Source organism: Variovorax sp. Varisp46 (assembly GCF_059491885.1).
In genome coordinates, this window is the sequence record NZ_CP168515.1 from 284804 (window position 1) to 398650 (window position 113847).

Sequence of the window (113847 nt, forward strand, 5' to 3'; positions counted from 1 at the left end):
TGGCCCTGTACGGCTCCATCGGCCGCGGCTTCGAGACGCCGACACTGAACGAACTTTCCTATCGGGCAAATGGCGCGAGCGGGCTCAACTTCGCGCTGCGGCCTGCGGTGAACGACAGCATCGAACTCGGCGCCAAGGCGCGGCTTGCCGGTGGCCTGCTGACGGCAGCGCTGTTCCAGACCCGCACGCGCGACGAGATCGTGACGGACACCAACGTCGGCGGCCGTGCCACCTTCCAGAACGCGGGGCGCACGAAGCGCAACGGCTTTGAGCTGGGCTGGCAGCATGAGACCGCGAACCACTGGCGCACGCAACTGGCCTACACGTGGCTGGACGCGACCTACCGCGACGCCTTCTGCTCGCCGTCACCGTGCGCGGCGGCCAATACCGTCGCCGCGGGCAACCGCATTCCCGGCATCGCGCGGCAGTCGCTGTTCGCATCGCTGGGCTGGGTGCCGCCCGACGGCTGGCGCGCCGGCGTCGAGATGCGCGCGCTGGGGCGCATCCAGGCCAACGATGCCAACACCGCGAGCGCGCCGGGCTATGCCGTCGCGGCGGTGTATGCGGGCTACCTGAAGAAATGGGAGCGCTGGGAGTTCAATGCCTTCGCGCGTGTCGACAACCTGTTCGACCGGCGCTACGTGGGCTCGGTCATCGTCAACGAGGGCAATGCGCGCTATTACGAGCCCGCACCGGGCCGCAACTGGACGGTGGGCCTGAGCGGCGCGTACCGCTTCTGACGACCCACCGCCGGTTCTTGTCGCTTACTTGAGGCCGGCTGCCGCGCGCAGTGCGGCGGCCTGCGTCGTCGCTTCCCAGGTGAACTCGGGCTCCTCGCGGCCGAAGTGGCCGTAGGCGGCGGTCTTCTGGTAGATCGGGCGCAGCAGGTCGAGCATCTGGATGATGCCCTTCGGACGCAGGTCGAAGAACTCGCGCACGAGTTCGGCGATCTTCTCGTCAGGAATCACGCCGGTGCCTTCGGTGTAGACCGTGATGTTCATCGGCTGCGCCACGCCGATGGCGTACGCCACCTGGATCTGGCACTGGCGCGCCAGGCCGGCGGCCACGATGTTCTTGGCCACGTAGCGCGCGGCATAGGCGGCCGAGCGGTCGACCTTCGACGGGTCCTTGCCCGAGAACGCGCCGCCGCCGTGCGGGCAGGCACCGCCGTAGGTGTCGACGATGATCTTGCGGCCCGTGAGGCCGCAGTCGCCCTGCGGGCCGCCGATGACGAAGCGGCCGGTCGGATTGATCAGGTAGCGCGTGTCCTTGAGCCATTCCTTCGGCAGCACGGGCTTGATGATCTCCTCGATGATGGCTTCGTTGAACGAGGCCTTCATCTTGGTCGGCGTCTCGCTCTGGTCTGGGCTGTGCTGCGTGGAGAGCACCACGGTGTCGATGCTGTGCGGCTTGCCGTCGACGTAGCGCATCGTGACCTGGCTCTTGGCGTCGGGGCGCAGGAAGGGCAGGCGGCCGTCCTTGCGCAGCTGTGCCTGGCGCTCGACGAGGCGGTGCGCGTAGTAGATGGGCGCGGGCATCAGCTCGGGCGTCTCGTCGCAGGCGTAGCCGAACATCAGGCCCTGGTCGCCGGCGCCGGTGTTCAGGTGGTCGTCGCTCGCGTGGTCCACGCCCTGGGCGATGTCGTTGGACTGCTTGTCGTAGCAGACCATCACCGCGCAGCCCTTGTAGTCGATGCCGTACTCGGTGTTGTCGTAGCCGATGCGCTTGATGGTGTCGCGCGCGACCTGGATGTAGTCGACGTGCGCGTTGGTCGTGATCTCGCCGGCGAGCACCACGAGGCCGGTGTTGGTCAGCGTCTCGGCGGCCACGCGGCTGCGCGGGTCCTGCTCGAAGATCGCGTCCAGGATCGCGTCGGAGATCTGGTCGGCAACCTTGTCGGGGTGGCCTTCGGAAACCGATTCGGAAGTGAAGAGGAAGTCGTTCGCCATTTTGTTCAAAGCTCCTTGAAGTGATTTGGCGCGTTGCCAACTCTGCGGAGCCCTGGCGAACGCTTTAGCAGATGTCGATGAATCGACGGGCACAATCGCTTTCGCGCTTGTGTTTGTCGCCCTGCAAGTTGTTCCGTAACTCGGCGACAATTTGGATTCTATTCGAGCCGCGCATACCATGCGCGCGCGTCCGTTTTTTGACCCTCCCGCTTTCAATGATCACCCTGTTTCGCCTGCTCGCCCGCGTGCCGATGCCGTTGATGCATCGGCTCGGTGCCATGCTGGGCTGGCTGGTCTGGTGGAGCGCGCCGGACTACCGCCGCCGCTTCAAGGCCAATGCCGAGAGCGCGGGCTTCGCGCCCGACCAATACCGTCCCGCCATCGCCGCCGCCGGCAAGATGGCTTCCGAACTGCCCTGGCTCTGGCTGCGCCCGCACGGCGAGACCGTGCTGCATCGCGTGGTGCGCTGGGAGGGCGTGGAGGCCTTCGAGGCCGCCATGCAGGCGAAGAAAGGCGTGATCCTGGTGGCACCGCACCTCGGCAGCTGGGAGATGTGCGGCCAGGCGATCGGCGAGCGCTTCCTGTCGGCCTACGGGCCGATCACCGCGCTGTTCCGGCCGGCGCGCAAGAAGTGGATGGCCGACCTGATCGCCGCCGGCTCGCGCGACCGGCCCGGCCTGCAGACGCTGCCCACCAACAACAGCGGCGTGCGCGGCCTGATCCGCACGCTGCGCAGCGGCGGCTACACCGGCATCCTGCCCGACCAGGTGCCGCCGATGGGGCAGGGCGTCTGGGCGCCGTTCCTGGGCCGGCCCGCCTACACCATGACCCTGCTTCCCCGCCTTGCGCAACAGACCGGCGCGGCCTGCTTCCTGAGCGTCTGCGAGCGGCTGCCGAACGGCGCCGGCTACGTGGTCCGCTTCGAGCCCATCGTCGGCACGGCGCTGACCGACCCGTCAGCCTCCATCGAGGACGCGGCTGCGGCCATGAACGACGCCATCGGCCGGTTGATCCACAGCCTGCCGGGCCAGTACGTGTGGGACTACGCCCGCTACAAGGAGCCGCGCGCCGAGCGCGTGGCCGCAGCCGCCAGGGAGGCCGCATGAGCCTCGGTTCCCGGCTCGGCATCGGCTTCATGCGCGTGATCGCGCCGCTGCCGCTGCCGCTCGTGCGCGGCTTCGGCGCGTTCCTCGGCCGCATCCTCCACACCGTCGCCGTGCCGCGGCGGCGCGTGGTCGACACCAACCTGGCGGTCTGCTTCCCCGGCAAGTCGGAGGCCGAGCGCCGCGCCATCGCGCGCCAGACCTTCGTCTATGTGGCGCAGTCCTGGCTGGACCGCAGCTGGCTCTGGCATGCGCCCGAGAAGGTCGTGGCGAGCCGGCTCAAGGTGGTTGGGGCGGCGGCGGAGATCCGCGAGATCGCCGACGGCGATGCGCCGATGATCCTGTTCGCGCCGCACTTCTACGGCTTGGACGCCGCGGCCACAGCGCTGACCATGCACACGGCGCGCCCCTCGGCCACCATCTACACGACCCAGCGCGATCCGATGGTCGACGCCTGGATCCGCGAGGGCCGCACCCGCTTCGGCGACGTGGCGGCGCTCAACCGGGTGGACGGCATCAAGCCCGTGCTGCAGGGCCTGCGCAAGGGCGGCCTGCTGTACCTGCTGCCCGACATGGACTTCGGCCGCGACCAGACCATTTTCGTGCCGTTCTATGGCGTGCAGGCGGCCACCGTGCCCTCGCTGTCGCGCTTTGCACGGCTGGGCAAGGCCAAGGTGGTGCCGGTGGTGTCGAAGCTGACGCCCGGCGGCTACGAGATCGAGGTGCTGCCGCAGTGGCAGAACTTCCCGACCGACGATGTGGAGGCCGATACCGCGCTCATGAACACGCGGCTGCAGGGCTACATCGACACGATGCCCTCGCAGTACTACTGGGTGCATCGCCGTTTCAAGACCCGCCCCGAGGGCGAACCGCCGATCTATTGAAGGAAGGGCTCCCGGCTTTTCACTTCGCTTCGCTGCGTGCAGCTCCATCTCCCGAGGAGGAGGCGGGGCTCGCCTTGGGGCGGCCCGGCGGCGGCATCAGTTCCGCTGCAAGAATCCCTCGATCTCGCGGGCAACCAGTTGCGGCTGCTCATGCACGATCCAATGGGTCGCGTCCGGCACTTTCTTGACCTCGAGCTTAGGCACGTACTCGTCGAGCCCTTCGAGCAGGCCGGGCAACAGTGCCGCGTCGTCGAGTGCCCAGAACACGAAGGTCGGCACTTCCACCGTGAGCCGTTCGCGCGGCAGCACCGGGATGCCGTCGATGGTGTGGCCGGGCAGCGGCGGCTTCATCGGCGTCACGCGGTAGAGGTTGCAGGCGCCGGTGAGGCCTGCGCCCCAGACTTGGCGGTACTTCTGCTTCACTTCCTCGGTGAGCCAGCCGAAGCCGTCCGGGCCGGCCTTCATCAGCGTGAAGAAGGGCCACATGCGCTTGAAGTCGTCGGCGGCGAGCAGCGCCTCGGCGTCGGGGCGCGCGAGGAAGTTCATGTAGGCGCTGGCTTGCTGCTGCGCCGGGTTGTTGCGCAGTTCGCGCGTGAAGGTGCCCGGGTGCGGCGAATTGATGATGACCAGCTTGCGGATCTGCTGCGGGAACGCGTTGGCATAGCCCCAGGCAAAGGCGCCGCCCCAATCGTGGGCCACCAGCGCGGCCATGGTGCCGTCGGTGCTCTCGGTCGCCACGAGCTGCTGGATGTCCTGGATCAGCAGGTGAGCCTTGTAGGCCGCCACGTCGGTCGGCGCGCTCGACTTCTCGAAGCCGCGCAGGTTGGGTGCCACACAGCGGTAGCCGCCGTGGGCCGGGTCCGAGAAGTACGCCAGCAGTTCGTCCCAGATGAACGCGGCTTCGGGGAAGCCGTGGAGGAACACCATCAGCGGCCGGCCCGGCTGGCCGGCAGCGCGGCAACTCAGGGTGGTGCCATTGGGCAGGCTGCGTTGGAAGGTCTCGATCATGCTTCTTGTCTCCTTGGGTTGACTGTCGCTATTCTTTTGATAGTGAACTACGCACGCTGGACGGCCGATGCAGCCTGTTCTGGGGTTCAGTCAGGTCTCTGCTGGCGGCTCCGGTGGTTCGGCGGGGGCTGCTGCAGTCTCTTCCGGGTGCACCCAGCGCCACAGCAGCTCGGCCGCTTCACCGACGCCCTGCTTTTTCAGCGCCGAGAACAGTTTCACCTCGCCGCCGCCGGCGTTCAGTCGCGTAATCGACAGCACCTTGGCGGCTTCGCTGCGCGTGAGCTTGTCGGACTTGGTCAGCAGCACGAGGAACTTGAGGCCCTGCTGCACGCGCGGGCGGATCACGTCGAGCAGGATCTCGTCGAGTTCGGTCAGGCCGTGGCGCGGGTCGCACATGAGCACCACGCCGCGCAGGCTCTCGCGCGTCATCAGGTAGTTGCCCATCACGCGCTGCCAGCGCAGCTTGGCCTCCTTGGGCACGGCCGCGTAGCCGTAGCCGGGCAGGTCGGCCAGCACCGCATCGTCGACCTTCTGCTTGCCGATGCCGAACAGGTTGATGTGCTGCGTGCGGCCCGGCGTCTTGGAGGCGAAGGCCAGCCGCGTCTGCTGCGTGAGGGTGTTGATGGCAGTCGATTTGCCCGCATTGGAGCGGCCGACGAAGGCGATCTCGGGCAGGTCGACGGGGGGCAGGTGCTCAAGCTGGGGGGCGCTGGTCAGGAAGTGGGCGGTGTGCAACCAGCCCAGTGCCACGCGTTCGCGTTCGGCGACCTGGGGGGCCGCGGCGGGAGCCGCGCGGGGAGGGTAGGCAGCGGGCTTGGCGCGCGGGGAGGGCATCTACGGACTTTCGAAACAAGGCCCACATTGTAGAATCGTGAGGTTTTGCGCCATAAATTCGAAGCCCCCGATATGAAGTTGTTTGCCAATATTCTGCTTGCAGCCCTCGTGGGCATCGCATCCAGCGCGAGTTTTGCAGCCGATGAACACGCGGCTGCTCCGAGTGCGGCGGCCCCGGCGCCTGCCAAACCCGACCCCGCCAAGGGGGACACGGTATTCAACGCAACGCCGGCCAACAGCCAGAGCTGTGCTTCGTGCCACAACGCGGACGGCAACTCCGCCATTGCGGCCAACCCGAAGCTGGCGCAGCAACATCCCGAATACATCCTCAAGCAGCTGCAGGACTTCAAGTCCGGCAAGCGCAAGAGCGCGATCATGAAGCCGCTGGCTTCGGCTCTGTCCGAAGAGGACATGCGCAACATCGCCTGGTTCGTCGGCTCGAAGAAGGTCAAGCCGGGCTTCTCGAAGGACAAGGACACGATTGCCCTGGGCGAGAAGATCTACCGCGGCGGCATCGGCGAGCGCCAGGTCCCGGCCTGCGCCGGCTGCCACAGCCCGAACGGCGCCGGCATCCCCGCCCAGTACCCGCGCCTGGGCGGCCAGAACGCCGATTACACCGTGGCCCAGCTCACGGCCTTCCGCGACAACGTGCGCTTGAACAGCGTTCCCATGACCGGCGTCGCCGCCAAGCTCAACGACAGGGAAATCAAGGCCGTCGCCGACTACATTGCCGGTTTGCGTTGATGATGGCGCTCCCTGGAGCGTGAACCAGCCGCCGAAAACAACCCCAAACAAAAGGCGGGCCGATCCAGCAGGATGGCCCGCCTTTTTGCTTTTTTCCTCTCTTTCCTTACTGTCGTCCGATGTCCGTCTCCACCCATGGCCTTCGCGTTCATCGCGGCCCGCAGATGCTTCGCGCTGCGGTGGAGCTGTTTTCGTCGATGCGCTTCGCGATCGCGCTGCTCACCATCATCTGCATCGCGTCGATCATCGGCACCGTGCTCAAGCAGCATGAGCCGATCAACAACTACATCAACCAGTTCGGGCCGTTCTGGGCCGAACTGTTCCGCGCGGCCAGGCTCGACTCGATCTACAGCGCCTGGTGGTTCCTGCTGATCCTGCTGTTCCTCGTGATCAGCACCACGCTGTGCATTGCGCGCAACACGCCGCGCATCATGGTCGACCTCAAGACCTTCAAGGAAGACATCCGCGCGCAGAGCCTCAAGGCCTTCGGCCAGCGCGCCGAGAACCGGCTCGGCGAAACGCCCGAAGCGGCGGCCAACCGCATCGGCCAGTTGCTGGTGAGCGGTGGCTGGAAGGTCAAGCTGCAACGGCGCGACGCCACCAGCGGCAGCCGGCCGACTGCCGCCGGCTGGATGGTCGCCGCGCGCGCCGGCGGTGCCCACAAGCTGGGCTACATCGCGGCGCACAGCGCCATCGTGCTGGTGTGCATCGGCGGCCTGCTCGACGGCGACCTGGTGGTGCGCGCGCAGACCTGGTTCAACGGCAAGAGCGTGTTCACCGGCGGCGGCATGATCGCCGACGTGGCGCCGGAGCACCGCCTGTCGGCCGCCAACCCGACCTTCCGCGGCAACATCCTCGTGCCCGAAGGCGGGCAGGGCAGCGTGGCCATCCTGAACCAGTCTGACGGCGTGCTGCTGCAGGAGCTGCCGTTCTCCATCGAGTTGAAGAAGTTCATCGTCGACTACTACTCGACCGGCATGCCCAAGCTGTTCGCGAGCGAGGTGGTGCTGCACGACCGCGAGACCGGCGCGCAGGTGCCGGCGCGCATCGAGGTCAACCATCCGGCCAGCTACAAGGGCGTGGAGATCTACCAGTCGAGCTTCGACGACGGCGGCTCCAGGGTGAAGCTCAAGGCGGTACCGATGGCGGCCGCGGCCAAGCCCTTCGAGGTGGAGGGCATCATCGGCGGCCCGAGCACCGAGATCACCAACGGCCGCGACAAGCTCACGCTCGAGTTCGCCGCGCTGCGCGTGATCAACGTCGAGAACTTTGCCGATGGCGGCGCCATGGGCAGCGGTGCCGACGTGCGCAAGGTCGACCTGCGCCACGACATCGAGTCGCGCCTGGGCGCCGCCAACAAGACCAACAAGCCGAAGGTGCTGCGCAACATCGGCCCGAGCATCGGCTACAAGCTGCGCGACGCCGCCGGCCAGGCGCGCGAGTACCAGAACTACATGGTGCCGGTCGACACCGGCGACGGCCAGCCGGTGTTCCTGCTGGGGATGCGCGAGAAGCCCGAGGATCCGTTCCGCTACTTGCGCGTGCCCGCCGACGAACAGGGCTCGATGGACGGCTTTGTGCGCATGCGCGCCGCGCTCGGCGATGCCGACACCCGCGCCCGTGCCATTGAGCGCTACATCGCGAAGGCCACCGACCCCAAGCGCCCGGAGATGGCCGAGCAACTGCGCGTATCGGCCACGCGCGCGCTGGCGCTGTTCGCGGGCACCGAGCGCGCCAAGGCCGACGCCACCACGGCGGGGGGCTGGCAGGCGATTGCCGAGTTCATGGAGGTCAACGTGCCCGAGGCCGAGCGCGAGCGCGCCGGCGGCGTGCTGGTGCGCATCCTCAACGACGTGCTGTTCGAGGTGCTCAACCTGGGCCGCGAAGGCGCCGGCCTTGCCGCGCTGCCGAACGACCAGAAATCGCAGGCCTACCTGACGCAGGCGGTGCTGGCCATCAGCGACGCACATTTCTACCCGGCCCCGGTCGCGATGATGATGACCGACTTCACCCAGGTGCAGGCCAGCGTGTTCCAGGTGGCGCGTGCCCCTGGCAAGAACGTCGTCTATCTGGGCTGCCTGTTGCTGATCGTCGGGATTTTTGCCATGCTGTATGTGCGCGAGCGCCGCCTCTGGGTGTGGCTGACGCCCGACGGCACGGCTGCCGAAGGCCAGACATCCGGGACAGCGGCCACGATGGCGTTCTCGGTCAATCGCAAGACCATCGACAGCGACCGCGAATTCGAGCACCTCAAGCACAAGCTGCTCGCCCTGAGCAAGACAGAAGCACAGACACGATGAACACCACGACCCTCACGCTCAATGAAAGCTGGCTTTCGCGCCGCAACCCGTTCGACTGGGTGTTCGCGGCGCTGGTCCTGGCCGGTGGGCTGTTTGCGTTCACGCGGTACGCGGGGTCGATGGACTACTACGAGAAGCCGATCCTGGCCGCTGCCGTGATCGCGATGATCGCCATCGGCTGGTTCTGGCGGCCGCTGCGGGTGCTGGCCATCGTCGTGGCTGCGGCGTCGCTGCTGGCCATCAGTTCGTACCAGGGCGAGCTGGCGCGCGCCGACACGGTGTTCTGGCTCAAGTATTTCCTGTCGAGCCAGTCGGCCATCCTCTGGATGAGCGTGCTGTTCTTCATGAGCACGCTGTTCTACTGGCTCGGCTTTTTCGGCGGCAAGCAGTCGGACACCTTCGACATGATCGGCTCGCGGCTGGCCTGGGCGGCCATGACGATGGCGCTGATCGGCACCATGGTGCGCTGGTACGAAAGCCACCAGCTCGGCCCGGACATCGGCCACATCCCGGTCAGCAACCTGTACGAAGTGTTCGTGCTGTTCTGCTGGCTCACGGCCGCGTTCTATCTCTACTTCGAAGAGCGCTACAAGACGCGCGCGCTCGGCGCCTTCGTGATGCTGGTGGTCAGCGCGGCGGTCGGCTTCCTGCTCTGGTACACGATCGTGCGCGAGGCGCACGAAATCCAGCCGCTGGTGCCAGCCCTGCAGAGCTGGTGGATGAAGCTGCACGTGCCCGCCAACTTCATCGGCTATGGCACCTTCTCGCTCGCGGCCATGGTGGCCTTCGCCTACCTCATCAAGGAGCAGGCCGACGAAAAGCGCTGGTACAAGCTCACGCCGATCTGGCTGCTGGGCGTGGCGCTGTGCTTCGTGCCGGTGGCGTTCCGCCAGCGCGTGCAGGAAGCCGGCGGCAGCTACTGGGTGGTCTATGCGGGCATTTCCGCGCTGATCGCGGCCGGCATCCTCCTGGGACGCAAGCGCATCGCGGCGCGGCTGCCGGCCAACGAGGTGCTCGACGACGTCATGTACAAGTCGATCACCGTCGGCTTCGCCTTCTTCACCATCGCCACCGTGCTCGGTGCCCTGTGGGCCGCCGACGCCTGGGGCGGCTACTGGAGCTGGGACCCGAAGGAAACCTGGGCGCTGATCGTCTGGCTCAACTACGCGGCCTGGCTGCACATGCGGCTGGTAAAGGGCCTGCGCGGCACCGTGGCGGCGTGGTGGGCGCTGGGTGGATTGGCGGTCACCACCTTCGCCTTCCTCGGCGTGAACATGTTCCTGAGCGGGCTGCACAGCTACGGCACCCTGTAGGCACGGGCCTGCGGTCTTTCGCGAAGAATTGAAACCGCGCGCCGCTGCGGCGCGTAACCAAATCGGGACTGCTCACGAACTACCCTGAGCACAACGATTCACGCGAAAGGCCTGCCATGTCGTTCCAATCCCGACCGATCCGTCGCAGCAACAGCGACAACGGCTTCATCCACCCGCTGTCGAGCGAGATCACGCCGCGTGCCGCCTACGAAGGCCGGCGCGACCTGCTCAAGCTCATGGCGGGCGGCGCGGCGGGTGCGGCGCTGGCCGGCTTCGCCTCGCGCGAAGCCTGGGCCCAGGCCGAGCGGCCCAACAAGCTCGCGCCGCTGCCTGGTGGCAAGTCGGCCGTGCCGGGGGCCATGTCGATGGACAAGCTCACAGACTACAAGGACGTCTCGAGCTACAACAACTTCTACGAGTTCGGCACCGACAAGGCCGACCCGGCCAAGAACGCCGGCACGCTGAAGACGCGGCCGTGGACCGTGGAGGTCGACGGCCTGGTCAAGAAGCCGGGCAAGTTCGGCATCGAAGACCTGCTCAAGCTCAGCGCGCAGGAAGAGCGCATCTACCGCCTGCGCTGTGTCGAAGGCTGGTCGATGGTCATCCCGTGGGTCGGTTATTCGCTGGCCGAACTGATCAAGAAGGTCGAGCCGCAAGGCAACGCCAAATACGTCGAGTTCGTGACGCTGGCCGACCCGAAGACCATGCCTTTTGTCGGCTCGCGCGTGCTCGACTGGCCCTACACCGAAGGCCTGCGCATGGACGAGGCGATGCACCCGCTCACGCTGCTGGCCTTCGGCATGTACGGCGAGGTGTTGCCCAACCAGAACGGCGCGCCGGTACGGCTCGTGGTGCCGTGGAAGTACGGCTTCAAGTCGGCCAAGTCGATCGTCAAGATCCGCTTCGTCGAGAAGGAGCCGAGCACCGCGTGGAACAAGGCGGCGGCCAACGAGTACGGCTTCTACTCGAACGTGAACCCGAACGTCGACCATCCGCGCTGGAGCCAGGCGACCGAGCGCCGCATCGGCGACGGCGGCGGCTTGTTCGCCAAGCGGCGCAAGACCGAAATGTTCAACGGCTACGAAGCCCAGGTCGGCCAGCTGTATGCGGGCATGGACCTGAAGAAGAACTACTGAGCGCGCCCCGGCAACCGGCGCCCGACCATGAACAAGCTGCTCATGCATCCGGCGACCAAGCCGGTCATCTTCCTGCTGTGCCTGCTGCCGTTCGCGCGGCTGGCCTACGGCGCCTTCACGGACGGGCTCGGTGCCAACCCGGCCGAGTTCCTGATCCGCGCCACCGGCGACTGGACGCTGCGCTTCATCTGCATCGTGCTGGCGGTGACGCCGCTGCGCGTGATGACCAAGTGGAATGCACTCGCACGCCTGCGCCGCATGCTGGGCCTGTTCGCGTACTTCTACGTGGTGCTGCACCTGCTGTGCTACAGCTGGTTCGACATGGGATTCGAGTGGGGCGACATCGCCAAGGACATCGCGAAGCGGCCGTTCATTTTGGTGGGCTTCTCTGCCTTCGTGCTGCTGACGCCGCTGGCGGCCACCTCTTTCAACCGCGCCATCAAGGCAATGGGCGCGAAGCGCTGGCAGATGCTGCACAAGCTGGTCTACGTGATCTCGGGGCTCGGGCTGCTGCACTTCTTCTGGATGCGCGCGGGCAAGAACAACTTCGCGGAAGTGTTCGTCTATGCCGCGATCATTGCCGCGCTGCTCGCGTGGCGGGTGTGGAATTTCGCGAGCAAGCGCAAGGCGAAGCCTCCCGCGGTGGCGGTGCGCGGCAGCGAGAAGCCGCTGCGCACCGGCTGAGCACCGGCAAATCAGCCGTCGATCTCGGCGCGCAGCTGGTCTTCCATCGTCTCGCGGCGGCGGATCAGCTTGGCGGTGGCGCCGCTCACCAGCACTTCGGCGGCACGGCCGCGCGTGTTGTAGTTGCTGGACATGCTCATGCAGTACGCGCCGGCCGACAGTACGGCCAACAGGTCGCCGGCGACCACGTTGAGCGCGCGGTCGCGGCCGATCCAGTCCCCGCTCTCGCAAACCGGGCCGACCACGTCGTAGGTCGGTGCATCGCCGGCGCGGCTGCGCAGCGGCACGATGCGCTGGAAGGCCTGGTACATCGCGGGGCGCGGCAGGTCGTTCATGGCCGCGTCGACGATGCAGAAGTTCTTGTCTTCACCGGGCTTGGTGTAGAGCACCTCGGTCACGCAGACGCCGGCATTGCCGACCAGCGAGCGGCCGGGTTCGATCACCAGCTTGCGCTGGCCGAAGTTGCGTGCGTCGAGCTTGGCGAGCAGCTGCTGCCAGAGCGCATCGGCCTTGGGCGGCACTTCGCCGTTGTAGTCGATGCCCAGGCCGCCGCCGAAGTCCAGGTGATGGATCGGCACGCCGGCTGCCTCGATCGCCTCGACCAGGTCCAGCACGCGATCGCAGGCGTCCAGGTAGGGCGAGGCTTCGGTGATCTGCGAGCCGATGTGGCAGTCGATGCCCACCACCTCCAGGCCCGGCAGCTGCGCGGCGTGCCGGTACGCCTCGACCGCGCGGTCGTGCGCGATGCCGAACTTGTTGCCCTTGAGGCCGGTGGAGATATAGGGGTGCGTCTTGGGATCGACGTTCGGATTGATGCGGATGCTGATGGGCGCGCGCTTGCCCTCGGCCAGCGCCACCTCGTTGAGCACGTCGAGCTCGGCTTCGCTCTCGACGTTGAAGCAGGCGATGCCGGCGGCAAGGGCCTCGCGCATTTCCGCGCGGGTCTTGCCGACGCCCGAGAAGATGATCTTCTTCGGATCGGCGCCCACGGCCAGCACGCGTGCCAGCTCGCCGCCCGAGACGATGTCGAAGCCGCAGCCGGCCTGCGCGAACACGCGCAGCACGCCGAGAGACGAGTTGGCCTTCATCGCATAGCAGATGAGGGCGTCGCGGCCCTCGAAGCCGCGCTGGTAGGCCGCGAGGGCATCCAGCATCCATTGCTTCGAGTAGACGAAAAGAGGGGTGCCGTGCTCGCGCGCCAGCGCTTCAAGTGCGACGCCTTCGACGTGCAGCGCGCCGTCGCGTTGCGCAACGTGCGGCTGGCCGGGCAGGGCGATGGAGTTGATGCCGGCACTCATTTGCGCGGTTCCGTGTTGTTGCTGGCCGGTGCGCTGGCGGCAGCGGCCGGTGCGGGCGCCGCCTCGCTGGAGCTGGACGAAGAGGACCGCAGGCTCTCGGGCGTCATGAGCTGCGGCAGCGTGGCTCGCCCGGCGGCGGCAGGATCGGTCGGCAGGTACAGCGCACCGCGCTGTCCGCAGGCAACCAGGGCGGTGGTGCCTGCAACGAGGCAGACCATGAGCGCAGCGCGGGCGCGGGTGCTCACTAGAATTTGGCGAACGTTCAACATAGCGAAATTGTAATGACCGACACCGAGTACATGGACCGCGCCGAAGCCGCGCTCGCCGCCATTGAGCAGGGATGCGACCGCATCAACGATGCGACCGACGCCGACATCGACAACCAGAGGGTGGGCGGGATGATCACGATTTCATTCCGCAACGGCAGCCAGTTGATCGTGAACCTGCAGAAGCCCCTGCAGGAAATCTGGCTTGCCGCGCGTTCCGGCGGCTACCACTACCGCCACGACGGCCAGGCCTGGGTCGATACCAAGACCGGAGAAGAATTCTTCGGCAACCTGTCGCGTGAAGCGACCCTGCAGGCAGGCCAGCCGCTGACGTTCGCGGCCGCCTGACTCTTCTTCGTCGTCAGTTGCGGAACAGGTCGAGGATGCGGTTGCGCTCCTCGGGCGGGGCCGGCGGGCTCACCGGGGCGCCGGTCAGGGCTTCCACCGGCGCCGCAGTCGCGGATTCCACGCCCAGGCTTGCCACGCCGCGTCCCGGCGCGTAGTCGTCGTAGTACCACTCGCCGCCCACGTTCACGATGCCGGAAGGCGGTGCGGTGGCGATGTCGGTCACGGGGATGCCCTTGATGGCGGTCTCCATGTAGGCGATCCAGATCGGCAGGCTCAGGCCACCGCCGGTTTCGCGGTCGCCCAGGTTGCGCGGCGTGTCGTAGCCGATCCACGAAATGGCCGTCATGGTGGGCTGGAAGCCCGCGAACCACGCGTCGAGCGAGTCGTTGGTGGTGCCGGTCTTGCCGTACAGGTCGGGGCGCTTGAGCGTCGCCTGTGCCTTGGCGGCGGTGCCGGCACGGGCCACCGACTGCAGCAGCGTGTCCATGATGAAGGCATTGCGCTGGGGAATCGCGCGGTTCGCCTCGTTGAGCACCGAGGGTTGCTTGTCGACCAGCACCTTGTCCTTGTGGTCGGTGATGCGGGTCACGAGGTACGGATTGACACGGTAGCCGCCGTTGGCGAACACCGAGTAGCCCACCGCCATCTGCATCGGCGTGACCGAGCCGGCGCCCAGGGCCATCGGCAGGTAGGCCGGGTGCTTTTCCTTGTCGAAGCCGAAGTTGGTGATCCACTCCTGCGCGTAGCGCGTGCCGATGGACTGCAGGATGCGGATCGACACGAGGTTCTTCGACTTCATCAGCGCGGTGCGCATCGACATCGGGCCGTCGTAGCCGCCGCCGTAGTTCTTGGGCTCCCACGGCTGGCCGCCGGTGGTGCCGGCGTCGAAGAAGAGCGGGCCGTCGTTGATGACCGTGGCGGGGGTGAAGCCCTTCTCGAGCGCCGCCGAATAGATGAACGGCTTGAAGCTCGAACCCGGCTGGCGCCAGGCCTGCGTGACGTGGTTGAACTTGTTCTTGCCGAAATCGAAGCCGCCGACCAGTGCCTTGATGGCGCCGTCGCGCGGGTCCATGGCCACGAACGCGCCTTCCACTTCGGGCAACTGCGTGATCTCCCAGGTGTTCTTGGGCGTCTTCACCACGCGGATGACTGCGCCGCGGCGGATCTTGATGTTGGGCGGGGCCTTGTCGGAGAGGCCGGACTGCGCGGGCTTGAGGCCCTCGCCGGTGATCTGCACGGGGTCGCCGTTGCCGCGCACGGCATCGATCTGCTTGGGCGTGGCCTTGAGGACGACCGCGGCCATCACGTCGCCGTTGTCGGGGTGGTCGTTGAGTGCATCGTCCACGGCCTCGTCGAGGTCCTTGACGTCGTTGGGCAGGTCAACGAACTTCTCGGGGCCGCGATAGATCTGGCGACGCTCGTAGTCCATGATGCCCTTGCGCAGCGCCTTGTAGGCGGCCGCCTGGTCGGCTGCCACCAGCGATGTGTAGACCTTGAGGCCGCGCGTATAGGTGCTGTCGCCGTACTGCGCGTACATCAGCTGGCGCACCGTTTCGGCCACGTATTCGGCATGCAGGCGGTTCGGATCGGCGGCGTCGCGCAGGTGGAGTTCTTCCTTCTTGGCTTCGGCAGCCTGCTCGGCGGTGATGAAGCCGGCTTCCTGCATGCGGTCGATCACGTAGAACTGGCGGCCGCGCGCGCGTTGCGGGTTGTTGACCGGGTTGTTCGCGCCCGGCGCCTTCGGCAGTCCGGCCAGCATGGCAGCCTGGGCGATCGAGAGATCCTGCAGCGGCTTGCCGAAATACGCTTCGGAAGCGGCGGCAAAGCCGTAGGCGCGGTTGCCGAGGTAGATCTGGTTCAGGTAGATCTCGAAGATCTGGTCCTTGGTGAGCAGGTGCTCCAGCTTGAAGGTCAGCAGCACCTCATAGATCTTGCGGGTGAGCGTCTTCTCGGAGCTCAGGTAGACATTGCGCGCCACCTGCATCGTGATGGTCGATGCGCCCTGGCTCTTCACGCGGTTCATGTTCGCCAGGCCCGCGCGCACCATGCCCTTGTAGTCGACCCCGCCGTGGTCGTAAAAGCGCGAGTCTTCGGCCGCGAGCACGGCGTCTTTCACGACCTTCGGAATGGCCGAGATCGGGGTGAGGTTGCGGCGCTCCTCGCCGAACTCGCCGATCAGGGTGCCTTCGGCCGAGAAAACCCGCAGCGGCAGCTTGGGCCGGTAGTCGGAGAGCTCACTGATGTCGGGCAGGTTCGGGTATGCGACCGCCAGGGCCACCGCCACCACGCACAGCACCGCGAGCACGCCGGCTGCGGCAATGCCGAACCCCCAGAAGAAAAAGCGCAACAGCCATTTCAGCCAGGTCGGGCGCTGGGACTTGGGGGAGGGGGTCTTGGCTGGCCCTTTGGGGCTTGAGGTTTCTTGCATGGAGGGCCGGAGAGTCACCCGACATTATAAAAAGCCGCTCTCTTTGCACGATCCGATCTTTTGTTGCTGCTGCATCGCTCTAATTCAAAAGTTACAAAATGCAGATTTGACGTCAGGTTTTGACAACGCTTGAGGGTTTTGCCCCCCGCGGTTGCTTGGTTGCTGCCACGCCTGCTGCTAGCATGCAACCGAACGCATTTTTTTCTATTGGTTACAAATACAGGGGGAGAGGGACCTAACTTGGCTGCTCTTGGATCATTGTTTCGTCGTCAGAACGCTCCCCTGCTGGGGCTGGATGTCAGTTCGTCCAGCGTCAAGCTGGTCGAGCTCGGCCGTGAGGCCAGCGGCAAGCTGGTTCTGGAACGCTGCGCCATCGAACCCCTGGAACGTGGCTGGATCACCGACGGCAACGTCGAGAAGTTCGACGAAGTGGCGGAAGCCGTCCGGCGCGTCGTCCGCAAGAGCGGCACGCGCACCCGCAACGTGGCGCTCGCGCTGCCGCCCTCGGCCGTGATCACGAAGAAGATCATTCTTCCGGGCGGCATGAGCGAGCAGGAACTCGAGATCCAGGTCGAGTCCGAAGCCAACCAGTACATCCCGTTCTCGCTGGACGAAGTCAGCCTCGACTTCTGCGTCACGGGGCCGAGCACCACGTCCGCAGGCGACGTGGAAGTGCTGATCGCCGCGTCCCGCAAGGAAAAGGTGCAGGACCGCGAAGGCCTGGCGGAAGCCGCCGGCCTGAAGGCGATGATCCTCGACGTCGAGTCTTATGCCTCGCGCCTGGCGACCGCCCGCCTGATCGAACAGCTGCCCGGCAAGGGCGTGGACTCGATCGTGGCGCTTTTCGAAGTGGGCGCCTTCACCACCAGCATGCAGGTGCTGCGCAACCAGGAAGTGCTGTACGACCGCGATCAGGCGTTCGGCGGTGCCCAGCTGACGCAGCTGATCGTGCGCCAGTACGGTTTTTCCGCCGAGGAAGCCGAAGCCAAGAAGCGCAGCGGAGACCTCCCCGACGACTACGGCTCCGGCGTGCTCAAGCCCTTCGTGGAGGGCATCGCGCAGGAAATCGCGCGTGCGCTTCAGTTCTTCTTCACGAGCACGCCGCACAACCGCGTCGACTACGTGCTGCTGGCTGGCGGCTCGGCGTCGCTGCCGGGCCTGACCAACGCAGTCACGCGGCAGACCTCGTTTGCCTGCTCTCTGCTGAACCCCTTCGACGGCATGGACTTCAGTTCGAACATCCGTGAAAAGAAGGTCCGTCGCGAAGCGCCGTCCTACCTGACCTCTTGCGGGTTGGCCATGCGGAGGTTCCTGCAGTGATCCTCATCAATCTGCTTCCGCACCGCGAAGCTGCACGCAAGCGGCGGCGCGAGGCCTTCTTTGGCACCTTGGGTGCTGCAGCGGTGCTCGGCCTGCTGATCGCCGGCCTGGGCTACCTCTGGTTCGAGGCCCAGATCTCGGCGCAGCAATCGAAGAACGGCTTTCTCCAGGCCGAGATCAAGAAGCTCGAAGTCGAGATCAAGGAGATCTCGACGCTGCAGGAAGAAATCGCAGCGCTGCGCGCGCGCCAGCAGGCCGTCGAGGACCTGCAGGGCGACCGCAACCTGCCCGTGCACCTGCTCAACGAACTGGTTCGGCAGCTGCCCGACGGCGTCTACCTGACCAGCATGAAGCAGGACAACCAGACGGTCACGCTGCAGGGCATGGCGCAGTCGAACGAACGGGTTTCGGAACTGCTGCGCAACCTGGGCAACAACAGTCCCTGGCTGGTCAAGCCGGAGCTGGTCGAGATCACGTCGGCGAACGTGAACCTGACCCCGCGCGACCAGCGCCGCGTTGCGAACTTCACGATGCGCATTGGCCTGAAACGCCCCACCGATGCTCAAAAGGCCGCTGCCGACAAGGCCGTGGCTGCGGCGGCGCAATCCAAGGGGTAACGGAACATGGCAAGCAATCGCCCCTCCCAGAAAATAGATGTCGGCGCTGCATTGCAGCGTTTCGGCGAGCAGTTCCGCGGGCTCAACCCGAACGATCCGTCGATGTGGCCAGCGGTGCCGCGGTACGCGCTTTGCCTGGCGGTCACCGCCCTGGTGCTGGTCGCCCTGTGGTTCGTCTGGCTGACCAACTCGAACGACGAGCTCGAGAGCGAGCGTTCCAAGGAAGTCGCGCTGAAGGCCGACTACCAGAAGAAGGTGGCCCAGGCGGCCAACCTCGAACTGCTGAAGAAGCAGCGTGAACAGGTGCAGCAGTACGTGACCCTGCTCGAGAAGCAGCTGCCCAGCAAGGCCGAAATGGACGCCCTGCTGTCGGACATCAACCAGGCAGGCCTCGGTCGCAGCCTTCAGTTCGAGCTGTTCCGTCCGGGGCAGGTGTCGGTCAAGGACTATTACGCCGAGCTTCCGATCGCCGTTCGCGTGACCGGGCGGTACCACGACATGGGCGCCTTTGCCGCCGACGTCGCGGGCCTCTCGCGCATCGTGACGCTGAACAACATCACCGTCACCCCGCAGAAGGACAAGGACGTGCTGACGATGGACGCCACCGCGCGCACCTTCCGCTACCTCGACGAAGACGAGCGGGCTGCGCAGAAGCGCGCCGCCGCACCGAAGGCGAAGAAATGAAGATCGCCGCCAAAGTACTGTGGCTGACACTGGCCGCGCTGGGCTTGAGTGCCTGCGACTCCGGGCAGGACGACCTGCAACGCTGGATGGCCGAGCAGCGCGCTCAGGTGAAGCCCTCGGTGCCGCCCATTTCAGAGCCCAAGAAGTTCACGCCGCAGACCTACACCGAGGCCTCGTCGTTCGAGCCCTTCAACATCCTGAAGCTGACGCAGGCGCTGCGCCGCGAATCGAACCAGCCGAGCACTTCGGAGCTGATAGCGCCCGAACTGGCACGCCGCAAGGAGGCGCTCGAAGCCTTCCCGCTCGACTCGATGGCAATGGTCGGCAGCATGAACCGCAACGGCCAGCCAGTGGCGCTGGTCCGTGTCGACAAGCTGCTCTACAAGGTTCGCGTCGGCGAATACCTGGGACTCAACTACGGGCGCATCACCCGTATCAACGAAACCGAAGTCGCCTTGCGTGAGATCGTGCAAGACGCCGCCGGTGAATGGATCGAACGCGTCGCGACGCTGCAGCTGCAAGAGAGTGCGAAATGAACCAAAAGAAATCAACGATGGCACAGTGGCTGCGCGCTGCCGGCCTGGGTCTGCTGGCCTTCGGTGCATTGGCCGTGGCCCATGCGCAAAACGCCATCCAGGCCGTGACCAGCTCGACCCAGTCGGGCGCGGAAGTGATCCGGATCGATCTGGCGCAACCGCTCACGGCGGTGCCTGCCGGGTTCGCCGTCCAGACGCCGGCCCGCATTGCGCTCGATTTTCCGGGCGTCACGAATGCCATCGGCCGTTCCGCGATCGAAGTGAACCAGGGCAACCTGCGTTCGGTGAACGTCGTCCAGGCCGGTGAACGCAGCCGCGTGGTGCTGAACCTGAAGCAGGCCACCGCGTACAAGGCCGAGATCCAGGGCAATTCGCTGCTGGTCATTCTCGAGCCGGTGGCCGGCTCGGCGCTCGTCGCGTCTGCCGGCACGACCTTCGCGGAAAACCGCAACCGGGACATGCTGCCGCTGCGGGACGTCGATTTCCGCCTTGGCGCCGACAGCACCGGCCGGGTCATCGTCGATCTTCCAAACAACCAGGTCGGCGTCGACGTCAAGCAGCAAGGCAAGAACCTCGTCGTGGAGTTCACCAAGTCGACGCTGCCCGAGGGCCTGCGCCGCCGCCTCGACGTGGCCGACTTCGGAACGCCGGTCCAGCTGATCACTTCGCAGCAGTCGGGCGACCGCGTGCGCATGACGATCGAGGCCAAGGGCGACTGGGAGCACAGTGCCTACCAGAGCGAGAACCAGTTTGTTGTCGAGGTCCGCGCCCGCAAGGTCGATCCGACCAAGCTGACGCAAGGCGTGGGCTACAACGGCGAAAAGCTGTCGCTCAACTTCCAGAACATCGAAATCCGTTCGCTGCTGCAGGTGATTGCCGACTTCACGAACTTCAACATCGTGACCTCGGATTCGGTGAATGGCGCGCTGACGCTGCGGCTGAAGGACGTGCCCTGGGATCAGGCCCTCGACATCATCATGCAGGCGAAGAACCTGGGCATGCGCAAGAACGGCAGCGTGCTGTGGATTGCGCCCAAGGATGAAATCAACGCCAAGGAAAAGCTCGAATTCGAGGCCAAGGCCGCGATCGAGAACCTGGAGCCGCTGCGCACCCAGTCGTTCCAGCTCAACTACACCAAGGCGATCGCGATTGCGCAGGGGCTGACCGGCACGGGTGCCTCGTCTGGCGGTGGCGGCGGTGGCGGCGGCGGTACGACGACTCGCATCCTGAGCCCTCGCGGCAGCGTCATCGCCGAGTCGCGCACCAACCAGCTCTTCGTGTCGGACGTTCCGTCGCGCCTGGCCCAGATCACCGATCTGATCCAAAAGCTGGACATCCCGGTTCGCCAGGTGTTGATCGAGGCCCGCATCGTCGAAGCGTCCGATACCTTCGGCAAGTCGCTCGGCGTGCGGCTGGGCGGCGGCATCGCTGGCGAGCGCTTCGCATCGTCCGCCGGCAACCGCGCATTCGCCAACCTCGGCGCGATGCCCGTCGTCACGGCGGGCACCAATGGCGGAGCCAGCACGGCCACCTCCACGTTCACCAACTCCAACTTCATCAACCTCCCGGCGGGCGATGCGGGCGGCACGGGCAACGCGGCAGGCACCTTCGCGATCTCGCTGTTCAACTCGAGCTTCTCGCGCATGCTGAACCTCGAAATCTCGGCGCTCGAAGCCGACGGCAAGGGCAAGCTGGTGTCCAGCCCCCGCGTCATCACGGCCGACCAGACCAAGGCGCTGATCGAGCAGGGCGAGGAAATTCCGTACCAGCAGGCCACGTCCAGCGGCGCCACCTCGATCTCGTTCCGCAAGGCGGTGCTGAAGCTGGAAGTCACGCCGCAGATCACGCCGGAAGGCAACATCATCCTGACGCTGGACGTGAGCAAGGACGCCCGGGGCGTGAACACGTCGGCGGGTCCGGCCATCAATACCAAGCACGTGCAGACCGAAGTGCTGGTCGAGAACGGCGGCACGGTCGTCATCGGTGGTATCTTCGAGCTCACCGAAACCAATGACGAATCGCGCGTGCCGGTGCTGGGTGAAGTGCCCTACCTGGGGGCACTGTTCCGCAAGCGCGAACGCGTTGCCAACAAGACCGAAATGCTCGTCTTTATCACTCCGAAGATGATTACCGACCGCAACGCCGCGCGCTGACGCGCGGGCGTAGCAGCCACCGCGTGGCGGTCGCACTCGTCGGCTTGCCCGGCGCCGGAAAATCCGCAGTGGGCCGGCGCCTGGGGATGCGGCTGGATCTCCCCTTCATCGATACCGATCACGTGATCGAGCAGCGCATCGGCTGCTCGATCCGCGATTACTTCGAGCGCGAAGGCGAGGTGGCTTTCCGGGATCTCGAGCAAACCGTCATTGCCGAGCTGGCGGCCAATGCCCACGGCGTGCTGGCCACCGGCGGCGGTGCGGTGCTGCGGGAGGCCAACCGCAACCAGCTGCGCGATCACTTCCACGTGATCTACCTGCGCTCCTCCCCCGAAGACCTGTTCCGGCGCCTGCGCCACGACGTCAAGCGCCCCCTGCTGCAGGTGGCTGACCCGTTGGGACGGCTGCGGGAACTGCACGATGCGCGCGACCCGTTCTACCGGGAAACCGCTCACGACGTGGTCGATACCGGCCGTCCCACGATCGCGATGCTGGTGAACATCATCGTGATGCAGCTCGAGCTGGCGGGCATCGTCGAGCCGGGCGCCCATCCGGAAGAGCCCACTGCCTGAACCTGCGCTGGCTGCAGCGCCTAAACTCGCTGCCCATGTCCCTGCCCGTACTTTCCGCCCCGACCGAACGCGTCGACATCCAGCTCGGCGACCGCAGCTACCCGATCCTGATCGGTGCCGGCCTGCTGGACGATCCCCTTAGCTTCGCCGCCACGCCCGCCGCCGCCACGGCCCTGATCGTCAGCAACACCACAGTGGCGCCGCTCTATGCCAAGGCGCTGCAGGGTGCCCTGGCGGGCCGTTTCCGCACGGTCCACCTGCTGGAGCTGCCCGACGGCGAGGTGCACAAGAACCTGCAGACGCTGAACCTGATCTTCGATGACCTGCTGGGTCACGGCAGCGACCGCAAGACCGTGTTGTTCGCCCTGGGCGGCGGCGTGGTGGGCGACATGACGGGCTTTGCCGCCGCCAGCTACATGCGCGGCGTGCCTTTCGTGCAGGTGCCAACCACGCTGCTGGCGCAGGTCGATTCCTCGGTCGGCGGCAAGACGGCCATCAACCACCCGCTCGGCAAGAACATGATTGGCGCGTTCTACCAGCCGCAACTGGTGGTCTGCGACCTGGCCACGCTGCAGACCCTGCCGCCGCGCGAACTCAGTGCCGGACTGGCCGAAGTCATCAAGTACGGCCCGATCCACGACATGGCGTTCTTCGACTGGATCGAAGCCAACATCGACGCCCTCGTCGCGCGGGAGCCGGCCGCGCTGGCCTATGCCGTCAAGCGCAGTTGCGAAATCAAGGCGCTGGTGGTCGGGCAGGACGAGCGCGAAACCGGCCTGCGCGCGATCCTCAATTTCGGCCACACCTTCGGCCACGCGATCGAGTCGGGCCTCGGCTATGGCGAATGGCTGCACGGCGAGGCCGTGGGCTGCGGCATGGTCATGGCGGCACGGCTGTCGCAGCGGCTCGGCGGCGTCGATGCCGCCTTCGTCGAACGGCTCACACGCCTGATCGAGCGGGCTGGCCTGCCGATCGTGGGTCCTGCGCTGGGCGCGGACCGCTACCTGGAACTGATGCGCGTCGACAAGAAATCGGAGGCCGGCGAGATCCGCTTTGTGGTGATCGACCGGCCCGGCTCCGCCCTGGTCCGCAGCGCACCCGACGCGCTCGTGCGCGAAGTGCTTGCGCAGAGCTGCGCGGCGCAATGAGCCTCGCGGCCTATGCCTGCCTGCCCGCGCGGTCGCGCGGCCGCCGGCATGCCGAGCCGCCCGCGCCCACGCGCGACGCTTTCCAGCGCGACCGCGACCGCATCGTGCATTCCACGGCCTTTCGCCGGCTGGTCTACAAGACGCAGGTGTTCCTGAACCACGAGGGCGACCTGTTCCGCACCCGGCTCACGCACTCGCTGGAAGTCGCCCAGCTCGGCCGTTCGATCGCACGGGCCCTGCGCATCAACGAAGACCTGGTCGAGGCGATCGCCCTGGCGCACGACCTGGGCCACACGCCCTTCGGCCATGCGGGCCAGGACGCGCTCAACGAGTGCATGGCTGCGCACGGCGGCTTCGAGCACAACCTTCAGAGCCTGCGCGTGGTCGATGCGTTGGAGCATCGATATCCGCAGTACGACGGACTGAATCTCAGCTTCGAGACCCGCGAAGGCATCCTCAAGCACTGCTCGCGCGCGAACGCCGAACGCCTGGAGGCGGCCGAACCGCACGGCGTGGCCCGGCGTTTCCTCGACCGCACCCAGCCGGGGCTGGAGGCGCAGCTGTGCAACCTTGCCGACGCCATTGCCTACAACGCCCACGACATCGACGACGGCGTGCGCTCGGGGCTCATCGGCGTCGAGCAGTTGTCCGAAGTCGAGCTGTTCGAGCGCTACCGCCGCGAGGCGCTCGCCGAGCATCCGCAGCTGCAGGGCCGCCGCGTGCTCTACGAGACCATCCGGCGCATGCTGAGCGCGCAGGTCTACGACGTGATCGATGCGACCCGCGCGGCGCTCGAGGCCCTCGCACCGGCCGACGCCGACGCGGTGCGCAAGGCTCCGCCTGTCGTCGCATTCAGCGCCGCCATGCAGGCCCAGTCGGAAGACCTCAAGCGCTTTCTTTTCCGCAACCTCTACCGGCATCCCCAGGTCGCCCAGACCACCGACCAGGCGCGCGACGTGGTGCAGGAGCTGTTCGAGGCCTATCTCGAGCGCAGTGCCGAGATGCCTGCTTCCTATGCCGAGCGCCACGACAGGCACCGTGCCGTGGCCGACTACATCGCCGGCATGACCGATCGTTTCGCCATGCGCGAACACGAGCGGCTCACGGGGCGCCGGGGCATCGCGTGAGTCCATCCGCAGCCCGGCCGCGCGTTCCCGCCGCCGCCCTGGCCGTCCTGCTGGGCGGCGTCAGCGCGGCGTTGCACCTGGGCAAGCTGCCGCCCGCCGTGCCGGCGCTGCAGGCATCGCTCGGCATTGGCCTGGTCGAGGCGGGATTCCTGCTGTCGCTGGTGCAGGTCGCGAGCATGACGCTGGGGCTGCTGGTCGGGCTCGCGGCGGACACCATCGGCTTGCGACGCAGCATGCTGACGGGCCTGGCAGTGCTGACGGTCGCCAGCCTGCTGGGCGGCATGGTCGCCGGGGCGCACGCCGTGCAATGGCTGCTCCTGCTGCGTGCCGTCGAAGGCATCGGTTTCCTGCTGACGGTCATGCCGGGGCCGGGGCTGATCCGCGCCCTGACCCCGCCGGGTGCGGACAAGGCGGCGCTGGGCCTCTGGGGTGCCTACATGCCGCTCGGCGTGGCCCTCGCGCTGCTGCTGGGCCCGGCCCTGATCGCCTGGGGTGGATGGGCGGATTGGTGGTGGGCACTGTCGATCGTGTCGGCCGGGGCCGCACTCTGGCTGTGGCTGGCGGTGCCAGCCGACCGGCTTCGCCCCGCCGTGGCGAGCCACGAGGCCGCCGGCGGCTGGTCTGCGCGCCTGCGTGCCACGGTCGGTGCGCGCGCGCCCTGGCTGGTGGCGCTGACCTTCGCCGTGTACTCGTCGCAATGGATGGCGGTGATCGGCTTCCTGCCCGCCATCTATGCCGGCGCGGGTGTACCGGCCGCCTGGAACGCGGTGCTCACCGCGCTCGCAGCCGCCATGAACATCGTCGGCAACATTGCAGGCGGCCGCTGGCTGCAGCGCGGCGTGGCGCCGGAGCGACTGCTGCAGCTCGGTTTCCTGACGATGGCGCTCGGGGGCGTGGCCGCCTTCGCGCAGGCAGGGCAGGGCCCGGACGCCTTGGGCCTGCCGCCCGCGCTGCGCTACATCGCCGTGTGCGCGTTCTCGCTGGGCGGCGGCATGGTGCCGGCCACGCTGTTCCTGCTGGGTGTGCGGCTGGCACCGGGGCCCTCCACTGTGTCCACGACGGTCGGCCTCATGCAGCAGGCGTCCTCGCTCGGCCAGTTCCTGGCCCCGCCCGCAGTGGCGTGGATGGCTCATCGCGTTGGCGGCTGGCACTGGACCTGGACCGCCACGCTGGCTTGCTCGCTGGTCGGCATGGCGATCGCGCGGCGCCTGGGGCGGATTCGCCCTGCGGCGGAGATGGCATGACCCACCCGGCGACAATCGCATCTGCCCAGGCCGAAGCCGACACGCGGCGCTGGCTCGAACGCGCGGTGATCGGCCTCAACCTGTGCCCGTTCGCAAAGGCCGTGCACGTGAAGGCGCAGGTCCACTACGCCGTATACGAGCCGGCCGAGGAGACCGGCCTGATGGACGAGCTTCTTGCCGAAGCAAAAGAACTCGCTGCACTCGACGCCGCCGTGCGCGACACCACCCTGCTGATTGCACCGAACACCTTGGCCGACTTTCTGGACTTCAACGACTTCACGGCGCGTGCCGAACGCCGGCTTGCGCGCGCCGGTTTCGACGGGGTGTTCCAGCTGGCGAGCTTTCATCCGCGCTTCCAGTTCGCCGGCACCGATGCCGACGACATCGGCAATGCCACCAACCGCGCACCGTACCCCACGCTGCACCTGCTGCGCGAAGACAGCGTGAGCCGCGCGGTCGAGGCGTTCCCCGAGGCCGAGGCCATCTTCGAACGCAACATCGACACGCTCGAAGCACTGGGCTCCGAAGGCTGGGCGGCGCTCGACGTCGGCCCCGGGAGCGCCAAGCCATGAACACGAACAATGCGACAAGAACCGTGAAAACGAACAAGGCCGCCAAGGCCGACGCAGAGCTGGCCGACGCGCTGCGCCCCGGCCAATCCATCGAACTGCTCAAGGAACTGCACATCCTGACCCGCGAGGGCCGGCTCAACCAGGACTCGCGGCGCAAGCTCAAGCAGGTCTACCACCTGTTCCAGTTCATCGAGCAACTGCTGCGCGAGTTGCCGGAAGAGGGCGCGGGCGCGACGCTGGCCGACCATGGCGCAGGCAAGTCGTACCTCGGCTTCATCATCTACGACCTTTTTTTCCGGCCGCGGCAGGGCAGCGGCCACGTCTACGGCATCGAGACGCGCGGCGAACTGGTCGAGCGCTCGCGCGCGCTGGCGCAGCGCCTGGGCTTCGAGCGCATGTCGTTCCTGAACCTCACCGTGGCCGAGTCGGCGCAGGCGAGTGAATTGCCGGCGCAGATCGACGTGGTCACCGCGCTGCATGCCTGCGACACCGCGACAGACGACGCCATCGCCTTCGGCCTGGCCAAGAAAGCGCGCTGCATGGTGCTCGTTCCCTGCTGCCAGGCCGAAGTGGCCGCCTGCCTGCGCGAAACCAAGGCGCTCGCACTGTCGCGCACCCCGCTGGCCGAGCTGTGGCGCCATCCGCTGCACACGCGCGAAATCGGCAGCCAGCTCACCAACGTGCTGCGCTGCCTGTATCTTGAAGCCAACGGCTACAGCGTCACGGTGACCGAGCTGGTCGGCTGGGAGCACAGCATGAAGAACGAGCTGATCCTGGCGCGCTACACCGGGCAGCGCAAGGCAAGCGCGGCCACGCGGCTGCGCGAACTGCTGGCGCAGTTCGGACTCGACGCTCTGGGCGATACGCGCTTCCGCCTGTCCTGAAAAAATTCGGGCTGCGCGGCGTGGAATCGATTCGGGAATACCGCGCAACCGGCTCTGCCGGGCCGCTGGTGTGGCCCCCGGCCGGGGGAAGGCGAAGCGACATGCAGCGCGCGCAGCCTGGGGGCGAGCAATAGATGGCCCGTCTTCCCCGACTCACCCTGGCCGGCATGCCGCACCACGTGATCCAGCGCGGCAACAACCGCCAGCCGATCTTCGTGGACCGCGCGGACCGCGAGAAACTGCTTGCGCTGCTGGCCGAGAACGCCGCGCGTTTCGGCATCGCGCTGCACGCCTACGTGCTCATGGACAACCACTTCCACCTGTTGGCCACGCCCGACAGTCCCACCGGCCTGCCCCAGTTCATGCAGTCGGTGGGACGCAGCTACGTGCGCTACTTCAACGACCGCCATGGCCGCAGTGGCACGCTGTGGGAGGGCCGCTACCGGTCCACGCTGATCCAGACCGACCGCTACCTGCTGACCTGCATGGCCTACATCGACCTCAACCCGGTGCGCGCGGGCATGGTGGCCGATGCGCGCGACTTTCCCTGGTCCAGCCATGGCCACTACGCCGGACTGCGGCACGACCGCCTGCTGACCCCCCACCCGCTGTATTGGGAGCTCGGCAACACCCCGTTCGCGCGCGAGGCCGCGTATGTCGAACTGGTGCGCGGCGGGGTGCGTGCGGCCGACCAGCGCGCGCTGACCGAGGCGACATTGCGGGGCTGGGCCGCTGGCGACGACGACTTTCTCGACAGCCTGCAGAAGTCCACCGACCGCCGGGTAGTCAAAGCCAAGGCCGGTCGGCCGCCATCGAACACTTCATCCTGAGGTGAAAAAGCAGCGTCAGCTGGCTGACGCATTGGTTTTTTTGCTCCTTTTTTTAATATGTCCCCAATTTAATTCTGACTAGATAACTCAAGATTTAATAGGAATCTGACCCCTATTAAAGTGTTTGGCATTCTTTGTGCATCGCAATATGCTCCATTTCCCTGCGAAAACTGAAGGAGCGCGCCATGACGACGGCTGCCGAGATCAAACATCTCCAAGAACACGGTCTGTATTCCGGTGCCGACGAGCACGATGCCTGCGGCGTCGGCTTCGTGGCCCATATCAAGGGCGAGAAGAGCCACGCCATCGTGCTGCAGGGCCTCAAGATTCTCGAGAACCTCGACCATCGCGGCGCAGTGGGCGCTGACAAGCTGATGGGCGACGGTGCCGGCATCCTGATTCAGCTGCCCGACCATCTTTACCGCGAAGAAATGGCGAAGCAGGGCGTCACGCTGCCCCCGCCGGGCGAATACGGCGTCGGCATGATCTTCCTGCCGAAGGAGCACGCCTCGCGCGAAGCCTGCGAGCAGGAAATGGAACGCGCCATCAAGGCCGAAGGCCAGGTGCTGCTCGGCTGGCGCGACGTGCCGGTCAACCGCGACATGCCCATGTCGCCCACCGTGCGCGAAAAGGAACCGCTGCTGCGCCAGGTCTTCATCGGCCGCGGCAACGACGTGATCGTGCAGGACGCGCTGGAACGCAAGCTCTACGTGATCCGCAAGACCGCCAGCGCCAACATCCAGCGCCTGAAGCTCAAGCACAGCAAGGAATACTACGTTCCCAGCATGTCGAGCCGCACCGTGGTCTACAAGGGCCTGCTGCTGGCCGACCAGGTGGGCACCTACTACCTCGACCTGCAGGACAAGCGCTGCATCTCGGCCCTGGGCCTCGTGCACCAGCGCTTCTCCACCAACACCTTCCCCGAGTGGCCGCTGGCCCATCCGTACCGCTACGTCGCCCACAACGGCGAAATCAACACGGTCAAGGGCAACTACAACTGGATGAAGGCGCGCGAAGGCGTGATGTCGTCGCCCGTGCTGGGCGCCGACCTGCAGAAGCTTTACCCGATCAGCTTCGCGAACCAGTCCGACACCGCCACCTTCGACAACTGCCTCGAGCTGCTGACGATGGCAGGCTACCCCATCAGCCAGGCCGTGATGATGATGATCCCGGAGCCCTGGGAGCAGCACGCCACCATGGACCCGCGCCGCCGCGCGTTCTATGAATACCACGCCGCCATGCTCGAGCCGTGGGACGGCCCGGCCTCCATCGTGTTCACCGACGGCCGCCAGATCGGCGCCACGCTCGACCGCAACGGCCTGCGCCCCTCGCGCTACTGCGTCACCGACGACGACCTCGTCATCATGGCTTCCGAATCCGGCGTGCTGCCCGTGCCCGAGCAGAAGATCGTGCGCAAGTGGCGCCTGCAGCCCGGCAAGATGTTCCTGATCGACCTGGAGCAGGGCCGCATGATCGACGACGAGGAGGTCAAGGCCACCCTCGCCAACAGCAAGCCCTACAAGCAGTGGATCGAGAACCTGCGCATCAAGCTCGACAGCGTCAAGGCCGAGCCGGTCTCGGCGCCGCTGAGCCAAGTTGCATTGCTCGACCGCCAGCAGGCCTTCGGCTACACCCAGGAAGACATCAAGTTCCTGATGAGCCCGATGGCGCAGGCCGGCGAAGAAGGCATCGGCTCCATGGGCAACGACAGCCCGCTGGCCGTGCTCTCCAGCAAGAACAAGCCGCTGTACAACTACTTCAAGCAGCTGTTCGCGCAGGTGACCAACCCGCCGATCGACCCGATCCGCGAAGCGATCGTGATGTCGCTGGTGTCCTTCATCGGCCCCAAGCCCAACCTGCTGGACATCAACCAGGTCAACCCGCCGATGCGGCTCGAAGTGAGCCAGCCGATCCTCGACTTCGCCGACATGGCGAAGCTGCGCGACATCGGCAAGTACACGCAGGGCAAGTTCAAGAGCTACGCGCTCGACATCACCTACCCGCTCGCATGGGGCGACGAAGGCGTCGAAGCCAAGCTGGCCTCGCTGTGTGCCGAAGCGGTGGATGCCATCAAGGGCGGCCACAACATCCTGATCATCAGCGACCGTGGCGTGAGCCCGACGCAGGTGGCCATCCCTGCCGTGCTGGCCCTCTCGGCCGTGCACCAGTACCTGGTTCGCGAAGGCCTGCGCACCACCGCCGGCCTCGTGGTCGAGACCGGTTCGGCGCGCGAAGTGCATCACTTCGGCGTGCTCGCGGGCTACGGCGCTGAAGCCGTGCACCCGTACCTCGCGATGGAAACCCTGGCGGCCATGCACGCCGACATGCCGGGCGAGCTGAGCGCCGACAAGGCGGTCTACAACTACGTCAAGGCCATCGGCAAGGGCCTGTCGAAGATCATGTCGAAGATGGGTGTCAGCACCTACATGAGCTACTGCGGCGCGCAGCTGTTCGAAGCCATCGGCCTGAACAGCGAGACGGTGAACAAGTACTTCACCGGCACCGCCAGCCGCGTGGAAGGCATCGGCGTCTTCGAGATCGCCGAGGAAGCCATCCGCATGCACAAGGCCGCCTTCGGCGACGACCCGGTGCTGGCCCACATGCTCGACGCCGGCGGCGAATACGCCTGGCGTACGCGCGGCGAGGAGCACATGTGGACGCCCGACGCCATCGCCAAGCTGCAGCACAGCACGCGCGCCAACAACTGGAACACGTACAAGGAATACGCGCAGCTCATCAACGACCAGAACCGCCGCCACCTCACGCTGCGCGGCCTGTTCGAGTTCAAGATCGATCCGGCCAAGGCGATTCCGGTGGACGAGGTCGAATCGGCTGCGGAGATCGTCAAGCGTTTCGCCACCGGCGCGATGTCGCTCGGCTCGATCAGCACCGAGGCGCACGCCACGCTCGCGATTGCCATGAACCGCATCGGCGGCAAGAGCAACACGGGCGAGGGCGGTGAAGACCCGGCGCGCTACCGCAACGAACTCAAGGGCATCCCGATCAAGCAGGGCGACACGCTCAAGAGCGTGATCGGCGCGGCCAACGTCGAGGTCGACCTGCCGCTCGCGGACGGCGACTCGCTGCGTTCGCGCATCAAGCAGGTCGCGTCGGGCCGCTTCGGCGTCACCGCCGAGTACCTGCACTCGGCCGACCAGATCCAGATCAAGATGGCCCAGGGCGCCAAGCCGGGCGAGGGCGGCCAGCTGCCGGGCGGCAAGGTCACCGAATACATCGGCAAGCAGCGCTATGCCGTGCCGGGCGTGGGCCTCATCAGCCCGCCGCCGCACCACGACATCTACTCGATCGAAGACCTGGCCCAGCTCATCCACGACCTGAAGAACACCGCGCCGCATGCGAGCATCAGCGTGAAGCTGGTGAGCGAAATCGGCGTCGGCACCATCGCGGCCGGTGTGGCCAAGTGCAAGAGCGACCACGTCGTGATCGCCGGCCATGACGGCGGCACGGGCGCATCGCCCTGGTCGTCGATCAAGCACGCGGGCAGCCCGTGGGAAATCGGCCTGGCCGAAACGCAGCAGACGCTGGTGCTCAACCGCCTGCGCAGCCGCATCCGCGTGCAGGCCGACGGCCAGATGAAGACCGGCCGCGACGTCGCCATCGGCGCGCTGCTGGGCGCCGACGAGTTCGGCTTCGCCACCGCACCGCTGGTGGTCGAGGGCTGCATCATGATGCGCAAGTGCCACCTGAACACCTGCCCGGTGGGCGTGGCCACGCAAGACCCGATCCTGCGCAAGAAGTTCTCGGGCAAGCCCGAGCACGTCGTCAACTACTTCTTCTTCGTTGCGGAAGAAGTGCGCCAGATCATGGCCCAGCTCGGCATCCGCAAGTTCGACGACCTGATCGGCCGCGCCGACCTGCTCGACATGCGCAAGGGCATCGAACACTGGAAGGCCTCGGGCCTCGACTTCAGCCGCCTGTTCGCGCTGCCGAATGTGCCGGCCGAGGTGCCGCGCTTCCATGTGGAGAACCAGGACCATGGTCTCGAACGCGCGCTCGACGTGAAGCTCATCGAGAAGTCGCGTCCCGCCATCGAGAAGGGCGAGAAGGTGCAGTTCATCGAGGTGGCGCGCAACGTCAACCGCTCGGTGGGCGCCATGCTCTCGGGCGCGCTGACCAAGGTGCATCCGCAGGGCCTGCCCGACGACTCGATCCGCATCCAGCTTGAAGGCACGGGCGGCCAGTCGTTCGGCGCCTTCCTGGCGCGAGGCATCACGCTGTACCTCATCGGCGACGCCAACGACTACACGGGCAAGGGCCTCTCCGGCGGCCGTGTGGTGGTGCGCCCCAGCCTCGAGTTCCGCGGTGAAGCGGCGCGCAACACCATCGTCGGCAACACCGCGCTGTACGGCGCGACCACCGGCGAGGCCTACCTGTGCGGCGTGGCCGGCGAACGCTTCGCCGTGCGCCTGTCGGGCGCCACGGCAGTCATCGAAGGCACCGGCGACCACGGCTGCGAGTACATGACCGGCGGCACGGTGGCAGTGCTTGGCAAGACGGGCCGCAACTTCGCGGCCGGCATGAGCGGCGGCGTGGCCTTCGTCTACGACGAGGACGGCCAGTTCGCCACGCGCTGCAACCTCTCGATGGTCTCGCTCGACAAGGTGCTGACCTCCGCCGAGCAGACCGCCAGCGTGCATCGCAAGATCTGGCACGGCGGCGTGACCGACGAAGCGCAGCTGAAGAAGCTGCTCGAAGAGCACCACCGCTGGACCGGCAGCAAGCGCGCGCGCGAACTGCTCGACAACTGGTCGGTGTCGCGCACGAAGTTCGTGAAGGTGTTCCCGAACGAATACAAGCGCGCGCTGGCCGAACTGCACGACCGCAAGGTCGAGCTCACGAGCAGCGGCAACAACGCGCACATCGGCCTCGAGCCGCATGCGCTGGCCCCCGCACCGCAAACGGCCCCGGCCGCAGCTTGAAGATCAACCAAAACAGAATGAATCCCTGTACGGCGTGCAGCGCGTGAAACAGTCACAGCCCCTTCGGGGAACACCGCGGAACCGGCTTTGCCGGGCCGCTGGTGTTGCCCCCTTGAGGGGGGAGGCGGCTACACGCAGTGAGCAAGCAACGGGGGTGTAAAGGAATCACGATGGGAAAGATCACCGGCTTCATGGAGCATGAGCGCGTCGAGGAGGGCTACAAGCCCGTCGACGAGCGCGTCAAGCATTACAAGGAATTCGTCGTCGGCCTGAACACCGAACAGGCCAAGGTGCAGGGCGCGCGCTGCATGGACTGCGGCACGCCGTTCTGCAACAGCGGCTGCCCGGTCAACAACATCATTCCGGACTTCAACGACCTCGTGTACCGCAACGACTGGCAAAACGCCTTCGCGGTGCTCGACTCGACCAACAACTTCCCCGAGTTCACCGGCCGCATCTGCCCCGCGCCCTGCGAGGCGGCCTGCGTGCTCAACGTGAACGACGACCCGGTCGGCATCAAGTCGCTGGAGCACGCGATCATCGACCGCGCCTGGGACGAAGGCTGGGTGGCGCCACGCGCCGCCAAGCACAAGACCGGCAAGAAGGTGGCGGTGGTGGGTTCGGGCCCGGCCGGCATGGCGGCCGCCCAGCAACTGGCGCGCGTCGGCCACGACGTGACGTTGTTCGAGAAGAACGACCGCATCGGCGGCCTGCTGCGCTACGGCATCCCCGACTTCAAGATGGAGAAGTCGCACATCGACCGGCGCGTCGAGCAGATGAAGGCCGAAGGCGTGACCTTCCGCACCGGCGTGATGGTCGGCGCCGCGAAGGATCCGCTGGGCAAGGGCTCCAAGGTCACGAACCTCGCCAAGGAAACCGTCACGCCCGAGCAGCTGCAGAAAGAGTTCGACGCCGTGGTGCTCACCGGCGGCGCCGAGCAATCGCGCGACCTGCCGGTGCCCGGTCGCGACCTCGACGGCATCCATTTCGCGATGGAGTTCCTGCCGCAGCAAAACCGCGTCAACGCGGGCGACAAGGTCAAGGGCCAGCTGCGCGCCGACGGCAAGCACGTGATCGTCATCGGCGGCGGCGACACCGGCTCCGATTGTGTGGGCACCAGCAACCGCCATGGCGCCGCGAGCGTCACGCAGTTCGAACTGATGCCGCAGCCGCCCGAGGAAGAAAACCGCCCGCTGACCTGGCCGTACTGGCCGATCAAGCTGCGCACCAGCTCCAGCCATGAAGAGGGCTGCGAGCGCGAGTTCGCGATCTCCACCAAGGAGTTCATCGGCGAGAAGGGCAAGGTCACCGGCCTGAAGACCGTTCGCGTCGAATGGAAGGACGGCAAGATGCAGGAAGTGGCCGGCAGCGAGCAGGTGCTCAAGGCCGACCTCGTGCTGCTCGCCATGGGCTTCATCAGCCCCGTGGCCACCGTGCTCGATGCCTTCGGTGTCGAGAAGGATGCACGCGGCAATGCCAAGGCGACGGTCGACTTCATCGGGGGCTATGCCACCAACGTGCCGAAGGTGTTCGCCGCCGGCGACATCCGCCGCGGACAGTCGCTGGTGGTCTGGGCGATCCGCGAGGGCCGTCAAGCTGCCCGCGCGGTCGATGAATTTTTGATGGGATTCAGCGACTTGCCTCGCTGATTTTTGTTTCAGTTTCGCGGGCCCGGGTTTGTCCCCGGTATCATCCGCCGGAAACCGCATGCCGGGATGCTTGAAAGGGCGCCCGGCTTTTTTATTGAGATGGACCCAGCCGCACCACTGCCACATCCCTTTGTAGAGTTCCGCGACGTTACGTTCGGCTACGGCGCGCGCGCCATTCTCGACGGCGTGTCCTTCACCGTGCCGCGCGGCAAGGTGACGGCCCTGATGGGCGCATCGGGCGGCGGCAAGACCACTGTGCTGCGCCTGATCGGCGGACAGCAGAAGGCGCAGCGCGGCGAGGTGCTCTTCGATGGTCAGGACGTCGTCAGGTTCGACGCAACGGCGCTTTACGCGGCGCGGCGCCGAATGGGCATGCTGTTCCAGTTCGGCGCGTTGTTCACCGACATGAGCGTGTTCGACAACGTGGCCTTCCCGCTGCGCGAGCACACCCAGTTGTCCGAAGCGCTGGTGCGCGACATCGTGCTCATGAAGCTCGATGCCGTCGGCCTGCGCGGCGCGCGCGACCTGATGCCCAGCGAGGTGTCGGGCGGCATGGCGCGGCGCGTGGCGCTGGCGCGCGCGATCGCGCTCGACCCCGATCTCGTCATGTACGACGAGCCCTTCGCCGGCCTCGACCCGATCTCGCTCGGCACGGCGGCGCGGCTGATCCGACAGCTCAACGACACGCTCGGACTCACCAGCATCATCGTGTCGCACGACCTCGAGGAAACCTTCCGCATCGCCGACCACGTGATCATCCTGGCCAACGGCGGCATTGCCGCGCAGGGCACGCCCGACGAAGTGCGCGAGAGCGACGATCCGCTGGTCCATCAGTTCGTCAATGCGCTGCCCGACGGGCCGGTGCATTTCCACTACCCCGGCGTCAGCATCGAAGACGACTTCGGCAATGTGGAAGGAGGGCGCTCATGACCTGGTGGAAACCAGCCGACCTCGGCTTCGCGGTGCGCCGCCATCTGGCCAACCTGGGCTATGGCGCGAAGCTTTTCACGCGCCTGATCGGACCGGGCGCGCAGATCATGCGCCGGTTCGGGCTGGTGCGCGACCAGATCCATTTCCTGGGCAACTACTCGCTCGCGATCATCGGCGTGTCGGGGCTGTTCGTCGGCTTCGTGCTGGGGCTGCAGATGTACTACGCGCTGCAGCGCTACGGCTCGTCCGAAGCGCTCGGCCTCCTGGTCACGCTGAGTCTCGTGCGCGAGCTCGGGCCCGTGGTGGCGGCCTTGCTCTTCACCGGACGCGCCGGTACGTCGCTTACCGCGGAGATCGGCCTCATGAAGGCCGACGAGCAATTGAGCGCCATGGAGATGATGGCGGTCGATCCGGTGCAGCGCATTCTCGCGCCGCGCTTCTGGGCCGGCGTGATCACCATGCCGCTGCTGGCGGCTGTGTTCAGCGCGGTGGGCATCATGGGCGGCTACGTGGTGGGCGTGCTGATGCTGGGCGTGGACCCGGGCGCGTTCTGGGGCCAGATGCAGGGCGGCGTCGACGTATGGCGCGACGTCGGCAATGGCGTCATCAAGAGCATCGTCTTCGGCTTCACCGTGACCTTCATCGCACTGCTGCAGGGCTACGAGGCCCAGCCCACGCCCGAAGGCGTGTCGCGCGCGACCACGAAGACCGTGGTCACGGCATCGCTGGCGGTACTGGGGCTCGACTTCCTGCTCACCGCGATGATGTTCAGCATATGAACGAGTACACCCCCAGGCTTGCCCACTTCGTGTGGCCTCCTTCCCCCTTGCAGGGGGCAACACCTGCAGCCCGGCAAAGCCGGTTCTGCGGTGATTCTCGAATGAGTCAATCCGTAGGCATTTAGGAAGAGTCGATATGCAACGTTCCAACAACGACATCTGGGTGGGCCTGTTCGTGCTGATCGGCGCGGCGGCGCTGCTGTTTCTCGCGCTGCAGTCGGCCAACCTGCTGAGCCTGAATTTCCAGAAGACCTATGCGGTCACCGCGCGCTTCGACAACATCGGCGGGCTCAAGCCCCAAACCGCGGTCAAGAGCGCGGGGGTCGTGGTCGGCCGCGTGGAATCCATCGCCTTCAACGACAAGTCCTTTCAGGCCGACGTGACGCTGGCTTTGCAAAACCGTTACAGTTTTCCCAAGGACAGCTCGCTCAAGATCCTGACCAGTGGCCTGCTCGGCGAGCAGTACATCGGAATCGAGGCGGGCGCCGAGGAGAAGGCACTGCAGGCCGGCGACACCATCACTTCGACCCAATCGGCCGTGGTGCTGGAGAACCTGATCAGCCAGTTCCTGTACAGCAAGGCGGCCGAAGGCAATTCTTCGACGCCTGGAACAGCGAATAAGAAATGAAAACACGAGCCCCTCTTTCTGCTGCTATGAATAACGTAGCGAGCCATGCGCGCTGGATGAGCGCAGCAGCCGTCTTCGCGCTGGTGGCCGGTTGCGCCACCGGCCCCAACGCCAATCCGGCCGACCCGTTCGAGCCATTCAACCGCGGTGTTTCTCGCTTCAACGACACCGTCGACGATGCGGTGCTCGTCCCCGTGGCCACGGCCTACCAGAAGGCGCTGCCCTCGATGGTGCGCACCGGCGTGAACAACTTCTTCTCCAACATCGGCGATGTCTGGAGCCTGGCCAACAACGTGGCCCAGTTGAAGCTGCAGAACAGCGCCGAGACCTTCATGCGGCTGAACGTCAACACCTTCTTCGGCCTCGGCGGCCTGCTGGACGTTGCGACCGAAGCGGGCATTCCCCGCCACGAGGAAGACTTTGGCCAGACGCTGGGCTACTGGGGTGTCGGCGCCGGCCCATATGTCGTGCTGCCGCTGCTGGGCCCCTCGACGGTGCGCGACACTGCGGCCAAGCCGCTCGACATGTACGGCGATCCGCTGGGCCATGTGAGCGACATCCCCTGGCGCAATTCGCTGACGGTGCTGCGTGTCGTCGACACGCGTTCGCAGTACCTGCGCGCCGGCCGCCTGCTCGGCGACGCGGCGCTCGACAAGTATTCGTTCACGCGCGATGCGTTCCTGCAGCACCGCCGCAGCCAGGTCTACGACGGCAATCCGCCCAACGACGGCAGCGACGGCAGCGACGGCAGCGACGGCGGCGACAAGTAAGCCGAGGAGCAGCATGGAGGGAAGGCTGCTTGCATCCGGTTGCAAGGCTTCACCTCCCGGACAGGAACCCGGTCGGCCCCATGCGCCTCGAATCCGTTCCTGTTTCAGCATCCGGCTTTTCCGGATGCCTGTGGATTTTCAAATTTGAATAAGGGACCCTCCATGAACGACAAGACCTTGCAACGTCGCGATCTCGGCCGCCTGGTGCTGGCCGGTGCCCTGCTGTTCGGTGCGGCTTTCGCATTCGTCCAGCCCGCCCGTGCCGCCGACGAAGCGCCCGATGCGCTCGTCAAGCGCCTCTCGACCGACGTGCTCGAGACGATCAAGGCCGACTCGTCCATCAAGTCGGGCGACGTCAACAAGATCATGCTGCTGGTCGACAGCAAGATCATGCCCAACGTCAACTTCCAGCGCATGACGGCCTCGGCCGTCGGCCCGGCCTGGCGCACGGCCACGCCAGAGCAGCAGAAGCGCCTGCAGGAAGAATTCAAGACCCTGCTGGTGCGCACCTATGCCGGCGCGCTCGACCAGGTGACCGACCAGACCGTCACCATCCGTCCGTTCCGCGGCTCGCCCGACGACAAGGACGTGCTGGTGCGCACCGAGGTCAAGGGCCGCGGCGATCCGGTCCAGCTCGACTACCGCCTCGAGAAGACCCCCGGCCAGGGCGCCGGCTGGAAGGTCTACAACCTGAATGTGCTGGGCGTCTGGCTGGTCGACACCTACCGCACCCAGTTCGCGCAGGAAATCAACAAGAGCGGTGTCGACGGCCTGATCGCCGCACTGGTCGCGCGCAACAAGGGCAACGGCAAGAGCTGACCGGAGCGCACGATGCTGGTCCTGCCGACCCGACTCACCCACGACGAGGCCCCCGCCTGCATGCGCATGCTGCAGCAGGGGCTGAAGGGCCAGGTCGACTCGTCGTCCACCGTGGTCGACGCGACCGCGCTGGCCCAGTTCGATTCGTCGGCGCTGGCCGTGCTGCTCGAATGCCGGCGCGAATCCAGCGCCCTGGGACGCGGCTTTTCCGTCAAGGGCCTCTCGCCCCGGCTGCGCGAGCTGGCCGCGCTGTACGGCATTGCGGGCCTTTTGCCCGCGGCGCCCTGACATTGTTGGCCCCCCGGCTTTTCACTCCGCTTTGCTGCGTGTAATTCGCCACCCCCCGAGGGGGAGGCGCGGCCCGCCTTGGGGCGGCCCGGCGGCGGCCGCATGAGGGTATCGGGCCGCTGCGCGGCAGCTTGTAAAGCGGCCCCTTAAAATCGCGGGCTCCCATGCCCGCGATCTCATTCCAATCGGTCTCCAAGACCTATCCCCCCTCCAGACAGCAGAAAGCCCAAGGCAAGCAAGGGCTGAAGGCGGTCGACGAGGTCAGCTTCCAGATCGAGCCGGGCGAGTTCTTCGGCCTGCTCGGCCCGAACGGCGCGGGCAAGACCACCCTCATCAGCATGCTCGCGGGGCTTTCGCGCCCCACGGCCGGCGCCATCAGCGTCCACGGCTTCGACGTGCAGCGCGATTACGCCGAGGCGCGCCGCCAGCTCGGCATCGTGCCGCAGGAGCTGGTGTTCGACCCCTTCTTCAACGTGCGCGAATCGCTGCGCATCCAGTCGGGCTACTTCGGCATCAAGAACAACGACGACTGGATCGACGAGCTGCTGCACAGCCTGGGCCTCGCCGACAAGGCCGGCGCCAACATGCGCCAGCTTTCGGGTGGCATGAAGCGCCGCGTGCTTGTGGCGCAGGCGCTGGTGCACAAGCCGCCGGTGATCGTGCTCGACGAGCCCACGGCCGGCGTCGACGTCGAATTGCGCCAGACGCTCTGGCAGTTCGTCGCCCGGCTCAACAAGCAGGGCAGCACCGTGCTGCTGACCACCCACTACCTCGAAGAAGCCGAGGCGCTGTGCAGCCGCATCGCGATGCTCAAGCTCGGCAAGGTGATCGCGCTCGACCGCACCAGCGAACTGTTGAAGTCGGCCGCGAGCAACGTACTGCGCTTCAAGACCGACGCCATGCTGCCCTGGGCCATCGCCCAGCATGCGCGCATCACCGGGCGCATCGTGCAGCTGCCGGCGCAGAACGCCCATGAAGTCGAACAACTGCTGGCCGCGATCCGCGAAGCCGGCGTCGCGGTGGAAGACGTGGAAATGCGCAAGGCCGATCTCGAAGACGTGTTCATCGACCTGATGGCCGGCGAGCAGACCCCGCTGGAGGTGGCGCGATGAGCGCCGCGCCGGGCCGCCCCAAGCAAGCGAAGCTCCCCCTCGGGGGGAAGCGAGGACACGCAGTGCCGAGCAAGGGGGCTCCATGATGGCCGTGACCGGTTGGCGCGCGCTGCTCTACAAGGAGACGCTGCGCTTCTGGAAGGTCGGGTTCCAGACGGTCGGTGCGCCGGTGCTTACCGCGCTGCTGTACCTCATGGTGTTCGGCCATGTGCTCGAGGGCCGCGTGACGGTCTACGGCACCGTCGGCTACACGGCCTTCCTCGTGCCGGGCCTCGTGATGATGAGCGTGCTGCAGAACGCGTTCGCCAACAGCTCGTCCTCGATCATCCAGAGCAAGATCATGGGCAACCTGGTGTTCGTGCTGCTCACGCCGCTGTCGCACTGGGGCTGGTTCTTCGCCTACGTGGGCTCATCGGTCATCCGCGGGCTGGCCGTGGGGCTGGGCGTGTTCGCGGTCACGGTCTTCTTCGCGATGCCGAACTTCGTGGCGCCGGTCTGGATCGTCGTTTTCGCGCTGCTGGGGGCCGCGATGCTCGGCACGCTCGGGTTGATCGCCGGCCTCTGGGCCGAGAAGTTCGACCAGATGGCGGTGTTCCAGAACTTCCTGATCATGCCCATGACCTTCCTGTCGGGCGTGTTCTATTCGATCGGCTCGCTGCCGCCGTTCTGGCAGAGCGTGAGCCACCTGAACCCGTTCTTCTACATGATCGACGGCTTCCGCTACGGCTTCTTCGGCGTGAGCGATGCATCGCCCTGGCTCAGCCTGGGCATCGTCGGCACCGCGTGGCTGGCGGTGAGCGCCATCGCTGTCCATCTCCTGCGCATCGGCTACAAAATCCGAGGCTGAACGCTTCTTCTCCAGACCCCATGACCGCCGAACAACTCCAGGCCCTGATCCAGTCCCACCTCCCGTGCGAGCACATCACGCTCGAGGGCGATGGCCGGCATTGGTATGCCACCATCGTCTCGGCCGAATTCGAGGGCAAGCGCGCGATCCAGCGCCATCAGCGGGTCTACGCCACCCTCGGTGCGAAAATGCACACCGACGAGGTGCATGCGCTTTCGATGAAGACCTACACGCCGGCCGAATGGGCGGCGGTGGAAAAATAACTCCCCGGCCCTCGCAGGCCCCTGATTTCGCTGGAATTTCGATGGACAAACTTCTGATTCGCGGCGGGCGAGAGCTCCGCGGCGAAGTACTCATTTCCGGCGCCAAGAACGCCGCGCTGCCCGAACTGTGCGCGGCGCTGCTGACCGACCAGCCCGTGACGCTGCACAACGTGCCGCGCCTGCAGGACGTGTCGACCATGCTCAAGCTGGTGCGCAACATGGGCGTCGTGGCCGAGCGCGGCCAGGATGGGAAGGACGGCGGCACGGTGCGCCTGAATGCCGGCGACCTGAACAACCCGGAAGCGCCTTATGAGCTGGTGAAGACCATGCGCGCCTCCGTGCTGGCCCTGGGCCCGCTGCTGGCGCGCTTCGGCCATGCCAAGGTGTCGCTGCCCGGCGGCTGCGCCATCGGCTCGCGGCCGGTCGACCAGCACATCAAGGGCCTGCAGGCCATGGGCGCCGAGATCGTGGTCGACCACGGCTACATGGTCGCGCGCCTGCCCGAAGGCCGCACCCGCCTGAAGGGCGCGCGCATCCTGACCGACATGGTTACCGTCACCGGCACCGAGAACTTTCTGATGGCCGCCGCACTGGCCGAGGGCGAGACGCTGCTCGAGAACGCCGCACAGGAGCCCGAGATCGTCGACCTGGCCGAAATGCTGATCCGCATGGGCGCCAAGATCGAAGGCCACGGCACCAGCCACATCCGCATCCAGGGCGTCGAGAAGCTGCACGGCTGCGAACACGCGGTGGTGGCCGACCGCATCGAGGCCGGCACCTTCCTCTGCGCCGTCGCGGCCACGGGCGGCGAGGCCTTCCTGCGCCACGCGCGCGGCGACCACATGGACGCCGTGATCGACAAGCTGCGCGACGCGGGCTGCACCGTCGCCTGCGAGAAGGACGGCGTGCGCGTCAGCTCCAAGGGCCCGGCCTGCGAACACCTGAAGGCACAGAGCTTCAGCACCACCGAATACCCCGGCTTCCCGACCGACATGCAGGCCCAGTTCATGGCCCTGAACGTGATCGCGCGCGGCGCCTCGATGGTCACCGAAACCATCTTCGAGAACCGCTTCATGCACGTGAACGAGATGGTTCGCCTGGGCGCCAACATCCACGTCGAGGGCAAGGTCGCGATGGTCGAGGGCGTGCAGCAGCTCTCGGGCGCGACCGTGATGGCCACCGACCTGCGCGCTTCGGCCAGCCTGGTCATCGCCGGCCTCGTGGCCGAGGGCGAAACCCTGATCGACCGCATCTACCACCTCGACCGGGGCTACGACCGCATGGAAGCCAAGCTGCGCGGCCTGGGCGCCGACATCGAACGACTGACCGGAGCCGCCGCATGATCACCCTGGCGCTTTCCAAGGGCCGCATCTTCGAAGAAACGATGCCCCTGCTGGCGGCCGCCGGCATCGAGGTCACCGAAGACCCCGAGAAGTCGCGCAAGCTCATTCTTGGCACCACCCGCCCCGACGTTCGCGTGGTGCTGGTGCGCGCCTCCGACGTGCCCACCTACGTGCAGTACGGCGGCGCCGACCTCGGCGTGACCGGGCTCGACGTGCTGCTCGAACACGGCAACCAGGGCCTGTACCAGCCGCTCGATCTGCGCATCGCGGCCTGCCGCCTCAGCGTGGCCGTGCGCGCCGACTACGACTACGCCTCGGCCGTGAAGCAGGGCTCGCGCCTGCGTGTGGCGACCAAGTACGTGGGCCTGTCGCGCGACTTCTTCGCCAGCAAGGGCGTGCACGTCGACCTGATCAAGCTCTACGGCAGCATGGAGCTGGCGCCGCTCACGGGCCTGGCCGACGCCATCGTCGACCTGGTCTCGACCGGCAACACGCTCAAGGCCAACCACCTCGTCGAGGTGGAACGCATCATGGACATCAGCGCCCGGCTGGTGGTCAACCAGGCGGCGCTCAAGCTCAATCGCGAGCCCATCCGCCGCATCATCGACGCGTTCGCGTCGGCCATTCCTTCCGCCTGAACATCACGCACATGACTCTGAAAGCAGCCCCCGCCCGACTGTCCACGACTTCAGCCAGCTTCGACGCTGAATTCAAGGCGCGGCTGCATTGGTCCGCGGACGCGGATGCGGCCATCGAGAAGGTGGTGGCGGACATCCTCGCCGACGTTCAAACGCGTGGCGACGTTGCGGTGCTGGAGTACACGAATCGCTTCGACAAGCTCGACGCGAAGACGCTGCCCGAGCTGGAGCTGACCCAGGCCGAACTGAAGGCCGCCTTCGAGTCGCTGCCCGCAGCGCAGCGCGGCGCGCTCGAAGCCGCCGCACGCCGCGTGCGCAGCTACCACGAGGCCCAGAAGAAGGCCTCGGGCGAGAGCTGGAGCTACCGCGACGCCGACGGCACGCTGCTCGGCCAGAAGGTCACGCCGCTCGACCGTGTCGGCATCTACGTGCCGGGCGGCAAGGCCGCCTATCCGTCGAGCGTGCTGATGAACGCCATTCCTGCGCACGTCGCGGGCGTCGCCGAAATCATCATGGTCGTGCCGACGCCGAAGGGCGAGAAGAACCAGCTCGTGCTGGCCGCCGCCTACGCGGCCGGCGTGACGCGCGCCTTCACCATCGGCGGCGCGCAAGCCGTGGCCGCGCTGGCCTACGGCACCGCGACCGTCCCCGCCGTCGACAAGATCACCGGCCCCGGCAACGCCTACGTGGCCGCAGCCAAGCGCCGCGTGTTCGGCACCGTGGGCATCGACATGATCGCGGGCCCGAGCGAAATCCTCGTGTTGGCCGACGGCACCACGCCGCCCGAGTGGGTGGCGATGGACCTGTTCAGCCAGGCCGAGCACGACGAGCTGGCGCAGAGCATCCTGCTGTGCCCCGACGCCGCCTACATCGACCGCGTGCAGGCCGAGATCGATCGCCTGCTGCCCACCATGCCGCGCGCCGAAATCATCGCCGCCTCGCTCAACGGCCGCGGCGCGCTGATCCACACGAAGAGCATGGAAGAGGCCTGCGAGATCAGCAACCGCATCGCGCCGGAGCACCTGGAAGTCAGCAGCAGCGAACCGAATCGCTGGGAGCCGCTGCTGCGCCACGCCGGCGCGATCTTCCTGGGCGCCTTCACCAGCGAGAGCCTGGGCGACTACTGCGCCGGGCCGAACCACGTGCTGCCGACCAGCGGCACGGCGCGCTTCTCGAGCCCGCTGGGCGTCTACGACTTCCAGAAGCGCTCCAGCCTGATCGAGGTCAGCGAGGCCGGCGCCCAGGCGCTCGGCCCGGTCGCCGTCACGCTGGCCGAGGGCGAGGGCCTGCAGGCGCACGCCGAGGCCGCCCGCATGCGGCTGCGTAAGATCTGAACTCCAACAACAACCCGTCCTCGGGAGGAGCAAGCAAGATGATCGGTCGTCTCTTCGGTTCGCGCCTGTTCAGGTTCGCCGCGACTGCCATTGCGGGGGCCGCGCTGTTGGCCGCCTGCAGCCAGATGCCGCAGGCTCCGCGCGAATCGGCCGCCGCCAGCGCCACGTCCAGCGCCGCCGCGCCGGCCGCACCCGCGCCGCAGCTTGGCACGCAATGGGGCGAGGGCATCGAATCGAAGACCCGCACCGTCGTCGCCAAGCGCCTGTCCGACCGGCCGGACGACGTGGCCTCGGTGGGCTACAACGAGGCCTCCGCCGTGCGCCGCGCGGTGGGCAGCAATCCCGAGCGGCGGCTCAACCTGCTGCTGGCCGATGGCGATGTCGAATGGTCCGTGCTCGACGAGGACGGCCGTCCGCTGCCCCTGCAGCGCACCCGCCGGGGCAGCGGCGGGGAGGACATGTTCCGTCTCGCCGGTGTCGAAGGCGCGCGCTACACACTGCGCTTTCGCAACCTGAGCGAGCGCAGCTACGAAGTGATCGCCACCGTCGACGGCCTCGACGTGCTCAACGGCAAGCCCGGCAGCATGCGCAACGGCGGCTACGTGCTGCGGCCGCTGCAGTCGCTGACCATCGAGGGCTTTCGCAAGAGCCAGAACGAGGTGGCCGCCTTCCGTTTTTCAGCGCCCGGCCGCGCCTACGCTGCGAACACCGAAGCCGGCGACGTGCGCAACGTCGGCGTGATCGGTGCCGCGCTGTTCGAGCTCGAAGAGCGCGACACCCCGCGCCGCCAGCGCCGCGGCGCCGACCCGTCGCAGCCCAGCGCCTTCCCGGCCGACGGCGCCTACGCGCCGCCGCCGCGCTACCGCAGGTGATGCCGATGAAGCGTGCCGCGTTCCTGCTGCTCGCACTCGCCGTCGCCTCCGGCGCGCAGGCCATGAGCATCCGCGAGCTGCGCACGCTCGAGGCCAACGAGAAGGAGGGCAAGGCCTACGCCAGCTACTACCTGGTCGGCGTGCTCGAAGGCCTGCGCGAAGGCGTCGAATCTTCGCAGCGCAACGGCCAGAAGCCGCTGTTCTGCGTCGAGGGCCGCCGCCTCGAACCCTCCATGGCCCGTTCGCTCTACCAGACCGAGCTGACCCGCAACGCCGACAGTTACGAAGCCGACATGCCCGTGCAACTGGTCATGTCCGGCGCCCTCAAGAACAGCTATCACTGCACCCGATGACCGCTCCTGAATCCGCTCGCCCGCCGTTCGACCGCATCCGCCACGACGTGCGGGCCATGCATGGCTATGCGGTGCAGGACGCGCGCGGCTTCATCAAGCTCGACGCCATGGAAAACCCCTTCGGCCTGCCGCCCGCGCTGCAGGCCGAACTCGGCACGCGGCTCGGCACGCTGGCGCTCAACCGCTACCCCGGCGACCGTGGCGCCGATCTGCGCAGCGCGCTGGCGGCACATGCGCAAATGCCTGAAGGCTTCGCGCTGATGCTGGGCAACGGGTCGGACGAACTGATCTCGCTGCTGGCCATCGCCTGCGACCTGCCGGGTGCGGCCGTGCTGGCACCCGTGCCCGGCTTCGTGATGTACGCCATGAGCGCGAAGCTCCAGGGCCTGAAGTTCGTTGGCGTGCCGCTCACGGCCGACTTCGAGCTCGACGAGGCCGCCATGCTGGCCGCCATCCAGCGCGAGAAGCCCGCCATCGTCTATCTCGCGTACCCCAACAACCCGACCGCCAACCTCTGGGACGACGCCGTCCTCGAGAAGATCGTCGAAGCCCAGGGCGCGCAGGGCGGCCTGGTGGTGATCGACGAGGCCTACCAGCCCTTTGCTGCCCGCAGCTACATCGACCGGCTGGCGAAGCACGGCCACGTGCTGCTGATGCGCACGCTCAGCAAGTTCGGGCTGGCCGGCATCCGCCTGGGCTACATGATGGGTCCGGCCGCGCTGGTCGCCGAGATCGACAAAGTGCGCCCGCCCTACAACATCAGCGTGCTCAACTGCGAGGCTGCGCTGTTCGCGCTGGAGCATGCCGACGTGTTCGAGGCCCAGGCCCGGCAGATCCGCGAGGAGCGCGAGCGCCTGATGACGGGGCTCGGCCGCCTGCCCGGCGTGAAGACCTGGCCCAGCGACGCCAACATGATCCTCCTGCGCGTGCCCGATGCCGCCAGGACTTTCGAGGGTATGAAGGCTCGCGGCGTTCTGGTGAAGAACGTTTCTAAAATGCATGAACTGCTCGCGAACTGCCTGCGTCTCACCGTCGGAACGGCCGACGAGAATGCGCGGATGCTCGCGGCACTCGAAGCCTCACTATGACCACCCCCCAGATTGCCGATCGCACAGCGACGGTCACCCGCAACACCGCCGAGACGAAGATCACCGTCAGCGTGAACCTCGACGGCACCGGCCGCGCCAAGCTTTCCACCGGCATCGGCTTCTTCGACCACATGCTCGACCAGATCGCCCGCCACGGGCTGATCGACCTCGACATCGACTGCCAGGGCGACCTGCACATCGACGGGCACCACACGGTGGAAGACGTGGGCATCACGCTGGGCCAGGCCGTGGCCAAGGCCGTCGGCGACAAGAAAGGCATCCGCCGCTACGGCCATGCCTATGTGCCGCTCGACGAGGCGCTGAGCCGTGTCGTCATCGACTTCTCGGGCCGTCCGGGCCTCGTGATGCACGTGCCTTTCACCAGCGGGATGATCGGCACCTTCGACAGCCAGCTCACCTACGAGTTCTTCCAGGGTTTCGTGAACCACGCCTTCGTCTCGCTGCACATCGACAACCTCAAGGGCGTCAATGCGCATCACCAGTGCGAGACGGTGTTCAAGGCTTTTGCGCGCGCCATGCGCGGCGCGCTCGAAATCGATCCCCGCTCCGTCGGGGTCATTCCATCGACCAAGGGTTCGCTCTGAAGCCCGCCAGCGAACAGCTATGAAATCTGTAGCAGCAAATACCGTCGCGGTCGTCGACTACGGCATGGGCAACCTGCACTCGGTGTCGCAGGCCGTTCGCCATGCGGCCGACCAGGTGGGCGTGGAGGTGTTCGTCACCTCCGACCCCGACGTGGTCCGCAAGGCGACCCGTGTGGTGCTGCCGGGGCAGGGCGCCATGCCCGACTGCATGCGCGAGCTGCGCGACTCCGGCCTTCAGGAATCGGTGCTCGAGGCGGCCGCCAGCAAGCCGCTGTTCGGCGTGTGCGTGGGCATGCAGATGATGCTGTCGCGTAGCGACGAAGGCCCGACCGACGGCTTGGGCCTCATTCCAGGTGAAGTCGTCAAATTCGACCTGGCCGGGCGCCTGCAGGCCGACGGCAGCCGCTTCAAGGTGCCGCAGATGGGCTGGAACCAGGTGCGCCAGGCCCAGCCGCATCCGGTGTGGGCGGGCGTGCCCGACCTGAGCTATTTTTACTTCGTGCACAGCTTCTATGCCCGTCCGGCGGACCCCAAACACAGCGTGGGCGAGGCGGAATACGGCGCGAGCTTTACCGCGGCCATCGCACGCGATAACATTTTTGCCACCCAGTTCCACCCGGAGAAGAGTGCGGACCACGGGTTGCAGCTCTATCGCAATTTCCTCCACTGGAAACCCTGAACCTATTTTTCCGACCGGGCCGACACTCCCACAGCCCGGATCCCGCACACTCGCGTCACTTCCATGCTCCTCATTCCCGCCATTGATCTCAAAGACGGCCACTGCGTTCGCCTCAAACAGGGCGACATGGACCAGTCCACCATCTTCAGCGAAGACCCTGCCGCCATGGCCCGCAAGTGGGTCGAGGCCGGCGCGCGCCGGCTGCACCTGGTCGACCTGAATGGCGCCTTCGCCGGCAAGCCGCAGAACCATGCGGCGATCAAGGCGATCCTGAAAGAGGTGGGCGACGACATCCCGGTGCAACTCGGCGGCGGCATCCGCGACCTCGACACCATCGAGCGCTACATCGATGACGGCCTGCGCTACGTGATCATCGGCACCGCCGCGGTCAAGAACCCCGGCTTCCTGAAGGACGCCTGCAGCGCCTTCGGCGGCCACATCATCGTGGGCCTGGATGCCAAGGACGGCAAGGTCGCCACCGACGGCTGGAGCAAGCTCACGGGCCACGAGGTGGCCGACCTGGGCAAGAAGTTCGAGGACTACGGCGTCGAATCGATCATCTACACCGACATCGGCCGCGACGGCATGCTCTCGGGCATCAACATCGAGGCCACCGTCAAGCTCGCGCAGGCGCTGACCATCCCCGTGATCGCCTCGGGCGGCCTGTCGAACATGGCCGACATCGACAAGCTCTGCGAAGTCGAGTCCGACGGCGTGGAAGGTGTGATCTGCGGCCGCGCGATCTACTCGGGCGACCTCGACTTCGCCGCCGCGCAGGCCCGCGCGGACGAACTGGCGGCCTGACGCATTGCTGGCGCCGCCCTGGGCGGGCGTGCCGGTTCCTGTTCAGGCTCGGCTTCATCGAGGTCTTGATCGCCTGCCAGCAGGCTCAGCATGACCCCGGCCAGGACGATGGCCAGTCCGAGTACCGCCACTGCTTCCAGAAAGAATTTCATGGCGCCATGCCGTTGAGATGCCCCAGGGTTCCTCAGGCAATTGGATGAAATCCTCCTGACCGTTCGCTGAGTAAGAAAACGTCAGGCCGCGCCCTGAAAAGAAGCTATTCGGACTTCACCGACATCGTCTGGATGATCGTTTCCAGCTGCTCGCTCATCGGCAGATTGATGCTCTCCCCCGAAGGCAGCTTGCGCAGGAACCAGCGCTTGTACTGCCGATGGATCTCGCCGTCTTCCGCCAGCACCTGGAAGGTGTCGATGACCAGCTTGTTCAGCTGCGGATCGTCCTTGCGGTACATGATCCCGTAGGGGTCGTAGGAGAGGAAATCGCCTACCACCTCATAGTTGGCCTTGGCGGCGTCCTGCGCGATCAGGCCGTAGAGCAGCACGTCGTCGGTCGCGAAGGCGTCGGCCTGGCCGCTCTTCACCAGCGCGAACGACTCCGCGTGGTCGCGCGCCACCCGCAGGTCGATGTTCAGCTTGAACTTTTCCGACAGGTCGCGCAGCGTCTTCTCGTTCGTGGTGCCGGCCGTCACCGCCACCTTCTTGCCCGCGAGGTCGCGGAACGACTTGATCGGCGAGCCCTTCTTCACCAGCACCTTGGTACCCGAGACGAACATCGTCGGTGAGAAGCTCACGCGCTTCTGGCGCTCGAGGTTGTTGGTGGTCGAGCCGCATTCCAGGTCGACCTTGCCGCTCGCGACCGCGTCGATGCGCGAGTCGGGCGTGACGGGCACCCACTTGATGGTGAGGCTCTTGTTCACCGCGTCCTCGATGGCCGTCACCAGCGCGCGGCAAAGCTCGATCGAATAGCCGATCGGCTCCTTGCGCGCATTGAGGTACGAGAACGGCACCGACGATTCGCGGTAGCCGATGGTGATGGCACCCGTCTCGCGCGCCTTGGCAAGAGTGCCGGTCAGCGCGGTGGGGGCTTGCTCCTGCGCCTGTGCCGGCCTTGCAGGCACGAGCATGGCGGCCGCCAGCAGCAGTACGGCGAGAAAAACCGACGGCGTGGCCTTGGGCTTCATGGCGCGCCTCACGCGTGTGCGGGGTGGGCGAGGGTGGCCGCCGCCTCTTCGTCGATCGCGCGGGCGTTGACCTCGGCATCGCGCTCGGACATCAGTTCGCCCTCCCACTTGGCGACCACCGCGGTGGCAATGGAGTTGCCCACCGCATTGGTGGCCGAGCGGCCCATGTCGAGGAAAGTGTCCACGCCCAAAATCAGCAGCAGGCCGGCTTCGGGAATGTCGAAGTGGTTCAGCGTGGCGGCGATCACCACCAGCGAGGCGCGCGGCACGCCGGCCATGCCCTTGGACGTGAGCATGAGGATCAGCAGCATCGTGATCTGCGTGCTGATCGGCATGTGGATGTTGTAGGCCTGGGCGATGAAGAGCACCGCGAAGGTGCAGTACATCATCGAGCCGTCGAGGTTGAACGAGTAGCCCATCGGCATCACGAAGCTCGAGATCTTGCGCTTCACGCCGAAACGGTCGAGCGCCTGCAGGATCTTCGGGTAGGCCGCTTCGGAGCTCGCGGTGGCGAACGACAGCAGGAAGGCTTCCTTGATGAGTACCAGCAGCTTGAACACGCGCGGGCCGAGGAACAGGAAGCCCGCCAGGATCAGCACGCTCCACAGCACGAACAGGCCCAGGTAGAAGTCGCCCATGAACACCGCGAACTTCAGCAGGATGCTCAGGCCGTTGACAGCCACCGTGGCGGCCATGGCGGCCAGCACCGCCAGGGGGGCGAGCTTCATCACGTAGCCGGTGATCTTGAGCATCGCGTGCGACAGCTCCTCGATGGCCGCCACCAGTGTCTTGGCCTTGTCGCCCAGCGAGGCCAGCGCCACGCCGAAGAACATCGAGAACACCACGATCTGCAGGATCTCGTTGTTCGCCATGGCCTCGACGAACGACTTGGGCACCGTGTGGCTCACGAAGTCCTTCAGCGTGAACTTGGCGGTGGCCAGGTTGGCCGAGGCGCCGATGTCGGGCAGCGGCAGGCCCAGGTTCTCGCCGGGCTTGAGCAGGTTGGCCATGACCAGGCCGATCACCAGCGAGATCAGCGAGGCGGTCAGGAACCAGCCGATGGCCTTGCCGAACACGCGGCCGACCGACTTGGCGTCGCCCATGTGCGCGATGCCCACCACCAGCGTGGAGAACACCAGCGGGCCGATCAGCATCTTGATCAGGCGCAGGAACACGTCCGAGACGATGGAGACGTAATCTGCAATTTCTTTCGCGGCCTTTTTGTCCGGAAAGCTCGAGAAGATCATGTAGCCGACGACGATGCCGAGCACCATCGCGATCAGGATCCATGCGGCCATCGGCAGCTTCTTCATGCGTATCCCCTTTTTGTCTGTCGTGTGAGAGTGATTTTCGAGTGCACGGGGCCGACTTGCATGCTGTCCCCCGATGCAAGCGGCCACAGGGTATCCAAGAAGGCCCCGTGCACGCAATGGGCCCTTGATGCCAATTCCGTGCCACCGCGCGGTCGCTGCCTACAATTCCGGGCATGGAAACCAGCCTGATCGAGTTCCGCGGCCAGCCCGCCATCCGCGCCACGGGCGCCGATGGAAGCACCCTGACCGTTGCATTGCATGGCGCCCAAGTGCTCTCGTGGGCCACGGCCAGCGGGGTGGAGCGACTTTATCTGAGTCCGCGCGCGGTGTTCGACGGGCAGGCCGCCATTCGCGGCGGCGTGCCCATCTGCTGCCCCCAGTTCAACCAGCGCGGCATGCTGCCCAAGCATGGATTCATGCGCAATTTGCCTTGGTCGCAAGCGGCCGCCGAGGCGCCGCAGACGCTGCGGTTGACGCTGCGCGACAACGAAGCCACCCGGAGGCTCTGGCCGCACGCTTTTGAGGCACGGCTGGAAGCGACCCTGTCCGCCGGCGGGCTGCGCACCACGCTCACGCTCGTCAACATCGACCATGCGCCCTGGACCTTTGCGGCCGCGCTGCACACCTATCTGCGCGTCGACGACATCGCCCACGTGCGCCTCGAAGGCCTGCAGGGCGCCAACCGCTGGGATTCGCTACGCGACGACCGTCATGTGGAAACCGCCGCGGCGCTGCATTTCGACGCGGAATTCGACAGCGTCTACGCCGCGCCCGCCAAGCCGCTGCGCCTCGTGCAGCCAGGCAGCACACTCGAAATCGCACAAAGCGCGAGCTGCAGCGAAACCGTGGTCTGGAACCCCGGCGCCGTGCTCGGAGCGAAACTCGCCGACATGCCCGAAGACGGCTTCCGCCACATGCTCTGCGTCGAGGCGGCCCGCATCGACGAGCCCGTCCTGCTGGCGCCCGGCGCCCAATGGCAGGGCTGGCAACAGCTCCGCGTTCTCTGATCTCCTACCGGTTCATTTTTTCATGCTTGCCAAACGCATCATTCCCTGCCTCGACGTCACCGGCGGCCGCGTCGTCAAGGGCGTCAACTTCCTCGAACTGCGCGATGCGGGCGACCCCGTCGAGATCGCCGCGCGCTACAACGCGCAGGGCGCCGACGAACTCACCTTCCTCGACATCACCGCCACCAGCGACGGACGCGATCTGATCCTGCCGATCATCGAGGCCGTGGCTTCGCAGGTCTTCATTCCGCTGACCGTGGGCGGCGGCGTGCGCACCGTGGCCGACGTGCGCCGGCTGCTCAACGCGGGCGCCGACAAGACCAGCTTCAACTCGGCCGCCATCTCGGATCCGCAGGTGATCAACGACGCCTCGCAGAAATACGGCTCGCAGTGCATCGTGGTCGCCATCGACGCCAAGCGCCGCAGCCCCGAAGAGGCCGCCACGCGTGGGGCGGGCTGGGACGTGTACAGCCACGGCGGGCGCAAGAACACCGGCCTCGACGCCGTCGAATGGGCAGCCGAGATGGCGCGCCGCGGCGCCGGCGAGATCCTGCTCACCAGCATGGACCGCGACGGCACCAAGAGCGGCTTCGACCTGGAACTGACCCGCGCCGTGAGCAATGCCGTCAATGTGCCGGTGATCGCCTCGGGCGGCGTCGGCAGCCTCGACGACCTGGCCGACGGCATCCAGACCGGCGGCGCTGATGCAGTGCTGGCGGCCAGCATCTTCCACTACGGCGAGCACACGGTGGGCGAGGCCAAAGCCCGCATGGCCGCGCGGGGCATTCCCGTGCGGATCGACCGTTGAACGTGCCTCAAGGGTCTTTTCCCATCCCCGACAATACCGCGATGAATTGGCTCGATGAAGTGAAGTGGGATGCGAACGGCCTGGTGCCCGTGATCGCGCAGGAGCAAGGCAGCAACGACGTGCTGATGTTCGCCTGGATGAACCGCGAGGCGCTCGAAAAGACCGCCGAGCTCGGCCGCGCGGTGTATTTCAGCCGCTCGCGCAACAAGCTCTGGTTCAAGGGCGAGGAATCGGGCCACGTGCAGACCGTGCACGAGATCCGCCTCGACTGCGACAACGACGTGGTGCTGCTCAAGGTCACCCAGCTCGGCCACGAGCCCGGCATCGCCTGCCACACCGGCCGCCACAGCTGCTTCTTCAGCAAGTACGAGAACGGCGGCTGGACCGTGGTCGAACCCGTCTTGAAAGACCCGGAGTCGATCTACAAATGACGGCCACAGTGAACCACAGCACCTCCGACGCCCTTGCACGCCTTGCCTCGGTCATCGAAAGCCGCCTGCCCGCGCGCGGAGGCGATCCCGAGAAGAGCTACGTCGCGCGCCTGTTGCACAAGGGCCCCGACGCCTTCCTCAAGAAGATCGGCGAGGAAGCCACCGAGGTCGTGATGGCCGCCAAGGACGCCGACCACGGCGGCGACCGCTCCAAAATAGTGAACGAAGTGGCCGACCTCTGGTTCCACACCATGGTGGCGCTGGCGCACTACGGTTTTTCCCCCGCCGACGTCACCGCGGAACTCGAGCGCCGCGAGGGCACCAGCGGCATCGAGGAAAAAGCGCTGCGCAAGGTGCAGGCGCGGGAATCCGAAGCCTCCAACGATTGAAAGGACATCGACCATGGCCAACGACATCGTGAACGTGGAACCCGACGACTCCCTGAAGACCTGGGGCTGGGTCAGTTACATCCTGCACCTGATCGTGGCCATCGGCGCCGTCGTGCCGGGGGCGCAGGCCTCCGTGCTGCTGCTGCTGATTGCGCTGGTGATCGACTTCGTCAAGCGCGACGACGCGGCCGGCACCTGGCAGGCATCGCACTTCAGCTGGCGCATCCGCTCGGTGCTGTGGGCCGGCCTGCTGTACATCGTTACTTCGTGGCTCTGGCTGCTGTTCTTCGTGCCGGGCTGGATCGCCTGGAGCCTGATCTCGCTGTGGTTCCTGTACCGGATCGTGAAGGGCATGATCCGCATGAACGACGGCCGTCCCATGGAACCCAAAGATGTCATCTGACCCGAACTGCGTCTTCTGCAAAATCATTGAAGGCAAGATCCCCTCGCGCAAGGTCTACGAAGACGACGACCTGTTCGGTTTTCACGACATCTCGCCCTGGGCGCCGGTGCATTTCATGCTGGTGCCCAAGAAGCACATCGCTTCGATGGCGCAGCTCACGCCCGACGACTCGGCCCTCATGGGCAAGATCATGATCCTGGCGCCCAAGCTGGCGCTGGAGCAGGGCTGCAGGCCCTATCCGGACGGCGGCTACCGGGTCGTCGTCAACACGGGCAGCGAGGGCGGCCAGGAGGTTCACCATCTCCATGTCCATGTCATGGGCGGCCCCCGCCCGTGGCTTCGCGGTTGAGTGGCGTTAGTCCAAACTGTCACATTCCGCCCGACTAAAATCGGACACATTCTTAGGAGTTCTCCATGGGTTCTTTTTCCATCTGGCACTGGCTGATCGTGCTGCTCGTCGTGGTCATGATCTTCGGCACCAAGAAGCTGCGGAACATGGGTTCGGACCTTGGCGGCGCCGTCAAGGGCTTCAAGGACGGCATGAAGGACGGTTCGTCCGACGCCGCCACCCCGCCGGCCCCCACCCAGCAAGTGACTGGCCAGCCGGCCAACAGCGACAAGTCGACGATCGACGTCGAAGCGCGTCAGAAGTCCTGAGCGCGGGCAGCAGCACGTGCTCGACCTCGGCATTGAGAAGCTGGCGCTGATCGGCGTCGTGGCGCTGATCGTCATCGGTCCGGAAAAGCTGCCGCGCGTGGCCCGCACCGTCGGCACCTTGCTCGGCAAGGCGCAGCGCTACGTGAACGACGTCAAGGCCGAAGTCAACCGCTCGATGGAGCTCGACGAGCTCCGCAAGATGAAGACCACCGTCGAGGATGCGGCGCGCGACGTCGAGCACAGCATCCACACCGGCGCGAGCGAATTCGAGAAGCAGTTCAGCGGTTCGGGCGAAACCCTCTCGGCGCTGGCCGAACCCGAGCCGTCGCCGCCCGAATACAAGCATCCCCGCAAGAACTGGCGACTGAAGCAGGGCGCCACGCCGCAGTGGTACAAGGCGCGCAACGGCGTGCGCACCAAGGCGCTGTCGGGTGCCGCGCGTGTCGCGCGCTTCCGCCCGCACACGATCAACAAGATCAACTAGCGTCCCCCACCACCGCGTTCCGCGAGCGCCGCACGCCGGCCGACGTCACGCTATCTTCTTTTCCAATGGCCGATTCCGACAACAAGAACAAAGACAAAGAAGACGAACTGGCGGGCACCGAACAGCCGTTCGTGGCGCACCTGGTCGAGCTTCGCGACCGCCTGCTCTACTGCGTCTATGGCCTCGTGGTCGCGGGCATCCTGCTGGCCATCTGGCCCGGCCCGGGCGGGTTGATCGACCTGATCGCGATGCCGATCAAGGCGCACATGCCGCACGACGCGAAGCTCATCGCCATCGGTGTGTTCTCCCCGTTCTTCGTGCCGCTCAAGGTGCTGATGATGGCGGCCGTGCTGCTGGCGCTGCCCTGGCTCATGTACCAGGCGTGGATGTTCGTCGCGCCCGGGCTCTACAGCCATGAAAAGAAATTCGCGCTGCCGCTGATCTTCTTCGGCAGCCTGCTGGCCTATGCCGGCATTGCCTTCGTGCAGCTCTTCGTGCTGGACAAGATGTTCAGCTTCATCCAGCGCTTTGCCCCCGCAGCGGTGCAGGCGACGCCTGACATTTCATCGTACGTCGAGGCCATCCTGTCGCTGTACATCGCCTTCGGCGTGGCCTTCCAGGTGCCGATCGTCGTGATGCTGCTGGTGCGCTTCGAGATGGTGACCATCGAGAAGCTCAAGTCCTTCCGCGGCTACTTCATCGTGGTCGCGTTCGTCGTGGCCGCGGTGCTCACGCCGCCCGACGTGGTGTCGCAGCTGGCGCTGGCGGTGCCGATGTGCCTGCTGTACGAGGTGGGCATCATCGGTGCCAAGTACTTCGCCAGTGCCGCCAGGAAGCCCGAAGAAGACGAAAGCGCCGATTCGGCGCAGTCCTGACCCGCCGGCTGACGGCCGCCCGTTATTCGGGCTGCTGCTGATTCGGTACCTGCCGCACCGGGCTCTTCGGCCGCAGGCCCGGCATCACGTCCAGTTCCATCTTGTCGCTGCCGCGCTGCAGCGCAAACCTCGCGGTGCTGCCGGGCTTCAGGCCGGCCACCGCGGTCAGCAGCGCCTGCACGTTGTCCGTCTTCTTCTCGCCCACCGAAGTGATCACATCGCCGGGTCGGATGCCGGCCTTGGCAGCCGGGCCGTTCTGCAGCACGCCGGTGATGATCACGCCGGTGTCCGCCTTCACGCCGAAGGTCTCGGCGAGTTCGGGCGAGAGTTCGTTCGGCTCCACGCCGATCCAGCCGCGGCGCACCTGGCCTTCCTTCACGATCCCTTCGAGCACGATCTTGGCCATCGACACCGGAATGGCAAAGCCGATGCCCATGCTGCCGCCCGAACGCGAATAGATCGCGGTGTTGATGCCCTGCAGGTTGCCGTTGACGTCGATCAGCGCGCCACCCGAGTTGCCAGGGTTGATGGCCGCGTCGGTCTGGATGAAGTTCTCAAAGTTGTTGATGCCGAGCTGGTTGCGCCCCAGCGCCGAGACGATGCCGCTGGTCACGGTCTGGCCGACACCGAATGGGTTGCCGATGGCCAGCACCTGGTCGCCCACCTGCAGCGCGTCGGAGTCGCCCAGCACGATCGCCGGCAGCTTGTCGAGCTCGATCTTCAGTACGGCCAGGTCGGTGTCGGGGTCGGTGCCGATCACCTTGCCGCGCGCGTGGCGGCTGTCGTTGAGCGTTACCTCGATCTCGTCGGCGCCCTCGACCACGTGGTTGTTGGTGAGGATGTAGCCGTCGGCGCTCACGATCACGCCGCTGCCCAGGCCCACCTGGGGCTGGTCGTCCTGGTCGCCGAAGAAGAAGCGGAACCACGGGTCGTTGCTGCGCGGATGGCGTTGCGCGGCCTTGCTGGTGTTGATGCTCACCACCGCCGGCGAAGCCTTCTTGGCCGGCACGCTCAGGCTGCCGGCCGTCGGGATGTTCGGGTTGCCCGCGGGCGCCTCGACGATCGACACCACGCCGCCCAGCGAGGTCGCGCGCTTGTGGATCCACTCGGGCTTGAGCGTCGCGACGACGAAATAGGCCGCGAGCAGGACAGTCACGGCTTGTGCAAAGAGCAGCCAGGTGCGTTTCATGAAAGATTGGTGAAAAAGACGTTGGAAGGCTGCCGTGGAGCGCAGCGATGTTGTCAATTGTCCCTCAACCGCACGGAACAGAAACCGCGCCGCGCGGTCGAGATTGAGCTGGCTGCACTGCGTGAATCCGGGTTAACCCGTAGCATCGCCTTGCAGGTCCCACCCGGCCCATGTTTCCCCGGCCTCCCGCGCTGCCCACCCGGCGGAAGCGGCCAGGCATTTCGTCGGCGCGCCATTTTTCCGTTTTCTCACCTGGTTTCGCGGGCTGGCGCGCGGTCACGACCTTCCTGCCAGCCATGACTTCACAAGCAACCCTCCCGGACGGCGCGCAGCCGGCACCGGCACGCACGCTCGGTTCGAGCGACTACAAGACCCTCGGCCTGTCCGCCCTCGGCGGCACCCTGGAGTTCTACGACTTCGTCATCTACGTGTTCTTCGCCACCGTGCTCGGGGCGCTGTTCTTCCCGGCCGACATGCCCGACTGGCTGCGGCAGCTGCAGACCTTCGGCATCTTCGCGGCCGGCTACCTGGCGCGCCCGGTGGGCGGCATCGTCATCGCGCATTTCGGCGACATCTTCGGCCGCAAGCGCATGTTCACGCTGTCGATCTTCCTGATGGCGGCGCCCACGCTGGTGATCGGCCTGCTGCCGACCTACGCGAGCATCGGCGTCGCGGCGCCCCTGCTGCTGCTGGCCATGCGCGTGCTGCAGGGCGCGGCCATCGGCGGCGAGATGCCCGGCGCCTGGGTGTTCGTGGGCGAGCACGTTCCGGCCAGGCGCTACGGCTTCGGCATCGGCATGCTGACCTCGGGCATCACCGGCGGCATCCTGCTGGGCTCGCTGGTTGCGGTGGCCATCAACCGGCACTATTCGCCGGTGCAGGTGAGCGAGTTCGCCTGGCGCCTTCCCTTTGTGCTGGGCGGTGTGTTCGGGCTGGTGTCGGTGTACCTGCGCCGCTTCCTGCACGAGACGCCGGTGTTCAAGGAGCTGGCCGGGCGCCGCAGCGTGGCGCGCGAGATGCCGCTGCGCACCGTGCTGCGCGAGCATCGCCTGGCCTGCGTGTACGTTGCGCTGCTGACCTGGGTGCTGTCGGCCGCCATCGTGGTCGTGGTGCTGTACACGCCCACCTACCTGCAGAAGGTGCACCACATTCCCGCCGCGCTGGCGCTCGAAGCCAATGCGCTCGCCACGCTGACCCTGACGCTCGGCTGCATGCTGGCCGGCTGGGCCAGCGACCGCATCGGCACGCGCACCGTCATGCTGATCGGCTGGGGCGGCCTGTTCGCCACGGCCTACCTGTTCTACAGCGGGCTGCCCGGCACGCCGTCGACGCTCTATGCGCACTACGCGCTGGTGGGCCTGTTCGTGGGCACCATCGCCACGGTGCCGATCGCGGGCGTGCGCGCCTTCCCGGCGCCGGTGCGCTTCACCGGCCTTTCGTTTGCCTACAACATGTCGTACGCGGTCTTCGGCGGACTGACCCCGGTGATCCTCACGCTCTGGCTGCAGCGCGACACCATGGCGCCGGCGCACTACGTGGCGGCGCTGGCCGGGCTGGGCTTCCTGCTGGCGCTGTTGCCCCTGGCCGCTCGTGGCCATGCCATGCGGGATGGCGCGGCCATCGCGGGCGGCGCGACAATGGCGCGATGAGCACCACCCGCCACGAACTGCTTCACGCATTCGACCTGCTGCTCGCCCCCGGGCGCTTCAAGGACTACGGACCCAACGGCCTGCAGGTCGAAGGGCGCACCGTGGTGCGCAAGATCGTTTCGGGCGTAACCGCCAGCCGCGCGCTGATCGAGGCCGCGATCCACGCCGATGCCGATGCCATCTTCGTCCACCATGGCCTGTTCTGGCGCGGCCAGGACGGCTGCGTCACCGGCTGGATGAAGCAGCGCCTGGGCCTGCTGCTAGGTGACGACGTCAATCTCTTCGCCTATCACCTGCCGCTCGATGCGCATCCCGAACTCGGCAACAACGCACAGCTCGGCCTGCAACTGGGGCTCGTGGCCCATGCCGGATCGGCCGGGCGCTTCGGCGAGCAGGAACTGGGTTTTCTCGGCGCGCAGGGCTACTTCGAAGCCGCCATCGCGGCCGGAGCCGACGCCTTCATCACCGGCGAGATCTCGGAGCCCCAGGCCCACTACGCACGCGAGATGGGCGTGGCCTTCCTGGCCTGCGGGCACCACGCCACCGAACGTTACGGCGCGCCAGCCGTGGCCGGGCACGTTGCGGCGCAGCTCGGGCTGAAGCACGAGTTCATCGACATCGACAACCCGGCATGAGCGCAGCGCCGGGCCGCCCCAAGCAAGCTTGCACCGCAGTGCGGAGCACGGAGGTGCCTTTCCAATGAGCGCTGCCATCGCCATCACCCTCGGGGATCCCGCGGGCATCGGCCCCGAGATCATCGCCAAGGCCTTTCGCGACGCGCCCGATGCAACGCATGGCGCGTTCGTTGCCGGCGATGTGGGCACGATGCGCAAGGCCTCGCAGGCGCTCGCAGCACCTGGGCTGCCGGCATGGCCGGTGCTGGAAATCGAAACCGCCGCCGAAGCCGCGGCGGTGCCGCCGGGCTGCATTCCCGTGCTGCAGGTGATTGCGCCGCCATCGCCAATCGAGCTGGGCCAGATCAGCGCCGAAGCCGGCCGCGTGGCCGGCGAATGCGTCGTCTGGGCTGCGCGGGCCGCACTGCGCGGCGAAATCGGCGCCATCGTGACCGCGCCGCTGCACAAGGAAGCGCTGTCGGCCGCCGGCTTTCCGTACCCCGGCCATACCGAACTGCTGCAGGCCGAGGCCGCCGCCCACCTGGGCCGCACCCTGGCCGACGTGCCGGTGCGCATGATGCTGGCCAACGACGAGCTGCGCACCGTGCTCGTCAGCATCCACATGTCGCTGCGCCACGCCATCGAGGCGGTGCATTTCGACGGTGTGCTCGAAACCCTGCGCATCACCCACCGCGCGCTGACGCATGCCCTCGGCCGCGTGCCGCGCATCGGCGTGGCGGGGCTCAACCCGCATGCGGGCGAGGGCGGCCTGTTCGGTTCGGAAGAGCGCGAGATCATCGCGCCGGCCATCGAGGCCGCGCGCGCCGAAGGCATCGACGCCAGCGGCCCCTATGCGCCCGACACTGTCTTCATGCGTGCGCGCGCCAGGCAGGGCGTGCCGTCCAGCGGCGAGTTCGACGTGGTGGTTGCGATGTACCACGACCAGGGCCTGATCCCCGTCAAGTACCTGGGCGTGGAGAAGGGCGTGAACGTGACGCTGGGACTGCCGCTGGTGCGGACCAGCCCCGACCACGGCACCGCGTTCGACATCGCGGGCACGGGCCTGGCCGATGCGTCGAGCCTCGTCGAGGCGCTGCGCATGGCCCGCGTGCTGAAGGGCGCTTAAGGGCGCTTGAGGCTGTCGCGGATTTCGCGCAGCAAGGTGATGTCTTCTGGCGTTGCGGCAGGAGCAGGCGGCGCGGCCTCTTCGGTCTTCCGCAGCTTGTTGATCTGCTTGACCATCATGAAGATGATGAAAGCAAGGATCACGAAGTTGACGGCCACCGTAATGAAGCTGCCATAAGCCAGCACCGGAACGCCGGCCTTCTTCAGGTCTGCCAGTGTGTTCGCCACGCCGGGGGGCACGGTGCCCAGCACCACATAGAGGTTCGAGAAATCGAGCTTGCCGAACACCACGCCCACCAGCGGCATGATGATGTCGCCCACCAGCGAATCGACGATCTTGCCGAACGCGGCGCCGATGATCACGCCCACCGCGAGGTCGATGACGTTGCCCTTGACGGCAAATTCCTTGAATTCACTGAGGATGCTCATGATTCAAAAGGCTGCTGGAGCTCTGCTGTTGAAAGAGCGTCGAGTATGCCCGCGGAAGCGCGCCGGAATCGGCTGTCCGGCGTGAAGCATTCGGCGCATTTGATCTATTTACCTCATCCGCGATGCGGAAAGAAAAGTGCGTGCTTAGGTGTACCCAGTTTCAGTAGTTTTAGTTACAAAAGGAAACAGGGCCCTCGTGGTGACTCATCCGAGCGGGGTGCCACTGTTAGGATCACGCCCGCCGCTACGACAAGCGGACCGGTATTGACATGCAGTTGCATGTTCTCGGTTCAGCGCCTCCACGAGGCACTCTGCGCCCTGGCAGTGCCCAGCAGTGTGCCTGCGGTAACCACGAATTGTGAAAAAGAATTGCACCGCAATGAGTGCATGCGTAGTTTTTATCGCCTGGCTATTTTGGCGCTAAAAAAATTGGAATTTCCTTGGGGGATCGGAATTGAGAAGAAATGCAAATGTCCTGAAGTTGGCTTCGACACTGGCATGTGTGATGGTGCTTCAAGGCTGCGCGGTCGTGCCGGGCATGGGCAACGTGGAGCCCTACGAGGCAGGGGGCGAACTGGCATCCCAGTTCCGCTATCTTCCCGACGAGGCGCCCGAAGGCCAGATCACCCCCATTTCCCTCGCGCTCGTGCGCACGCTGGCGCAGGCGGCCCCGAAGGGCGTTCCGCCTGAGGTCAATGCGCTGTTCGGCAAGAGCGAGCGCTACACCATCGGCCCCGGCGACGTGGTGGGCGTCATCGTTTACGACCACCCCGAACTGCTGCCGAATGCCGGCGCCGTCATTTCGCAGGCTGCGGACCCGACGGGCGTGCAGGTGGCCCCCGGCTTCATTGTCGATTCCGACGGAGAGGTCGCCTTTCCGTACATCGGCCGCGTGCGGGTGGCGGGGCTGAGCGAAGGCGATGCCTCCGACCTGATCGGCAAGCTGCTCCTTCCGCACATCCGTGACCCGCAAGTGACCGTGCGCATTCAGTCGTTCCGCAGCCGCCGTGCGTATGTAGAAGGCGAAGTGCGCACCCCCGGCTCGCAAATCTTCACCGACGTGCCGATGACGCTGAACGAAGCCATCAACCGGGCCGGCGGCATTACGGCCGCGGGCAACCGCTCGGCGGTCACGCTCATTCGCAACGGCCAGTCGATCCGGATCGACATGACCAGGCTGCGCGAAGCCGGCTACGACGGCAACAGCATTCCGCTGAAGAACGGCGACACCGTGCGCGTGGCCAACCGGGAAGACGACAAGGTCTTCCTCATGGGCGAAGTCGTGGCCCCGCTGGCATTGCCCATGCGCAGCAACGGCCGCCTCAGCCTGAGCGAAGCGCTGGGCGAAGCCGGGGGCACGTTGAACTCCTCGGCCAACGCCGGGCAGATCTACGTCATTCGCCAGGGCGCGACGGGTGCACCCGCCATCTTCAACCTCAATGCGCGGAACCCGGCAGCGCTTGCCATTGCGAGCCAGTTCAGGCTGCAGTCGCAGGACGTGGTCTATATCGACCCCGTGCCGCTGGTCAAGTGGAACCGCGTGGTCAGCTTGATCCTGCCGTCGGCGACGGTGGCCAATGCTGCCAGCGAGATCTACGTCAGGCACGCGAACTGAAGCCCGGGCTGTTCCTTCTCTGACGAGATGCGAGAAGTGATCGGGCCCTTGAAGGCAGCGATTCAGGTGCGATAGGGCGACGGCTTCCATCGAGAGGGCGCTGTCGAAGTTCTTTTCCAGTGTTCCCATCATGCAAGCCATACATCCAAATCAACCCATTGCAATCATCGGCCTTGGTTATGTGGGCCTTCCCCTTGCCGTGGAGTTCGGCAAGAAGCGTTCCGTGGTCGGCTTCGACATCAACACCGCGCGCATTGCAGACCTGCAAGCCGGGCACGACCGCACGCTCGAGACAACCTCTGAAGAATTGAAGGCCGCCGAACAGCTGCGCTTCACCGCACACATTGAAGACTTGCGCGAATGCGGCGTCTTCATCGTCACCGTGCCAACGCCGGTGGACGCAGCCAATCGGCCCGACCTGACGCCGCTCGTCAAGGCCAGCGAAACCGTCGGCAAGGTGATGCCGCAAGGTGCCGTCGTGGTTTTCGAGTCCACGGTGTACCCTGGCGCTACCGAAGAAGTGTGTGTGCCCGTGCTCGAAAAATTCAGCGGCAAGAAGTTCAACGTGGACTTTTTCTGCGGCTACAGCCCCGAGCGCATCAACCCCGGCGACAAGGAACACCGCCTGCCCAGCATCAAGAAGGTGACCAGCGGCAGCACGCCGGAAGTGGCCGAGATCGTGGACCAGATGTACCGCCAGATCATCACTGCCGGCACGCACAAGGCCAGCAGCATCAAGGTGGCCGAAGCCGCCAAGGTGATCGAGAACACGCAACGCGACGTGAATATCGCTTTGATGAACGAATTGAGCCTCATCTTTCACCGGCTCGGCATCGACACGCTCGAAGTGCTGCAGGCGGCTGGCACCAAGTGGAACTTTCTGCCCTTTCGTCCGGGGCTGGTGGGCGGGCATTGCATCGGCGTGGATCCGTACTACCTCACGCACAAGGCAGTGGAGGTCGGCTATCACCCAGAGGTGATCCTGGCCGGTCGGCGCATCAACGACAACATGGCGAGCCATGTCGCCGACGAAGTCATCAAGCTGATGCTGCGCAAGAACGTGCCCGTGCTGGGCAGCAAGGTCTTGGTGTTGGGGCTGACCTTCAAGGAAAACTGCCCAGACGTGCGCAACACGAAGGTGGTAGACATCGTGCACACCTTGAAGGGCTACAACACGCAGGTCGATGTGTTCGACCCATGGATCGATGTGGCCGAGGCGGAGCACGAATACGGTCTGCAATGTCTGACCGAAATGCCTGCCCCCGGCCAATACGCCGCCATCGTGCTGGCTGTGGGACACCACCAGTTCGTGACATTGGGCGAAGCTGGCATCAAGGCGCTGGGTCAACCCGGCGCCGTGTTGTTCGACGTGAAAAGCCTGCTGCCTTTGGGCACTGCGGATGGACGACTGTGAGCGGCACAGACACCATGAGCCAACCCATTCCCAGCCCGTCTGCTTACGACAAGCTTCGCGCTCGCCTAGTCACCGAGTCTCACACGTGGCTCGTCACCGGTGTGGCCGGCTTCATCGGCAGCAACTTGCTTGAGAGCCTGCTCAAGCTCAACCAGCGCGTTGTGGGCCTCGACAACTTCGCCACCGGCCACCAACGCAACTTAGCCGAGGTTCAAACCTTGGTGACGCCCGAGCAGTGGGCCAATTTTCATTTCATCGAGGGCGATATCCGCAACCTCGACGATTGCCAGCGCGCCATGGTCTTTCCTGCGGCGAACGCCTCGTCGAGTGGAAGCGGCGCGCCTGTGGAGTACGTTCTTCACGAAGCCGCACTTGGCAGCGTTCCCCGGAGCCTGGCCGACCCCATCACGACCAACGGCGTGAATATCAGTGGCTTCCTGAATATGCTGGTGGCTTCGCGCGACGCTGATGTGAAGAGTTTCACGTACGCAGCCAGCAGCAGCACGTATGGAGACCATCCAGGGCTGCCAAAGGTCGAGCACATCATCGGCAAGCCTCTCAGCCCCTACGCAGTCACCAAGTACGTCAATGAACTGTATGCGGACGTCTTTGCCCGTTGCTACGACTTCAACACTATCGGCCTGCGCTATTTCAACGTGTTCGGCCCTCGGCAGGATCCCAATGGCGCCTACGCCGCGGTCATTCCGAAATGGATTGCGAGTCTGATGAAGGGTGAGCCGGTCTACATCAACGGCGACGGTGAAACCAGCCGCGACTTCTGCTTCATCGCCAATGTTGTCCAGGCGAACCTGCTCGCCGCTGTTGCGCATGAGCCTGAAGCGGTGAACCATGTTTACAACGTGGCAGTGGGAGATCGCACAACACTAAACGAGTTGTACTCCCACCTGCACAGCAAACTGCTGCCGCACTACCCTCACCTTCAAGAAGTCCAGCCCGTGCATCGAGACTTCCGCGCCGGAGACGTGCGGCATAGTTTGGCCGACATCGGCAAGTCCCAACGCCTGCTGGGCTACGCACCCACACAACGCATCGGCGAAGGGCTAGCACTAGCCATGCCTTGGTACATGGCTCAGGAAAAGTGATTGCAGCGATCCATGGTGCAGGCGTGAATTGAAGTAAGTGTGGCGTTGACGCGCATTCGCGACGATGACGACCAACCCGCTTCAAGGTCAGCCCGCGCCATCAATCGCAATACCTCGGATTGAAGGAAACGCATATGCCAAAGACACCTCTCGCGCTCGTTCCGCCCACGCAAGGAGCAATTGACGCTTGCGCCGCAGATAAGGGATCCCCCATCTATGTCACCCAGCCGGCGTTGCCTCCACTGGAGTTGTTCATCCCTTATCTGCAGGAGATATGGGACAACAAGATTCTCACCAACGGCGGCCCGTTCCATCAGCAACTTGAAAAGGCCCTGTGCGACTACTTAGGCGTCAAGCACCTAGCGCTCTTCTCGAATGGCACGTTGGGGCTGGTCACCGCGCTGCAAGCGTTGCGAGTGACCGGTGAAGTCATCACTACGCCGTATTCTTTCGTCGCGACCGCACATTCGTTGTTGTGGAACGGGATCAAGCCCGTGTTCGCTGACGTTCATCCGGACACGCTGAACCTCGATCCAACAAAGATCGAAGCGGCCATCACGCCGCAAACGACAGCGATCATGCCGGTGCATTGCTACGGCCATCCGTGCGACGTGGAGGCTATCCAGAAGATTGCCGACAACTACAACCTCAAGGTGATCTACGACGCTGCCCATGCGTTTGGTGTTCAGGATCAAGGCGGTAGTGTGTTGCGCCATGGCGACCTATCGGTGCTCAGCTTTCACGCAACCAAGGTCTTCAACACCTTTGAAGGTGGCGCCATCATTTGCCCGGACGCCAAAACCAAGCAGCGCATCGACCATCTGAAAAACTTCGGATTCGTGGATGAAACCACGGTGGTTGCGCCTGGCATCAACGGGAAGATGAGTGAAATTAATGCGGCCTTCGGCATGTTGCAATTGCAGCATGTGGACGCCGCACTTGCCAAGCGCAAAAGCATCGATACCACGTACCGCGAAGCACTACAGAACGTGCCAGGGATTCGTTGTTTACAAGACGCTGGAGAACAGGTCGCCAACCATGCGTATTTCCCAATTTTGGTGGAATCAAACTACCCATTGAGCCGCGATGCTCTTTACCAAAGACTCAAGGATCAGAACATCTACGCTCGTAGATATTTTTATCCGCTGATTTCAGAGTTTCCAATGTACCGGGGAATGGCCTCGGCCCATCGAGAAAACTTGCCTGTGGCCACGGCCGCCGCGCGTAAGGTACTTTGCTTGCCAATCTATCCAGCGCTGCCTGAGCAAGACCAGCACCGTGTCATCGATATCGTGCAAGGTGGCTGACCCATGGCTATGCTGAGCCGGGAGGCCATCGAAATGCTGGGGTTCTTAACTATTGGAGAAAACGTTCAGATTTCAGATCGAGCATCCTTTTACGGCCTCAATCGGATTGAGCTAGGAAACAATATTCGAATCGACGACTTCTGCATCATCTCCGCGGGAGTAGGGGGGATTTCGATAGGAAATCACGTCCATATTGCAGCCTATTCTTCACTAATAGGAGCGGGAGCAATTGCAGTGTCCGATTTTTGCAATATATCTTCTCGTGTGGCCATTTATTCAAGTAATGATGATTATTCTGGCAAGACCTTAACCAATCCTACCGTGCCCAGCAAATTCACCGGTGTGACTCATGCAGATGTCCTGCTCGGGAGGCATGTCATTGTAGGAAGCGGCAGCGTCATCCTGCCCGGCGTCACTTTAGAAGAAGGGGTAGCCGTCGGCGCCTTAAGCTTGGTGCAGAAGGACTGCAAAGCTTTTGGAATTTATGCCGGTCGGCCCGCCGCACGAATTAAAGAGCGTAAGCGCAACTTGTTGGAACTAGAACGGCAATTTTTGGCTAGTAAGGCGAAATAGGCATAGACCAATGTCCCTCAAGCGCAACATCATCGCCAGCTACGCCACACAGGTATACGTGACGCTGGTGGGTGTCGTAATGTTTCCTCTCTATTTAAAATATATGGGGGCGGAGGCTTATGGATTGGTCGGGTTTTTTACTATGTTGCAGGCTTGGTTCAACCTGCTAGATTTGGGTCTTACACCCACCGTTGCTCGAGAAACCGCCCGGTTCAGAGGCGGTGCCACCGACGCATTGAGCTATCGCCGCCTGGTACGAGCGCTACAGATTATTTTTCTCACCATCGCTATATTGGGCGGCGGCACTATGTTTTTGTGTGCCAGCGTGATTGCCAGTCGCTGGCTAAACATACAAGCTCTGCCCCCGGCAGAAGTTCAATTGGCCCTACAACTCATGGCCGTGGGCGTGGCGCTGCGCTGGATGTCGGGCCTATATCGCGGTTGCATCTCAGGGTCGGAACGGTTGGTGTGGCTGGGCGGCTTTAACGCCGTTATTGCGACATTGCGGTTTGTGGGCGTGTTGCCTGTTTTGATATATATAGAGCCTTCACCCGCAATATTCTTCACCTATCAAGTGCTGGTGGCGGTGATCGAATTGGGAAGTTTAGCGGCGAAGGTCCATCATTTATCCCCGGCATTGCCGAAGGGGCAGAAGATTGGTTGGTCTAGGACCTCATTGTTCACGCCTATCAAGGCAGTGCTCAAGTTTTCGCTAACCATTGCCTTCAGTTCATCGGTCTGGGTTTTGATTACGCAAACCGACAAATTGGTGCTGTCAAAACTGCTACCGCTGGCCGACTATGGCTACTTCACTTTAGCGGTTCTAGCGGCGAGCGGCGTGATGATGGTTACTGGCCCCATCAGTACTCCTCTACTGCCCCGTTTGGCGCGACTCCAAGCTGAAGGCGACGAGGTCGGACTAACTAGGTTATACCGCAGTGCCACACAACTGGTAGCTGTCATAGCTATACCAGTCTGTTTAGTGCTCGCGGTCTTCGCGGAGCAATTGCTCTGGAGTTGGACCGGTAATAGTCATGTTGCGGTTCAAGCCGCGCCAGTGCTGCGGCTTTACGCCCTTGGTAACGGTTTTTTAGCAATGGTCGGGTTTCCCTATTATCTTCAGTTTGCCAAAGGCGATCTAACGTTGCACGTACGAGGCAACATTATCTTTGTCTTGGTATTAATTCCATCGCTAGTGTGGGCTACTTGGAAGTATGGTGCGCCTGGAGCGGGTTTCGCGTGGCTAGTGGCAAACGCTTTTTTCTTTTTTGCGTGGGTGCCTCTAGTACACAGACGATTCGTTAAAGGGTTGCATTTTAAATGGTTAATGCAGGATCTGTTTCCGATTTTAATTCCAGGGCTAATTGTGACATGTATCCTGTATGCCGCAACACCACCGCAGGGAAGCCGTTTGTACGTATTCATCCTATTGGTAATTTACGGAGCCGGCTTAGTGGCTGTATGTGCAACGGGGGTGCGCCCTGTACGCCGATTTTTATCAAAAAAAATGCCAAAATTGTCTCGCGAGATTAAGGTCTGGAAATGATCGGGGGGGCGCTGGTGTCGATTTGTGTCGTCACATACAACCACGAAAAATATATTCGCGAATGCCTTCAGAGTATCGTTGATCAGAAAACAAATTTCGATTTTGAAGTGATTGTTTCAGATGATTGTTCTTCGGATGGGACGCGTGAGATTATCGGAGAGTTCGCTAAAAAATATCGAGGTGTAGTAAAACCATATTTGCATGAAAAAAATATGGGCGCCTTCAAGAATTTTTTATTTGTGCATGGCGAAGCCAGGGGGAAGTACGTTTCGCATATTGATGGCGACGACTGCATGCTCCCCGCAAAATTGCAAAGCCAAGTTGATTGCTTAGAAAAAAATAGTAGTATTTCTTTTGCTGTCCATGCCGTAAAAGTCGTGGGTTCTGAAAAAATCTTAGGAAATGATGAAAAGTATCCGGCGATAGGATCTATATACGATTTGCTCAAGTTTGGAGCGTATTTTGTTAACAGCAGTGTTATGTATAGACGCGATCTTGAGTTTTCGCGCCCTGAGAACATAGAAGTTGTTGACTATTACCTGCACATTGAGCGCGCTAGCAAAGGCGATATTTACTTGGACCGCCGACCTCTGGGATGTTATAGGATTCATGGTCAAGGGATATCCAAGAGCGAAGCGTATAGAACGCGGATTGAAAAATGTTATGAGCACGCGTTTGATCGCGCCCTGTCGCTAGGGGTTTCACCGGTGGCTGTGGAGTCCGCTCGTTTAACAAGGCGAATGTCGTTTGCGATCTCGTCCTATTTGTCGGGGGATACTTCTGCTTATAAGGCGAAAATAAGGTTGCAGAAGGATGAGATGCGATTGGCCTCTTTAAAACATAAAGCACTTCACTGGACCGCAGATTTTCCATGGCTTCTTGGTATTTATGTAAAGCTTAGAAAGATGAAGTGATGATGCTAGGGAAGCTTGATAAATATTTAAAAATTTCGTTGCTTTCGGCATTAATATTTTTGCTCATTTATAACGTTTCTTTCAAGTCCATTGAGATTTTGACTACAGCGCGTTTCGCTGTTTTGGTTTTGTTTTTTTGGGCGCTGAAAGAGCGGGCGAATTTTGTGAGAATTGTTAAATCCAGGATATGGATTTTATTCTTGCCATTCCCGTATGTGATCATTCAGTACGTGCTCGTAGGGGATTTTGGCCAGTTGAGCCGGTTCATTCATTTGGCGCTATATTCTTTTTTGGGAGCTGGTTTGGTGGTTTGCGTTTGCGGTGATTTAAAAACACTGCTTATTGCTGTGTTGATTGCCATAGGTGTGCAGGCGATATTGATTTTTATATCGTTTTTTAGCTTTGATTATCGCGATTGGTTTGAAGCTGTTTCTGTATCTGGTTCAAATTATGATGCGACATATATCTATAGAGCGCCGGGATTTGCTGGGGCGGGTGGCGCGGCTTTGTCTTTGCTTCAATCGCTCGGAGTTTTTTTGGGATGGTTGTTATTGCGAGAGAATAAGGTGTACGAAAAAATCAAAGGAAGATCTTCTTATTTGGTTTTTTTTGTGATGATGTTGTCGGCCGCGTCATGCATCGTTGTTGGGAGGACTGGATTGTTGTTGTCAATTATTTTCTTGACAATCTTTGTGCTCGATTCGCCATTGCGCTTTCGCTTTCACTTTTTTCTGTTTGCCCTCGCCTTTGGAGGGGTTCTCCAGATATTTTTCTTCGATAAATTGATAGGTCTATTGGATGTTGGGTTTTCTTCCGATTACTTTAATGACTGGGCCTTTGGGTTTTTGACGGGTGATGATGGGACAATAAGCGCTCTTGGAGAACAGGAAATTCCGCCGTTGTCGATGGAGACGTTCCACGGCACCGGTTTAAATAGTGTTGTAGAAGGGGCCAATCCGAGCGGCCATGATTCTGGATTTGTTCAGGCTTACTATTCGATGGGATTGCCATTTTCCGTAATTTTTTTTGGGGCCTATCTCTACGTGTTAGCCATTTGTTTGAAATGGCTTCCATTATTTCTGAGATTGGTGCTAGTGGCTTTATTCTTTTCAATCGAGTTAAAGGAGCCGTTTGTTTTTAAGTACTCCTTGATGTTCTTGCTTGTCGCGCTGTATTTTGCGCATAACCGATTTGCCCCGGCTAACTCGTCGTCCCGGAGAAATAAATAGATGCGTATTATTTTGATGACGAGTTCGCTGGGCGCAGGGGGCGCTGAACGTGTGGCATCTACGTTATGCAATGAGTGGGTCAGACGGGGCCACGAAGTGACGTTGATTGCTACGTTTTCGGGAGGCGGGGCCGCCTTTTATCCCTTGTCGCCATTGGTTAGCGTGATATTCCTTGCGGATTTAGTACCGCTGCGCAGGAAGTCGCTCATATCATATTGGCGGCGGCTTCTGGCTTTGCGAAAAATCATTATTTTCAATTCGGCGGACGTTGTTGTTTCATTTCTACCCAACGTAAACGTTGCCGCAATAATCGCGACGGCTTTCACGGGCGTGCCTGTTGTTATATCTGAGCGTCGAGATCCTGCCAGCCAGCCAGCTTCACAGTTTTGGGAGTTTGCATGCGCCCGTTTGTATAGATTTTCAGATGCCGTTGTTGTGCAGACCGAAGGTGTGATGCGCGGCATAGGCGGTTTGTACCCATATCTAAAAAAGGTAGCGTGCATACCTAATCCGCTGCCGCAAAAATTGAAGCAATTTTGGCGCAGAGGAAATGGAACGCCTCGTCGGATATTGCTTAGTATTGGTCGGCTCGTCCCCGCAAAGCAGATTGAGCATAGCATTCGGGCTTTTGGTATGCTGGCCAAAAGTCATGAGGCTTGGGATCTACACATTTACGGTGACGGTCCTGCGCGCGCAGAATTGATTTCTTTAATCGCCGAGCTTAATCTGCAGGCGCGGGTTATTTTGATGGGCGAGACAACAGCTCCGTGGGATGTCATGGCCGAAGCTGACGCATTTGTTATGACGTCGCGACACGAAGGTTTCCCTAATGCGTTGCTTGAAGCTATGGGCGTTGGTTTGCCCTGTGTAGTCTACGATTGTCCTAGTGGGCCACGGGAAATTACTCGCGATGGAATTGACGCATTACTGGTGCCGCTAAATGATCAAACTGCTTTGATGCAGGAGATTCAGCGACTAATGGACGACGATGTTTTGCGAAAAATACTGGGCAATCACGCTAGAGCTTCGGTGCTCGCACGGTACGAATTAAGGGTGATTCTTGATCACTGGGATGCGGTGTTTGAACAAGTCGGGGTCTTGGTGTGAAGGTCACCCATGTAATTGTGGGTTTGGGGGTCGGTGGCGCCGAATTAATGCTGAAGCGTTTAATTGACTCTCATCGATCTAATCCACTTTGGCAGCACCAAGTTGTTACTCTCACTGGTCTGGGAGAAATCGGGAAGAAACTGCAGGCCGAAGGCGTCGCGGTTGAGGTCATGAATATGCGGTCGCCGCTGGATTTTCCAGCAACGTTGTGGCGTGTCATGCGGCTATTGCGGCAGCAACGACCCGACATTGTCCAAACTTGGATGTACCACGCCGATCTTTTGGGCGGATTGGCAGCCCGTCTGGCGGGTATTGGGAACGTCATCTGGGGCATTCGCACCACCGATGCTTCTGCGGGGGGCTCGCGTGCAACGGTCTGGGTACGTTGGCTTTGTGCCCGGCTATCTCGCTGGGTGCCCCATACCATTGTGTGCGCCGCTGAAGCTTCGTACCGAGCACATGTCGGACTGGGTTACCGTGCTGAACGCATGGTAGTGGTGCCCAACGGATTTGACCTGTCACTCCTTGAGACCACGCCGACGCAAGTGGCCGCTCTTCGGTCCGAGTGTGGTTTTACGGCGGATACGATTGTTGTGGGTACGTTGGGCCGCTTTAGCGCAGTCAAAGATCCGAGCAACTTTGTACGGGCTGCTGGAATACTGGCACCAAAATACCCGAATGTTAAATTTCTAATGGTCGGTCGCAACTTTGATACCAAAAATATCGAGTTAGTTAATTGGATCAAGGCCACGGGTAACGAAGATCGTTTTGTGCTTTTGGGGCAGCGTAGTGACGCAGCGGTTTGTTTGGCCGCCATGAATGTATTTTGCTTGTCTTCACGTACCGAAGGTTTTCCTAATGTCGTTGGGGAAGCTATGGCTATGCGCAAAGTATGCGTGGTTACTGATGTGGGTGACGCCGCCTACTTGCTTGGTGCGGATGGTGTAGTGGTGCCCAAGCAAGACTCTGTTGCCCTGGCCGGAGGAATGGAAAAGCTGGTCCAGCTTTCGTTTGCGGAGCGAGAATATCTTGGTGCGCAGATGCATTCCCGTATATCAGCCGAATTCACAATGGATCGCGCGCGGGAGCGGTTTGAGCGAGTATATGCCAACGTGCTTTCGAGCCGAATATCACGAAAATAATAGAATATAAAAATAGGAATAATAAGGATGTGTGGGATCTCGGGTTTTTTATCATTAAATTTATCCCTGTGGGGAGAGCCAGTTTTGCAGCGCATGACTAGTTCTATTGCGCGGCGCGGGCCCGATGATTCGGGATGTTGGTTGGACTTTGATGAGGGCGTTGCCCTGGGGCACCGGCGCTTGGCTATAGTCGATTTGTCGCCTGCCGGGCATCAACCCATGCAGTCAGGAGCCGGTCGATATGTGATTGCGTTTAATGGGGAGATTTATAATCATTTGGATTTGCGTGCCCAGTTGGATGAATCGTGTAATCGCGCGTCGCTTGTGCAGAAGAACACATGGAGCGGGCACTCGGATACAGAAACATTGTTAGCTGGATTTGACTTTTGGGGAATAGAGGGCACAATTAAAAAATGCAACGGCATGTTTGCCTTTGCGGTCTGGGATAAGGAAGATCGAGTTCTGACCCTTGGTCGAGATCGCCTTGGTGAAAAGCCGCTCTATTACGGCTGGCAGGGCCACGGGGATGGCGCCGCGTTTGTATTTGGATCTGAATTAAAGGCGCTCAAAGCGCATCCCGCTTTTACCGCTGAGGTAGATCGCGGTGCTTTAATGCTGTTGATGCGCCATGGCTATATTCCCGCTCCGTTTAGTATTTACCAAGGCATTTCCAAGCTTGAGCCTGGTTGCCTGATGGCGCTCTCATTAACAGAGCGCACACCTCACTTCACGAAATATTGGAGCGGCAAGGCAGCGGTAGCCCACGGTTTGGCCCATCCGTTTGTCGGCGAGCCGCTGCAGGCCGTTGAGAAGTTGGAGTCTTTACTAAAGGACTCTGTACGAAAACAGATGATGGCTGACGTGCCGATCGGCGCATTTTTGTCAGGCGGGATTGACTCGAGCGCCATCGTAGCGCTTATGCAGGCTGTTTCCAAAGAGCAGGGAGGCTCACCGGTCAAGACCTTTACCATCGGATTTAATGACGCTGGCTATAACGAGGCCGAGCATGCCAAACTAGTGGCACGTCATTTAGGCACAGATCATCACGAGCTGTATGTGTCGCCACAGCAGGCTCTAGATGTAATTCCAAAATTGCCTAGCTTGTATTGCGAGCCATTTGCCGATAGTTCGCAAATTCCAACATTTTTGGTAAGTCAAATGGCACGTGCGCATGTCACGGTATCTCTGAGTGGCGATGCGGGTGACGAGTTGTTTGGAGGTTATGGCCGTTATCCTTTTGCCGATAGAGTTTGGAGAAGGGTCGCGAAAGTGCCTTCGGGGTTGCGCAACATGACTGCAACGGCTCTGACGAGCTTTTCGCCATCAACATGGAATTGTTTGTTGACCCCCATACAAGGTTTATTGCCAGCAAGATTGGCTCGATTCAATATGGGGGACAAGCTGCACAAAGGGGCGAGCGTTTTGGGGGCGACCGGGCCGGGGGATTTGTACCGGGCGCTGGTGAGTTCATGGGCAGATCCGGCCTCCGTAGTAAAGGGTGGAGTTGAACCGCGTACCGTGCTGACGGATCCCGTTCGTGAGCCAGAGACGGATAACTTTGTACACCAGATGATGGCCCTGGATTTGTTGAGCTATTTACCCGACGACATTCTTTGCAAGGTAGACCGTGCGGGCATGGGGGTGAGCTTGGAAACCCGTGTGCCTATGCTGGATCACAGGGTTGTCGAATTCGCATGGAGCCTCCCGCTCGCATATAAGGTGCGCGACGGTGTGGGCAAGTGGCCGTTGCGCGAAATGTTGTTCCGCCACGTGCCACGCAGCCTGATAGAGCGGCCGAAAATGGGTTTCGGCATACCTCTTCATGACTGGTTGCGTGGTCCACTGCGTAGTTGGGCCGAAGAATTGCTGGATGAGCGCCGCCTGAAAGACCAAGGCTATTTTCACCCTGAACCCATTCGGCGAAAGTGGGCAGAGCATCTGAGTGGGCAACGCAACTTGGCCCATCAACTATGGCCGGTGTTAATGTTTCAAGCTTGGCTCGGGGCGCAATGACCTTTTTATTGATTGCGAGTCAGGCGGATTCGCTTGTGAATTTTCTCGGAACATTACTCGCTACCGTCCCGGCGTGGGGGACCGATACATGTACTCAGCGAAACTCGACTGCGTGGACCGCTGCAGCCCTCAGAAGAAGATCTACTCTGCGGGGCAGCCTTGGAACGTGACGGCTACTTCAATCCCGTGCCCATTCGCCAGAAAAGGATCGAGCATGTGATCGCGAAGCGCAATTGGCAGCAACAATTTTGGTGTGTGCTGTTCCGAGCATGGTTGCCGGAGCAGGAGTCAGTGACACCATGAAGCGATTGATGTTTGTCATATCGGAAGACTGGTACTTCGTTTCCCATCGTCTTCAGTTGGCATTGCACGCAAAGGCTGCAGGTTATCGCGTTGCGGTCTTGTGTCGCATCTCAAGCCACGCGGAACTGCTGGAGAAGTCGGGGATTGAGGTTTTCCCGTGGCTCCTGGAGCGGCGCTCCAAGAATCCGTTGACTGAATGGCGCGCGCTGAAAGAAGTGCGCGCCGCCATCAAGGCGTTTCAGCCTGACGTTCTGCACGCCGTGGCGCTCAAGCCCGTCCTGTACAGCGCAATGGCCGGCAAGGCCAAAAAATCGGGGGGCAGGGTGTTTGCGCTGGCAGGCCTTGGATATGTGTTCTCTTCGCAGAAGATGCTTGCACGGTGTTTGCGCCCGTTCATCGTCCAGGCGTTTCGCGCTGCATTTCGCAATCCCACCACCCGTTTGATTCTGCAGAACCCGGACGACGCACAGGTGTTGTCGAACGCGAAGATCATTGCGCCAGAAAAAATCCGGCTGATCCGTGGCGCCGGGGTGGATGTGAACGCTTTCCTCGCGACACCGGAGTCCGCCCAGCAGATGCTCGTTGTGCTTCCGGGGCGGATGTTGTGGGACAAGGGCGTGGCCGAATTTGTAGCGGCTGCGAGACTCCTGCAAAAACGCGGTATCCGCGCGCGATTCGCGTTGGTGGGCGGCCGTGACGACCACAACCCATCGTGTGTTCCGCTGCAGACCCTGAAAGCCTGGGAGGCGGAGGGCGTGGTGGAGTACTGGGGAAACCGCAATGACATGCCCTCGGTGCTGGCCAATGCGCACGTGGTGTGCCTGCCTTCTTATCGCGAAGGATTGCCCAAGGCGTTGCTCGAAGCTGCCAGTTGCTCAAGGCCGATCGTCACGTTCGATGTGCCAGGTTGTCGAGAGGTCGTCGTTGATGGCAAGAACGGGCTCCTGGTTCCGTTCGGCGATATCACGGCCTTGGCCAATGCACTCGAGACGCTCATGAGTGATCGCGCGATGCGCGAACAAATGGGCGCACAAGGGCGTCTCATGGTCGAACAAGAGTTCTCGCAGGAGCTTGTTGCAGCCAAAACCATGCAGGTGTGGGAAGAGGTGGTCGCGTGAGGGTTCTTGTCACCGGCGCTACCGGCTTCGTGGGCAGCGAGCTTATTCGGCGGTTGATGACCACCGGCTCGTCGAGCGTTTCGAGCGCAGGTGCGATGTCGATGGCTTCATTCGAAATCGTGGCCGGGGTCCGGCAGCAGAGTCGGCGTCTGCCGGCTTCGATTGAACAGCGCGCGGTGGGGGATTTGTCCAGCGGCACCGATTGGAGCGAAGCGCTGCGAGGGACCCACGCAGTCGTCCATTGCGCCGCCCGTGTGCATGTGATGCAGGACACCGCGGAAGACCCGCTGAGCGCATTCCGTTCGGTGAACGTGGAAGGCACCTTGAACTTGGCACGGCAGGCTGCCGCGGCGGGTGTCAGGCGCTTTGTCTTTGTCAGCTCAATCAAGGTGAACGGCGAAGCGACGGCGGTCGGAAGGCCTTTCCGGGTGGATGATGCGCCGGCGCCGCAGGATGCGTACGGAATCTCCAAGCACGAGGCCGAAGCAGGTTTGCGCCAGTTGGCTATCGACTCCGGAATGGAAGTGGCAATCGTTCGTCCGCCGCTGGTGTATGGGCGCGGCGTCGGGGCGAACTTCCGCGCCATGATGGGCGCGGTTGCGCGTCGCTTGCCCCTGCCGTTGGGCCGAATCGAGCACAACCGCCGCAGCATGGTGGCACTCGGCAATCTGGTCGATCTGCTGGTGACCTGCATATCTCACCCGGCTGCGGCAAACCGGATCTTTCTGGTTTCGGATGACGAAGACCTTTCGACTTCCCAGTTGCTGCGACGCCTCGGGCAGGCGATGGGACGACCGGCGCGGCTCTTGCCCGTGCCGGTTAGCTGGTTGGAGCTCGGTGCCGCCGTGCTAGGCCGTCGCAGTGTTGCGCAACGGCTCTGTGGCTCGCTACAAGTGGATATCTCGGACACAAAGCAACGGCTGGGATGGGCGCCGCCCCTCAGTGTCGAAGAGGGTTTGAAGAGGGCGGCGGAAGGGTACTTGAATGAAGCGTCTGTTTGATCTGGTTCTCGCGCTCTGCGCGGCCATGGTGTTGCTGCTGCCGGTGGTCGTGATTGCGCTGGCCGTGCGCCTCACTTCGCGCGGACCTGCTCTCTATTGGTCCGACCGCGTGGGCAGCAACAACCGCATCTTCAAGATGCCGAAGTTCCGCAGCATGAGGGTTGGCACGCCGGCGGTGGCTACGCACCTGCTATCCGACCCCGGGGTGTACCTGACGCCTATCGGCCCCTTTCTGCGCAAGAGCAGTCTGGATGAGTTGCCGCAGTTGTGGAGCATTCTGGTTGGGGACATGAGTTTTGTCGGGCCGCGCCCGGCGCTCTTCAATCAGGCAGATCTGATCGGGTTGCGTACCCAGCATGGTGTGCATCTCTTGGTGCCTGGCCTTACCGGTTGGGCTCAGGTCAACGGGCGTGACGAGTTGCCAATTCCAATCAAGGTTCAGTTTGACGTTGAATACCTTCAGCGTCAGTCTTTCTGGTTCGACGTTCGCATTCTCTGGCGCACCTTCGTCAAAGTGATGAACCGTGACGGTGTGACGCATTGAACGCAAATACACAAGGAATGGCGATGAAACGCTTGCTGATCATCGGCACGGGTGGCCATGGGCGTTCCGTCGCGGAGGCAGTGTTGCTGCGCCGGGACTACGCGTTAACGGCTTTCCTCGATGATGCTGCCGTGCCCTCGCAGCGGTTGTGGGACTGGCCTGTTTGGGGAACAACTGCCATATTGGGTACATGCCGAGGCCAAGTCGATGCAGTGGTTGTGGCCATTGGCAACAACGCGTCGCGCGAGGCCTTGCACCAGCGCGTTCAAGCTGAGGGGCTGGCTTTGGCAACGGTCATCCACCCTGCAGCCACTGTATCGCCCAGAGCCACCGTGGGCCAGGGGAGCGCCGTCATGGCCGGAGCTATCGTGGGCACAGGTGCCCAACTGGGTGAAGGTGTCATCGTGAACTGCGGGGCCGTGATCGATCACGACTGCACAGTGGAGCCATTCGCTCATCTGGGTGTGAATGCGGGAATGGCCGGTGGCAGCCTGCTGGGCCGCCGCGCGTGGATGCCGGTGGGAGCCGCTCTAGCTTATGGGGCAAGGGTGGCGTCAGATCGCACGTTGCACCCGGGCGAGGTAGTGCATGCCTGATCACGTAGCACGCAAAAAAGAAAAAATGACGAGGCGACAAGTTGGCTTGCTGTTCCGTCTCGCGTTTTGGAGCAGCGCCATCGCGATTCTTGTGCTTTCGCTCGTGCCGGTCAGTACCTCGCTACCTTCCACCGGATGGGACAAGACCAATCATTTGCTTGCCTACGCCGTGCTGGGCTTTTTGGGTCATTGTGCTTACCCGGGTCGCACGGTCGTCGTTCTCGCGGCGCTGTTGACTTATGGCGGATTCATCGAAGTGCTGCAGTCCTTCACGCCTGACCGGTTTGCCGAGTGGGGAGACTTGCTGGCCGACGGGATTGGACTCTTACTTGGCGAGTTGCTGGCTCGCTTGGCATGGCGTCGCCCGCCCGAGCGTGTTTGATGCCCGACTGTGCTCGCGCCTTGAAGCCGGTTCGTGAGAGTTGGCAACTAAAATGTTGCCGGAAGGGGAGCTTTCTAATTGTGATCAATAGTCTTGTGCGACCACCGGATGTCGCTGACCTGCTGGGCCGTCCCGCGTCATGAAGTCCGTTCTGGTCGTATGTATCGGCAACATCTGCCGCAGCCCGATGGGAGAGGCCTTGATCGCCGCTGCCTTGCCGCAGCTCGAGGTAGCTTCGGCCGGCGTTGGTGCGCTGGTGGGGCAGCCGGCTGATCCCATTGCGCGTCAACTCATGGCCGAGCGCGGGCTCGACATCGAGGCCCACCGCGCGCGCCAACTGACCAATCTGATGTGCCAGCAGGCCGATCTGATCCTTGTCATGGATGAAGAGCAGCGGCTGCTAATCAACCAGCGTCACCCGCTCACGCGCGGCAAATTGTTCCGTCTGGGTGAGGTTGCACGCGTCGACATCCCCGACCCCTATCGCTTGGGCCGACCGGCCTTCGAGCAAGCCCTGCAACTCATCGATGCCGGCGCCAGTGCGTGGGTCGAACGCATAAGAAAACTCTCATGACTTCCCTTGCTACCCCATCCCCCTCGTCGGTTGCCGTTGCCGGGCCTCTGCGCGACGACGATGACGATGCAATTCATCTGTCCGAATACCTGGACATCCTCATCGACCGTAAGTGGTTGGTGGCGGGCATCACGTTCGTCGCCGTCGCGCTGGGTGTCGCCTACACGGTGCTGTCAACGCCCATCTATCAGTCCAACCTGCTGGTTCAGGTCGAGGACTCCGCGCCCGATGCGAAGAGTTTTCTTGGCGATACAGGAAGCCTGTTCGACGTGAAGACGCCAGCCACTGGCGAAATCCAGATCATTCGGTCGCGAATGATCATGGGCGGGGCGGTGGAGGCAACACGCTTGTACATCGACGCACGGCCACGATATATCCCGGTGATCGGCAAGTGGCTCGCCCGCCGTTCCAAGGAGTTATCAGAGCCCGGTTTTCTGGGGGCGAGCGGTTACGTCTCGGGCACGGAGGCGATCAACATCGCGAAGTTCGACGTTCCCTCCGAGTTTGAAGATCAGGCGCCCTTCACCATTACCGCACAGGCCGATGGCCGGTACACGCTTGCTCACCCCGATTTGGTGGAGCCGCTGACCGGCACAGTCGGCAAGCTGCTGAGTCGGCAGGCGCCCGGTGGCACGATCGTGCTCATCGTCTCGCAGCTCGACGGCAAGCCCGGCGCGCAGTTCGTCGTCTCTCGCGCTTCTGTGCTTGCCACCACCGAGGATCTGCAAAAGCGGATCCAACTCAGTGAGCAGGGCAAGCAATCGAACGTGATCAGCGCGACCCTTGAGGACAGCGACCGCGATCGCTTGCGGCGCATCCTTGACGCAATCGGCGCGCAGTACGTGCATCAAAACATCGAACGCAAGGCAGCCGAGGCAGAGAAGACGCTCGAATTTCTCGACCGGCAGTTGCCCGAGTTCAAGAAGCAGCTCGAAGGCTCAGAAGATGCGTACGCGAACTTCCGGAACAAGAACGGAACCGTTGCCTTCGATGAGGAAGCCAAGGCAATCTTGAGCCAGGCGGTGCAGTTGGAGACCAAGAAGCTCGAGTCAGAGCAACTGCGACGCGAACTGCTCGCGCGCTTTACTGAAACGAATCCCAAGGTGCGCGTGGTCGACGGGCAAATCGCTGCCTTCCGCCATGAACTCGATGGCATCGACCGCCGTGTGAGCGCCATGCCTGTTCAGCAGCGAGACGCGCTGCGGCTGGAGCGAGACGTTCGCGTCAACGGCGAACTCTATAAATCGCTGCTCAACAGTTCGCTGCAGTTGCGCCTTGTCAAGGAAGGCAAGGTTGGCAACGTGCGCTTGCTCGACAAGGCTACCGAGCCCAAGAGGCCTGTGAAGCCACAGAAGCAGCTGGTTGTGGCGCTGTCGCTGGTGCTGGGTTTGTTGGCTGGCATCTCGCTGGCCATCCTGCGCAGCAAAATGGCCAACGGCATTCGGAATCCTCAAGAGATCGAAGATCGTCTCGGATTGAACGTCTATTCCGTTGTCCCCCTTGCCGTCGAACAGGAGAAGATCCTTCAGCGCATTGCCGGCGGTGCCGGCGGCGTGCAGGTCCTGGCCGTCACCGAGCCGGGAAGTGTCGCCATAGAGAGCTTGCGCAACCTGCGCATCTCCCTGCAGCTGACCATGATGGAATCCGGGAACAACCGGGTGCTCATCACTGGTGCGACGCCGGGCGTGGGCAAGAGCTTTGTTTCGGGCAACTTCGCAGTGATCATGGCGCAGGCCGGCAAACGCGTGCTGCTGATCGATGCCGACTTGCGCAAGGGGCACATCCAGAAAGCCTTCGGCCTTCCGCGGCAGGGCGGCCTGGCCGAGGTGCTGGTGGGAGACATGAGCACAGAGCAGGCGATCCATGCCCAGGTCGTACCTAACCTCGACGTTCTTACGACCGGTAACTACCCAGTTAACCCGGCGAACATGATGTTGTCGTCAAGGCTGGGCGACTTGCTGAATGCCATGTCTGCCCAGTACGACCTGGTGGTGATCGACAGTCCGCCGGTGCTGGTTGCGGCTGATGCCGCGGCAGTGGCTGCACATACCGGGGCCATCTTGCTGGTTGCTCGCGACGGCCTCACGCAACTTGGTGAGCTCAATGAGAGCGTCAAGCGCCTGGCGCACGCGGGGCAGCGAGTTAACGGCGTGGTCTTCAACGGCATGGACCTCTCGCGCAGGCACTACGGAAGCTACGGCTACAAGTACGGTGGCTACCGTTATACCGAGTACAAGTACAAGGAAGCGGCTTGAGTTTGCAGCTTGTACTGAGCATGGCTTCGGTTCGAAGAAAGGGAAATCTTCTTCAGTACCACGCCACCTGTCTCGACACAAAAAATACACAAACTCACATCTGACCGTGGCGGAATACCCAGAACAGGGGGTGTGCCCTGGTATTTCTTCACGGAAAATGAAGAAATGAAACAACGCTTCCGGCGGGTGGAACTCAGGTGATCAATCGTTTGGCTGCCCCGCTGCTTGCGCTGCCACGTCCTGCCAAACGCTTGCTGGCATTGGCCGTGGATGCGGCTTTGTGCTTGCTTTGCGTTTGGCTGGCGTTCAGTTTTAGGTATGAGCAATGGGTAACCCTGCGCGGGGTGCAATGGTCCGCGCCGGTCATGGCCGTGGTCTTGGCGCTGCCGCTTTTTGTGGTCTTCGGCTTGTACCGGGCGATCTTTCGCTATGCCGGCAGCGCTGCATTGATGGCGATCGTGCGGGCCTGCACTGTATTCGGCATCGGCTATGCACTGATGTTCTCCGTGGTCGGCGTGAAGGGTGTGCCGCGCACGGTGGGCATTCTGGCGCCGCTGTTGCTCTTCCTCGCGATTGCGGGTTGCCGCATGTTTGCTCGTTATTGGCTGGGCGGCCTGTACATGAGCGCACTTCATCGCAAGGCCCTGCCGCAAGTGGTGATCTACGGTGCTGGCGGCGCCGGCCTGCAGCTGGCCGCGGCATTGGCGCAAAGCCGCGAAATGATGCTTTGTGCTTTTGTGGACGATGCGGCCCACCTTCAGGGCAACACGCTCAACGGCGTGCGAATTCACTCGGTTGAATGGTTGGAGCAGAACGCCGCCAAGCAGGGCATTACCGATGTGTTGCTGGCCATGCCGTCGGCCAGCCATTTGCGTCGCGTTGAAATTTTGAATCGGCTCTTGCCGCTGCGTTTGCATGTGCGAACGTTGCCGGCCATGGCCGATCTGGTTAACGGCAGGGTGCAATTCAATGACCTGCTCGAGGTGGATATCGAAGACCTGCTGGGCCGCGATCCGGTGGCACCGGTGGCCGACTTGCTGCACAAGCACATTCGCAGCCAGGTGGTTCTGGTTACCGGGGCTGGTGGCTCCATCGGCAGCGAACTTTGCCGGCAGATCGTCCAACTTTCGCCATCGATCCTGCTGCTCGTGGACTTGAGCGAATACGCGCTCTATGCCGTTCACCAGGAGCTCGAGGAGCTTGCGCCTGAAGTGCGCGTCATCCCGCTCCTGGCCTCGGTGTGCGATGCCCGCCGGCTGCGCGAGATCATGCATGCGTGGCGCCCTGACACGGTCTATCACGCGGCCGCTTACAAGCACGTGCCCCTCGTCGAACACAACCCGATCGAAGGAGTGCGCAACAACGCGATCGGCACGCTCACCGCGGCGCAAGTGGCAATGGAGTGCAAGGTCCGGCGCTTCGTGCTGGTCAGCACGGACAAGGCTGTTCGGCCGACCAACATCATGGGGGCCAGCAAGCGGTTGGCCGAAATGGCGTTGCAAGGGTTGGCGCAGCAGAGTACCGAAACCTGTTTCTCGATGGTCCGTTTCGGCAACGTGCTCGGTTCCAGTGGTTCGGTGGTGCCGTTGTTCAGGCGCCAGATTGAAGCGGGTGGGCCAATCACGCTCACGCATGCCGACATCACGCGTTATTTCATGACGATTCCCGAGGCCGCCCAGCTGGTGATCCAGGCAGGCGCAATGGCTTGGGGTGGCGACGTGTTCGTGCTCGACATGGGTAACCCGGTGCGCATCATCGATCTGGCGCGTCGGCTGGTGGAGCTCTCGGGGCGCACCGTGCGCGACGAGGCAACACCCGAAGGCGACATAGAACTGCACATCACCGGCTTGCGCCCCGGCGAGAAGCTGTACGAAGAGCTGTTGATCGGCAACAACGCCATGCCCACGGTGCATCCGCGCGTGATGAAGGCGCACGAAAATTGCCCACCGTGGGAAGAGCTTTGGCGCCAATTCGATGTGCTGAAGGCAACGCTTGAAAGCAGCGATGTTCCAGCCTTGAAGGCTGCGCTGAAGCAAATGCTGGCTGGCTATCAGCCGCACGTGGAAGTGGTCGACTGGGTGCATCTGGAGCGGCATCGGGTGCGAGATGCGATTTCGCCACTGGTGGCAAAGGAGCGTGTCGTTAGCGGCGGGAACTCAGCGTCACCGATCGTGGTAGCGGTTTGAATTGAATTTTCTGGAAGAGGCGCGCCGCCATGCAACGTCGTGAGCTTCTCAAGACGCTCGCCGTCGCCCCGCTGAGTGTGGGCGCTATTGAAGGTTTGACTCCGGAGAGGTTTGGTGCAATCGGGGACGGAGTTACTGACGACACGGCTGCTCTGCAGAGGGCCGTCAACGAGTCCATAGGCAAGCGGTTGGTGCTTTCGCGGGTCTATCGTCTGACGGCGGTTGGTATCACTATTCCCTCGAATTCGCACATCATCTTCGAAAACAATGCGCGGCTTGAATTGCTTGCGCATTCGGCGAAGGCATATCAGATTCTGCGACTGCACGATGTTGGAAACGTCTTAATCGAGAATGCGCGTATCGACGGGCGGCGAGACCTCAATAAGGCTGGTGGTGGCGAGTGGGGGATGGGAATCTCCATTTGCGGAACCACGGGACAAGTGAAAATCATCAATCCAATCACTATCAACTGCTGGGGCGATGGCATTTACATCGGAAGTACCAAAGCTCAAGATTATTGCGAAGATATCTACATCCGCAATCATCACGCCGACAATAACCGCCGTCAGGGCATGTCGGTTATCTCAGTCAGGCGATTGGTGGTTGACGATCCCGTATGGAAAAACACAAATGGAACTGCTCCGCAGGCTGGCCTCGATATAGAGCCGAATTTCAAGACGGATCGCCTTGATTTCGTAAGAATCAATAATCCAAAAACAATTAACTGCGCAGGCGATGGGATTGCGATTTCTCTGAACGCGCTGGCGGGAGCAAGTGAAAGAACCGTCGATATTCGAATCTCAAATCATGAGGACGATGGATCTACCACAGCCATCGAGTGTGCTTACTATGATCCTAGCACCGGGGACCTTTCTGGTTTAATTGAGATTCTCTCCCCCCTTTCAAAGCGCGCCAAATCTAACGGTATGGCCTTTCGAGAATGGGGTTTGGGTGGTTTGCGCATCAAAGTCCTGAGCCCCACCGTCATCGACAACAACACGTCGGCGTCCAAGTCGGCCGCCACCAGCGCTCCCTTCTTAATTTCCAGGGCATTGGGGTCGCGAAATACCTATTTGATGGGCGGTATTTTGATTGAGAATCCGATGATTCAAACGCCAAATACCGCCATCGTCAATTCGATCGTCATCAATGATTTCACCGCCCGTGCCACGGCTATCCAGGACGTGACTATTCGGAAGATGGGGCGGATGCCGCCCGGTGCGCCGATGTTTATGCCAAATGCGGTTGTGCATCTCGAGCAATAACGACGGCCGCACTTCAGCTGCGTTTGCGATGCGCCGAGTAGAGGCCGAAATCAGCAAGAGCAGCATCCGCAAAGGATGCCGCCCAACATTTGCTATTGCTGCGCCGGCCCGAAATCCAGAATGTTGTCCCCCGCCTTGGGCTTGTTGTCGTCCGGCGGCGAGAAGCTGAACGCCCTCGGGTCCCGCGAGGTCGTCATTTCGTAGAGCGGGTTGATTCGTCCCAGCTTTGCGCCACCGTCCCGCACCAGGGGAGCCCAGGTGAAGTTTGCGGAGAACTTGCTGGACCGCGGCAGCAGCGCGTCGAATGGCAGCGAAATGTAGATGCCCTTGTCGAAGCTGCCTTCGCCGAACCGCGCCGCCGACACATTGGTCTTGGTGGCATAGGCGCCGATCGTCACGCCGTTGTCGAAGCGGCGGCTGATGTCGATGGACACGCCGCGATCGCCGGCCAGGTACTGGCCCACGCTGACCCTGGCTTGCACGCCGTTCCAGCCGGTGTCCCAGTACAGGGTGGCATGGCCGGTGTTGACCTTGTAGTCGCGCAGGCCGAAGTCCTGCGCAAAGTCGCGCTGCCGCACATGGTTGATGTCGACACCCAGGGCAAACTTGCTGCGCCACGGCCGGTACAGCCATTCGGCGCCGACGCCCGCGAACATGGGTTCGAGCGCACCGCCATACACGCTGTAGTACTGGTCTTCGTTCAACCGGCCCACGTGGGTCAGCTGAAGCACCGGCATGGTCAAGCGCTTCGACGTGACGTACTCGCGCTGGAAGGTTCGCACGCGCGGCAGGTTGCTGGGCGCGGTGTAGGTGAACTTGTCGAAGTTGTCCACCAGTCGCCAGTTCAGCGCGGCATTCACCCAGGTGCTCCGCGTAAAGCGGTACTCGGCCGTTGCCTGGACACCGAGCTGGTAGAGCACGAAAGCATCGGGCCCGCCCAGGATCTGCGAGAAGCTGGGCGTCAACCCGAAGAAGAATTTCTGGGGACGATGCTCCCAGGCAGCCATCGCGGGTTCGGCGGGCTGCGAGGTGCTCGTTGCTCCGGTTGTGGCCGCGTTCTTCGACGGAAACTCGAGGAGCCGGTCTTCGCTGTTGTCCTGCGGCGGTGCGTACTCGCGTTGGCTGACGGCCCGTTTCTCGGCGGGCGTTTGCGCCTGGTAGTGCGCCGTCACCCATTCGGCCCTGTCGACGACCTGTGCGTGCATGGCCAGGCCGCGTTCGTTGTAGTGCAGGATGAACGTCTTTGCCGATGCCGGTGCATCGCGATGCAGCACGGCAATGATTTGCTGCACGCGCGCTTCGCGATAGACGGTGTTGCTCTCGGTGATCCAGACGTGCAGGCCGCTGCCTTGCGGCGCGATGCGCTGGACCGTCCATTCGGTACGGGACTCGATCTCGGCAGCCGTGGATGCCCACCCGGGCGGATTCGCGGGTGCTTCTGGTGTAAAGCGTGGCTGGGGCGGATCGGCGACCTTGCTGGATCGCATCGATGCGACGTTGGTCGACAAGGTGATGCCAACCATCACCTTGTTGCCGCGCTCGAAGCCGGCACTGAAGGCCACGTTCGGCGAGTAGCGGTACTCGAGGCCGATGTTGAAGGGGGAGCGTTGCCGCTGGTTGTTGTTCTGCGGCTCGTGCTGGTAGTCGTTGCCTTCGTACTCGAGCTTGACGGTCAGCGGCTCCCAGGGGGTGCGCCACACCACGCCGCCGAACAGGGCCGCAGGGCCGCGGAAGTAGGAGCCGAAGTTCGCCTCGCCCCCCGTTGACGATGAACGACCGGGGCGCGTTCTGAATCGGCTGCTCAGCGCGATCAGCGGGTTGCGGATGTTGCCGCTGCTGCCCAGGTATCCCCAGCCGATGCCAAGGCTGAAATCCAGGTCGCCGTGGCGCTTGTTGGCAACCAGGTATTCGGAAGAAAACAGGCCTGTACCACCAAGGTCTCGAAAGCCCAGTGCGAGTTCTGGCACATAGGCGGACTCGCTCAGGAGCCGCACCTTCAGGTCGATGCTCTTGTCCTTGTTGCTCTGGCCGGTTGTGCTGGCTTCGTAGGCGCGATTGCTGATGGACGTGTAGCGAAAGCCGGCCTCCAGCCAGTCCAGCGGCTGGAACATCACGTTGAGCCGCGAATACGGGTGCACGTTGGTCAGGGAGGTCCGGAAGTCGCCGGCCTGGCCCATTCGGGCTGTGGGCGTCTGCAGCAAGCCGGTTTCGCCCCAGTCGTTGCCGCTGGCGCGGTAGGGCTGGTATTGCGGAACGGGTTGCGGGCGCACGGATGCCGTGGTTGAAGGGGCTGCCGCAGCCTGCGGATCCATCCGCGCGGGCGATGCCGCCGCGAGGCTGTCATTGCCTTGTGGCGCAGGTCCCTGCGTTGCCAGGAACTTGATGATTCCCTCGGATGCGGCGACCAGGTCGGCCATGTCGCGCGGCGCGGCCCAGATCCACGCGCCCGGGGCCGGCTCATCGGAGGGTTGGCTGTTCCATGGCGCAACGCCCACGCGAGCGGTGCGGCCGTCGGGCTGGGCAACCCATGCCCAATCGTAGGAGCCCACGGGTTCGCATGCCGTGACGTAGTCCCATGCGGACCGGCCGGCTTCGTGCGCCACGTGGCAAAGCTCGCCGTTCGGTCGGACGACGGCAACGGTCTTCAGGTCGGCCGGCGGCGCGACGAGTTGCTGGCCGGCGCTCAGGACTGGGTCTTCTTCCGGATGGGCCTGCAGCCATCGCGGGTCGACCACGCCGAGCGCCACCCGGCCGGTGACTGGCATTTGCTGCAGCCAGGTGATCAGCTTCAGCCGCTCGACCTGATCGGCCCGCGCCGCGAGCCGGTTCGCTGCTTCGATGCGAACCAGCAAGGTGTTCTTGAGGAATTGCTGCGCGAGTCGCTCCTGCGGGACCCGCCATGCAAGGCCGGGCGCAGCGGCACCCTCGGGTTGGCGCAGCAACCAGGTGCTCAGGCGTTCGCCGGGGCGCACGTCGGCATCGCTGGCCGGCGCGTTGGCTGCGGTCTTGTCCCAAGTCTGTGCCAGCGCGCTGAAATTCGCCGCCAACGCGCAGGCGACCGCCACGTGACGGGGCCAGTGGTGTTTGCTGCGCGTGCGAATCGGGGCTCTCATGTCCCGGCGCCCGCCGGAGAGCCGGCTGCTGGCGCGGGAGGTGTCCACCGCTCGAAGCTCATGCAGAAGTCGTTGGAAATGCATTGCTCCGAGTACACGACTTGAGGCGTACCTGAAAGAAGCGAGACGGCAAAGCGCGCGTTCGGCAGCGAAGAATTTGCGGGCAACGACACGCTGCGCTCTTCATACCATTGCAAGGAGTTGGCGGCAGTCCCGGAGAGGGCGCTGTCGCCGGGCGGTGCGATCGGTGTACGAACGACTTCATCGCGAATGCCGAAGCGATAGCCCGGCATGAGATCCCGCTCGCGCCTGTACCGCTGCTCTTGCGAAGCAGAAGTGCCCGAGTCGGCTTGCCATGAAGGAAGTGAAGAGAAGCGCACGGTGCGCCAGTCGATGCTGAGGCCGGTGGTTCCTGCCAAGTGGCCGTTCAGGAGCTTGACGACCTCGCCGGAGCTGCTGTACCAGACTTCCACCGACCCTTCGGCGCGCCTGTCGACATAGCCGAGGACCATGAAAATGGTTCGGCCGTCAATGACGGTTTTCAGGTAGCGGTAGTTGGGATTGAAGTTGGGTTGCGCCGATTCGGGTGCTCCTCGATAGAGGAGGCGAGCCGTATCCAGCATGGCAGAAGATCCGGAGGAGCAACCGCCAACGCCCAAACAAAACGTTGCCCAAAGGCAACGTTTCAAGAATCGCGTGGCGGAACCTACGCGCGGACTTTTCAGCGAATGCCCTCCCGAGGGGAGGGCACGCAGCATTAACGCGTGCCGGTGGTACCAGTGGTGCCGGTGCCTGTCGTGCCGCCAGGGCCAATGCCGAAGCCGCCGCCAGAATTGCCACCGTTGCTGCTGCCCAGGGCGGCAGCGAGCGCCACGCCGGCGGCAACGCCACCCACCACTTGGGGGCTGACTCGTCCGACTGCGGCATTGGTGGCGCCACCAGCGCCGGCCGCGCCCTGGATAATCTGTGCTCTATCGCTCGCACCGGGGGTTTGAGCAAAAGCAGAAGAAGTTGCCAGAACGGCCAAGGCCATGGCCGTTGAGAGCTTGAAAATCGTCATGCTGATCCCTTGAAATTCGGTGTTTATCGCAAAGAGGTTAACAGCATCATAAATGTGCCGCAACAAATTCCCCCGCCTGCTACAGCGGGGGACGGACGCAGTCGTGACTTTCGCCCGGGCGTGTTTCGCGGTGCTACGTAACGCATTCGATGCGCCGGACGTAACGGCGATGGCGCGACAAGCAGGCCGCTGCCGGTCGCCGCTTGAAATTCACATTGGCAGCATCGCATTCCTCAATGAAATCAAGGCATTCGACGTGGCGGAGGTATTTGCAACTCAAAGTGCTCTGCGTAGGCATTGTTCCTGCAGTGTCTGAAACGAAAGTGAGCATTTCTAGTTCGGAGTTGTCGCCATGAGTGTTGCTTGTCATCCGTTGTCTTCACAGTCGATGCTGGAGCTCGAAGCGCCCAGGAATTCCTACGGCGGCACTTTTCGCAGTGCCTTGATCGTTGAGGAAGACATCGCCATGGCCGAGCGCATGCGGCGCATCCTGGGCGGACTTGCGCCAGGTCGGCGCGTGGTGGTCGCGTCCACTCAGGCGGAAGCCCGCAACCTGCTGGCAGCCTTGCCCTATGACCTGATGCTGGTCGACATGAATCTGCCGGCCCGCGACGGGGTGTCGTTGATTCAACATGCCCGCCAGTCCTATCCCTGGATCGAGAGTGTCGCCATGTCGGCGGCCGACGACCGCGAACTGGTGGATGCCGCCATTGCCGCGGGAGCCGTGGGCTACTTGCTGACGGAGGCAGACGACGCCGAACTGGCCTTTCAGCTGCGCTCGATCGAACGTGGCGGTGCACCGATGGACTCGCGCGTCGCACGCCGTCTCCTGGGCACGATCGCGGCATCGGCCAGGACGAAGGGCATTGCTCCATTCGCGGCCATTTCGCCTCCGCAACCGCGGCCCCGGCCGCAGCCGGCGTCCGGTTTGTTGTCGCCGCGCGAACTCAACGTGCTGCGGTTGATCGCGCAAGGGTGGAGCAACCGGCAGATCGCAGAGTCGGTCTTCCTGTCGGTCAATACGGTCGAGTTTCATGCCAAGAGCATCTACCGCAAGCTCTCGGTGAAATCCCGGACCCAGGCGGTTCACGAGGCGACGCAGCACGGCCTTCTGAACTGAGGCCGGTGCGCTCGTGCCGCCTGCTTGCGGGCGGCGGCCGGTCCACGCCATGGCGCGCAATGCCTGGTCGCGCGCCTGTGCGCCGCTTCCGCGGGTTGGGGCCCGTTGAAAATCCATCCGGCGCCCCGCTACAATCCTTGGTTGACCTTGCTACGGTTAAGGTTGGCCCTGCTCCAGCGAAGAAGACAAGAGGATCCCCATGAGTGACATGACCTCCGGCTCGCCCCGGATCGACACAAGCAAGCGGACGTGGTTGATCGCATCCAGCTGTGCCGGCGTAGCGGGCGGCGTGGCCACCGCCATTCCCTTTGTGAGCACTTTCCAGCCTTCCGAGAAGGCCAAGGCTGCGGGTGCTGCGGTCGAGGTCGATATCTCGACACTCAAGGTCGGCGAGAAAATGACCGTCGAATGGCGGGGCAAGCCGGTCTGGATCCTCAAGCGCACCCCCGCGCAGGTCGCGGAACTCCCCAAGCTGGATGGCCAGCTGGCCGATCCCCTCTCCAAGCGCCACCCCGACGAATTCACCCCCAAGTACGCGCAGAACGAGCACCGCTCGATCAAGCCCGAAGTGCTGGTCGTGGTCGGCATCTGCACCCACCTGGGCTGCTCGCCGAGCGACCGCTTCCAGGCCGGCCCGCAGCCCTCGCTGCCCGCCGACTGGGAAGGCGGCTTCCTCTGCCCTTGCCACGGTTCCACGTTCGACCTGGCCGGCCGGGTCTTCAAGAACAAGCCTGCGCCCGACAACCTGCCGGTGCCGCCGCACATGTACCTGTCGGACACCAAGCTCCTGATCGGTGAAGACTCCAAGAAGGCCTGAGGCGGAACAAGAACATGGCTGAATTCCACGAGATTTCCCCCAACGCACCCGCCGGCGAGAAGCTGCTGAACTGGGTCGACAACCGCTTCCCCCTCACCAAGCTCTGGAACGACCAGTGGGGCAAGTACTACGCGCCGAAGAACTTCAACTTCTGGTACATCTTCGGCTCGCTGGCGATGCTGGTCCTGGTGATCCAGATCGTCACCGGCATTTTTCTCGTCATGCACTACAAGCCTGACGCGAACCAGGCGTTCGCATCGGTCGAGTACATCATGCGCGACGTGCCGTGGGGCTGGCTCATCCGCTACATCCACTCGACAGGCGCCTCGGCGTTCTTCATCGTGGTGTACCTGCACATGTTCCGCGGCCTCATGTACGGCAGCTACCGCAAGCCGCGCGAGCTGATCTGGGTGTTCGGCTGCGCGATCTTCCTGTGCCTGATGGCCGAGGCGTTCATGGGCTACCTGCTGCCCTGGGGCCAGATGTCCTATTGGGGCGCCCAGGTGATCGTGAACCTGTTCGCCGCCATCCCCTTCGTCGGCCCAGACCTGGCCCTGCTGATCCGCGGCGACTACGTGGTGAGCGACGCCACGCTGAACCGCTTCTTCAGCTTCCACGTGATCGCCGTGCCGCTGGTGCTGCTCGGCCTGGTGGTGGCCCACCTGATCGCGCTGCACGAAGTGGGTTCGAACAACCCCGACGGCATCGAGATCAAGGCCAACCGCGGCCCCGATGGCCATCCGCTGGACGGCATTCCGTCGCATCCGTACTACACGGTGCACGACATCTTCGGCGTGGTGGTGTTCCTCACGATCTTCTCGGCGGTGATCTTCTTCGCCCCTGAAGCCGGCGGGTACTTCCTCGAGTACAACAACTTCATTCCGGCCGATTCGCTGAAGACGCCGAACCACATTGCCCCGGTCTGGTACTTCACGCCGTTCTATTCGATGCTGCGCGCGACCACCGACGACATGGTCAACGTGTTCGCGCTGATCATCGCTGCAGCCGCCATCTGGAACTTCGTCAAGGGCAAGTCAGGCATGGGCCTGAAGATCGCCGGCGTCGTCGTTGCGGCTGTCGTGATCTTCCTGCTCAAGAATTTCGACGCCAAGTTCTGGGGCGTGGTGATCATGGGCGGCTCGGTCATCATCCTGTTCTTCCTGCCCTGGCTCGACCACAGCGAAGTCAAGTCGATCCGCTACCGTCCGGGCTGGCACAAGTATGTGTACGGCCTGTTCGTCTTCTTCTTCCTGATCCTGGGCTACCTGGGCATCCAGCCGCCCGGCGTCTGGGGTGAGCTGGCCATCGGCTCGTTCAAGCTGGACATCGCGCAGACCATCTCGCAGATCGGCACGCTCGTGTACTTCGGCTTCTTCCTGCTGATGCCGTGGTGGAGCAGCAAGGGCGAGTTCAAGACCGTGCCCCAGCGCGTGGTCTTCGCCGCCCATTGAGAACCACAAGCGCCAAGAGAGCTGAGAGAAACACGATGAAGAAGAAAAGCATTTCCGGCTGGCTCGCGGTCCTGGGTCTTGCACTGGGCCTGACCTTCTCCGCGGCGGCATCGGCCGAGTCCGAGGGCATTGCGTGGGACAAGGCACCCAACAAGACGACCGATGTGGCCGCCTTGCAGAACGGCGCCAAGCTGTTCGTCAACTACTGCCTGAACTGCCACTCGGCTGCCTTCATGCGCTACAACCGCTTGCAGGACCTCGGCATCACCGAGCAGCAGATCAAGGACAACCTCCTGTTCTCGACCGACAAGGTCGGCGAGACCATGAAGGCGAACATCGATGCCCGCCAGGCCAAGGAATGGTTCGGCACCACGCCCCCTGACCTGACCCTGGTCGCCCGCTCGCGCGCCGGCCACGGCGGCACCGGTGCCGACTACCTCTATACGTACCTTCGCACCTATTACCGCGACGACACCAAGGCCACCGGCTGGAACAACCTCGTGTTCCCGAGCGTCGCCATGCCGAACCCCCTGTGGGAACTGCAGGGCGAGCGCCGACCGGTCTACACCAAGATCGAACAGCACGGCCATGAGGCCGAAGTGTTCAAGGGCTGGGAGCAAGTCACTCCCGGCACCCTGACGCCCGTGCAGTACGACCATGCGGTCGGCGACCTGGTGAGTTACCTGCAATGGATGGCCGAACCGGCACAGAACACCCGCATCCGCATCGGCGTGTGGGTGCTGCTGTTCCTGGCCATGTCGGTGGTTTTCGTGTGGCGACTGAACGCCTCGTACTGGAAAGACGTCAAGTAGTTCCGTCCACGCCGACCGGGCGCCTCGTGCATCCGGTCCCACAGAGTGGGTTGCCAACGCGACCCACTCTTTTTGATTTTTAGGAGTCTCTCGCCATGATGGTCTTGTATTCAGGAACGACCTGCCCCTTTTCCCACCGCTGCCGCTTCGTGTTGTTCGAAAAGGGCATGGACTTCGAGATCCGCGACGTCGATCTCTACAACAAGCCCGAAGACATCAGCGTGATGAACCCGTACGGCCAGGTGCCGATCCTGGTCGAGCGCGACCTGATCCTGTACGAGTCGAACATCATCAACGAGTACATCGACGAGCGCTTCCCGCATCCCCAGCTGATGCCCGGCGACCCGGTCGACCGCGCCCGCGTGCGCCTGTTCCTGCTCAACTTCGAGAAGGAACTCTTCGTGCACGTCTCGACGCTCGAGAACCGCACCACCAAGGGCAACGAGAAGGCGCTGGAAAAGGCCCGCTCGCACATCCGCGACCGCCTCACGCAGCTGGCCCCCGTGTTCCTCAAGAACAAGTACATGCTGGGCGACAACTTCTCGATGCTCGACGTGGCCATCGCTCCGCTGCTGTGGCGCCTGGACTACTACGGCATCGACCTCAGCAAGAACGCGGCACCGCTCCTGAAGTACGCAGAGCGCATCTTCTCGCGCCCGGCTTACATCGAAGCATTGACGCCTTCCGAAAAGGTCATGCGCAAGTAAGTAAGATCGCCCCCAGGCTTCGCGCACTTCGTGTCGCTTCGCCAACCCCCTTCCGGGGGCAACACCAGCGGCCCGGCAGAGCCGGTTCCGCGGTGTTCCGCGAAGAGACAGTGGCCAATTCGAGGCCGCGATTTCGCGATTGCACGGTACCAATTTCATGATCAACGCGCTCGAGTCGTCCTCCACCCGCCCGTACCTCATCCGGGCGCTGTACGAATGGTGCACCGACAACGGGTTCACGCCCTATGTCGCGGTGCAGGTCGACGAGACCGTCCAGGTGCCGCGCGAGTACGTGAAGAACGGCGAGATCGTGCTCAACATCAGCTTCGACGCGACCAGCTCGCTCAAGCTCGGCAACGATTTCATCGAGTTCAAGGCCCGTTTTGCGGGCAGTGCGCGCGAAATCAGCGTGCCGGTGGGGCGCGTGATCGCGATCTACGCGCGCGAGAACGGGCAGGGCATGGCGTTTCCGGCGCCGGCGCCATCGCTCGGCACCGAGCAAGGCGATGTGCCGTCGTCCGCCGCATCTCCGTCGTCCCAGGGCCAGGCCCGCATGCCCTTGCGTGACGCCTCGCGCGGCACCGAAGGCGATGCCGGCAAGATCGTCCATCTGGTGACGGGCGAGGACGCCGACGAAGCCATCGACACCGGCTTGCCCGCCGATCCCGACGACGAGCCGCCGCGCCCGCCGGCCGGTGGCGGCGCCCGGCCGTCGCTCAAGCGCATCAAGTAGCAGCGGCCGGCCACCCCGGCTGGCGCCACTAGAATCACGCATTGGAATTTCGCCGCTTTAGCTCAATTGGTAGAGCACCCGCCTTGTAAGCGGAAGGTCGTCAGTTCGATTCCGACAAGCGGCACCACGCAAAGAACCCCTGGGTCTTCACCGGCCCAGGGGTTTTTTCATGCCGAGGCCGATTGCGCCACACCCTGCATCAGCAGACCCAGCATCGCCAGTTGCGCCACCAGCGCCGGCCGTTGCGCCGACCGCAGGTTCTCGAGCACGGCCTCCAGCAAGCCCGCACTTCGCGCCAGACCGGCCTGCTTCAGCCGCAGCACCTGCGCCTGCGCTCGCGACAGCGCGCCGCCGCCTTGATGGCGCAGGCCCTGGCGCAGCCACAGCGCCAGCAGTTCCAGCGTGTCGCCAGCCAGCGCGTTCAAGGCGGGCACGTCCTCGGCATCGCTGCGAAGGCCCAGCGGCTGTGGCGCCACTGCCTCGACCTGGAGCACCACGGCGCGTTGCGCCGTCAGCAGGCTCAGCGGCTGCATCACCGCCCGATCGCCCTGCAGATGCACGGTGCCGGCCACGGCGCGCAGCGGGCCGTATTCGCCGGCAAGCGCGCGGGCCAGCGCATCGACCGCGCCGGGCGCGACCGCGCGATGCGGCAAGGCCAGGTGCAGCCAGTCTCGTTCGTTGTTGTCGTCTTCGGCCGGGGCTTCGTCCGACCCTTCCGGTGCTGCCTGCTTCAGCCGCGCATGAAGCACCTGCGCCGCCGCATCCCAGTGGCACGACACCACCTCCATGCGTTCGAACGCCACCACATGCAGCTGCCCCGACGCACCCGCCGACGCGCCGCCCGCGGCCTGCCGCGGCCGCACGAAGTCGGGAGCTGCCTCGCGCAGATGTGCCACCAGCGCGGCCACGCTGTCCTGCCGCAGTGGTGCGACGAGGTCGTCCCACGACTTGGGCGACAGCGGCAGCACGCCCGTCTGCCGCGCGCCGGCCGTGATGTCGACGAGCCCGTTGGCGCGCCGTGTCGCGGTCTTGGTGATGACCTGCCCGCTCGCCAGTTGCCGCAGCGGAAAGCCCGCGACGCGCCGGTTCATCAGGGCCTGCGCGGTGCCGCCCGCGGCGGCATCGGCCGCGCGCGACCACTGGCGCTCCAGCACGGTCACGTTCTGCGTGTCGGGGTCCGCGAACAGGACGCTCGCGCCCTCGGCGGCGTCGTCGGACCAGAGCTCGGCCCCGAGCGACACCAGCCGCAGGTGATCGAGCGCGACCTCGCCCTTGACGCCGATGCCGAGGATCCGGCTGGCCGGCAGCGCGGGTCGCGCCTGTGGCCGCGCGGCGTGCGCCGCCGCCTGCAATCGCGCCCACAGCTCGGTCAGTACACGCACCAGCCGCAGCGGCTCGAAGCGGCTGCTGCGCGCGTGCTGGGCCTGCAGCAGTTGCCAGAGTTCGTCGAGCGCATCGTCCACCCAGCTCCAGGCCAGCGCGCGCGCCTGGTCGCGCACGGCCTCGAAGCGGGCCGCGAGCGCCATCAGCGGCTGGCTCGAACCGTCGAGCCAGAGCGACAGCAGCAGGGTGTCGATCTGCGCACGCAGCGCAACGGCGGCTTCGCCCTGCATCGCCGCCGGTTGCGGCACCGGGTCCGAGGCGGTCGCGCCTGCCGAAGCGGGCGGCGACACCTCGAGCAGCACCTCCGCCGAACCGGGCGCCAGCGGTCCGGCCTGCCGGAATGCCCACACCGCGATCACCACGTGCGCGCAGCCGCTGCCCTGCTTGCAATCGCAGCGCGCATGAACCAGCGAGCTGCGCGAGAAGAAGCGCACGCTGCACATCGGCAGCCGCGCCACCGGCGGCGCACTGGCGCTGCGCCAGGCCTGCACGCCGACCACCGGACGCGCGGCGGCGAGCTTGTTCGCCTGTTCGAGCACGGAGGGCGCGAGGCTGGCGGCCAGTGCAGCATCGTCGAACTGCGCGGGGCTCCATGCGCCGTCCGGCTCGGCGGCGGTTTCTTCCGCGTCGCGGGGCGCATCCGCCTGCGCCGACACTGCCTGCGCCTGGTAGGCCAGCACCAGCATCACCCGATGCCGGCACATGCCGCTGGCGGGGCAGCTGCACTGCGCATCGCGCAGCGTGCGCCCCGGCGGCAGGCTGGTGCGCACGCCGTCGTCGAACTGCGCCTGCACCACGCCGTCGGCGCCGGTCTCCAGCTTCGGCAGCAGGCCGGCCGCCACGTCCTTCTGCGCGCGCTTCACGAAGCCCGCGTTGGCCAGCGCCGTCAGCGCCTCGGGCGTCAGTTCCAGCAGGTCGGCCCGCCATGCCGTGGCGCCGCTCATCCCTGCACCTTCTCGGCCAGCCAGCCGGCCAGCTGGCCCGGCGTCATCGCGCCGATCTGCGCGCCTTCGCGCACCAGCCGCGCGGCCATCTCGCGGTCGTAGTTGGGTTCGGCCTTGGAGTCGAGCGCCGCCAGGCCCAGCACCTTCGCGCCGGACTCGACCAGCGCCTTCACGCGGCGCACCAGCTCGTGCTCGCTGCCGCCTTCGTAGAAGTCGCTCACCAGCACCACGATGCTCTTCGAGGGATTGGCGACGAGCGTCTGCGCATACGCCACCGCCTTCGCGATGTCGGTGCCGCCGCCGAGCTGCACCTTCATCAGCAGCTCGACCGGGTCGGACACGTCGGCGGTCAGGTCGACCACTGCCGTGTCGAAGGCCACGAGCCGCGTGCGCATGCCGGGCAACTGCCACAGGCAGGCGGCCATCACTGCGCTGTGGATCACCGAGTCGACCATCGAGCCGCTCTGGTCGATCAGCAGGATGATGTCCCACGGCTCGGCGTGCCGCTTCGTGCGGCTGATGAACACCGGCCGCTCCACGTAGAGCTTGCGGCGCTGCGGGTCGTAGCGGTGCAGGTTGGCGGCCAGCGTCTGCCTGAAGTCGAAGTTGCGCGCGACCTTCATGCGCGAGCGGCGGCGCCGGTCGCGGCTGCCGCTGAAGGCCTGGCGCACTTCGGTGGCGAGCTTTTCCATGATGCGGCGCACCACCTCGGCCACCAGCTTGCGCGCGGCCGCGAGCACCTCGGGGTTCATCAGGTGCTTGGTGTGCAGCACTGCGCGCAGCAGCGATTCGGAGGGCTCGATGCGTTCGAGCACCTCGAGGTTGGTCACCACCTCGTCGATGCCGTAGCGCTCGACCGCGTCCCGCTCCAGCCGCTCGATCACTTCCTTCGGAAAGAGCGTGTGGATGGTGTTGATCCAGTCCGGCGTGCTGAGCGCCGACGGGCCCAGGCCCGCGCTGCGTTCGCCGCGGCTCCCGTGGTCGGAGTCGCGGCCGTAGAGCCAGTCGAGCGCGGCATCGGCGGCCTGCGCCTCGGCGCTCAGGCCGCCGCAGGCCGATTCGGCCGGGTCGCCCAGCAGCAGGCGCCAGCGCTGCAGCGGATCGGGAATGTCGAGGCTCATGGGCGGAGGGCTTCCTCTGTGTCTTCGAGCGCCACGCCCCAGGCCGCGAGGCGCGCGAGCACCGCGTCTTCCACGCGGCGGGCCTCGGCCAGCTGTTCGGGTGCAGCCTCTCCCGCACGGTGGGCGGTGAGCGTGCGGCGCGAGAGGTGCGTGGCGTCGTGCAGCGCCAGCACCTGGTCGGCCAGCAGCCCCCGTTCCTGCGGCGGCAGCCAGGCGAAGGCGGCGCGCAGGCTGGGCATGGCGCGCACGAAGTCGGCGTTGTCCAGGGCCTGCACGGTACGGTCCATGCCGGCGACGAAAGCGGGTTCGGACGCGAGCACTTCGCGCGCCAGCGCCAGCAGCCCGGTGAGCGCATCGCCGAGCACGGGGGCGGGGAGAGAGTGCAGCAGTTGCATCGCCTCGGCCACGCCATGGTCGTCGTGCGTTTGCGCGTTGGCGGCGCGTCCGGCCAGGCTCAGCGTGGCACCGAGCGCCGCGCCGCGGCTCACCGCAGCGGCGCTGGCGTCGGCGGCCTTGCGCTGCCACACGGCGAGCGCGCGGGCCGGCTCCACGTCGAGCAGCGACGGCGCGTGCGCGTTGTGCGCATGGTCCTGCGCGTGGGCCAGCACGTCGGCCACGATCCGCCGCAGCGCAAGATGGCCTTCGAGGTGGGCCTGCATGTCGGCCGGTGCGATGTCCGCGGGCGGCTCCAGCAGCCACAGCGCGCGGTCGAAGCCCGACTCGATCACCACGCGCAGCACGGGCGCATCGGCCATGCCCAGCATCTGGCCGTGCCGCAGCAGCGTGTGCAGCACCGACAGCGCGGGGCCGAGTGCCTCGAAGCGCGGCTCGTTGGCAACGGCGCCCTGCAGTTCGTGCAGCAGCGCATCGCTGAGCGCCGACAGCCCCGCCCACGCGGCCTGGTTGAGGCCGTCGGCGAGCGGGCCGATGCGGCCGTGGGCCTGGCGCAGATCGTCTTCGAGCCGGGCGCGCGCTGCGTCGTGCAGGCTTGCGCCCCAGGCGCCGGCCTCGATCATCGCGGCCTGCTGCTCGAGCGGTTCGCTCAGCGACCACAGCTCGGTGCGCTCGCCCGACATCGCGAGCTTCGGCCCTTGGGTGCGGCGCACGCCGGGCAGCCGCAGGATAGCCAGGCGGTGCAGCACGCGGCTTTTCGCGCGGTCGGCTTCGAGCAGCAGGTCGAGCTTGATCTGGCCGCGCAGCACGACGCCGTGCGCCGCGAGTTCGGCCCGCACCGCGGCCACCAGCGGCGGCTGCGGTGTGCCGGGCGCCAACTGTCCGACGGTGTCGCCGGCCAGCACGTCCATCGCCTGCACCAGCACGGGATCGGTGCCGGGGCGGATCGCGCCGCGGTAGGTCCAGGGCAGCGGCGCGTCGAGCGCGTCCTTCACGAGCGCACCGGCCAGTGCGTCGAGCCAGTCGGAGCGCAGCGGCTTCTCGTGGCCGCGCAAGCGCGCGAGGCCCTGCGCGCGCAGGTGCACGGCCATCAGGTCGGCGGTGGAGGCGGGGAGTTTCTTCTCGCGCAGGCGCTGCATCACGTGCTGCAGCGCGCGGTGCGCGGCGCCTTCGGGGCCGTGGTCCCAGACCCACTGGTAGTAGGCGGGGGAGGGCATGCCCGAGGCATAGCCTGCGAAGGCGTCGAGGCGCTTGAAGGTGTAGGGCACGAGGTAGGAGCCGAATCGCAGCGCGGTGTCGGCGTCGTGCGTGTCTTCTTCGTCGGTGGATTCGAGCGAAGGCTGCGGCGTGGCGGGCAGCTCCGCAGGCATGCCTTGCCACAGCCGCGCCAGCGCGGGCGCGTGATAGCCGCCGCACACCACCAGCGCCTGCGCGCGGCCGGGTTCGCCCGGCTGCGCCATCGCCCAGGCGATCCAGCGCGCCATCATGGCTTCGCGCGCCTGGTTGCCCTGCGAGCCGCGGTCTTCGCCGCGCAGGTGGTCGAAGTAGGTCGAGAGGCGCTGCGCCAGCTCGGCCGCATCGCAGCCGTCCTCGAACAGGTGGTCCCACAGCGCATCACGGCCCTGCACCGAGAGCTTCTCCGTCAGCGCGCGCTCGTAGGCTTCGGCGCGTTCCTCGTGCTCGTGGTCGGCCACGTCGGCATAGCGGTTCTCCATGCGCGAGAAGGCGTCGTGCCAGGCCGGCAGGTCGATGAAGCGCACCGCGGCGCCGACTTCGCGCGCGACCTGCAGCGCCTGCCACTCGGGCGAATGCTCGGCAAAGGGCGACCACGAACCGCGGTGCGTGTCATCGCCCGAGAGATAGCTGTAGATCGCCACCGGCAGCCGGTGCGGCAGGTACAGCTCGTCGAGGCGTTCGTTGAAGTCGGCCGGGCCCTCGATCAGCACGTACGCGGGGCGCAGCGTGCGGATGCGCTCGGCCACCAGCCGCGCGCAGGCGGGGCTGTGGTGGCGCACGCCGACGATGTGAAGCGATTCGCTCATCCTCGTCACCGATGGCGCGCCAAGCGAAGCGAGGGCCCTTCGCGGAACACCGCGGAACCGGCTTTGCCGGGCCGCTGGTGTTGCCCCCTGCAAGGGGGTTGGCGAAGCGACACGGAGTGCGCGAAGCCTGGGGGTTTGCTCATGTCAGGGCAGGCGGTGGCGGGCGTCGTAGTACGCGCGCCAGTGCGAGCCGCTACGCTTCGCCGCCTTCTGCTCGAAGTAGCGCCGCAGCTTGGCGCGGTCGTCGGCGTTGTCCTTCACCACCGTGCCGGCGATGCAGTCGACCAGGTCGGCCGGCGAGCCCTCGCGCTGTTCGAGGAACCATGCGCGCACGCCGACCGCATGCGCCACGTTCACCGCCTCGGCGGTGGACATCACGGCGGTGAGCCGGTCCATCGCCGCGTCGCCCGCGTTGCCGTTGTCGCCCTTCGCGGGTGCGCCGCGCAGGTCGCGGAAGGTGGACACCAGCAGCTCCAGCACGGGAGCGGGCACGGTCTTCGGAATGCCGCTCTGCGCGAGCAGCCGCGTGGACGATTCCTGCACCAGCGCCAGCTCGCGGTCGAAGTCGAGGATGGGGAACACCGTCTCGAAGTCGAAGCGCCGCTTCAGCGCCGCGCTCATCTCGTTGACGCCGCGGTCGCGCGTGTTGGCGGTGGCGATGATGTTGAAGCCCTCGCGCGCATAGAGCATGCCGTGCTCGCCCGACAGCTCGGGCACCGCCATCACGCGGTCCGACAGCATGCCCAGCAGGCAGTCCTGCACCTCCAGCGGCGCGCGGGTGATTTCCTCGAAGCGCACCACCTGGCCCTGCTGCATGCCGAGGTACAGCGGCGCCGGCACCATCGCGCGCGGGCTCGGGCCTTCGTTGATGAGCAGCGCGTAGTTCCAGCCGTACTTGATCTGGTCCTCGGTGATCGAGGCCCCGCCCTGGATGGTGAGCGTCGAGACGCCCGAGATGGCCGTGGCCAGCAGCTCCGACAGCATCGACTTCGCCGTGCCCGGCTCGCCCACCAGCATCAGCCCGCGGCCGGTGGCCAGGGTGACGAGCATGCGTTCGATGCTGGCCACGGGCGCGACGATCTTGGGTGCGATGCCGAGCGCCGCATCGCCAAGGATGAACGAGCGCGCGGCCTTCAGGCCCAGCACCCAGCCGGGCGGGCGCGGGTCGGTGTCCTGCGCGCGCAGCCGTGCGAGCTGTTCGGCGTAGAGGATCTCGGCCGGCGGGCGCTGCAGTTGCTGCGGCGCAGTGCCGGTGTCCTTGGTCGTGTTGTTGATGGCCATCTTTGATTCGGTCAGGTCAAGTTCGGGGAACACCGCGGAACCGGCTTTGCCGGGCCGCAGGTGTTGCCCCCTGCAAGGGGGTTGGCGAAGCGACACGAAGTGCGCGAAGCCTGGGGGTGTACCTTATGCCGCCCGCAGGCCTTCCATGTCGCGGATGAGTTCGCTGGCGGAAATCGGGTCGAGCAGGTGCAGCGCCTCCGCATCCTGCATGTCGCCCCAGCCCGAGGGCTTGCCCACCTGCACCTGGCCCAGCTTCTGCTCGGGGTATTCGTCCACCATGCCGACGATGATGCCGGGGTCGAGGCTCAGCTCGATCACGCGGCTCGTGCCCAGCGGCTTGCTGAAGTACCAGATGCAGCCCGAGTCCTGCGCCTGGCCGCGCCGCCAGCCCTTGTTGGCCAGCCCCAGCACGCGGCCGGTGGGCACCTTGACGTCTTTCCAGCGCTCCAGCTTCAGGCTCTTCTTCTCCTCGTCGGACAGCGTGTAGACGTCGCGGCCGATCTGCGCGAAGGGCTGCAGCAGCTCGTAGTCGGCGAACACCTGGCCGAAGGCGGCAGCATCGGCGGCCGGCAGTTCCAGCGCGTGCGGCACGCCGATGCGGATGTTCTCGCCCACGGGCAGCTCGAACGGATCGTCTTCCGCGGTGGTGAAGCTGCCGTCTTCCGCCACGCGGAAGCAGGCCTGCAGCGTGCCGCCATAGCTGGCACCGCCTTCCACCGCGTACACGCCCCAGATCAGCCGCTGCACGATGTGGCGCACCAGCGGGTGCTCGACCAGGAAGGTGCGGAACACCTCGGGCGTCCAGCGGCGGCGCGCGCACATCGCCACCTCGAGGCGCAGCAGCTGCTGGCTGGCGATGGTGCGCACGTCCTTCTTCAGCAGCTTGAAGCGCTCGACGGCTTCCTTGCCAAGTTCGGCGTCGTCGGTCTTCTTGGGCTTGGGCAGGTCGGGCAGGCGCGCGCCGTCGGTGCCGTCGGCGCCGGTCTCGCGCACATAAGGCTTGAGCGACTCGTCGAAGCCGACCTTGAAGGCGCGCGGACCGAAGTCCAGCAGCATGGTGCCCTGTTCGTCGAGGCCGAGGTCGGGCGCGAGCCGGTCCTCGAGTTCCTCGGTGCTGAGGCCGCGCGCCTCGGCGATGGCGTCGATCTTCTCGCGCGCCTTGTCCTGCAGGCCCTTGAACTTGACCTTCTGCGCGATGCCGTTGAGCAGCATCAGCGCGACGTCGCTGCCGATGGCGGCCAGCACGTCGAGCCCGGTCACGGCGCGCGCATGCGCGGCCTCGCCGGGCCAGGCGCGGATGAAGGGCGTGAGCTTGCGCGCGGTGTCGTCGTTGCCCAGCAGGCCGAGCGTGGTGAGCGCCCAGCCTTCCTTGCTGGGGCCGCCGGCTTCGAGCCAGGCGGTGAAGGCGTCCCAGGCGAACTCGGCCAGCGAGCCGGGATCGCAGGCCTCCTTGGCCACGGCGATGCCGCCGTAGATTTCCTCGTTGGTCGGAAAGGTCAGCATCTGGCCCAGATGGTCGAGCGCGTCGTCGGGCAGCGCCTTGCCGTTTCGCAGCACGGGCCGGCGCCAACCGCGCGGCTGCCAGAACTCGGGCAGCTTCGCGCGCCGGGTGGGAAAGCGGTCGAGCGGGCTTTCGTCGAGCACGGCGCGCAGCGCTTCCACCACTTCGGGCTTGCCGTAGCGGCCGGCCACGTCGAGCAGCAGTGCCTCGTGGCCGTTGGCCTGCAGCAGGCGCAGCGCCGAACCCGCGCAGTCGCGCGCCTCGCCGGCCTTGCCGAGCGCCGGCGCGATCAGGCCGGCTGCGCTGTGCTCGGGATACTTCAGCAGCCATTCGCGGCCTTCGGCGCGCAGTGTCTTGAGCTTGGCGAAGGCGCGCGCGGCCGGCGCGGCCAACTCGACGGCGCCGTAGTTCAGGGCGTACGAGAGGTTGTCGGTGGGCTTGGATCGCACCATGGCCACCAGGCCGGGCAGCACCGCGAGGCCGTGGGTGGCCAGGATCAGGCCGATGCCGTCGCTTTCGGCCTCCCCCGCGACGGCGTTCCAGAACGGCACGCCGATCGCCGCCGGCAGCAGCGTAACGAAGCTGGCGTGGAAGTTGAACCAGTAGTAGCGGTCCTTCTTGCGCTCGGCCACCATCTCGCGCCAGCTGGCGACCAGCGCGTCGGCGTCGCCGGCCGCAACGGCCGCGGCGGCGGCCTTGGCGAATGGCACAAGGCTGTGCCTGCCCTTGTCGAAGCCCAGTTCGTTGAGCAGCACGTCGACGCTCTTGCGCGCGGCGTCGTGGCGACCCGTTTGCCATGAATTCACGCGCTGCGCGCTCTCGCGCTTGCCTTCGCCCCATCGCTCCACCGGTGCCAATGCCAGCGGCTCCAGCACCAGTGTGCCGGCCGCCTTCTTCTGCACCTTGGCGAGCCAGGGCGGCGCGGCCAGCACGCCGGGCAGTTCGCTCGCATCGGCCACCTCGGCGGGGCCGGCCAGGAGCGCCAGCTGCCGGTCGATCACCGCCTGTGCACCCGCATCGAGCCAGGGCCGCAAGGCCGGCAGGGATGCGCCATGCGCGCGCAGCAGCCGCGTGAGGCCGGGCGTGACGAGGTTGGCGTCCTTGCCGCCGGCCGCGACGAGCCGCGACAGCGCGGGAATGGCCGCCATCGGCCAGCGGTCGACGGCCAGCGCCAGCCGCGCCAGCGCGCCCTTCGAACTGCCCGCCACGCGGGCCAGCGCCAGCACGGCTTCGGGCGTGCCGATGCAGGCCAGCGCGTCGCCCGCGTGGTCGTCCGCGGCGCCGCGCTCCAGCACCGGCACGGCATCCACGCCGCGCTCCTGCACCAGCGTGCTCGTCATGGAGCCGCTGCCCCAGAAGCCGCTCGAATAGCTCAGGCGGACCTTCGCGGCCAGCGCGATGGCGTCGGGGTCGGTGGCCGTCAGCAGCAGCCAGTGCGTGGTCTCGGGCGTGTTCTTGTCGGCCGCCAGCGTGTGCACGAGCGCGTTGGAGATTTCGGGGGCGTCGGGCAGCAGCATTGCCAGCGCGGGCTGGCGGGCCGGGTGAACCTTGGGAAGGCCGGCCTCAATGCGGTCGCGGCAGTCCTGCCAGACCTCGGGGGCGGCCAGTGACAGATGCGCGCGCAGCGCCTGTTCGCCCGTTCCCAGCGGACCGTAGTAGGAGCTGCCCATCTGGCGGGCGACGGCGGCGCAGAAGCTATACCGGCGCTTCTTCGTCGCCCGGTCGTAGGTGGACTGCACTTCGATCTGCTGGGCGGCCAGCAGGATGTCGATGGTGTCCGGCAGTCCGTACTGCTTGACGAGGTAGTGCACCACCACTTCGCCCATCTCGTTCGCGTTGTAGTTGCCGCCGGTGCCCAGCGCGAACGCCAGCAGCAGGGTGTCGGCCTCGGCGTCGGCCGCGGGGGTGGGCTGCGTGCCGCGGTCGATCACGCGCTGGGCAACCGCGCGCAAGGCCGCGTCGGTGGCGCTCGTGTCGACGTCGAGGTCGAGCTTGCGCCGCACAGGCAGCCAGGCTGCGGCGGGGCTCGGCGGTTCGTCGAAGGGCTTTGGCGGAAAGCGCCGCGAAGGGAAGGCTGCGCGCTGCATGTCGGGCGACAGCCGGATGGGCTTGCCGGCGGCGAGCCAGGGCGGCGCGTCGCCGTCCGCGGGCGGCAGTTCGGCGGCGGGCGCTGCCAGGGCCACGGACGACGCGGCCGATGCATTGGCGCCCAGCTCCTTGGCGATGGCCTGGGCGTTCTTGGCCGGCGTGCAGCTGGTGCCCCAGCCGTACAGCAGGCCCGTGGACTGAAGCCGCTTGAAGGCGAGCGCCGCACCTTGCTCGCTCACGCCATGCTGGCGCTTGAGCGTTGCGGTGGAGAGCGTGTCGCTGGAGGTCAGCGTGCCGGTCTCGATCTGAGCGCGCACGGTTTCGAACACGCGGTCGGCCTGGCTGTCGATGCCTTCGGTGGGGGCAGCAGCCTCTGCGCTCGCGGCGGCCTTCGCGGCGGGCGGGGCCGCAGTCTTTTCCGTTGCCGTCTCGGCCTTCGGCTTCGCCTCGGTCTTGCCGATGGCCGTGCCGGCGGCCACGCCCACTTCGGCGTAGCCCTTGCCCGTCTTCTCGGCCACCAGCTTGGTCAGCGCGGCGGCGGCCTTGGTGGCGTCGGCGAACGACTTGGTCTGGCTCTGGCCCGCGGTGCCGATGCGGCCCCAGCGGATGTTGAGTTCGGCGTCTACCTGCTCGACTTCCCAGAATTTGCTGGCGGTTCCCTCGATCAGTTCAAAGCGGCGCATGGAAAAAACATCCTCCTGTATGTTCGCCGCAGAGGATAAGGGGCCGGCGTGAAAGCTCGGCCCAGAGCAACGAGAAGATTTCGCTTCGCGCGTCGGTGAATACGAAAAAAATATTCACCTGCTTCGGGGTTGCCGATGGCGGCCCCGCAGCAGCGCCCGCCGGAGCGCCGCGCTCCGGAAGAAAAGATCAGACGAAGGGCCTGGCCTGCTGCTCCGCGCTGCCGGGCTCGGCGATGCGCCGGTGCTGCTCGGCCAGCCTGGGCGCCGGCATCACGCGCGACAGCGCCACCTGCATCTTGTTGCGCCATCCCGCGATCACGCCGCTTTCGCCGCGCATCATCGCCTCGAAGCCGGCCCGCGCCACCTCCGCCGGGTCGGCCTTGTCGCTCTGCTGGGCCACGCGCGTGTCGAGCATGTCGGCGCGCGCGAAGAAGTGGGTGTCGGTCACGCCCGGCATGAGGCAGGTGACCGAGACGCCGGTGCCCTTGAGCTCGTTGCGCAGAGCCATGGCGAACGAGTCGATGAAGGCCTTGCTGCCGTTGTAGACGGCCTGGAAGCTGCCCGGCTGGAACCCCGCGATCGACCCGGTGATCAGGATGCGCCCCTGCCCGGCCTCGCGCATGCCGCGGCCCACGCACTGCACGAGGTAGATGGTGCCGGTGATGTTGGTGTTGATGACGTGCTGCACGTCGTGGAAGTCCTGATCGAGGAAGCCGTGGCCCAGCCCGTGCCCGGCGTTGGCGAACAGTGCCGCGATCGGCCGGCCTTCGGTGGCGGCGAGCAGTGTGTCCACGCCGTCGCGGGTGGCGAAGTCGGCGCGCACCGCGGCCACATTGGCGCCGAGCACGCGCAGTTCGGTCTCGGCCTGTTCCAGCGGCTCGTCGGCGCCGATCAGCAGGTCGTGGCCGCGGCGCGCGGCCAGCAGCGCGAGCTGGAAGCCGATGCCGGACGAGGCGCCGGTCACCACGGCAAGGGGGCGGATGTCGTTGGGTTGCATGTCGGTCTCCTGATGAAGTGAATGAACCTTCTTGGACCACCCTAGGAACGCCGGCTTGCCGCACGCGTAGGAATCCGTCCCGACTGCCCGCCCGCCATGGCATGCGATTGCAGGCTTTTCCAGGGACAGCCGCTAGAACTCCGCCCCTTCGACCAGGAACCGCAGCCGCCGCACGCCCTGCCATTCGTCGGCATCGAGCCGGAACGCCAGCTTCACGCGCGGCGGCAGCGGCTCGGTGTGGCTGAACCAGATCGCGTCGATCGGCTGGCCCTGGTGCCTGAGTTTCAGCGACAGGTGCTTCTCGCCCACCAGCCGCTGCGACACCACCTCCACCTCTTCGCTGAAGGTCGGCGGCGCGAAGCCCTGGCCCCACACCTCGCGGTGCAGCGTGTCGACGAGGTCGATGCGCATGTACTCGCGCGAGATCGGTCCGTCGGTCTCGATCTGCCGCGTGAGCGCGGCTTCGGCCAGCCATTCGCCGGCGACCTGCGCGAAGCCTTTCTCGAAGGTCTCGAAGTGCTCGCGCGCGACCGTGCAGCCGGCCGCCATCGCATGGCCGCCGAAGCGCAGCAGCACGCCCGGATGGCGCTTGGCCACGAGGTCGAGCGCATCGCGCAGGTGGAAGCCCGGAATCGATCGGCCCGAGCCTTTCAGCTCCTGCTCCTTGCCGGGCGCGCCGCTGGCGGCGAAGACGAAGGTCGGGCGGTGGAAGCGGTCCTTGATGCGCGAGGCCACGATGCCCACCACGCCCTCGTGGAAGCCCGCGTCGAACACGCTGATGGCCGGCGGCGGCGCCTCGATGCCCTCGCCATCGGTGGCGAACAGCGACTCTGCCAGCAGCAGCGCCTGGTCGCGCATGCCGCCCTCGATGTCGCGCCGCTCGCGGTTGATGCCGTCGAGCATGCGCGCGAGTTCCTCGGCGCGGCCCGCGTCGTCGGTCAGCAGGCATTCGATGCCCAGCGTCATGTCGGCCAGCCGGCCGGCGGCGTTGATGCGCGGGCCGAGTGCGAAGCCGAAGTCGAAGGTGGTGGCGACGCAGGCATTGCGGCCCGCGGCCTTGAACAAGGCGGCAACGCCGGCAGGCATTGCACCGGCGCGGATGCGGCGCAGGCCCTGTGCCACGAGGCGGCGGTTGTTGGCGTCGAGCTTCACCACGTCGGCCACGGTGCCGAGTGCGACCAGCGGCAGCAGCGCGTCGAGCTTGGGTTGCGGTTTGCCTGCCCCCCGGCTTGCCACTTCGTGTGCCTCGCCACCCCCCGAGGGGGAGGCTGGCCCGCCTTGGGGCGGCCCGGCGGCGGGCGCAGGCGTGTCGAACACACCACGCCTGCGCAGCTCGGAGCGCAGCGCGAGCAGCACGTAGAACATCACGCCGACACCAGCAATGCTCTTGCTCTCGAATTCGCAGCCAGGCTGGTTCGGATTCACCAGCACGTCGGCCGACGGCAGCTCGGGGCCGGGCAGGTGGTGGTCGGTCACCAGCACCTGCAGGCCGCGCACCTTGGCGGCGACCACGCCTTCGACGCTGGCGATGCCGTTGTCGACGGTGATCAGCATGTCGGCGCCGCTGTCGGCCACGCGCTCGGCGATGGGCGGCGTGAGCCCGTAGCCGTCGACCACGCGGTCGGGCACGAGGTAGCTCACGTGCTTCGCGCCCAGCAGGCGCAGGCCGCGCACGCCGACCGCGCAGGCGGTGGCGCCGTCGCAGTCGTAGTCGGCGACGATGCACAGGCGCTTGTCCTGCGCGATGGCGTCTGCCAGCAGCACCGCGGCCTCGTGCGTGCCGCGCAGCGTGTCGGGCGCCAGCAGGCGCGCGAGGCCGTCATCGAGTTCTTCCTTGGCACGCACGCCGCGGGCGGCGAACAGCCGCGCGAGCAGCGGGTGCACGCCGGCTTGCTCCAGCGCCCAGACGGTGCGTGGCGGGATCTCCCTGGCGATGATTTTCATAGCGACTCCAGCACGACCGATGCGCGCTTGCGGTCGAACAGGCTCCTGGCCCAGCCAGCCAGGCCGCGCGGCTGCACGGTGTAGCGCTGCGCCGCGCGGTCGCCGCACAGCGTGAGGGACACCTCGGCGCCACCCGTGTAGCCGGCCAGCAGCGAGGCGACCGGGCCGGCGTCCAGCGCATGCCAGGCGGCAGCCCAGCCCATGCCGTCGTCGCGCAGGGCGGTTTCGCGCAGTGCATCGCTCACTGCCGGCACGGCTGCGGGCGCAACCTCGTGCTTCAGTGCGCCGGTGCCGCTGAGCCAGAAGGAGTTGATCGGCGGCACGCCGCGTGCGGCGCGGTCGTCGTTCACGCGCTGGGTGTACAGCAGCATCTGCATTTCGTTCTGCAGCCGGCGCAGCGGCCGTGCCGAGTCGCCGAGCGGCGACCACTGCGAGATCGGGTAGCCTACTGCGCGGTCGAGGGAGGCAGTGGCCAGGCCGTCGAAGATGGGGGCGCGTGCCAGCCATCGGCCGGGTACGGGGGAGGGGTGCAGCGCGATGCCGTCTTCCTCGAAGAAGGGGCGCGCGGCTTGCAGCAGCGCGGCCGATTCGGCGGCGTCGATCTCGATGGCGGACGGATCGCCCAGCACCACGTCGTCGATGCCGACCTGCCAGTTGCACAGCGTGACGAGGCCCCAGCCATCATGGTCGTTGGGCGCGGCGATGCCCAGTTGCCGCGCTTCGAGCGCAGCCCAGGGAATGCAGCCGTCGGCCGCGGCGATGCCCGCTGCCCGGGCCAGCGCGCGTTCGTGCGGAGGCGAGCGCGTGCTTTCGTCCTGCGTGTCGGTATCGGTAAGCGTGAGCCGCGTCAGCAAGGTTTCGAGATTGGGGAGCCGCAAGGTGGGCAGCGCAGCGCGGCATGCAGGGGAACCGCGGCCGGCAAAGGGAATCAACAGGTGACGTGGGAGGGTTTCGGCCATCTCCCTATTGTCCGGGAAGCCCCAAGGGAATCCGGGATGCCACAATTCCGCCGATGACCTACCCCCTCGCTCCTCACTTCGTGTATTCGCTGCCCCCCGAGGGTGGGCAAATTCCCCTTGAGGCGGCTCGGCGGGGAATTTGATGCGACTTCCCTATGAACTGCAGCTCGGCTGGCGCTACACGCGCGCAGGCCGGGCGACGCGGCGCAACGGCTTCATCTCCTTCATCTCCGGTGTCTCGATGCTCGGCATCGCGCTGGGCGTGGCGGCGCTGATCATTGTGCTCAGTGTGATGAACGGCTTCCAGAAGGAAGTGCGCGACCGCATGCTCGGCGTGGTGTCGCACATCGAGATCTTCTCGCGCGACGGCCAGGCGCTGCAGAGCCTCGACACGATCACGGCCGCTGCCCGCAAGAACCCCGAGGTGGTCGGCGCAGCGCCCTTCATCAACACGCAGGCGCTCATTGCGCGCGGCGAGGACATGAAGGGCACCATCGTGCGCGGCATCGATCCCAAGCTCGAGCCCGAAGTCACCGACATCAACGGCATCGCCTCCAAGGGCACCTTCGACAAGCTGGTGCCGGGCGAATTCGGCATCGTGCTCGGCGCCGAGCTGGCGCGCTCGCTCTTCGTGCAGCCGGGCGACCAGGTCACGCTGGTGGCGCCGGGCGGGCAGGTCACGCCGGCGGGCGTGGTGCCGCGGCTCAAGCAGTTCACCGTGGTCGGCACCTTCGACTCGGGCCACTACGAATACGACTCGGCGCTCGCCATGGTCCACGAGCAGGACGCGGCCAAGGTGTTCCGCCTCGAAGGGCCGACCGGCATCCGCCTGAAGCTCAAGAACCTCAACGAGGCACGCGACGTGGCCGACCAGCTGGCCGTGACGCTGCCGGGCGAGTTCCTCATCCGCGACTGGACGCGCCAGAACAAGACCTGGTTCGCGGCCGTGCAGGTCGAAAAACGCATGATGTTCATCATCCTCACGCTGATCGTGGCGGTGGCGGCCTTCAACCTGGTGTCCACGCTGGTGATGACCGTGACCGACAAGCGCGCCGACATCGCCATCCTGCGCACGCTGGGCAGTTCGCCGCGCAGCATCATGGGCATCTTCGTGGTGCAGGGCGCGATGGTGGGCGTGATCGGCACCGTGGCCGGCCTGCTGCTGGGCCTGGGCATCGCCTACAACATCGACGTGATCGTGCCCTTCCTGGAGCAGCTGTTCCATGCGAGCTTCCTGCCGAAGGACATCTACCTGATCAGCAAGATGCCGAGCGATCCGCAGCAAAGCGACATCGTGCCGATCGCGATCATTTCCCTGGTGCTGGCCTTCGTCGCCACGCTGTACCCGAGCTGGCGCGCCAGCCGCGTGAACCCGGCCGAGGCGCTGCGCTATGAGTGAACTGACCCCCACGCTCGGCACTGTCGTGACCTCGCTGCCCTCCGAGGGGGCCGCTATTGGCTTGGGGCGGTCCGGCGCCAACAGTGTCGTTCTGAAGGCCCGCGGCCTCACCAAGCGGTTCCACGAGGGCAGGCTGGACCTGACCGTGCTGCACGGCGTGGACCTCGACGTGCACGCCGGCGAAACACTGGCCATCGTCGGCGCATCGGGCTCCGGCAAGAGCACGCTGCTGCACCTGATGGGCGGGCTCGATGCGCCCACGACGGGCAAGGTCGAGCTGCTCGGCAAGGACATCGCGCACGCCGACGCGGCCGAGCAGGGGCGGCTGCGCAACCAGCACCTGGGCTTCGTCTACCAGTTCCATCACCTGCTGCCCGAGTTCAGCGCGCTCGACAACGTGGCCATGCCGCTGAAGATCCGCCGCGTGGAGCCGCATGCGGCCGCGCAGTCGGCGGCGAAGATTCTCGAAAGCGTGGGCCTGGGCCAGCGTTTGCATCACCGTCCGGCCGAGCTGTCGGGCGGAGAGCGCCAGCGCGTGGCGATCGCGCGTGCGCTGGTCACGCAGCCGGCCTGCGTGCTGGCCGACGAGCCCACCGGCAACCTCGACCGCAGCACGGCGGACACGGTGTTCGCGCTCATGCTCGACCTCGCGCACCGGCATCGCACGGCGTTCGTGATGGTCACGCACGACCAGGACCTGGCGAAGCGCTGCGACCGGGTGCTGCAGTTGGTGGCGGGGCGGCTGGCGGGGTGATTCGGGCCGGCCTGGCACGACCGGCCCAATGCCGCGAAACTGGGGCTTGTCCGTCAAGACAGCCCGACAGTCCAAAACCACAGGAGCCTGCTTCATGCTGCCCATGTTCTCAATGGAATCCGAAGACGACACCAAGCCCGCGGCCACCGCCGAGCCGCGCAACTCCTACCTGGAGGAGAAGGCCTTCAAGTCGCGCACGCTGCTGATCTTCGGCACCGTCACCGATTCGGTGGCCGCCGATGTGACGCGCCGGCTCATTGCGCTCGATGCCGACAGCGCCGACAAGCCCATCGACATCCTCGTGAGTTCGCCCGGCGGGCACCTGGAGTCGGGCGATGCCATCCACGACATCGTGCGTTTCATCAGCGCGCCGGTGAACATGATCGGCACCGGCTGGGTCGGCAGCGCGGCCACGCACCTGTTCCTGGCCGTGCCGCGCGAGCGCCGCGTGTGCCTGCCCAACACGCGCTTCCTGATCCACCAGCCCAGCGGCGGCGCGGGCGGGCAGGCGACGGACATCGCAATCCAGGCGCAGGAAATCATCAAGGCCCGCCAGCGCATCGCGCACGAGATCGCGCGCGAGACCGGCAAGCCCATCGACGTGGTGCTGGCCGACATCGAGCGCGACCGCTGGCTGTCGGCTGCGGAGGCCGTGGAGTACGGCCTGGTCTCGCGCATCATCCAGCGCAAGACCGAGTTGAAGGGCTGAAGTCCGCTCCCGCGTCCTCAGGCCTTCGGCTTGTAGGCCACCACGTCGATCTCGACCTTGGCGTCGACCATCAGCCGCGCCTCGGTGGTCGAGCGCGCCGGCTTGTTCTCGCCGAAGTAGCCCATGTAGATGCGGTTGAAGGCACCAAAGTCGCGCGCGTCCTGCAGCCAGACAGTGCTCTTGCACACGTCGTCGAGCGTGGCGCCGGCCAGCGCGAGCACGGTCTTGAGGTTTTCCATCACCTGGCGCGTCTGCGCCTCGATGCCGCCCACCACGATCTCACCATCCTTGTTCGCCGGTACCTGGCCCGACACGTAGATGAAGTCGCCGGCGCGCACGGCCGGGGAGAAGGGGCGGGCCTGGCGGTCGGACG

At 64.7% G+C, this 113847-nt stretch carries 104 protein-coding genes and 1 tRNA gene (2 of these 105 only partly in view); 83 read left to right on the top strand and 22 right to left on the bottom strand.

Annotated features, from left to right (window positions below; genetic code table 11):
- On the top strand, positions 1 to 740 hold the end of the coding sequence (locus ACEN9N_RS01260) for a TonB-dependent receptor domain-containing protein (RefSeq protein WP_495655206.1). The gene continues 1396 nt to the left of window position 1, outside the view; only the last 740 of its 2136 coding nucleotides appear in the window; its start codon lies off the left edge, out of view; it ends in the stop codon at positions 738 to 740.
- A gap of 24 nt (positions 741 to 764) precedes the next feature.
- Here the strand turns inward: ACEN9N_RS01260 and metK are convergent, their stop codons facing one another.
- A complete protein-coding gene (metK, locus tag ACEN9N_RS01265; RefSeq protein WP_413315214.1) occupies positions 765 to 1949 on the bottom strand; it encodes a methionine adenosyltransferase in 1185 nt (394 codons plus the stop codon).
- Positions 1950 to 2164: 215 nt separating this feature from the next.
- Here metK and ACEN9N_RS01270 point away from each other — a divergent pair, with 215 nt between their 5' ends.
- A complete protein-coding gene (locus tag ACEN9N_RS01270) occupies positions 2165 to 3055 on the top strand; it encodes a lysophospholipid acyltransferase family protein (protein ID WP_413315215.1) in 891 nt (296 codons plus the stop codon).
- A complete protein-coding gene (locus ACEN9N_RS01275) occupies positions 3052 to 3936 on the top strand; it encodes an LpxL/LpxP family acyltransferase (protein WP_413315216.1) in 885 nt (294 codons plus the stop codon). The genes ACEN9N_RS01270 and ACEN9N_RS01275 overlap by 4 nt, the downstream gene beginning before the upstream one ends.
- Positions 3937 to 4032: 96 nt before the next feature.
- On the opposite strand, the gene ACEN9N_RS01280 is transcribed toward ACEN9N_RS01275, so the two are convergent.
- Complete coding sequence (locus tag ACEN9N_RS01280; RefSeq protein WP_413315217.1) at positions 4033 to 4944, bottom strand: alpha/beta fold hydrolase; 912 nt, start codon at positions 4942 to 4944, stop codon at positions 4033 to 4035.
- A gap of 90 nt (positions 4945 to 5034) precedes the next feature.
- The gene (gene yihA / locus ACEN9N_RS01285) at positions 5035 to 5778 is read right to left on the bottom strand and encodes a ribosome biogenesis GTP-binding protein YihA/YsxC (protein ID WP_495655207.1); all 744 of its coding nucleotides are present in this window, start codon (positions 5776 to 5778) and stop codon (positions 5035 to 5037) included.
- 72 nt (positions 5779 to 5850) lie between these two features.
- Between yihA and ACEN9N_RS01290 the strand changes: the two genes are divergently transcribed.
- From ACEN9N_RS01290 to msrQ, 5 genes are all read left to right on the top strand, one after another.
- Positions 5851 to 6522, top strand: coding sequence for a c-type cytochrome (locus tag ACEN9N_RS01290; protein WP_413313840.1), 672 nt, complete (start codon positions 5851 to 5853; stop codon positions 6520 to 6522).
- A gap of 119 nt (positions 6523 to 6641) precedes the next feature.
- Entirely contained in the window at positions 6642 to 8822 is a 2181-nt protein-coding gene (locus ACEN9N_RS01295) for a cytochrome c biogenesis protein ResB (RefSeq protein ID WP_413313839.1), read from the top strand.
- On the top strand, positions 8819 to 10135 hold the full coding sequence (gene ccsB, locus ACEN9N_RS01300) for a c-type cytochrome biogenesis protein CcsB (RefSeq protein WP_495655208.1): 1317 nt from the start codon (positions 8819 to 8821) through the stop codon (positions 10133 to 10135). Before ACEN9N_RS01295 ends, ccsB begins: the two co-directional genes overlap by 4 nt.
- Before the next feature lie 116 nt (positions 10136 to 10251).
- Entirely contained in the window at positions 10252 to 11271 is a 1020-nt protein-coding gene (gene msrP / locus ACEN9N_RS01305; protein ID WP_495655209.1) for a protein-methionine-sulfoxide reductase catalytic subunit MsrP, read from the top strand.
- A gap of 27 nt (positions 11272 to 11298) precedes the next feature.
- Complete coding sequence (gene msrQ / locus ACEN9N_RS01310) at positions 11299 to 11955, top strand: protein-methionine-sulfoxide reductase heme-binding subunit MsrQ (protein ID WP_413332251.1); 657 nt, start codon at positions 11299 to 11301, stop codon at positions 11953 to 11955.
- Between the two features lie 11 nt (positions 11956 to 11966).
- Here msrQ and lysA read toward each other — a convergent pair whose 3' ends face one another.
- Positions 11967 to 13253: a diaminopimelate decarboxylase gene (lysA, locus tag ACEN9N_RS01315; RefSeq protein WP_495655210.1), complete on the bottom strand. Its 1287-nt coding sequence runs from the start codon at positions 13251 to 13253 to the stop codon at positions 11967 to 11969.
- Positions 13250 to 13522, bottom strand: a complete 273-nt coding sequence (lptM, locus tag ACEN9N_RS01320; RefSeq protein ID WP_495655211.1) for an LPS translocon maturation chaperone LptM — start codon at positions 13520 to 13522, stop codon at positions 13250 to 13252. The genes lysA and lptM overlap by 4 nt, the downstream gene beginning before the upstream one ends.
- A gap of 12 nt (positions 13523 to 13534) precedes the next feature.
- On the opposite strand from lptM, the gene cyaY reads away from it, so the two are divergent.
- Positions 13535 to 13867, top strand: a complete 333-nt coding sequence (gene cyaY / locus ACEN9N_RS01325) for an iron donor protein CyaY (protein ID WP_413332257.1) — start codon at positions 13535 to 13537, stop codon at positions 13865 to 13867.
- Between the two features lie 13 nt (positions 13868 to 13880).
- On the opposite strand, the gene ACEN9N_RS01330 is transcribed toward cyaY, so the two are convergent.
- Positions 13881 to 16295: a penicillin-binding protein 1A gene (locus ACEN9N_RS01330; protein ID WP_495655212.1), complete on the bottom strand. Its 2415-nt coding sequence runs from the start codon at positions 16293 to 16295 to the stop codon at positions 13881 to 13883.
- Positions 16296 to 16535: 240 nt separating this feature from the next.
- Here ACEN9N_RS01330 and ACEN9N_RS01335 point away from each other — a divergent pair, with 240 nt between their 5' ends.
- From ACEN9N_RS01335 to hisA, 32 genes are all read left to right on the top strand, one after another.
- Positions 16536 to 17615, top strand: coding sequence for a pilus assembly protein PilM (locus ACEN9N_RS01335; protein ID WP_007835214.1), 1080 nt, complete (start codon positions 16536 to 16538; stop codon positions 17613 to 17615).
- Positions 17612 to 18232, top strand: a complete 621-nt coding sequence (locus ACEN9N_RS01340) for a PilN domain-containing protein (RefSeq protein WP_007835215.1) — start codon at positions 17612 to 17614, stop codon at positions 18230 to 18232. The genes ACEN9N_RS01335 and ACEN9N_RS01340 overlap by 4 nt, the downstream gene beginning before the upstream one ends.
- A gap of 6 nt (positions 18233 to 18238) precedes the next feature.
- Positions 18239 to 18916, top strand: coding sequence for a type IV pilus inner membrane component PilO (locus ACEN9N_RS01345; protein ID WP_007835217.1), 678 nt, complete (start codon positions 18239 to 18241; stop codon positions 18914 to 18916).
- A complete protein-coding gene (locus tag ACEN9N_RS01350) occupies positions 18913 to 19452 on the top strand; it encodes a pilus assembly protein PilP (RefSeq protein ID WP_007835218.1) in 540 nt (179 codons plus the stop codon). Before ACEN9N_RS01345 ends, ACEN9N_RS01350 begins: the two co-directional genes overlap by 4 nt.
- The gene (locus ACEN9N_RS01355) at positions 19449 to 21605 is read left to right on the top strand and encodes a type IV pilus secretin PilQ (protein WP_495655213.1); all 2157 of its coding nucleotides are present in this window, start codon (positions 19449 to 19451) and stop codon (positions 21603 to 21605) included. Before ACEN9N_RS01350 ends, ACEN9N_RS01355 begins: the two co-directional genes overlap by 4 nt.
- A gap of 23 nt (positions 21606 to 21628) precedes the next feature.
- On the top strand, positions 21629 to 22177 hold the full coding sequence (locus ACEN9N_RS01360; protein WP_042673659.1) for a shikimate kinase: 549 nt from the start codon (positions 21629 to 21631) through the stop codon (positions 22175 to 22177).
- A gap of 35 nt (positions 22178 to 22212) precedes the next feature.
- Positions 22213 to 23325: a 3-dehydroquinate synthase gene (gene aroB / locus ACEN9N_RS01365; protein WP_413313832.1), complete on the top strand. Its 1113-nt coding sequence runs from the start codon at positions 22213 to 22215 to the stop codon at positions 23323 to 23325.
- Positions 23322 to 24452 (top strand): deoxyguanosinetriphosphate triphosphohydrolase, encoded by a 1131-nt coding sequence (locus ACEN9N_RS01370; RefSeq protein ID WP_007835227.1) that lies wholly within the window; start codon positions 23322 to 23324, stop codon positions 24450 to 24452. The genes aroB and ACEN9N_RS01370 overlap by 4 nt, the downstream gene beginning before the upstream one ends.
- Positions 24449 to 25696 carry an MFS transporter gene (locus ACEN9N_RS01375; protein WP_495655214.1) on the top strand — a complete coding sequence of 416 codons (1248 nt, stop codon included), beginning with the start codon at positions 24449 to 24451 and terminating at the stop codon, positions 25694 to 25696. Before ACEN9N_RS01370 ends, ACEN9N_RS01375 begins: the two co-directional genes overlap by 4 nt.
- On the top strand, positions 25693 to 26268 hold the full coding sequence (locus tag ACEN9N_RS01380; protein ID WP_413313830.1) for a DUF1415 domain-containing protein: 576 nt from the start codon (positions 25693 to 25695) through the stop codon (positions 26266 to 26268). Before ACEN9N_RS01375 ends, ACEN9N_RS01380 begins: the two co-directional genes overlap by 4 nt.
- Positions 26265 to 27152 (top strand): class I SAM-dependent methyltransferase, encoded by an 888-nt coding sequence (locus ACEN9N_RS01385; protein WP_007835234.1) that lies wholly within the window; start codon positions 26265 to 26267, stop codon positions 27150 to 27152. The genes ACEN9N_RS01380 and ACEN9N_RS01385 overlap by 4 nt, the downstream gene beginning before the upstream one ends.
- A 134-nt stretch (positions 27153 to 27286) precedes the next feature.
- A complete protein-coding gene (locus ACEN9N_RS01390) occupies positions 27287 to 27982 on the top strand; it encodes a transposase (protein ID WP_007835236.1) in 696 nt (231 codons plus the stop codon).
- Between the two features lie 185 nt (positions 27983 to 28167).
- Positions 28168 to 32922: a glutamate synthase-related protein gene (locus ACEN9N_RS01395; protein ID WP_007835238.1), complete on the top strand. Its 4755-nt coding sequence runs from the start codon at positions 28168 to 28170 to the stop codon at positions 32920 to 32922.
- Positions 32923 to 33092: 170 nt separating this feature from the next.
- Complete coding sequence (locus ACEN9N_RS01400; RefSeq protein WP_413313829.1) at positions 33093 to 34571, top strand: glutamate synthase subunit beta; 1479 nt, start codon at positions 33093 to 33095, stop codon at positions 34569 to 34571.
- Between the two features lie 66 nt (positions 34572 to 34637).
- On the top strand, positions 34638 to 35501 hold the full coding sequence (locus ACEN9N_RS01405; RefSeq protein ID WP_056586014.1) for an ABC transporter ATP-binding protein: 864 nt from the start codon (positions 34638 to 34640) through the stop codon (positions 35499 to 35501).
- Positions 35498 to 36280 (top strand): lipid asymmetry maintenance ABC transporter permease subunit MlaE, encoded by a 783-nt coding sequence (gene mlaE, locus ACEN9N_RS01410; RefSeq protein ID WP_007835242.1) that lies wholly within the window; start codon positions 35498 to 35500, stop codon positions 36278 to 36280. The genes ACEN9N_RS01405 and mlaE overlap by 4 nt, the downstream gene beginning before the upstream one ends.
- A 136-nt stretch (positions 36281 to 36416) precedes the next feature.
- Positions 36417 to 36908 carry an outer membrane lipid asymmetry maintenance protein MlaD gene (gene mlaD, locus ACEN9N_RS01415; RefSeq protein ID WP_007835243.1) on the top strand — a complete coding sequence of 164 codons (492 nt, stop codon included), beginning with the start codon at positions 36417 to 36419 and terminating at the stop codon, positions 36906 to 36908.
- 26 nt (positions 36909 to 36934) lie between these two features.
- On the top strand, positions 36935 to 37678 hold the full coding sequence (locus tag ACEN9N_RS01420) for an MlaA family lipoprotein (protein ID WP_007835244.1): 744 nt from the start codon (positions 36935 to 36937) through the stop codon (positions 37676 to 37678).
- A gap of 162 nt (positions 37679 to 37840) precedes the next feature.
- Positions 37841 to 38497, top strand: coding sequence for an MlaC/ttg2D family ABC transporter substrate-binding protein (locus ACEN9N_RS01425; protein WP_007835245.1), 657 nt, complete (start codon positions 37841 to 37843; stop codon positions 38495 to 38497).
- A gap of 12 nt (positions 38498 to 38509) precedes the next feature.
- Positions 38510 to 38785 carry an STAS domain-containing protein gene (locus ACEN9N_RS01430; RefSeq protein ID WP_007835246.1) on the top strand — a complete coding sequence of 92 codons (276 nt, stop codon included), beginning with the start codon at positions 38510 to 38512 and terminating at the stop codon, positions 38783 to 38785.
- Between the two features lie 164 nt (positions 38786 to 38949).
- Entirely contained in the window at positions 38950 to 39897 is a 948-nt protein-coding gene (locus ACEN9N_RS01435) for an ABC transporter ATP-binding protein (RefSeq protein ID WP_007835247.1), read from the top strand.
- Between the two features lie 91 nt (positions 39898 to 39988).
- Positions 39989 to 40744: an ABC transporter permease gene (locus tag ACEN9N_RS01440; RefSeq protein ID WP_042673676.1), complete on the top strand. Its 756-nt coding sequence runs from the start codon at positions 39989 to 39991 to the stop codon at positions 40742 to 40744.
- A 20-nt stretch (positions 40745 to 40764) separates the two neighbouring features.
- The gene (locus ACEN9N_RS01445; RefSeq protein ID WP_007835251.1) at positions 40765 to 41007 is read left to right on the top strand and encodes a BolA family protein; all 243 of its coding nucleotides are present in this window, start codon (positions 40765 to 40767) and stop codon (positions 41005 to 41007) included.
- A gap of 41 nt (positions 41008 to 41048) precedes the next feature.
- Positions 41049 to 42350 carry a UDP-N-acetylglucosamine 1-carboxyvinyltransferase gene (gene murA, locus ACEN9N_RS01450; RefSeq protein WP_007835252.1) on the top strand — a complete coding sequence of 434 codons (1302 nt, stop codon included), beginning with the start codon at positions 41049 to 41051 and terminating at the stop codon, positions 42348 to 42350.
- A complete protein-coding gene (gene hisG, locus ACEN9N_RS01455; RefSeq protein WP_478179522.1) occupies positions 42347 to 42988 on the top strand; it encodes an ATP phosphoribosyltransferase in 642 nt (213 codons plus the stop codon). The genes murA and hisG overlap by 4 nt, the downstream gene beginning before the upstream one ends.
- 11 nt (positions 42989 to 42999) lie before the next feature.
- On the top strand, positions 43000 to 44322 hold the full coding sequence (gene hisD / locus ACEN9N_RS01460; protein WP_007835254.1) for a histidinol dehydrogenase: 1323 nt from the start codon (positions 43000 to 43002) through the stop codon (positions 44320 to 44322).
- 38 nt (positions 44323 to 44360) lie between these two features.
- Positions 44361 to 45194, top strand: a complete 834-nt coding sequence (locus ACEN9N_RS01465; RefSeq protein WP_413332268.1) for a hypothetical protein — start codon at positions 44361 to 44363, stop codon at positions 45192 to 45194.
- A 5-nt stretch (positions 45195 to 45199) separates the two neighbouring features.
- Positions 45200 to 45547 (top strand): hypothetical protein, encoded by a 348-nt coding sequence (locus ACEN9N_RS01470; protein ID WP_157632216.1) that lies wholly within the window; start codon positions 45200 to 45202, stop codon positions 45545 to 45547.
- Positions 45544 to 46635: a histidinol-phosphate transaminase gene (gene hisC, locus ACEN9N_RS01475; RefSeq protein WP_007835257.1), complete on the top strand. Its 1092-nt coding sequence runs from the start codon at positions 45544 to 45546 to the stop codon at positions 46633 to 46635. Before ACEN9N_RS01470 ends, hisC begins: the two co-directional genes overlap by 4 nt.
- Positions 46632 to 47240, top strand: a complete 609-nt coding sequence (gene hisB, locus ACEN9N_RS01480) for an imidazoleglycerol-phosphate dehydratase HisB (protein ID WP_007835258.1) — start codon at positions 46632 to 46634, stop codon at positions 47238 to 47240. Before hisC ends, hisB begins: the two co-directional genes overlap by 4 nt.
- A gap of 19 nt (positions 47241 to 47259) precedes the next feature.
- Positions 47260 to 47919 carry an imidazole glycerol phosphate synthase subunit HisH gene (hisH, locus tag ACEN9N_RS01485; protein WP_478179521.1) on the top strand — a complete coding sequence of 220 codons (660 nt, stop codon included), beginning with the start codon at positions 47260 to 47262 and terminating at the stop codon, positions 47917 to 47919.
- Between the two features lie 63 nt (positions 47920 to 47982).
- Positions 47983 to 48723 (top strand): 1-(5-phosphoribosyl)-5-[(5-phosphoribosylamino)methylideneamino]imidazole-4-carboxamide isomerase, encoded by a 741-nt coding sequence (hisA, locus tag ACEN9N_RS01490; RefSeq protein ID WP_007835261.1) that lies wholly within the window; start codon positions 47983 to 47985, stop codon positions 48721 to 48723.
- Between the two features lie 256 nt (positions 48724 to 48979).
- Here the strand turns inward: hisA and ACEN9N_RS01495 are convergent, their stop codons facing one another.
- Both ACEN9N_RS01495 and ACEN9N_RS01500 read right to left on the bottom strand, forming a co-directional pair.
- Positions 48980 to 49903 carry an amino acid ABC transporter substrate-binding protein gene (locus tag ACEN9N_RS01495; protein WP_495655215.1) on the bottom strand — a complete coding sequence of 308 codons (924 nt, stop codon included), beginning with the start codon at positions 49901 to 49903 and terminating at the stop codon, positions 48980 to 48982.
- 8 nt (positions 49904 to 49911) lie between these two features.
- Complete coding sequence (locus ACEN9N_RS01500; protein WP_413313819.1) at positions 49912 to 51216, bottom strand: dicarboxylate/amino acid:cation symporter; 1305 nt, start codon at positions 51214 to 51216, stop codon at positions 49912 to 49914.
- Between the two features lie 173 nt (positions 51217 to 51389).
- Between ACEN9N_RS01500 and ACEN9N_RS01505 the strand changes: the two genes are divergently transcribed.
- The 9 genes from ACEN9N_RS01505 to tatC all read left to right on the top strand — a co-directional run bounded on the left by ACEN9N_RS01505 (position 51390) and on the right by tatC (position 56270).
- Complete coding sequence (locus tag ACEN9N_RS01505; RefSeq protein WP_495655216.1) at positions 51390 to 52223, top strand: D-hexose-6-phosphate mutarotase; 834 nt, start codon at positions 51390 to 51392, stop codon at positions 52221 to 52223.
- Between the two features lie 22 nt (positions 52224 to 52245).
- A complete protein-coding gene (gene hisF, locus ACEN9N_RS01510; protein ID WP_007835271.1) occupies positions 52246 to 53031 on the top strand; it encodes an imidazole glycerol phosphate synthase subunit HisF in 786 nt (261 codons plus the stop codon).
- A 41-nt stretch (positions 53032 to 53072) separates the two neighbouring features.
- On the top strand, positions 53073 to 53462 hold the full coding sequence (gene hisI / locus ACEN9N_RS01515; protein WP_007835273.1) for a phosphoribosyl-AMP cyclohydrolase: 390 nt from the start codon (positions 53073 to 53075) through the stop codon (positions 53460 to 53462).
- Positions 53459 to 53851: a phosphoribosyl-ATP diphosphatase gene (locus ACEN9N_RS01520; RefSeq protein WP_413313817.1), complete on the top strand. Its 393-nt coding sequence runs from the start codon at positions 53459 to 53461 to the stop codon at positions 53849 to 53851. Before hisI ends, ACEN9N_RS01520 begins: the two co-directional genes overlap by 4 nt.
- 13 nt (positions 53852 to 53864) lie before the next feature.
- Positions 53865 to 54254 carry a DUF4870 family protein gene (locus ACEN9N_RS01525; protein ID WP_007835277.1) on the top strand — a complete coding sequence of 130 codons (390 nt, stop codon included), beginning with the start codon at positions 53865 to 53867 and terminating at the stop codon, positions 54252 to 54254.
- Positions 54244 to 54603 carry a histidine triad nucleotide-binding protein gene (locus tag ACEN9N_RS01530; protein WP_007835279.1) on the top strand — a complete coding sequence of 120 codons (360 nt, stop codon included), beginning with the start codon at positions 54244 to 54246 and terminating at the stop codon, positions 54601 to 54603. Before ACEN9N_RS01525 ends, ACEN9N_RS01530 begins: the two co-directional genes overlap by 11 nt.
- Positions 54604 to 54668: 65 nt before the next feature.
- Complete coding sequence (gene tatA / locus ACEN9N_RS01535; protein WP_007835282.1) at positions 54669 to 54911, top strand: Sec-independent protein translocase subunit TatA; 243 nt, start codon at positions 54669 to 54671, stop codon at positions 54909 to 54911.
- A gap of 16 nt (positions 54912 to 54927) precedes the next feature.
- Positions 54928 to 55395, top strand: a complete 468-nt coding sequence (tatB, locus tag ACEN9N_RS01540; RefSeq protein ID WP_007835284.1) for a Sec-independent protein translocase protein TatB — start codon at positions 54928 to 54930, stop codon at positions 55393 to 55395.
- A gap of 65 nt (positions 55396 to 55460) precedes the next feature.
- On the top strand, positions 55461 to 56270 hold the full coding sequence (gene tatC / locus ACEN9N_RS01545; protein WP_056586067.1) for a twin-arginine translocase subunit TatC: 810 nt from the start codon (positions 55461 to 55463) through the stop codon (positions 56268 to 56270).
- Positions 56271 to 56292: 22 nt separating this feature from the next.
- On the opposite strand, the gene ACEN9N_RS01550 is transcribed toward tatC, so the two are convergent.
- Positions 56293 to 57459, bottom strand: a complete 1167-nt coding sequence (locus ACEN9N_RS01550) for a trypsin-like peptidase domain-containing protein (protein WP_007835300.1) — start codon at positions 57457 to 57459, stop codon at positions 56293 to 56295.
- 296 nt (positions 57460 to 57755) lie between these two features.
- Between ACEN9N_RS01550 and ACEN9N_RS01555 the strand changes: the two genes are divergently transcribed.
- From ACEN9N_RS01555 to pdxA, 3 genes are all read left to right on the top strand, one after another.
- Positions 57756 to 59108, top strand: a complete 1353-nt coding sequence (locus ACEN9N_RS01555; protein ID WP_007835302.1) for an MFS transporter — start codon at positions 57756 to 57758, stop codon at positions 59106 to 59108.
- Complete coding sequence (locus ACEN9N_RS01560) at positions 59105 to 59743, top strand: Nif3-like dinuclear metal center hexameric protein (protein ID WP_495655217.1); 639 nt, start codon at positions 59105 to 59107, stop codon at positions 59741 to 59743. The genes ACEN9N_RS01555 and ACEN9N_RS01560 overlap by 4 nt, the downstream gene beginning before the upstream one ends.
- Positions 59744 to 59807: 64 nt before the next feature.
- Positions 59808 to 60848, top strand: a complete 1041-nt coding sequence (pdxA, locus tag ACEN9N_RS01565) for a 4-hydroxythreonine-4-phosphate dehydrogenase PdxA (RefSeq protein ID WP_478179519.1) — start codon at positions 59808 to 59810, stop codon at positions 60846 to 60848.
- Here pdxA and mscL read toward each other — a convergent pair.
- Entirely contained in the window at positions 60845 to 61276 is a 432-nt protein-coding gene (gene mscL, locus ACEN9N_RS01570) for a large conductance mechanosensitive channel protein MscL (protein ID WP_007835307.1), read from the bottom strand. The genes pdxA and mscL overlap by 4 nt on opposite strands.
- A 505-nt stretch (positions 61277 to 61781) precedes the next feature.
- Between mscL and ACEN9N_RS01575 the strand changes: the two genes are divergently transcribed.
- The 20 genes from ACEN9N_RS01575 to ACEN9N_RS01670 all read left to right on the top strand — a co-directional run bounded on the left by ACEN9N_RS01575 (position 61782) and on the right by ACEN9N_RS01670 (position 85463).
- A complete protein-coding gene (locus ACEN9N_RS01575; protein WP_495656439.1) occupies positions 61782 to 62891 on the top strand; it encodes a polysaccharide biosynthesis/export family protein in 1110 nt (369 codons plus the stop codon).
- Positions 62892 to 63021: 130 nt separating this feature from the next.
- Positions 63022 to 64305, top strand: coding sequence for a Vi polysaccharide biosynthesis UDP-N-acetylglucosamine C-6 dehydrogenase TviB (tviB, locus tag ACEN9N_RS01580; protein WP_495655218.1), 1284 nt, complete (start codon positions 63022 to 63024; stop codon positions 64303 to 64305).
- Between the two features lie 14 nt (positions 64306 to 64319).
- Complete coding sequence (locus ACEN9N_RS01585) at positions 64320 to 65408, top strand: NAD-dependent epimerase/dehydratase family protein (RefSeq protein WP_495655219.1); 1089 nt, start codon at positions 64320 to 64322, stop codon at positions 65406 to 65408.
- A gap of 134 nt (positions 65409 to 65542) precedes the next feature.
- Positions 65543 to 66715 carry a DegT/DnrJ/EryC1/StrS family aminotransferase gene (locus tag ACEN9N_RS01590; protein ID WP_495655220.1) on the top strand — a complete coding sequence of 391 codons (1173 nt, stop codon included), beginning with the start codon at positions 65543 to 65545 and terminating at the stop codon, positions 66713 to 66715.
- Between the two features lie 3 nt (positions 66716 to 66718).
- Positions 66719 to 67288 carry an acyltransferase gene (locus ACEN9N_RS01595; protein ID WP_495655221.1) on the top strand — a complete coding sequence of 190 codons (570 nt, stop codon included), beginning with the start codon at positions 66719 to 66721 and terminating at the stop codon, positions 67286 to 67288.
- A 10-nt stretch (positions 67289 to 67298) separates the two neighbouring features.
- Complete coding sequence (locus ACEN9N_RS01600) at positions 67299 to 68834, top strand: oligosaccharide flippase family protein (RefSeq protein WP_495655222.1); 1536 nt, start codon at positions 67299 to 67301, stop codon at positions 68832 to 68834.
- Positions 68831 to 69748: a glycosyltransferase gene (locus tag ACEN9N_RS01605; protein WP_495655223.1), complete on the top strand. Its 918-nt coding sequence runs from the start codon at positions 68831 to 68833 to the stop codon at positions 69746 to 69748. Before ACEN9N_RS01600 ends, ACEN9N_RS01605 begins: the two co-directional genes overlap by 4 nt.
- On the top strand, positions 69748 to 70977 hold the full coding sequence (locus ACEN9N_RS01610) for a hypothetical protein (protein ID WP_495655224.1): 1230 nt from the start codon (positions 69748 to 69750) through the stop codon (positions 70975 to 70977). Before ACEN9N_RS01605 ends, ACEN9N_RS01610 begins: the two co-directional genes overlap by 1 nt.
- Positions 70978 to 72084 (top strand): glycosyltransferase family 4 protein, encoded by a 1107-nt coding sequence (locus ACEN9N_RS01615; protein ID WP_495655225.1) that lies wholly within the window; start codon positions 70978 to 70980, stop codon positions 72082 to 72084.
- Positions 72081 to 73226, top strand: a complete 1146-nt coding sequence (locus ACEN9N_RS01620) for a glycosyltransferase family 4 protein (RefSeq protein WP_495655226.1) — start codon at positions 72081 to 72083, stop codon at positions 73224 to 73226. The genes ACEN9N_RS01615 and ACEN9N_RS01620 overlap by 4 nt, the downstream gene beginning before the upstream one ends.
- A gap of 27 nt (positions 73227 to 73253) precedes the next feature.
- Positions 73254 to 75239 (top strand): asparagine synthase (glutamine-hydrolyzing), encoded by a 1986-nt coding sequence (asnB, locus tag ACEN9N_RS01625; RefSeq protein WP_495655227.1) that lies wholly within the window; start codon positions 73254 to 73256, stop codon positions 75237 to 75239.
- A 299-nt stretch (positions 75240 to 75538) separates the two neighbouring features.
- Complete coding sequence (locus ACEN9N_RS01630) at positions 75539 to 76660, top strand: glycosyltransferase family 4 protein (protein ID WP_495655228.1); 1122 nt, start codon at positions 75539 to 75541, stop codon at positions 76658 to 76660.
- Positions 76657 to 77661: a UDP-glucose 4-epimerase family protein gene (locus ACEN9N_RS01635; RefSeq protein WP_495655229.1), complete on the top strand. Its 1005-nt coding sequence runs from the start codon at positions 76657 to 76659 to the stop codon at positions 77659 to 77661. The genes ACEN9N_RS01630 and ACEN9N_RS01635 overlap by 4 nt, the downstream gene beginning before the upstream one ends.
- Entirely contained in the window at positions 77645 to 78205 is a 561-nt protein-coding gene (locus ACEN9N_RS01640) for a sugar transferase (protein ID WP_007835336.1), read from the top strand. Before ACEN9N_RS01635 ends, ACEN9N_RS01640 begins: the two co-directional genes overlap by 17 nt.
- 23 nt (positions 78206 to 78228) lie before the next feature.
- On the top strand, positions 78229 to 78801 hold the full coding sequence (locus ACEN9N_RS01645) for an acetyltransferase (RefSeq protein ID WP_007835338.1): 573 nt from the start codon (positions 78229 to 78231) through the stop codon (positions 78799 to 78801).
- Positions 78794 to 79183 (top strand): VanZ family protein, encoded by a 390-nt coding sequence (locus ACEN9N_RS01650; RefSeq protein ID WP_007835340.1) that lies wholly within the window; start codon positions 78794 to 78796, stop codon positions 79181 to 79183. Before ACEN9N_RS01645 ends, ACEN9N_RS01650 begins: the two co-directional genes overlap by 8 nt.
- A 139-nt stretch (positions 79184 to 79322) precedes the next feature.
- Positions 79323 to 79757, top strand: a complete 435-nt coding sequence (locus ACEN9N_RS01655; protein ID WP_495655230.1) for a low molecular weight protein-tyrosine-phosphatase — start codon at positions 79323 to 79325, stop codon at positions 79755 to 79757.
- The gene (locus tag ACEN9N_RS01660) at positions 79754 to 82012 is read left to right on the top strand and encodes a polysaccharide biosynthesis tyrosine autokinase (RefSeq protein ID WP_495655231.1); all 2259 of its coding nucleotides are present in this window, start codon (positions 79754 to 79756) and stop codon (positions 82010 to 82012) included. Before ACEN9N_RS01655 ends, ACEN9N_RS01660 begins: the two co-directional genes overlap by 4 nt.
- Before the next feature lie 197 nt (positions 82013 to 82209).
- Positions 82210 to 84198, top strand: coding sequence for a polysaccharide biosynthesis protein (locus ACEN9N_RS01665; RefSeq protein ID WP_495655232.1), 1989 nt, complete (start codon positions 82210 to 82212; stop codon positions 84196 to 84198).
- Positions 84199 to 84227: 29 nt separating this feature from the next.
- On the top strand, positions 84228 to 85463 hold the full coding sequence (locus ACEN9N_RS01670; RefSeq protein ID WP_495655233.1) for a glycoside hydrolase family protein: 1236 nt from the start codon (positions 84228 to 84230) through the stop codon (positions 85461 to 85463).
- 92 nt (positions 85464 to 85555) lie between these two features.
- Here the strand turns inward: ACEN9N_RS01670 and ACEN9N_RS01675 are convergent, their stop codons facing one another.
- The 3 genes from ACEN9N_RS01675 to ACEN9N_RS01685 form a co-directional block, all read right to left on the bottom strand.
- Positions 85556 to 88576 carry a YjbH domain-containing protein gene (locus tag ACEN9N_RS01675; protein WP_495655234.1) on the bottom strand — a complete coding sequence of 1007 codons (3021 nt, stop codon included), beginning with the start codon at positions 88574 to 88576 and terminating at the stop codon, positions 85556 to 85558.
- The gene (locus ACEN9N_RS01680) at positions 88573 to 89199 is read right to left on the bottom strand and encodes a YjbF family lipoprotein (protein ID WP_495655235.1); all 627 of its coding nucleotides are present in this window, start codon (positions 89197 to 89199) and stop codon (positions 88573 to 88575) included. Before ACEN9N_RS01680 ends, ACEN9N_RS01675 begins: the two co-directional genes overlap by 4 nt.
- Positions 89200 to 89333: 134 nt before the next feature.
- Entirely contained in the window at positions 89334 to 89636 is a 303-nt protein-coding gene (locus tag ACEN9N_RS01685) for a hypothetical protein (RefSeq protein WP_007835353.1), read from the bottom strand.
- Positions 89637 to 89988: 352 nt separating this feature from the next.
- Here ACEN9N_RS01685 and ACEN9N_RS01690 point away from each other — a divergent pair, with 352 nt between their 5' ends.
- The 7 genes from ACEN9N_RS01690 to ACEN9N_RS01720 all read left to right on the top strand — a co-directional run bounded on the left by ACEN9N_RS01690 (position 89989) and on the right by ACEN9N_RS01720 (position 95403).
- Positions 89989 to 90756 (top strand): LuxR C-terminal-related transcriptional regulator, encoded by a 768-nt coding sequence (locus ACEN9N_RS01690; protein ID WP_495655236.1) that lies wholly within the window; start codon positions 89989 to 89991, stop codon positions 90754 to 90756.
- A 199-nt stretch (positions 90757 to 90955) separates the two neighbouring features.
- The gene (petA, locus tag ACEN9N_RS01695; RefSeq protein WP_007835356.1) at positions 90956 to 91573 is read left to right on the top strand and encodes a ubiquinol-cytochrome c reductase iron-sulfur subunit; all 618 of its coding nucleotides are present in this window, start codon (positions 90956 to 90958) and stop codon (positions 91571 to 91573) included.
- A gap of 14 nt (positions 91574 to 91587) precedes the next feature.
- A complete protein-coding gene (locus ACEN9N_RS01700) occupies positions 91588 to 93024 on the top strand; it encodes a cytochrome b (RefSeq protein ID WP_007835358.1) in 1437 nt (478 codons plus the stop codon).
- A gap of 35 nt (positions 93025 to 93059) precedes the next feature.
- A complete protein-coding gene (locus ACEN9N_RS01705) occupies positions 93060 to 93836 on the top strand; it encodes a cytochrome c1 (protein WP_007835359.1) in 777 nt (258 codons plus the stop codon).
- A 95-nt stretch (positions 93837 to 93931) separates the two neighbouring features.
- Complete coding sequence (locus tag ACEN9N_RS01710; protein WP_007835362.1) at positions 93932 to 94543, top strand: glutathione S-transferase N-terminal domain-containing protein; 612 nt, start codon at positions 93932 to 93934, stop codon at positions 94541 to 94543.
- 157 nt (positions 94544 to 94700) lie between these two features.
- Positions 94701 to 95276 (top strand): ClpXP protease specificity-enhancing factor, encoded by a 576-nt coding sequence (locus tag ACEN9N_RS01715; RefSeq protein WP_042673981.1) that lies wholly within the window; start codon positions 94701 to 94703, stop codon positions 95274 to 95276.
- 51 nt (positions 95277 to 95327) lie between these two features.
- Positions 95328 to 95403 (top strand) — tRNA-Thr (locus ACEN9N_RS01720).
- 40 nt (positions 95404 to 95443) lie between these two features.
- Here the strand turns inward: ACEN9N_RS01720 and ACEN9N_RS01725 are convergent.
- From ACEN9N_RS01725 to ACEN9N_RS01760, 8 genes are all read right to left on the bottom strand, one after another.
- Entirely contained in the window at positions 95444 to 97603 is a 2160-nt protein-coding gene (locus tag ACEN9N_RS01725) for a YehQ family protein (protein ID WP_495655237.1), read from the bottom strand.
- Complete coding sequence (locus tag ACEN9N_RS01730) at positions 97600 to 98724, bottom strand: VWA domain-containing protein (protein ID WP_495655238.1); 1125 nt, start codon at positions 98722 to 98724, stop codon at positions 97600 to 97602. The genes ACEN9N_RS01725 and ACEN9N_RS01730 overlap by 4 nt, the downstream gene beginning before the upstream one ends.
- Complete coding sequence (locus ACEN9N_RS01735) at positions 98721 to 101159, bottom strand: DUF5682 family protein (protein ID WP_495655239.1); 2439 nt, start codon at positions 101157 to 101159, stop codon at positions 98721 to 98723. The genes ACEN9N_RS01730 and ACEN9N_RS01735 overlap by 4 nt, the downstream gene beginning before the upstream one ends.
- 144 nt (positions 101160 to 101303) lie before the next feature.
- Positions 101304 to 102440 carry an ATP-binding protein gene (locus tag ACEN9N_RS01740; RefSeq protein ID WP_413313787.1) on the bottom strand — a complete coding sequence of 379 codons (1137 nt, stop codon included), beginning with the start codon at positions 102438 to 102440 and terminating at the stop codon, positions 101304 to 101306.
- A 123-nt stretch (positions 102441 to 102563) separates the two neighbouring features.
- A complete protein-coding gene (locus tag ACEN9N_RS01745) occupies positions 102564 to 106712 on the bottom strand; it encodes a WGR and DUF4132 domain-containing protein (protein WP_495655240.1) in 4149 nt (1382 codons plus the stop codon).
- A 187-nt stretch (positions 106713 to 106899) separates the two neighbouring features.
- Positions 106900 to 107709 (bottom strand): SDR family NAD(P)-dependent oxidoreductase, encoded by an 810-nt coding sequence (locus tag ACEN9N_RS01750; RefSeq protein ID WP_413313785.1) that lies wholly within the window; start codon positions 107707 to 107709, stop codon positions 106900 to 106902.
- Between the two features lie 132 nt (positions 107710 to 107841).
- On the bottom strand, positions 107842 to 109653 hold the full coding sequence (recJ, locus tag ACEN9N_RS01755) for a single-stranded-DNA-specific exonuclease RecJ (protein WP_495655241.1): 1812 nt from the start codon (positions 109651 to 109653) through the stop codon (positions 107842 to 107844).
- A complete protein-coding gene (locus tag ACEN9N_RS01760) occupies positions 109650 to 110612 on the bottom strand; it encodes a hypothetical protein (protein WP_495655242.1) in 963 nt (320 codons plus the stop codon). The genes recJ and ACEN9N_RS01760 overlap by 4 nt, the downstream gene beginning before the upstream one ends.
- Positions 110613 to 110754: 142 nt before the next feature.
- Between ACEN9N_RS01760 and ACEN9N_RS01765 the strand changes: the two genes are divergently transcribed.
- From ACEN9N_RS01765 to ACEN9N_RS01775, 3 genes are all read left to right on the top strand, one after another.
- Positions 110755 to 112011, top strand: a complete 1257-nt coding sequence (locus ACEN9N_RS01765; protein WP_413313782.1) for a lipoprotein-releasing ABC transporter permease subunit — start codon at positions 110755 to 110757, stop codon at positions 112009 to 112011.
- On the top strand, positions 112004 to 112765 hold the full coding sequence (gene lolD, locus ACEN9N_RS01770; protein WP_007837479.1) for a lipoprotein-releasing ABC transporter ATP-binding protein LolD: 762 nt from the start codon (positions 112004 to 112006) through the stop codon (positions 112763 to 112765). The genes ACEN9N_RS01765 and lolD overlap by 8 nt, the downstream gene beginning before the upstream one ends.
- Before the next feature lie 112 nt (positions 112766 to 112877).
- Positions 112878 to 113474, top strand: a complete 597-nt coding sequence (locus ACEN9N_RS01775; protein WP_495655243.1) for an ATP-dependent Clp protease proteolytic subunit — start codon at positions 112878 to 112880, stop codon at positions 113472 to 113474.
- A 17-nt stretch (positions 113475 to 113491) separates the two neighbouring features.
- Here the strand turns inward: ACEN9N_RS01775 and ACEN9N_RS01780 are convergent, their stop codons facing one another.
- Positions 113492 to 113847: the 3' portion of a RidA family protein gene (locus ACEN9N_RS01780; protein ID WP_007837475.1), read on the bottom strand. 34 nt of this gene lie beyond the right edge of the window; the window shows 356 of its 390 coding nt (coding positions 35-390); its start codon lies beyond the right edge, outside the window — the gene reads right to left on this strand; its stop codon occupies positions 113492 to 113494.

Coding starts and splice junctions, on each gene's coding strand:
- metK (WP_413315214.1), bottom strand. CDS start 1,949: ATGGCGAACGACTTCCTCTTCACTTCCGAATCGGTTTCCGAAGGCCAC.
- ACEN9N_RS01270 (WP_413315215.1), top strand. CDS start 2,165: ATGATCACCCTGTTTCGCCTGCTCGCCCGCGTGCCGATGCCGTTGATG.
- ACEN9N_RS01275 (WP_413315216.1), top strand. CDS start 3,052: ATGAGCCTCGGTTCCCGGCTCGGCATCGGCTTCATGCGCGTGATCGCG.
- ACEN9N_RS01280 (WP_413315217.1), bottom strand. CDS start 4,944: ATGATCGAGACCTTCCAACGCAGCCTGCCCAATGGCACCACCCTGAGT.
- yihA (WP_495655207.1), bottom strand. CDS start 5,778: ATGCCCTCCCCGCGCGCCAAGCCCGCTGCCTACCCTCCCCGCGCGGCT.
- ACEN9N_RS01290 (WP_413313840.1), top strand. CDS start 5,851: ATGAAGTTGTTTGCCAATATTCTGCTTGCAGCCCTCGTGGGCATCGCA.
- ACEN9N_RS01295 (WP_413313839.1), top strand. CDS start 6,642: ATGTCCGTCTCCACCCATGGCCTTCGCGTTCATCGCGGCCCGCAGATG.
- ccsB (WP_495655208.1), top strand. CDS start 8,819: ATGAACACCACGACCCTCACGCTCAATGAAAGCTGGCTTTCGCGCCGC.
- msrP (WP_495655209.1), top strand. CDS start 10,252: ATGTCGTTCCAATCCCGACCGATCCGTCGCAGCAACAGCGACAACGGC.
- msrQ (WP_413332251.1), top strand. CDS start 11,299: ATGAACAAGCTGCTCATGCATCCGGCGACCAAGCCGGTCATCTTCCTG.
- lysA (WP_495655210.1), bottom strand. CDS start 13,253: ATGAGTGCCGGCATCAACTCCATCGCCCTGCCCGGCCAGCCGCACGTT.
- lptM (WP_495655211.1), bottom strand. CDS start 13,522: ATGTTGAACGTTCGCCAAATTCTAGTGAGCACCCGCGCCCGCGCTGCG.
- cyaY (WP_413332257.1), top strand. CDS start 13,535: ATGACCGACACCGAGTACATGGACCGCGCCGAAGCCGCGCTCGCCGCC.
- ACEN9N_RS01330 (WP_495655212.1), bottom strand. CDS start 16,295: ATGCAAGAAACCTCAAGCCCCAAAGGGCCAGCCAAGACCCCCTCCCCC.
- ACEN9N_RS01345 (WP_007835217.1), top strand. CDS start 18,239: ATGGCAAGCAATCGCCCCTCCCAGAAAATAGATGTCGGCGCTGCATTG.
- ACEN9N_RS01350 (WP_007835218.1), top strand. CDS start 18,913: ATGAAGATCGCCGCCAAAGTACTGTGGCTGACACTGGCCGCGCTGGGC.
- ACEN9N_RS01355 (WP_495655213.1), top strand. CDS start 19,449: ATGAACCAAAAGAAATCAACGATGGCACAGTGGCTGCGCGCTGCCGGC.
- aroB (WP_413313832.1), top strand. CDS start 22,213: ATGTCCCTGCCCGTACTTTCCGCCCCGACCGAACGCGTCGACATCCAG.
- ACEN9N_RS01370 (WP_007835227.1), top strand. CDS start 23,322: ATGAGCCTCGCGGCCTATGCCTGCCTGCCCGCGCGGTCGCGCGGCCGC.
- ACEN9N_RS01380 (WP_413313830.1), top strand. CDS start 25,693: ATGACCCACCCGGCGACAATCGCATCTGCCCAGGCCGAAGCCGACACG.
- ACEN9N_RS01385 (WP_007835234.1), top strand. CDS start 26,265: ATGAACACGAACAATGCGACAAGAACCGTGAAAACGAACAAGGCCGCC.
- ACEN9N_RS01390 (WP_007835236.1), top strand. CDS start 27,287: ATGGCCCGTCTTCCCCGACTCACCCTGGCCGGCATGCCGCACCACGTG.
- ACEN9N_RS01395 (WP_007835238.1), top strand. CDS start 28,168: ATGACGACGGCTGCCGAGATCAAACATCTCCAAGAACACGGTCTGTAT.
- ACEN9N_RS01400 (WP_413313829.1), top strand. CDS start 33,093: ATGGGAAAGATCACCGGCTTCATGGAGCATGAGCGCGTCGAGGAGGGC.
- ACEN9N_RS01405 (WP_056586014.1), top strand. CDS start 34,638: ATGCTTGAAAGGGCGCCCGGCTTTTTTATTGAGATGGACCCAGCCGCA.
- mlaE (WP_007835242.1), top strand. CDS start 35,498: ATGACCTGGTGGAAACCAGCCGACCTCGGCTTCGCGGTGCGCCGCCAT.
- mlaD (WP_007835243.1), top strand. CDS start 36,417: ATGCAACGTTCCAACAACGACATCTGGGTGGGCCTGTTCGTGCTGATC.
- ACEN9N_RS01420 (WP_007835244.1), top strand. CDS start 36,935: ATGAATAACGTAGCGAGCCATGCGCGCTGGATGAGCGCAGCAGCCGTC.
- ACEN9N_RS01425 (WP_007835245.1), top strand. CDS start 37,841: ATGAACGACAAGACCTTGCAACGTCGCGATCTCGGCCGCCTGGTGCTG.
- ACEN9N_RS01430 (WP_007835246.1), top strand. CDS start 38,510: ATGCTGGTCCTGCCGACCCGACTCACCCACGACGAGGCCCCCGCCTGC.
- ACEN9N_RS01435 (WP_007835247.1), top strand. CDS start 38,950: ATGCCCGCGATCTCATTCCAATCGGTCTCCAAGACCTATCCCCCCTCC.
- ACEN9N_RS01445 (WP_007835251.1), top strand. CDS start 40,765: ATGACCGCCGAACAACTCCAGGCCCTGATCCAGTCCCACCTCCCGTGC.
- murA (WP_007835252.1), top strand. CDS start 41,049: ATGGACAAACTTCTGATTCGCGGCGGGCGAGAGCTCCGCGGCGAAGTA.
- hisG (WP_478179522.1), top strand. CDS start 42,347: ATGATCACCCTGGCGCTTTCCAAGGGCCGCATCTTCGAAGAAACGATG.
- hisD (WP_007835254.1), top strand. CDS start 43,000: ATGACTCTGAAAGCAGCCCCCGCCCGACTGTCCACGACTTCAGCCAGC.
- ACEN9N_RS01465 (WP_413332268.1), top strand. CDS start 44,361: ATGATCGGTCGTCTCTTCGGTTCGCGCCTGTTCAGGTTCGCCGCGACT.
- ACEN9N_RS01470 (WP_157632216.1), top strand. CDS start 45,200: ATGAAGCGTGCCGCGTTCCTGCTGCTCGCACTCGCCGTCGCCTCCGGC.
- hisC (WP_007835257.1), top strand. CDS start 45,544: ATGACCGCTCCTGAATCCGCTCGCCCGCCGTTCGACCGCATCCGCCAC.
- hisB (WP_007835258.1), top strand. CDS start 46,632: ATGACCACCCCCCAGATTGCCGATCGCACAGCGACGGTCACCCGCAAC.
- hisH (WP_478179521.1), top strand. CDS start 47,260: ATGAAATCTGTAGCAGCAAATACCGTCGCGGTCGTCGACTACGGCATG.
- hisA (WP_007835261.1), top strand. CDS start 47,983: ATGCTCCTCATTCCCGCCATTGATCTCAAAGACGGCCACTGCGTTCGC.
- ACEN9N_RS01495 (WP_495655215.1), bottom strand. CDS start 49,903: ATGAAGCCCAAGGCCACGCCGTCGGTTTTTCTCGCCGTACTGCTGCTG.
- ACEN9N_RS01500 (WP_413313819.1), bottom strand. CDS start 51,216: ATGAAGAAGCTGCCGATGGCCGCATGGATCCTGATCGCGATGGTGCTC.
- ACEN9N_RS01505 (WP_495655216.1), top strand. CDS start 51,390: ATGGAAACCAGCCTGATCGAGTTCCGCGGCCAGCCCGCCATCCGCGCC.
- hisF (WP_007835271.1), top strand. CDS start 52,246: ATGCTTGCCAAACGCATCATTCCCTGCCTCGACGTCACCGGCGGCCGC.
- hisI (WP_007835273.1), top strand. CDS start 53,073: ATGAATTGGCTCGATGAAGTGAAGTGGGATGCGAACGGCCTGGTGCCC.
- ACEN9N_RS01520 (WP_413313817.1), top strand. CDS start 53,459: ATGACGGCCACAGTGAACCACAGCACCTCCGACGCCCTTGCACGCCTT.
- ACEN9N_RS01525 (WP_007835277.1), top strand. CDS start 53,865: ATGGCCAACGACATCGTGAACGTGGAACCCGACGACTCCCTGAAGACC.
- ACEN9N_RS01530 (WP_007835279.1), top strand. CDS start 54,244: ATGTCATCTGACCCGAACTGCGTCTTCTGCAAAATCATTGAAGGCAAG.
- tatA (WP_007835282.1), top strand. CDS start 54,669: ATGGGTTCTTTTTCCATCTGGCACTGGCTGATCGTGCTGCTCGTCGTG.
- tatC (WP_056586067.1), top strand. CDS start 55,461: ATGGCCGATTCCGACAACAAGAACAAAGACAAAGAAGACGAACTGGCG.
- ACEN9N_RS01550 (WP_007835300.1), bottom strand. CDS start 57,459: ATGAAACGCACCTGGCTGCTCTTTGCACAAGCCGTGACTGTCCTGCTC.
- ACEN9N_RS01555 (WP_007835302.1), top strand. CDS start 57,756: ATGACTTCACAAGCAACCCTCCCGGACGGCGCGCAGCCGGCACCGGCA.
- ACEN9N_RS01560 (WP_495655217.1), top strand. CDS start 59,105: ATGAGCACCACCCGCCACGAACTGCTTCACGCATTCGACCTGCTGCTC.
- pdxA (WP_478179519.1), top strand. CDS start 59,808: ATGAGCGCTGCCATCGCCATCACCCTCGGGGATCCCGCGGGCATCGGC.
- mscL (WP_007835307.1), bottom strand. CDS start 61,276: ATGAGCATCCTCAGTGAATTCAAGGAATTTGCCGTCAAGGGCAACGTC.
- ACEN9N_RS01575 (WP_495656439.1), top strand. CDS start 61,782: ATGGTGCTTCAAGGCTGCGCGGTCGTGCCGGGCATGGGCAACGTGGAG.
- tviB (WP_495655218.1), top strand. CDS start 63,022: ATGCAAGCCATACATCCAAATCAACCCATTGCAATCATCGGCCTTGGT.
- ACEN9N_RS01585 (WP_495655219.1), top strand. CDS start 64,320: ATGAGCCAACCCATTCCCAGCCCGTCTGCTTACGACAAGCTTCGCGCT.
- ACEN9N_RS01590 (WP_495655220.1), top strand. CDS start 65,543: ATGCCAAAGACACCTCTCGCGCTCGTTCCGCCCACGCAAGGAGCAATT.
- ACEN9N_RS01595 (WP_495655221.1), top strand. CDS start 66,719: ATGGCTATGCTGAGCCGGGAGGCCATCGAAATGCTGGGGTTCTTAACT.
- ACEN9N_RS01600 (WP_495655222.1), top strand. CDS start 67,299: ATGTCCCTCAAGCGCAACATCATCGCCAGCTACGCCACACAGGTATAC.
- ACEN9N_RS01605 (WP_495655223.1), top strand. CDS start 68,831: ATGATCGGGGGGGCGCTGGTGTCGATTTGTGTCGTCACATACAACCAC.
- ACEN9N_RS01610 (WP_495655224.1), top strand. CDS start 69,748: ATGATGCTAGGGAAGCTTGATAAATATTTAAAAATTTCGTTGCTTTCG.
- ACEN9N_RS01615 (WP_495655225.1), top strand. CDS start 70,978: ATGCGTATTATTTTGATGACGAGTTCGCTGGGCGCAGGGGGCGCTGAA.
- asnB (WP_495655227.1), top strand. CDS start 73,254: ATGTGTGGGATCTCGGGTTTTTTATCATTAAATTTATCCCTGTGGGGA.
- ACEN9N_RS01630 (WP_495655228.1), top strand. CDS start 75,539: ATGAAGCGATTGATGTTTGTCATATCGGAAGACTGGTACTTCGTTTCC.
- ACEN9N_RS01640 (WP_007835336.1), top strand. CDS start 77,645: ATGAAGCGTCTGTTTGATCTGGTTCTCGCGCTCTGCGCGGCCATGGTG.
- ACEN9N_RS01645 (WP_007835338.1), top strand. CDS start 78,229: ATGAAACGCTTGCTGATCATCGGCACGGGTGGCCATGGGCGTTCCGTC.
- ACEN9N_RS01650 (WP_007835340.1), top strand. CDS start 78,794: ATGCCTGATCACGTAGCACGCAAAAAAGAAAAAATGACGAGGCGACAA.
- ACEN9N_RS01655 (WP_495655230.1), top strand. CDS start 79,323: ATGAAGTCCGTTCTGGTCGTATGTATCGGCAACATCTGCCGCAGCCCG.
- ACEN9N_RS01660 (WP_495655231.1), top strand. CDS start 79,754: ATGACTTCCCTTGCTACCCCATCCCCCTCGTCGGTTGCCGTTGCCGGG.
- ACEN9N_RS01670 (WP_495655233.1), top strand. CDS start 84,228: ATGCAACGTCGTGAGCTTCTCAAGACGCTCGCCGTCGCCCCGCTGAGT.
- ACEN9N_RS01675 (WP_495655234.1), bottom strand. CDS start 88,576: ATGAGAGCCCCGATTCGCACGCGCAGCAAACACCACTGGCCCCGTCAC.
- ACEN9N_RS01680 (WP_495655235.1), bottom strand. CDS start 89,199: ATGCTGGATACGGCTCGCCTCCTCTATCGAGGAGCACCCGAATCGGCG.
- ACEN9N_RS01685 (WP_007835353.1), bottom strand. CDS start 89,636: ATGACGATTTTCAAGCTCTCAACGGCCATGGCCTTGGCCGTTCTGGCA.
- ACEN9N_RS01690 (WP_495655236.1), top strand. CDS start 89,989: ATGAGTGTTGCTTGTCATCCGTTGTCTTCACAGTCGATGCTGGAGCTC.
- petA (WP_007835356.1), top strand. CDS start 90,956: ATGAGTGACATGACCTCCGGCTCGCCCCGGATCGACACAAGCAAGCGG.
- ACEN9N_RS01700 (WP_007835358.1), top strand. CDS start 91,588: ATGGCTGAATTCCACGAGATTTCCCCCAACGCACCCGCCGGCGAGAAG.
- ACEN9N_RS01705 (WP_007835359.1), top strand. CDS start 93,060: ATGAAGAAGAAAAGCATTTCCGGCTGGCTCGCGGTCCTGGGTCTTGCA.
- ACEN9N_RS01710 (WP_007835362.1), top strand. CDS start 93,932: ATGATGGTCTTGTATTCAGGAACGACCTGCCCCTTTTCCCACCGCTGC.
- ACEN9N_RS01715 (WP_042673981.1), top strand. CDS start 94,701: ATGATCAACGCGCTCGAGTCGTCCTCCACCCGCCCGTACCTCATCCGG.
- ACEN9N_RS01725 (WP_495655237.1), bottom strand. CDS start 97,603: ATGAGCGGCGCCACGGCATGGCGGGCCGACCTGCTGGAACTGACGCCC.
- ACEN9N_RS01730 (WP_495655238.1), bottom strand. CDS start 98,724: ATGAGCCTCGACATTCCCGATCCGCTGCAGCGCTGGCGCCTGCTGCTG.
- ACEN9N_RS01735 (WP_495655239.1), bottom strand. CDS start 101,159: ATGAGCGAATCGCTTCACATCGTCGGCGTGCGCCACCACAGCCCCGCC.
- ACEN9N_RS01740 (WP_413313787.1), bottom strand. CDS start 102,440: ATGGCCATCAACAACACGACCAAGGACACCGGCACTGCGCCGCAGCAA.
- ACEN9N_RS01745 (WP_495655240.1), bottom strand. CDS start 106,712: ATGCGCCGCTTTGAACTGATCGAGGGAACCGCCAGCAAATTCTGGGAA.
- ACEN9N_RS01750 (WP_413313785.1), bottom strand. CDS start 107,709: ATGCAACCCAACGACATCCGCCCCCTTGCCGTGGTGACCGGCGCCTCG.
- recJ (WP_495655241.1), bottom strand. CDS start 109,653: ATGAAAATCATCGCCAGGGAGATCCCGCCACGCACCGTCTGGGCGCTG.
- ACEN9N_RS01760 (WP_495655242.1), bottom strand. CDS start 110,612: ATGGCCGAAACCCTCCCACGTCACCTGTTGATTCCCTTTGCCGGCCGC.
- ACEN9N_RS01765 (WP_413313782.1), top strand. CDS start 110,755: ATGCGACTTCCCTATGAACTGCAGCTCGGCTGGCGCTACACGCGCGCA.
- lolD (WP_007837479.1), top strand. CDS start 112,004: ATGAGTGAACTGACCCCCACGCTCGGCACTGTCGTGACCTCGCTGCCC.
- ACEN9N_RS01775 (WP_495655243.1), top strand. CDS start 112,878: ATGGAATCCGAAGACGACACCAAGCCCGCGGCCACCGCCGAGCCGCGC.